Annotated in this window: 100 protein-coding genes and 2 pseudogenes (2 of these 102 only partly in view); 54 read left to right on the top strand and 48 right to left on the bottom strand. The window is 72.7% G+C overall.

Going from position 1 to position 115343, the window contains the following annotated elements; genetic code table 11:
- Positions 1-497, top strand: the 3' portion of a protein-coding gene (locus PVK74_RS15910; RefSeq protein ID WP_274476706.1) for a hypothetical protein. 79 nt of this gene lie to the left of the window's left edge; 497 of the gene's 576 nt are visible here — the last part of the coding sequence; the start codon falls outside the window, past its left edge; it ends in the stop codon at positions 495-497.
- Positions 498-554: 57 nt separating this feature from the next.
- On the opposite strand, the gene PVK74_RS15905 is transcribed toward PVK74_RS15910, so the two are convergent.
- Together PVK74_RS15905 and PVK74_RS15900 are read right to left on the bottom strand one after the other, a co-directional pair.
- Entirely contained in the window at positions 555-971 is a 417-nt protein-coding gene (locus PVK74_RS15905; protein WP_274476705.1) for a VOC family protein, read from the bottom strand.
- Positions 947-1519 carry a cob(I)yrinic acid a,c-diamide adenosyltransferase gene (locus PVK74_RS15900; protein ID WP_043328669.1) on the bottom strand — a complete coding sequence of 191 codons (573 nt, stop codon included), beginning with the start codon at positions 1517-1519 and terminating at the stop codon, positions 947-949. Before PVK74_RS15900 ends, PVK74_RS15905 begins: the two co-directional genes overlap by 25 nt.
- On the opposite strand from PVK74_RS15900, the gene murA reads away from it, so the two are divergent.
- Together murA and PVK74_RS15890 are read left to right on the top strand one after the other, a co-directional pair.
- Positions 1518-2939, top strand: a complete 1422-nt coding sequence (gene murA / locus PVK74_RS15895; protein WP_064447829.1) for a UDP-N-acetylglucosamine 1-carboxyvinyltransferase — start codon at positions 1518-1520, stop codon at positions 2937-2939. The genes PVK74_RS15900 and murA overlap by 2 nt on opposite strands.
- A gap of 69 nt (positions 2940-3008) precedes the next feature.
- Positions 3009-3857, top strand: a complete 849-nt coding sequence (locus PVK74_RS15890) for a 3-hydroxyacyl-CoA dehydrogenase family protein (protein ID WP_043328675.1) — start codon at positions 3009-3011, stop codon at positions 3855-3857.
- A gap of 40 nt (positions 3858-3897) precedes the next feature.
- Here the strand turns inward: PVK74_RS15890 and PVK74_RS15885 are convergent, their stop codons facing one another.
- From PVK74_RS15885 to PVK74_RS15870, 4 genes are all read right to left on the bottom strand, one after another.
- Entirely contained in the window at positions 3898-4707 is an 810-nt protein-coding gene (locus tag PVK74_RS15885) for an alpha/beta hydrolase (RefSeq protein ID WP_274476703.1), read from the bottom strand.
- A gap of 86 nt (positions 4708-4793) precedes the next feature.
- Positions 4794-5702 carry an IS5 family transposase gene (locus PVK74_RS15880; RefSeq protein ID WP_274476701.1) on the bottom strand — a complete coding sequence of 303 codons (909 nt, stop codon included), beginning with the start codon at positions 5700-5702 and terminating at the stop codon, positions 4794-4796.
- 133 nt (positions 5703-5835) lie between these two features.
- Positions 5836-6681 carry an ABC transporter permease gene (locus PVK74_RS15875; RefSeq protein ID WP_043328679.1) on the bottom strand — a complete coding sequence of 282 codons (846 nt, stop codon included), beginning with the start codon at positions 6679-6681 and terminating at the stop codon, positions 5836-5838.
- On the bottom strand, positions 6678-7526 hold the full coding sequence (locus PVK74_RS15870) for an ABC transporter ATP-binding protein (RefSeq protein WP_043328681.1): 849 nt from the start codon (positions 7524-7526) through the stop codon (positions 6678-6680). The genes PVK74_RS15875 and PVK74_RS15870 overlap by 4 nt, the downstream gene beginning before the upstream one ends.
- A gap of 86 nt (positions 7527-7612) precedes the next feature.
- Between PVK74_RS15870 and PVK74_RS15865 the strand changes: the two genes are divergently transcribed.
- From PVK74_RS15865 to PVK74_RS15850, 4 genes are all read left to right on the top strand, one after another.
- Positions 7613-8137 carry a PadR family transcriptional regulator gene (locus PVK74_RS15865; protein WP_069087235.1) on the top strand — a complete coding sequence of 175 codons (525 nt, stop codon included), beginning with the start codon at positions 7613-7615 and terminating at the stop codon, positions 8135-8137.
- Positions 8134-8814 carry an ABC transporter ATP-binding protein gene (locus PVK74_RS15860; protein ID WP_274476700.1) on the top strand — a complete coding sequence of 227 codons (681 nt, stop codon included), beginning with the start codon at positions 8134-8136 and terminating at the stop codon, positions 8812-8814. Before PVK74_RS15865 ends, PVK74_RS15860 begins: the two co-directional genes overlap by 4 nt.
- Entirely contained in the window at positions 8811-10964 is a 2154-nt protein-coding gene (locus PVK74_RS15855) for an FtsX-like permease family protein (protein WP_274476699.1), read from the top strand. Before PVK74_RS15860 ends, PVK74_RS15855 begins: the two co-directional genes overlap by 4 nt.
- 103 nt (positions 10965-11067) lie before the next feature.
- Positions 11068-13071 carry a protein meaA gene (locus PVK74_RS15850; protein WP_069087238.1) on the top strand — a complete coding sequence of 668 codons (2004 nt, stop codon included), beginning with the start codon at positions 11068-11070 and terminating at the stop codon, positions 13069-13071.
- 105 nt (positions 13072-13176) lie between these two features.
- Here PVK74_RS15850 and PVK74_RS15845 read toward each other — a convergent pair whose 3' ends face one another.
- Both PVK74_RS15845 and PVK74_RS15840 read right to left on the bottom strand, forming a co-directional pair.
- Positions 13177-13473 (bottom strand): DUF1540 domain-containing protein, encoded by a 297-nt coding sequence (locus tag PVK74_RS15845; RefSeq protein WP_043328704.1) that lies wholly within the window; start codon positions 13471-13473, stop codon positions 13177-13179.
- Positions 13474-13532: 59 nt separating this feature from the next.
- Positions 13533-14150 (bottom strand): DUF4126 domain-containing protein, encoded by a 618-nt coding sequence (locus tag PVK74_RS15840; protein ID WP_043328707.1) that lies wholly within the window; start codon positions 14148-14150, stop codon positions 13533-13535.
- A gap of 71 nt (positions 14151-14221) precedes the next feature.
- On the opposite strand from PVK74_RS15840, the gene nucS reads away from it, so the two are divergent.
- Complete coding sequence (gene nucS, locus PVK74_RS15835) at positions 14222-14881, top strand: endonuclease NucS (protein WP_030503891.1); 660 nt, start codon at positions 14222-14224, stop codon at positions 14879-14881.
- Positions 14882-14890: 9 nt separating this feature from the next.
- Here nucS and PVK74_RS15830 read toward each other — a convergent pair whose 3' ends face one another.
- Positions 14891-16393, bottom strand: coding sequence for an aldehyde dehydrogenase family protein (locus PVK74_RS15830; RefSeq protein WP_064447823.1), 1503 nt, complete (start codon positions 16391-16393; stop codon positions 14891-14893).
- Positions 16394-16611: 218 nt separating this feature from the next.
- Between PVK74_RS15830 and PVK74_RS15825 the strand changes: the two genes are divergently transcribed.
- The 7 genes from PVK74_RS15825 (at position 16612) to PVK74_RS15795 (ending at position 23381) form a co-directional block, all read left to right on the top strand.
- Positions 16612-17058, top strand: coding sequence for an FHA domain-containing protein (locus PVK74_RS15825; RefSeq protein WP_043328712.1), 447 nt, complete (start codon positions 16612-16614; stop codon positions 17056-17058).
- Positions 17059-17483: 425 nt separating this feature from the next.
- Positions 17484-18548 (top strand): alpha/beta fold hydrolase, encoded by a 1065-nt coding sequence (locus PVK74_RS15820; protein WP_274476695.1) that lies wholly within the window; start codon positions 17484-17486, stop codon positions 18546-18548.
- Between the two features lie 123 nt (positions 18549-18671).
- The gene (locus PVK74_RS15815) at positions 18672-20462 is read left to right on the top strand and encodes a 3-hydroxyacyl-CoA dehydrogenase family protein (protein WP_043328718.1); all 1791 of its coding nucleotides are present in this window, start codon (positions 18672-18674) and stop codon (positions 20460-20462) included.
- Between the two features lie 41 nt (positions 20463-20503).
- A complete protein-coding gene (locus PVK74_RS15810; RefSeq protein WP_274476693.1) occupies positions 20504-20998 on the top strand; it encodes a SigE family RNA polymerase sigma factor in 495 nt (164 codons plus the stop codon).
- Entirely contained in the window at positions 20995-22074 is a 1080-nt protein-coding gene (locus PVK74_RS15805; RefSeq protein WP_274476691.1) for a hypothetical protein, read from the top strand. Before PVK74_RS15810 ends, PVK74_RS15805 begins: the two co-directional genes overlap by 4 nt.
- Before the next feature lie 97 nt (positions 22075-22171).
- Positions 22172-22504 carry a hypothetical protein gene (locus PVK74_RS15800; protein WP_013288228.1) on the top strand — a complete coding sequence of 111 codons (333 nt, stop codon included), beginning with the start codon at positions 22172-22174 and terminating at the stop codon, positions 22502-22504.
- A gap of 67 nt (positions 22505-22571) precedes the next feature.
- Complete coding sequence (locus tag PVK74_RS15795) at positions 22572-23381, top strand: alpha/beta hydrolase (RefSeq protein ID WP_064447817.1); 810 nt, start codon at positions 22572-22574, stop codon at positions 23379-23381.
- 4 nt (positions 23382-23385) lie between these two features.
- On the opposite strand, the gene PVK74_RS15790 is transcribed toward PVK74_RS15795, so the two are convergent.
- The 5 genes from PVK74_RS15790 to mce form a co-directional block, all read right to left on the bottom strand.
- A complete protein-coding gene (locus tag PVK74_RS15790) occupies positions 23386-24603 on the bottom strand; it encodes an AI-2E family transporter (protein ID WP_069087244.1) in 1218 nt (405 codons plus the stop codon).
- Between the two features lie 153 nt (positions 24604-24756).
- The gene (locus PVK74_RS15785) at positions 24757-26853 is read right to left on the bottom strand and encodes a coiled-coil domain-containing protein (RefSeq protein WP_210884609.1); all 2097 of its coding nucleotides are present in this window, start codon (positions 26851-26853) and stop codon (positions 24757-24759) included.
- A 172-nt stretch (positions 26854-27025) separates the two neighbouring features.
- On the bottom strand, positions 27026-28276 hold the full coding sequence (locus PVK74_RS15780; protein WP_043328731.1) for a DivIVA domain-containing protein: 1251 nt from the start codon (positions 28274-28276) through the stop codon (positions 27026-27028).
- Between the two features lie 264 nt (positions 28277-28540).
- Positions 28541-29896, bottom strand: coding sequence for a crotonyl-CoA carboxylase/reductase (gene ccrA, locus PVK74_RS15775; protein ID WP_043328733.1), 1356 nt, complete (start codon positions 29894-29896; stop codon positions 28541-28543).
- 300 nt (positions 29897-30196) lie between these two features.
- A complete protein-coding gene (mce, locus tag PVK74_RS15770) occupies positions 30197-30661 on the bottom strand; it encodes a methylmalonyl-CoA epimerase (protein ID WP_274476688.1) in 465 nt (154 codons plus the stop codon).
- A gap of 62 nt (positions 30662-30723) precedes the next feature.
- Here mce and PVK74_RS15765 point away from each other — a divergent pair, with 62 nt between their 5' ends.
- The 3 genes from PVK74_RS15765 (at position 30724) to PVK74_RS15755 (ending at position 33632) form a co-directional block, all read left to right on the top strand.
- Positions 30724-31917, top strand: coding sequence for an acetyl-CoA C-acetyltransferase (locus PVK74_RS15765; protein ID WP_069087246.1), 1194 nt, complete (start codon positions 30724-30726; stop codon positions 31915-31917).
- Between the two features lie 78 nt (positions 31918-31995).
- Entirely contained in the window at positions 31996-32931 is a 936-nt protein-coding gene (gene meaB / locus PVK74_RS15760) for a methylmalonyl Co-A mutase-associated GTPase MeaB (RefSeq protein ID WP_240925857.1), read from the top strand.
- Positions 32932-33227: 296 nt separating this feature from the next.
- A complete protein-coding gene (locus PVK74_RS15755) occupies positions 33228-33632 on the top strand; it encodes an Asp23/Gls24 family envelope stress response protein (RefSeq protein ID WP_030503875.1) in 405 nt (134 codons plus the stop codon).
- A 15-nt stretch (positions 33633-33647) separates the two neighbouring features.
- On the opposite strand, the gene PVK74_RS15750 is transcribed toward PVK74_RS15755, so the two are convergent.
- Positions 33648-34064, bottom strand: coding sequence for a GntR family transcriptional regulator (locus PVK74_RS15750; protein ID WP_030503874.1), 417 nt, complete (start codon positions 34062-34064; stop codon positions 33648-33650).
- Positions 34065-34305: 241 nt separating this feature from the next.
- On the opposite strand from PVK74_RS15750, the gene PVK74_RS15745 reads away from it, so the two are divergent.
- The 5 genes from PVK74_RS15745 (at position 34306) to PVK74_RS15725 (ending at position 37863) form a co-directional block, all read left to right on the top strand.
- Entirely contained in the window at positions 34306-34632 is a 327-nt protein-coding gene (locus PVK74_RS15745) for a DivIVA domain-containing protein (RefSeq protein WP_369799366.1), read from the top strand.
- Positions 34629-34886, top strand: a complete 258-nt coding sequence (locus tag PVK74_RS15740; RefSeq protein WP_274476687.1) for a hypothetical protein — start codon at positions 34629-34631, stop codon at positions 34884-34886. The genes PVK74_RS15745 and PVK74_RS15740 overlap by 4 nt, the downstream gene beginning before the upstream one ends.
- 152 nt (positions 34887-35038) lie before the next feature.
- Positions 35039-35755, top strand: a complete 717-nt coding sequence (locus tag PVK74_RS15735; RefSeq protein ID WP_274476686.1) for a FadR/GntR family transcriptional regulator — start codon at positions 35039-35041, stop codon at positions 35753-35755.
- Between the two features lie 191 nt (positions 35756-35946).
- Positions 35947-37398 carry a P1 family peptidase gene (locus PVK74_RS15730; protein WP_043328746.1) on the top strand — a complete coding sequence of 484 codons (1452 nt, stop codon included), beginning with the start codon at positions 35947-35949 and terminating at the stop codon, positions 37396-37398.
- Positions 37399-37662: 264 nt separating this feature from the next.
- Positions 37663-37863, top strand: a complete 201-nt coding sequence (locus PVK74_RS15725; RefSeq protein ID WP_146074891.1) for a hypothetical protein — start codon at positions 37663-37665, stop codon at positions 37861-37863.
- Positions 37864-38182: 319 nt separating this feature from the next.
- Here PVK74_RS15725 and PVK74_RS15720 read toward each other — a convergent pair whose 3' ends face one another.
- The 3 genes from PVK74_RS15720 to PVK74_RS15710 all read right to left on the bottom strand — a co-directional run bounded on the left by PVK74_RS15720 (position 38183) and on the right by PVK74_RS15710 (position 41880).
- Complete coding sequence (locus PVK74_RS15720; protein WP_043328747.1) at positions 38183-39703, bottom strand: ABC transporter substrate-binding protein; 1521 nt, start codon at positions 39701-39703, stop codon at positions 38183-38185.
- Between the two features lie 124 nt (positions 39704-39827).
- Complete coding sequence (locus PVK74_RS15715; protein ID WP_104114885.1) at positions 39828-40784, bottom strand: formylglycine-generating enzyme family protein; 957 nt, start codon at positions 40782-40784, stop codon at positions 39828-39830.
- A gap of 7 nt (positions 40785-40791) precedes the next feature.
- Positions 40792-41880: a 3-isopropylmalate dehydrogenase gene (locus PVK74_RS15710; RefSeq protein ID WP_043328752.1), complete on the bottom strand. Its 1089-nt coding sequence runs from the start codon at positions 41878-41880 to the stop codon at positions 40792-40794.
- 185 nt (positions 41881-42065) lie between these two features.
- On the opposite strand from PVK74_RS15710, the gene pdxR reads away from it, so the two are divergent.
- Genes pdxR through PVK74_RS15665 form a run of 9 tightly spaced genes read left to right on the top strand, consistent with a single transcriptional unit; the run spans position 42066 to position 53000 of the window.
- Positions 42066-43592 carry a MocR-like pyridoxine biosynthesis transcription factor PdxR gene (pdxR, locus tag PVK74_RS15705; RefSeq protein ID WP_030503866.1) on the top strand — a complete coding sequence of 509 codons (1527 nt, stop codon included), beginning with the start codon at positions 42066-42068 and terminating at the stop codon, positions 43590-43592.
- 11 nt (positions 43593-43603) lie between these two features.
- Positions 43604-44839 (top strand): M20 family metallopeptidase, encoded by a 1236-nt coding sequence (locus tag PVK74_RS15700; protein WP_043328753.1) that lies wholly within the window; start codon positions 43604-43606, stop codon positions 44837-44839.
- The gene (locus tag PVK74_RS15695) at positions 44836-46278 is read left to right on the top strand and encodes an aldehyde dehydrogenase family protein (protein ID WP_043328755.1); all 1443 of its coding nucleotides are present in this window, start codon (positions 44836-44838) and stop codon (positions 46276-46278) included. The genes PVK74_RS15700 and PVK74_RS15695 overlap by 4 nt, the downstream gene beginning before the upstream one ends.
- A gap of 22 nt (positions 46279-46300) precedes the next feature.
- Positions 46301-47245, top strand: a complete 945-nt coding sequence (locus tag PVK74_RS15690; protein ID WP_069087252.1) for an ABC transporter permease — start codon at positions 46301-46303, stop codon at positions 47243-47245.
- Positions 47242-48126, top strand: coding sequence for an ABC transporter permease (locus PVK74_RS15685; RefSeq protein WP_043328759.1), 885 nt, complete (start codon positions 47242-47244; stop codon positions 48124-48126). Before PVK74_RS15690 ends, PVK74_RS15685 begins: the two co-directional genes overlap by 4 nt.
- 5 nt (positions 48127-48131) lie before the next feature.
- Positions 48132-49118, top strand: a complete 987-nt coding sequence (locus tag PVK74_RS15680; protein ID WP_223201327.1) for an ABC transporter ATP-binding protein — start codon at positions 48132-48134, stop codon at positions 49116-49118.
- Positions 49115-49939, top strand: coding sequence for an ATP-binding cassette domain-containing protein (locus tag PVK74_RS15675; RefSeq protein WP_030503861.1), 825 nt, complete (start codon positions 49115-49117; stop codon positions 49937-49939). Before PVK74_RS15680 ends, PVK74_RS15675 begins: the two co-directional genes overlap by 4 nt.
- Positions 49936-50691, top strand: a complete 756-nt coding sequence (locus tag PVK74_RS15670; protein ID WP_043328763.1) for an SDR family NAD(P)-dependent oxidoreductase — start codon at positions 49936-49938, stop codon at positions 50689-50691. The genes PVK74_RS15675 and PVK74_RS15670 overlap by 4 nt, the downstream gene beginning before the upstream one ends.
- A gap of 8 nt (positions 50692-50699) precedes the next feature.
- Positions 50700-53000, top strand: coding sequence for an arylsulfatase (locus PVK74_RS15665; RefSeq protein ID WP_043328766.1), 2301 nt, complete (start codon positions 50700-50702; stop codon positions 52998-53000).
- Positions 53001-53075: 75 nt separating this feature from the next.
- Here PVK74_RS15665 and PVK74_RS15660 read toward each other — a convergent pair whose 3' ends face one another.
- From PVK74_RS15660 to PVK74_RS15640, 5 genes are all read right to left on the bottom strand, one after another.
- Positions 53076-54356, bottom strand: coding sequence for a dihydrolipoamide acetyltransferase family protein (locus tag PVK74_RS15660; RefSeq protein ID WP_274476682.1), 1281 nt, complete (start codon positions 54354-54356; stop codon positions 53076-53078).
- Positions 54357-54370: 14 nt separating this feature from the next.
- A complete protein-coding gene (locus PVK74_RS15655; protein WP_043328770.1) occupies positions 54371-55345 on the bottom strand; it encodes an alpha-ketoacid dehydrogenase subunit beta in 975 nt (324 codons plus the stop codon).
- 27 nt (positions 55346-55372) lie between these two features.
- Positions 55373-56503, bottom strand: a complete 1131-nt coding sequence (locus tag PVK74_RS15650; RefSeq protein WP_274476681.1) for a thiamine pyrophosphate-dependent dehydrogenase E1 component subunit alpha — start codon at positions 56501-56503, stop codon at positions 55373-55375.
- A 116-nt stretch (positions 56504-56619) separates the two neighbouring features.
- Entirely contained in the window at positions 56620-57951 is a 1332-nt protein-coding gene (locus PVK74_RS15645; RefSeq protein WP_069087255.1) for an aspartate aminotransferase family protein, read from the bottom strand.
- Between the two features lie 20 nt (positions 57952-57971).
- Complete coding sequence (locus tag PVK74_RS15640) at positions 57972-59504, bottom strand: CoA-acylating methylmalonate-semialdehyde dehydrogenase (RefSeq protein ID WP_104114896.1); 1533 nt, start codon at positions 59502-59504, stop codon at positions 57972-57974.
- 106 nt (positions 59505-59610) lie between these two features.
- Here PVK74_RS15640 and PVK74_RS15635 point away from each other — a divergent pair, with 106 nt between their 5' ends.
- The gene (locus PVK74_RS15635) at positions 59611-61254 is read left to right on the top strand and encodes a PucR family transcriptional regulator (RefSeq protein ID WP_166457022.1); all 1644 of its coding nucleotides are present in this window, start codon (positions 59611-59613) and stop codon (positions 61252-61254) included.
- 3 nt (positions 61255-61257) lie between these two features.
- On the opposite strand, the gene PVK74_RS15630 is transcribed toward PVK74_RS15635, so the two are convergent.
- Positions 61258-61626, bottom strand: a complete 369-nt coding sequence (locus PVK74_RS15630) for a hypothetical protein (RefSeq protein ID WP_043328777.1) — start codon at positions 61624-61626, stop codon at positions 61258-61260.
- Positions 61627-61945: 319 nt separating this feature from the next.
- Here PVK74_RS15630 and PVK74_RS15625 point away from each other — a divergent pair, with 319 nt between their 5' ends.
- The 3 genes from PVK74_RS15625 (at position 61946) to PVK74_RS15615 (ending at position 65968) form a co-directional block, all read left to right on the top strand.
- Positions 61946-63634, top strand: a complete 1689-nt coding sequence (locus PVK74_RS15625; protein WP_043328778.1) for a coenzyme B12-dependent isobutyryl-CoA mutase large subunit — start codon at positions 61946-61948, stop codon at positions 63632-63634.
- 179 nt (positions 63635-63813) lie between these two features.
- A complete protein-coding gene (locus tag PVK74_RS15620; protein WP_043328779.1) occupies positions 63814-64731 on the top strand; it encodes a tetratricopeptide repeat protein in 918 nt (305 codons plus the stop codon).
- 58 nt (positions 64732-64789) lie between these two features.
- Positions 64790-65968, top strand: a complete 1179-nt coding sequence (locus tag PVK74_RS15615) for an arginase family protein (protein ID WP_113974636.1) — start codon at positions 64790-64792, stop codon at positions 65966-65968.
- 42 nt (positions 65969-66010) lie between these two features.
- On the opposite strand, the gene PVK74_RS15610 is transcribed toward PVK74_RS15615, so the two are convergent.
- On the bottom strand, positions 66011-67978 hold the full coding sequence (locus PVK74_RS15610) for a penicillin-binding transpeptidase domain-containing protein (RefSeq protein ID WP_274476679.1): 1968 nt from the start codon (positions 67976-67978) through the stop codon (positions 66011-66013).
- Positions 67979-68266: 288 nt separating this feature from the next.
- Here PVK74_RS15610 and PVK74_RS15605 point away from each other — a divergent pair, with 288 nt between their 5' ends.
- The gene (locus PVK74_RS15605) at positions 68267-73333 is read left to right on the top strand and encodes an NAD-glutamate dehydrogenase (protein ID WP_113974638.1); all 5067 of its coding nucleotides are present in this window, start codon (positions 68267-68269) and stop codon (positions 73331-73333) included.
- Positions 73334-73397: 64 nt separating this feature from the next.
- Here the strand turns inward: PVK74_RS15605 and PVK74_RS15600 are convergent, their stop codons facing one another.
- From PVK74_RS15600 to PVK74_RS15595, 3 genes and pseudogenes are all read right to left on the bottom strand, one after another.
- A complete protein-coding gene (locus tag PVK74_RS15600) occupies positions 73398-74090 on the bottom strand; it encodes a class F sortase (protein ID WP_420800535.1) in 693 nt (230 codons plus the stop codon).
- Positions 74091-74195: 105 nt separating this feature from the next.
- Positions 74196-74354 (bottom strand): annotated as a pseudogene (locus tag PVK74_RS31215) (class F sortase); the annotation flags it as partial.
- Entirely contained in the window at positions 74341-75654 is a 1314-nt protein-coding gene (locus PVK74_RS15595) for a hypothetical protein (protein ID WP_274476678.1), read from the bottom strand. The gene PVK74_RS15595 and the pseudogene PVK74_RS31215, both read right to left, overlap by 14 nt.
- Positions 75655-76364: 710 nt before the next feature.
- On the opposite strand from PVK74_RS15595, the gene PVK74_RS15590 reads away from it, so the two are divergent.
- Positions 76365-78173 carry a glycoside hydrolase family 6 protein gene (locus tag PVK74_RS15590; RefSeq protein ID WP_274476677.1) on the top strand — a complete coding sequence of 603 codons (1809 nt, stop codon included), beginning with the start codon at positions 76365-76367 and terminating at the stop codon, positions 78171-78173.
- A 106-nt stretch (positions 78174-78279) separates the two neighbouring features.
- Here PVK74_RS15590 and PVK74_RS15585 read toward each other — a convergent pair whose 3' ends face one another.
- From PVK74_RS15585 to PVK74_RS15565, 5 genes are all read right to left on the bottom strand, one after another.
- Positions 78280-78663, bottom strand: coding sequence for a hypothetical protein (locus PVK74_RS15585; protein ID WP_043328785.1), 384 nt, complete (start codon positions 78661-78663; stop codon positions 78280-78282).
- A 69-nt stretch (positions 78664-78732) separates the two neighbouring features.
- Entirely contained in the window at positions 78733-79056 is a 324-nt protein-coding gene (locus tag PVK74_RS15580; protein WP_043328786.1) for a hypothetical protein, read from the bottom strand.
- Positions 79057-79073: 17 nt separating this feature from the next.
- Positions 79074-80732: a sodium:solute symporter family protein gene (locus PVK74_RS15575; RefSeq protein ID WP_064447792.1), complete on the bottom strand. Its 1659-nt coding sequence runs from the start codon at positions 80730-80732 to the stop codon at positions 79074-79076.
- A 135-nt stretch (positions 80733-80867) separates the two neighbouring features.
- Positions 80868-81944, bottom strand: a complete 1077-nt coding sequence (locus tag PVK74_RS31210) for a hypothetical protein (protein WP_274476675.1) — start codon at positions 81942-81944, stop codon at positions 80868-80870.
- A 13-nt stretch (positions 81945-81957) separates the two neighbouring features.
- Positions 81958-82575 carry a hypothetical protein gene (locus tag PVK74_RS15565; RefSeq protein ID WP_043328790.1) on the bottom strand — a complete coding sequence of 206 codons (618 nt, stop codon included), beginning with the start codon at positions 82573-82575 and terminating at the stop codon, positions 81958-81960.
- 305 nt (positions 82576-82880) lie between these two features.
- On the opposite strand from PVK74_RS15565, the gene PVK74_RS15560 reads away from it, so the two are divergent.
- The 7 genes from PVK74_RS15560 (at position 82881) to PVK74_RS15530 (ending at position 91388) form a co-directional block, all read left to right on the top strand.
- Complete coding sequence (locus PVK74_RS15560) at positions 82881-85235, top strand: sensor histidine kinase (protein WP_064447789.1); 2355 nt, start codon at positions 82881-82883, stop codon at positions 85233-85235.
- Positions 85235-85657: a roadblock/LC7 domain-containing protein gene (locus tag PVK74_RS15555; RefSeq protein WP_274476674.1), complete on the top strand. Its 423-nt coding sequence runs from the start codon at positions 85235-85237 to the stop codon at positions 85655-85657. Before PVK74_RS15560 ends, PVK74_RS15555 begins: the two co-directional genes overlap by 1 nt.
- Positions 85647-86036, top strand: coding sequence for a DUF742 domain-containing protein (locus PVK74_RS15550; protein WP_030502282.1), 390 nt, complete (start codon positions 85647-85649; stop codon positions 86034-86036). Before PVK74_RS15555 ends, PVK74_RS15550 begins: the two co-directional genes overlap by 11 nt.
- Entirely contained in the window at positions 86017-86619 is a 603-nt protein-coding gene (locus PVK74_RS15545) for a GTP-binding protein (RefSeq protein WP_043328792.1), read from the top strand. Before PVK74_RS15550 ends, PVK74_RS15545 begins: the two co-directional genes overlap by 20 nt.
- A 106-nt stretch (positions 86620-86725) precedes the next feature.
- Entirely contained in the window at positions 86726-87760 is a 1035-nt protein-coding gene (locus tag PVK74_RS15540; RefSeq protein ID WP_176722729.1) for a lactonase family protein, read from the top strand.
- Positions 87761-87938: 178 nt separating this feature from the next.
- Complete coding sequence (locus PVK74_RS15535; RefSeq protein ID WP_051611375.1) at positions 87939-89693, top strand: substrate-binding domain-containing protein; 1755 nt, start codon at positions 87939-87941, stop codon at positions 89691-89693.
- A 213-nt stretch (positions 89694-89906) separates the two neighbouring features.
- Complete coding sequence (locus PVK74_RS15530) at positions 89907-91388, top strand: sugar transferase (protein WP_043328795.1); 1482 nt, start codon at positions 89907-89909, stop codon at positions 91386-91388.
- A 10-nt stretch (positions 91389-91398) separates the two neighbouring features.
- Here the strand turns inward: PVK74_RS15530 and PVK74_RS15525 are convergent, their stop codons facing one another.
- Positions 91399-92529: a PP2C family protein-serine/threonine phosphatase gene (locus PVK74_RS15525; RefSeq protein WP_274476673.1), complete on the bottom strand. Its 1131-nt coding sequence runs from the start codon at positions 92527-92529 to the stop codon at positions 91399-91401.
- Positions 92530-92624: 95 nt separating this feature from the next.
- On the opposite strand from PVK74_RS15525, the gene PVK74_RS15520 reads away from it, so the two are divergent.
- Positions 92625-93140, top strand: coding sequence for a MarR family winged helix-turn-helix transcriptional regulator (locus PVK74_RS15520; protein WP_140946171.1), 516 nt, complete (start codon positions 92625-92627; stop codon positions 93138-93140).
- A 2-nt stretch (positions 93141-93142) separates the two neighbouring features.
- Here the strand turns inward: PVK74_RS15520 and PVK74_RS15515 are convergent, their stop codons facing one another.
- The 3 genes from PVK74_RS15515 to PVK74_RS15505 all read right to left on the bottom strand — a co-directional run bounded on the left by PVK74_RS15515 (position 93143) and on the right by PVK74_RS15505 (position 97179).
- Positions 93143-94123, bottom strand: a complete 981-nt coding sequence (locus PVK74_RS15515; RefSeq protein ID WP_113974645.1) for a cobalamin B12-binding domain-containing protein — start codon at positions 94121-94123, stop codon at positions 93143-93145.
- On the bottom strand, positions 94120-95709 hold the full coding sequence (locus PVK74_RS15510; protein WP_274476672.1) for a PP2C family protein-serine/threonine phosphatase: 1590 nt from the start codon (positions 95707-95709) through the stop codon (positions 94120-94122). The genes PVK74_RS15515 and PVK74_RS15510 overlap by 4 nt, the downstream gene beginning before the upstream one ends.
- A gap of 210 nt (positions 95710-95919) precedes the next feature.
- Positions 95920-97179, bottom strand: a complete 1260-nt coding sequence (locus PVK74_RS15505; RefSeq protein ID WP_140946172.1) for an ROK family protein — start codon at positions 97177-97179, stop codon at positions 95920-95922.
- Positions 97180-97231: 52 nt separating this feature from the next.
- Here PVK74_RS15505 and xylA point away from each other — a divergent pair, with 52 nt between their 5' ends.
- From xylA to PVK74_RS15490, 3 genes are all read left to right on the top strand, one after another.
- Entirely contained in the window at positions 97232-98419 is a 1188-nt protein-coding gene (gene xylA, locus PVK74_RS15500) for a xylose isomerase (protein ID WP_043328799.1), read from the top strand.
- Between the two features lie 11 nt (positions 98420-98430).
- Complete coding sequence (gene xylB, locus PVK74_RS15495) at positions 98431-99885, top strand: xylulokinase (protein ID WP_274476670.1); 1455 nt, start codon at positions 98431-98433, stop codon at positions 99883-99885.
- 109 nt (positions 99886-99994) lie between these two features.
- Entirely contained in the window at positions 99995-101425 is a 1431-nt protein-coding gene (locus tag PVK74_RS15490; RefSeq protein ID WP_043328800.1) for an MFS transporter, read from the top strand.
- Between the two features lie 58 nt (positions 101426-101483).
- On the opposite strand, the gene PVK74_RS15485 is transcribed toward PVK74_RS15490, so the two are convergent.
- From PVK74_RS15485 to PVK74_RS15465, 5 genes are all read right to left on the bottom strand, one after another.
- On the bottom strand, positions 101484-103130 hold the full coding sequence (locus tag PVK74_RS15485; protein ID WP_274479284.1) for a glycoside hydrolase family 13 protein: 1647 nt from the start codon (positions 103128-103130) through the stop codon (positions 101484-101486).
- Positions 103131-103173: 43 nt separating this feature from the next.
- The gene (locus PVK74_RS15480) at positions 103174-104244 is read right to left on the bottom strand and encodes a LacI family DNA-binding transcriptional regulator (protein ID WP_043328803.1); all 1071 of its coding nucleotides are present in this window, start codon (positions 104242-104244) and stop codon (positions 103174-103176) included.
- A 62-nt stretch (positions 104245-104306) separates the two neighbouring features.
- A complete protein-coding gene (locus PVK74_RS15475) occupies positions 104307-105266 on the bottom strand; it encodes a carbohydrate ABC transporter permease (RefSeq protein ID WP_064447781.1) in 960 nt (319 codons plus the stop codon).
- A 1-nt stretch (position 105267) separates the two neighbouring features.
- Positions 105268-106314, bottom strand: a complete 1047-nt coding sequence (locus PVK74_RS15470; RefSeq protein WP_030502266.1) for a carbohydrate ABC transporter permease — start codon at positions 106312-106314, stop codon at positions 105268-105270.
- A gap of 72 nt (positions 106315-106386) precedes the next feature.
- The gene (locus PVK74_RS15465) at positions 106387-107727 is read right to left on the bottom strand and encodes an ABC transporter substrate-binding protein (protein WP_030502265.1); all 1341 of its coding nucleotides are present in this window, start codon (positions 107725-107727) and stop codon (positions 106387-106389) included.
- Between the two features lie 236 nt (positions 107728-107963).
- Between PVK74_RS15465 and PVK74_RS15460 the strand changes: the two genes are divergently transcribed.
- Positions 107964-108740 carry a M23 family metallopeptidase gene (locus tag PVK74_RS15460; RefSeq protein ID WP_043328805.1) on the top strand — a complete coding sequence of 259 codons (777 nt, stop codon included), beginning with the start codon at positions 107964-107966 and terminating at the stop codon, positions 108738-108740.
- A 43-nt stretch (positions 108741-108783) separates the two neighbouring features.
- Here PVK74_RS15460 and PVK74_RS15455 read toward each other — a convergent pair whose 3' ends face one another.
- The 5 genes and pseudogenes from PVK74_RS15455 to PVK74_RS15435 form a co-directional block, all read right to left on the bottom strand.
- Positions 108784-109281 (bottom strand): TspO/MBR family protein, encoded by a 498-nt coding sequence (locus PVK74_RS15455; RefSeq protein ID WP_274476669.1) that lies wholly within the window; start codon positions 109279-109281, stop codon positions 108784-108786.
- Positions 109282-109420: 139 nt separating this feature from the next.
- Complete coding sequence (locus PVK74_RS15450; RefSeq protein ID WP_013288160.1) at positions 109421-109567, bottom strand: GPGG-motif small membrane protein; 147 nt, start codon at positions 109565-109567, stop codon at positions 109421-109423.
- A pseudogene (locus PVK74_RS15445) lies at positions 109558-110338 on the bottom strand (metallophosphoesterase family protein). The gene PVK74_RS15450 and the pseudogene PVK74_RS15445 overlap by 10 nt, the downstream one beginning before the upstream one ends.
- A 10-nt stretch (positions 110339-110348) precedes the next feature.
- Complete coding sequence (locus tag PVK74_RS15440) at positions 110349-110558, bottom strand: hypothetical protein (protein ID WP_225319459.1); 210 nt, start codon at positions 110556-110558, stop codon at positions 110349-110351.
- 56 nt (positions 110559-110614) lie between these two features.
- Positions 110615-111196, bottom strand: a complete 582-nt coding sequence (locus PVK74_RS15435; protein WP_043328811.1) for a nucleotidyltransferase — start codon at positions 111194-111196, stop codon at positions 110615-110617.
- A 148-nt stretch (positions 111197-111344) separates the two neighbouring features.
- On the opposite strand from PVK74_RS15435, the gene PVK74_RS15430 reads away from it, so the two are divergent.
- Positions 111345-112076, top strand: coding sequence for a dTMP kinase (locus PVK74_RS15430; protein WP_166457033.1), 732 nt, complete (start codon positions 111345-111347; stop codon positions 112074-112076).
- Here the strand turns inward: PVK74_RS15430 and PVK74_RS15425 are convergent.
- Positions 112061-112738 (bottom strand): SDR family NAD(P)-dependent oxidoreductase, encoded by a 678-nt coding sequence (locus PVK74_RS15425; protein WP_043328814.1) that lies wholly within the window; start codon positions 112736-112738, stop codon positions 112061-112063. The genes PVK74_RS15430 and PVK74_RS15425 overlap by 16 nt on opposite strands.
- Before the next feature lie 268 nt (positions 112739-113006).
- Between PVK74_RS15425 and PVK74_RS15420 the strand changes: the two genes are divergently transcribed.
- From PVK74_RS15420 to PVK74_RS15410, 3 genes are all read left to right on the top strand, one after another.
- Complete coding sequence (locus PVK74_RS15420; RefSeq protein ID WP_051611377.1) at positions 113007-113921, top strand: MurR/RpiR family transcriptional regulator; 915 nt, start codon at positions 113007-113009, stop codon at positions 113919-113921.
- Positions 113918-114865 (top strand): N-acetylmuramic acid 6-phosphate etherase, encoded by a 948-nt coding sequence (locus PVK74_RS15415; RefSeq protein WP_051611378.1) that lies wholly within the window; start codon positions 113918-113920, stop codon positions 114863-114865. The genes PVK74_RS15420 and PVK74_RS15415 overlap by 4 nt, the downstream gene beginning before the upstream one ends.
- 472 nt (positions 114866-115337) lie before the next feature.
- Positions 115338-115343 carry the beginning of a sigma-70 family RNA polymerase sigma factor gene (locus PVK74_RS15410; protein ID WP_043330973.1) on the top strand. Its footprint extends 984 nt past the window's final position, so the window shows 6 of its 990 coding nt (coding positions 1-6); the start codon lies at positions 115338-115340; its stop codon lies beyond the right edge, outside the window.

Genomic DNA, 115343 nt, shown 5'->3' with positions numbered 1-115343 from the left:
CCGCCCACGCGGCCGACACCACCCACGCCGTCAAGCCGGTCACCGCCACCGTGCAGGGTGACAAGCTGATCCCGCACGGCGTGCAGGGCGCCCAGTCCCGCATCGACCTCAACGACGAGCAGACCGCCAACGTCAAGGCCATCATCGCGGCGACGAAGAAGGCCGGCATGGACGAGCGTGCCGCGGTCGTGTCGATCGCTACCGCGTTGCAGGAGTCGAAGCTGGAGAACCTCGGCCACCTCGGTGACCGCAACGACCACGACTCGCAGGGCCTGTTCCAGCAGCGCCCCTCCAGCGGTTGGGGCACGGTGGAGCAGATCACCGACCCCGAGTACTCCACCACCGCGTTCCTGAAGGGCCTCAAGCAGGTCGACGGCTGGCAGGACATGCCGCTGACCAAGGCCGCCCAGACCGTCCAAGTGTCCGCCTACCCGGACCACTACGCCCAGTGGGAACAGCAGGCCGCCGACCTCGTCGCCAAGCACTGGAACAGCTAAGACGAGGTAAGACACAGCGAAAGGCCGGCACCCCGAACCAACGGGGTGCCGGCCTTTTCACGTCTCCGCTACCAGCTCGACCTCGTACCCCTGCCCGTCGGTGAGGTAGGCGGCGTAGCTGTCCGGGCCGCCCGCGTGCGGGTGCCGGTCCGGGAACAGCAGCGTCCAGCCGTACTCTCCGGCGGCAGTGACCAGCCGCTCGACGGCGGCCGGCGGGCCGGCGTGGAAGGCCATGTGGTTCAGGCCGGGCGCGCGCCTGTCGTGGGTGCGGCCGGTGAGCGCCGGTGACTGCTCCAGCACGATGTACGTCGCGCCGAGCCGCCAGGAGCGGCCGGCGGGCCAGTCCTGGTACGGCGTCCAGCCCAGCTCGCCGAGAAGCCAGCCCCACGAACGACTGGCCGCCGCCAGGTCGGGTACCCACACCTCCACGTGATGGAGGCCGCCGATGGTCAGCGCTTCCCGCCCGGAACCCATAGCACGTCGCCGTTCGGATTTGCCGTTCTTGACAGGATAAAGAGCAAATCGGAGAGCCGGTTGAGATACTTTGCCGGGAGGGGACTGGTCCGATCGGGGTCGTGTGCGACCAGCGCCCATGCCGCACGCTCGGCGCGCCGGGCGGTCGTCCGTGCCACGTGCAGCAGTGCCGCACCAGCGGTGCCGCCGGGGAGGATGAAGGAGTCGAGCTTGCTCAGGCGCGCGTTGTACTCGTCGCACCAGCCCTCGAGGCGCTCGACGTACTCCTCGGTCACCCGCAGCGGCGGGTACTTCGGGTCCGGCTCGACCGGCGTCGCCAGGTCCGCGCCGACGTCGAACATGTCGTTCTGTACGGACTCCAGCACGGCTCGCAGCTCGTCGGAGAGCTGCCCCAGGGCGAGCGCGACGCCGATCGAGGCGTTGCACTCGTCCACGTCCGCGTACGCGGCGATGCGCGGATCGGTCTTCGGCACCTGCTCGTTGTTGCTCAGCCTGGTCATGCCGGCGTCGCCGGCCTTGGTGTAGATGCGCGTGAGGTGGACGGCCATGACGCACAGCCTACGGATACCGGACCTGACCATCCCGGCCCGGCCGAGTCCGGTTGGGCCGGGGGACGCGAGCGATCCGGCGGTCAGCGACGTCGACGTCATCCGGGTACGCGGTGACGCCCGGCTCGACGGCACCGTGCACGTGGTGGGTGCGAAGAACTCCGCGCTGAAGCTGATGGCGGCGGCGCTGCTCGCGCCCGGCCGCAGCCTGATCACCAATGTGCCCCGGATCACCGACATCGCGATCATGGGCGAGGTGCTGCGGCGGCTCGGCTGTGGCGTACGTTTCGGGCCGGACGACCCGGTCGACCCGATGGTGGCCCACGGCGGTGTGGAGCGGTCCCGCTCGGTGCTCATCGACGTGCCGGAACGGCCGGGCGCGGAGGCCGACTACGACCTGGTGCGGCGGCTGCGCGCGTCGATCTGCGTGCTCGGTCCGCTGCTGGCCCGCCGGGGGTACGTGCGGGTGGCGCACCCGGGCGGCGACGCGATCGGCTCACGCGGCCTGGACATGCACATCGCCGGGCTGGCCCGGATGGGCGCGGAGATCTCCGGTGAGCACGGCTTCGTCATCGCCGAGGCCCCGGACGGGCTGCACGGCGCGGACATCGTGCTGGACTTCCCGAGCGTGGGCGCGACCGAGAACCTGGTGATGGCGGCGGTGCTGGCCCGTGGCGCCACGACTATCGACAACGCGGCCCGGGAGCCGGAGATCGTCGACATCTGCACCATGCTGAACCGGATGGGCGCCCGGATCGAGGGGGCCGGCACGTCGACGCTGCACATCGTCGGCGTACCCGGGTTGCAGCCGGTCCGGCACGCCACGGTGGGGGACCGGATCGTGGCCGGGACGTGGGCGTTCGCCGCCGCGATGACCCGCGGCGACGTGACGGTGACCGGCCTGGACCCGGCGTACCTGGAGGTCGCGCTGGACAAGCTGGTCGCGGCCGGCGGCCTGGTCGAGACCCGGGGTGACGCCTTCCGGGTACGCATGGACGACCGCCCGAAGGCGGTGGACGTGGTGACGCTGCCGTACCCGGGTTTCGCCACCGACCTGCTGCCGATGGCGATCGGGCTGGCGGCGGTCAGCGAGGGCGGCTCGCTGATCACCGAGAACATCTTCGACGGCCGGTTCATGTTCGCCAACGAGATGATGCGGCTGGGCGCGGAGATCCGTACCGACGGCCACCACGCGCTGGTGTGCGGCCGGGAGCGGCTCTCCGGCGCCCCGGTACGCGCGACGGACATCCGGGCCGGCGCCGGCCTGATCATCGCCGGGCTCTGCGCCGACGGGCTGACCGAGGTGTCGCACGTGCACCACGTCGACCGGGGCTACCCGGACTTCGTGGCGGATCTGCGGGCGCTCGGCGTCGAGGTGGAACGCGGGACCGCGCCGGAGGAACCGGACCTGGCCATCTGACAGCCGGTGCTTATCCGTCGTTAAGTAGGGTTCTGGCAGACGTTGCAGAACACGGCGAGGGAGAAGCAGATGGCGGGTCGACTCGCGGTCGTCGGTGCCGGGCTGATGGGCTCGGGCATCGCCCAGGTGGCGGCGCAGGCGGGCTGGCAGGTGACGCTGCGCGACATCGACGACGCGGCCACGAAGCGCGGTGTGGACGGCATCCGGAAGTCGCTGACGAAGTTCGCCGAGAAGGGCAAGATCGAGGCGTCCGACGTCGAGGCGACGCTGGGCCGGATCACGCCGACCACCGACCTGGAGGCCGCCGCCGACGCGGACATCGTGGTCGAGGCGGTCTTCGAGAAGATCGAGATCAAGCACGAGGTGTTCCGCGCGCTGGACAAGATCTGCAAGGCGGACGCGGTGCTGGCCACCAACACGTCGGCCATCCCGGTGACCCAGATCGCCACCGCCACCGAGCGCCCGGAGTCGGTCGTCGGCACGCACTTCTTCTCGCCGGTGCCGATGATGAAGCTCTGCGAGCTGGTACGCGGCTACAAGACCAGCGACGCGACCATGGACACGGTCAAGTCGTTCGCCGAGGAGATCGGCAAGACGGTGGTGGTGGTCAACCGGGACATCGCCGGTTTCGTCACCACCCGGCTGATCTGCGCGTTGGCGATGGAGGCGGTCAAGCTCGTCGAGGCCGGCGTGATCTCCGCCGAGGACCTGGACACCGCCTGCAAGCTGGGCTTCGGCCACGCCATGGGCCCGCTCGCCACCGTCGACCTGACCGGCGTGGACGTGCTGCTCAACGCCACCCGCAACATCTACACCGACACCGCGGACGAGAAGTTCTTCCCGCCGGAGCTGCTCCAGCGCATGGCCACCGCCGGCGACCTGGGCCGCAAGACCGGCCAGGGCTTCTACTCGTACTGACCGGCCCGTCCCGCCCCCGGCCCGAGCGGCCGGGGGCGGTTCACGTCCGGGGCGGGCTGAGCGCGGCGCCGACCAGCGCGAACGCGTCCGGGACGACTGTGCCCCAGTAGCCGAAGTTGTGCCGCCCGTCGGCCCAGGCGGCGCGTACCGGCTCCTCGGGCAGCGCCCGGGCCAGCGCACGGACATCCTTGAGGAAGTTGTCCTGCCGCCCGCACCAGAGCCCGACCGGCGTGCCGCGCAGTTTGTCCACACCGGTGAAGACCGCGTCGCCGGGGCTCACCGCGGGGGAGAAGGCCGCCGCCATCCGCAGCCATTTCGGGTACGTCTCGGCGAGCAGCAACGCGCCGAAGCCGCCCATCGACCAGCCCCACACGGCCAGCCGGCTGCTGTCGAACCCGCGCCGGGCGCACCAGGTGGGCACCTCCTCGCGCACCATCCGCTGCGGGTCGTCGTCACCGGAGGCGCGCCAGGACAGCCGCCCGCCGGTGGCGCCCGCGAGCGCGAACGGCGGGGCGCCCCGGCGTACCGCGTCGGTGAGGAAGCGGGCCAGGCCGAACCGGCCGTAGTCGCGCGGGGTGGCCGACGCGCCGTGCAGCACCAGGCATACGGGCAGGCCGCGGCCGTCGCCGTACCCGTCGGGCACCGCCGTCCAGAAGTCGACCTCGCGGCCGCGCGCGCCGGAGGCGATGCGGATCAGACGTTCGTCGCCGGCCGGGGCGTCCGGCAGGGCCGGGGCCGGTCCCGGGCGGGGGCCGGCCAGTTGCCGGGCGGCCAGACCGCCGACCACCGCGGCGCCGGCCACGCCGGCGGCGGCGCCGAGCAGGGTACGCCGGGTCAGCGTGGGTGCCATGCCGGCGAGTGTGCCACCGCCGGGCGCGTGTTAAGAAGGGGCCCTTTCTCTACCGGAGGCGTTAAGTGAGTGTTTGAGATTCCGGCTCAGGTGTGGGTTGCCTGGGCCGGTTTCGTGTGTCGGGCCAGGCGGGTGACCATGACGTGGATCATGGCCCAGGTGACGAAGGCGGCGTGGCTTGTGGGTAGGTGTTCGTAGTCGCGGACGCAGCGGCGTTTCTTGCTGATCCAGGCGAAGGTGCGTTCGACGACCCAGCGTCGGGGCAGCACGACGAAGGTGTGTTGTCCGGGGAGTTTGTGGACCAGGTGCACGGTGAGGTCGAGGGCGTGGCGGGCCCAGGTGCTCAGGGTGCCGATGTAGCCGCCGTCTGCCCAGAGCAGGCGTAGGCGGGGGTGGAACAGCCGGGTGCGCCAGAGCAGGTCACGGGCGATGGTGCGGTCGTTGACGTGCGCGCCGGTGATCATGACGGCCAGGAGCAGGCCCATGGTGTCCACGACGATGTGGCGTTTACGGCCGTTGACCTTCTTCGCGACGTCGAAACCGCGGCTGTGTCGGGGCACGGTGTCCGCGGCGCGCACCGACTGAGAATCGATCGCTCCGGCGCTGGGATGCGCGTGCCGTCCGGCGGCGGTACGGCACTGCTCCCGCAACCGGTCGTGCAGACGCATCAACGTGTGGTCATCGCGCCATCGAGCGAACCACCAGTACACCGTCCCCGGGGGCGGGAACTCCCGCGGCAGGGCCCGCCACGGACAACCGGTGCAGGCCACATACAAGATCGCCGTGACGATTGCCCGCATCGGATGCGACGGCGGCCGCCCCCGCCGACCGACCGACGCCGGCGTGACCAGCGGCGCGATCAACGCCCACTGCGCATCGGTCAGATCACTGGGATACCGCCGCCGCACCGCCCGTTCCCGTTCCCGCCGCACCCGCTGCGACGGATAACGGCGGGGCGACGCGGACGGCGTGACAGTGATCGGGTACAACGTCATCAGAAGGCCCTCGGTATGGAAACGGTTGGCTCGACACCACCGGACCTACCGAGGGCCTTCCCTCACCTCAACCCGACACGCCGCCGCACCCCAAATCTCAAACACTCACTAAAAGGGGGCCCTTCCTTACACCTCAGCCGTCGCGTTTGGTGGTCCAGCGGAACGTGGTCAGGCAGAGCACCAGGCCGATGACGCACCACGCGCCCAGCACCAGCGCGACGGTGCCCAGCTCGAACGACCCGCCCGGCTCCCGCGCGCCGAAGCTGTCCGGCAGGAACACCGAGCGCAGCCCCTGGCACATCCACTTGAGCGGGAAGATCGCCGCGACCTGCTGCATCCAGGTGGGCAGGCTGGTGAAGACGAAGAACACGCCGGAGATGAACTGGAGCACCAGCGCGACCGGGGTGACCACCGCCGAGCCGCTGCGGGCGGTACGGGCCAGCGACGAGATGGCGATGCCGCAGAGCGTGCAGGCGGTGACGCCGAGGACGGAGACCCAGGCGAACGTCAGCCACTTGGCGGTGGTCTGCGGCAGATCCAGGTCGAACATCGCCACCGAGACGGCGAGCAGCAGCACGGTCTCGGCGATGCCGATGACCACCACCATGATCACCTTGCCGGCGAACCAGACCCACTTCGGCATCGGCGTACCGCGGTAGCGCTTGAGCACGCCCCGGTCGCGCTCGATCGGGATCCAGATGCCGAGGTTCTGGAAGCTGACTGTCATCAGGCCGGTCGCGATCATGCCGGTGATGAAGTACTGCGTGTAGCTGACCCCGGGCGCGATCTCGTCGCTGAAGATCGCCGCGAAGATCAGAATCATGATGATCGGGAAGCCCATCGTGAACACGACGGACTCCCGGCTGCGCAGGAACTGGGTGATCTCCAGCCGCCCCTGGCGCAGCGCCAGCGCGCCCGCGCCGGGTCGCCGGGCCGCGGCGGCGGTGACCGGGGCCGCGGGGTTCGTCGTGGTGGTCATGAGTGTCCGATCATCCGCAGGTAGACGTCTTCCAGGGTCGGCCGGGTCACGGTGAGGCCGGGCACCTCGCCGCCGAAGCGCGCGGCCAGGTCGTACACCAGCGCCGTCGGCGTCGCGGTCTCCGCCGAGGCCAATGTCCCGTCGGGGGTACGCCAGGAGACGGTCGCCAGCGACTCCTGCCGGTTGCCCAGCCGGTTGGGCGGCGCGACCTCGATCACCCGCCCGGCGGCGATCACGCCGACCCGGTCGGCGAGCGCCTCGGCCTCGTCCAGGTAGTGGGTGGTGAGCACGATCGTGGTGCCGGCGGCGGACAGGTCCCGGATCAGCTCCCAGAACTCGCGCCGGGCCTCCGGGTCGAATCCGGTGGTCGGCTCGTCGAGGAAGAGCAGCTCGGGGCGGCCGATGATGCCCAGCGCCACGTCCAGGCGGCGCTTCTGCCCGCCGGAGAGCGTGTGCGTACGCGCCTTGGCCTTGGCGCCCAGCCCGACCCGCTCGACCACCTTGTCCGGGTCGTCGGCGCCCGGGTAGAAGCCGGAGAAGTGCCGGACCACCTCGATGACGCTGAGCTCGTCGAACTCGCCGGTGCCCTGGAGCACGATGCCGACCCGGGAGCGCCAGGCGGCGTCGGGGTGGGCGGGGTCGGCGCCGAGGACGCGCACCTCACCGGCGTCGCGCTGGCGGTAGCCCTCCAGGATCTCGACCGTTGTGGTCTTGCCGGCGCCGTTCGGGCCGAGCAGGGCGAACACCTCGCCCCGGTGGACGTCCAGGTCCACCCCGGCCACGGCGACGTTGTCGCCGTACGCCTTGCGCAGCCCTCGCACGGAAATCGCGAGCTCGTTCTCCATGCCGTCAAGTGTGCGTCGTGCGGTGGCCCGTTCCGCTGCCGGGTCAGCTATATACGCGAGGTATACACTCGGTGTAGTCTCTGCTCATGACGGTTCCCCTTACCCTGCTCGGGCTGCTCGAACGCGAACCGAGCCACGGCTACGACCTCAAGCGCGACTACGACACCTTCTTCGGGCGCGGCAAGCCGCTGCCGTACGGGCAGGTCTACTCGACGCTGAGCCGGCTGGCCCGCGACGGCAAGGTGGTGGTCGGCGACGTGGCTCCCGGCGCGGGGCCGGACCGCAAGCGTTACGTGATCACCGACCTGGGCGCCACCGAGGTGGAGCACTGGCTGACCGAGCCGGTCGAACCGGAACCGCACCTGCAGACCCTGCTGTTCACCAAGGTCGTGCTCGCGCTGATGCTCGACCGCCCGGCCGAGGAGTACCTGGACACCCAGCGCGCCGCGCACCTGCGCCGGATGCGTGAGCTGACCGAGATCAAGCGCAGCGGCGAACTCGTCGACGTGATGCTGGCCGACCACGGCCTCTACCACCTCGAGGCGGACCTGCGGTGGATCGAGACGACAGGCGCCCGGCTGGACGCCCTGAGAAAGGCGGTACGGCCATGAGCCCGATGATCGAGGCACGTGACGTCACGTACGCGTTCGGCGAGACACCCGCCCTGCGCGGCGCGAACCTCGCCGTGGCCGCCGGCGAGGTGGTCGCCGTGATGGGACCGAGCGGCTCCGGCAAGTCGACGCTGCTGCACTGCCTGGCCGGCATCCTGCGCCCCGACTCCGGCGAGGTCCGGTTCGACGGCGCCCGGATCGACACGCTCGGCGAGGCCGACCGGAGCACGCTGCGCCGCGACAGCTTCGGCTTCGTCTTCCAGTTCGGGCAGCTCGTGCCGGAACTCACCGCGGCCGAGAACGTGGCGCTGCCGCTGCTGCTGCGCGGTGTCCGCCGCACTTCGGCGCTGCGCGCCGCGCGGGGCTGGTTCGAGCGGCTCGGCCTGGCCGGCCTGGAGCACCGCCGCTCGGGCGAACTGTCCGGCGGGCAGGCCCAGCGGGTCGCGCTGGCCCGCGGCCTGGTCGCGGAGCCCCGGGTGCTGTTCGCCGACGAGCCCACCGGCGCGCTCGACTCGCTCACCGGCGAGGAGGTGATGACGCTGCTGGTGGACGCCGCCCGCGAGAAGGGCACCACAGTCGTGCTGGTGACGCACGAGGCGCGCATCGCCGCGTACGCCGACCGGGAGGTCATGGTGCGCGACGGCCGGGTCAACGCGCCCGCCAGGGTCGTCTCGTGATCGGGCTGGCGCTCCGGCTCGCCGTCGCCGGTGGCCGGGAGGCGCTGCTCCGGCTGGTCGCCATCGCCGCCGCCGTCGCGGTCGGCACCGGGCTGCTGCTCACCACGCTTGCCGGTGTGCACGCCACCGACGCCCAGCTCACCCGCTACGCGTCGATGTACCCGCAGGAGACGGCGGGCGGGTCCGCCGACCCGCTGCTGTGGTCGACCCGGTTTGACTACTTCCGGGGCGACCAGATCGTTCGCATCGACGTCGCCGCCACCGGCCCGGACGCGCCCACGCCGGTCGGCGTTCCCCGCGCGCCAGGACCCGGCGAGTTCTACGCCTCCCCGGCGCTGCGCAAGCTGCTGGCCACCACCCCCGCCGACCAGCTCGCCGACCGCTACCCGGGCCGGGACCTCGGCGAGATCGGGCCGGCGGCGCTCACCTCACCGGACACCCTGCTCGTCCTGGTCGGCGGCACCCCGGAGCAGGTGGGCGGGCTGGACCAGGTCCGCAAGGTCACCCGGCTCGACGGCAACAGCGCTCCGCTGCCCGGGGCCGCGGTCGACCTCATCCTCGGCGTGGTGGCGGGCGGACTGCTGTTCCCCGTACTCGTCTTCATCGGCACGGCGACCCGGCTCGGCGCCGCCCGCCGGGAGCAGCGGTTCGCCGCGATGCGGCTGGTCGGGGCCACGCCCCGGCAGATCTCGGCGGTCGCGGCCGTCGAGGCCGCGCTCGCGGCGGCGGCCGGCGCGGCGGCCGGCTTCGCGGTGTTCTTCGCGTTCCGCAGCCAGCTCGCTGGCATCCCGTTCACCGGCATGCCGTTCTTCCCCGGGGACATGGCCATCGGTGCGCCGGAGGCCCTCCTGGTGGCCCTCGGCGTGCCGGCGGGCGCGGCGGCCGCGGCCTGGGTCGCGCTGCGCCGGGTCCGGATCTCCCCACTCGGCGTCACCCGCCGCGTCACGCCCCGACCACCACGGGCGTACCGGCTGATCCCGCTCGCGCTCGGCCTGGCCGGGCTCGGCTTCGCCCTGGTGTACCGGCCGCCCACGTCGGACGGTCAGACCGCGCTGTTCCTGCCCGCGCTGCTGCTGGTCATGGTCGGGCTGATCACCGGCGGCCCGTGGCTGACCATGGTCGGCGCCCGGGCGATGGCCGCCCGGGCCAGCCGGCCGGCCGCGCTGATCGCCGCGCGCCGGCTCGCCGACAACCCGTCCGCCGGGTTCCGGGCGGTCAGCGGCGTGATGCTCGCGCTGTTCGTCACCACGGTCGCCGTGGGCGTGATGGGGACGATCACGTACGAGCGCGGTCCGGCGCCCCGGGGGTCGCTGGAGGCCGGCCGGCTGTCGATGGTGCTCACCGACGACCCGCCGGTGCCGGGCACGCTGCTGGCCGACCTGGCGGCGGTGCCCGGCGTCCGCAACCCGGTGCTCGTCCGGGAGAACCCGGTACGCGGTGACGGCCGCGACTCCGGGGTGATCGCCTGCGCGGACATCCCGCCCGCGTACGGGCGGTGTGCCGCCGGGGCGAGCGTCGCCGAGGTGCCGCCGGACCTGATCCCCTGGCGGGAGTCCGCCTCGGCCGACCGGATCTGGCCGTCGTCCCCGGTGGACCCGGCTGCCCTCGCGGGACTCCCGGCGGGTTCGGTGGCGGTCGAGGCGGAGGATCCGGTCGCGGTGGAGCGGGCCCGGACGGTCCTCGAAGCCGCGTTCCCGACGTTCTACGTGGCGCCGAACGTGCCCGGCGACTTCGAGGCCGACTTCGCCGACACCATGCGGGGCTGGCAGCGGCTGGCCGACCTCGTCGTGGTGGCCGGTCTCGTGCTCGCCGGGTGCAGCCTGGCCGTGGCCGTGGCGGCCGGCCTCAGCGAACGGAAGCGGCCGTTCAGCCTGCTGCGGCTCAGCGGCGCCCCGGTTCGGCTGCTGCGCCGGGTGGTGGCCCTGGAGAGCGTGGTGCCGCTGCTGACCGTCGCCGTGGTGGCGGTCGGGATGGGACTGGTCGCCGCGCACCTGTTCCTGCGCGCCCAGATGCAGTACGACCTGCGCGTACCGGGGATCGGGTTCGCCGCTGTGGTGGCCCTCGGCGTGCTGGGCTGCCTCGCGGTCATCGCGGCCACGCTGCCGCTGCTGGAACGGATCACCGGCCCGGAGACCGCCCGCAGCGAATGACCCGTACGGTGGGCCGGTGTGTGCGGCCGGCCCACCGTCGCGGGCCTGGGGTTGTGTGGTTTTCCACACTCTCTTTTACTAAACGGTAACTTAAACTCCGGCCATGGACGACGCGATGCCGGGACGGCTGCCCGAGCGGGACCGCCCGTGGGTGATGCGCACGTACGCCGGGCACTCCTCCGCCGCGGCCACCAACGCGCTCTTCCGCCGCAACCTGGCGAAGGGGCAGACCGGCCTGTCGGTCGCCTTCGACCTGCCCACCCAGACCGGGTACGACCCGGACCACGAGCTGGCCTCCGGTGAGGTGGGCCGGGTCGGCGTGCCGGTGGCGCACCTGGGCGACATGCGGGCGCTGTTCGAGGGCATCCCGCTCGCCGAGATGAACACCTCGATGACCATCAACGCCCCGGCCATGTGGCTGCTCGGCCTCTACGGCACCGTCGCCGCCGAGCAGGGCGCGGAGCTGAGCCGCTGCGCCGGCACCACGCAGAACGACATCATCAAGGAGTACCTGTCCCGGGGGACGTACATCTTCCCGCCGGCGGCGTCGCTGCGGCTGACCGCCGACATCATCGCGTACACGCTGCGCGAGATGCCCCGGTGGAACCCGGTGAACATCTGCTCGTACCACCTCCAGGAGGCCGGGGCGACGCCGGTGCAGGAGGTCGGCTTCGCGCTGGCCACCGCCGTCGCCGTGCTCGACACCGTGCGCGACTCCGGCCAGGTGCCGCCCGAGCGGATGGGCGACGTGGTCCAGCGGATCTCGTTCTTCGTCAACGCCGGGGTGCGCTTCGTCGAGGAGATCGCCAAGATGCGCGCGTTCGGCGCCCTCTGGGACGAGATCACCCGCGACCGCTACGGCGTGGCGGACCCGAAGCAGCGCCGGTTCCGCTACGGCGTCCAGGTCAACTCGCTGGGCCTGACCGAGGCGCAGCCGGAGAACAACATCCAGCGCATCGTGCTGGAGATGCTGGGCGTCACGCTGTCCCGCGACGCCCGCGCCCGGGCCGTGCAGCTGCCCGCCTGGAACGAGGCGCTGGGCCTGCCCCGCCCGTGGGACCAGCAGTGGTCGCTGCGCATGCAGCAGGTGCTGGCGTACGAGTCGGACCTGCTGGAGTACCCGGACCTGTTCGCCGGTTCGCACGTGATGACCGCGCTGGTCGACGACATCGTCTCCGGCGCCCGCGTCGAGCTGGAGAAGGTGCTGGAGATGGGCGGCGTGGTCACCGCCGTCGAGTCCGGCTACCTCAAGAGCGCGCTGGTGGCCTCGCTCGCCGAGCGCCGTCGCCGGATGGAGTCCGGTTCGGACGTGGTGGTCGGCGTCAACCGGTTCACCGAGACCGAGCCGTCGCCGCTCACCGCAGCGGGCGCCGAGGCGATCGAGCAGGTGGACCCGGCCGTCGAGGAGGCGGCCACCGACGGCGTACGCCGGTGGCGGGCCGACCGGGACGCGGCGGCTGTCGAGGCGGCGCTGGACCGGCTGCGCGCCGACGCCGCCACCACGGCGAACCTGATGCCGGCGACGCTTACCTGTGTACGGGCCGGGGTCACCACCGGCGAGTGGGCGGGCGCGCTGCGCCAGGTGTACGGCGAGTACCGCGCGCCGACCGGCCTGGCCGGGGCGGTCGGAACGGCCGGTGACGCGACCCTCGCCGGGGTGCGGGAGCGGGTCGCCGCCACCGCGCGGGAGCTGGGCAGCGGCCGGCTGCGGCTGCTGGTCGGCAAGCCGGGGCTGGACGGGCACTCCAACGGCGCCGAGCAGATCGCGGTACGCGCCCGCGACGCCGGGTTCGAGGTGGTCTACCAGGGCATCCGGCTGACCGCCGGGCAGATCGTGGCGGCCGCCGTGGAGGAGGACGTCGACCTGGTCGGGCTCTCCGTGCTGTCCGGCTCGCACCTGGCCGCCGTGCCGGCGGTGCTGGACGGGCTGCGCGCGGCCGGTCGGGGCGACCTGCCGGTGGTGGTGGGCGGGATCATCCCGGCCGCCGACGCCGAGGCGCTGCGGGCCGCCGGGGTGGCCCGGGTGTTCACGCCGAAGGACTTCGCGCTCACCGGCATCATCGACGAGCTGGTGACGGTGATCCGCGAGGCCAACGCCCTGTCGTGAAAGGAAGGGCCCCTTATTAACGCCTCCGGTAGGGAAGGGGCCCCTTCTTAACACCCGCGCGCGAGAGCGGCGCCTCCATGCGGACGGCGCCTCCGGACGGGTGGGTCAGCGGCTCTGGTAGGTCATGCAGTCGGCCATGTCCATGTCGGGACCGACGGTGATGGCCGGGGCGTGGCACTCCAGGTCGGCGTTGTGCCGGCAGTCGGCGCGCGAACACGCGCCGACCTGGGCGACCAACTGGTCGAGGCCGCCGCGCACCGGCATCTCCACGAACGTGTGGCAGTGGGCGTGGTCGCTGCTGCCGATCGTGATGGCGAACGCGTGGCAGTCGTTCGTGTGGTTGTAGGCGCAGGACCGGACGGCGCACTCCTGGACCCGGGGCATCTCCAACGACGCGGTCATCTCCCGTACCTCCTTGGGCTTCTTGCCCCGATTTTAGAGGTTTCGGGAGCCCGCGCGGGTCAGACGCGGAAGCCGGCCGCGCGGGCCGCGGCGCGTTCCCGTCGCCGCTCCCGGCGGCGGCGGAACAGCCACGGTACGAAGAACACCAGGCCGAGCAGGAACACCAGGACCAGCACCGGCAGCAGCAGCGCCACCACCGACATGACCACGCTCGTCGCGTCCTCGGCGGTGCTGGCCACCGGCGCGCCCACCCCGGCGGTGGTCGCGTTGATGACCGGCCGGGCGGCAGCCTTGAGCAGGTGCACGCCGAGCGCGATGAGCACGCCGACCACCACCGGCACCCACTGGTGCGAGGAGAAGAACGTGTCCGGGTCGCTGACGGTGACGGTCTCCGAGCCGGCGCCCGCGCCGAACGCGAGCCCGCCGGCGGTCGGCCGGACCACCGTCTGCACCACGTCGTTTACGTGGTCGACCACAGGCACCTTGTCGGCCACCACCTCGACCGCGAGCAGGACGGCGAGGATCAGCACCACCCAGCCGTTGCCGAGCCACTGCCAGCCGCTGGGCAGCTCGACCAGGTCGGTGTAGCGGGACAGCAGCCCCATCAGCAGCAGCGGGATGTAGGCGTTCAGGCCCGCCGAGGCGGCCAGACCGGAACCGGTGAGGACTTCGAGCACGATCTCAATATGGCACCGGTACGCCAGTGGCGCTCGTCGGCGTCCGCCGGGGCCTCGGCTACCCTCGGCGGGTGCGGTTGGTGATTGCGAAGTGCTCAGTGGACTACGTCGGACGGCTCTCGGCCCACCTGCCCCCGGCGACCCGGTTGCTGATGGTGAAGGCGGACGGCTCGGTGTCGATCCACGCGGACGACCGGGCCTACAAGCCGTTGAACTGGATGAGCCCGCCCTGCCGGCTGGAGGAGGCGCCAGGCGTCTGGCGGGTGGTCAACAAGGCCGGCGAGGAGCTGCGCATCACCCTGGAGGAGATCTTCCAGGACACCTCGTACGAGCTGGGCGTGGACCCGGGCCTGCGCAAGGACGGCGTCGAGGCGCACCTGCAGGAGTTGCTCGCCGCGAACCCGGAGACGCTGGGGGAGGGCTTCACGCTGGTCCGGCGCGAGTACATGACCGCGATCGGGCCGGTCGACCTGCTCTGCCGCGACGCGGTCGGCGGCGCGGTGGCGGTCGAGGTGAAGCGGCGCGGCGAGATCGACGGCGTGGAGCAGCTCACCCGCTACCTGGAGCTGATGAACCGGGACCCGCTGCTCGCGCCGGTGGCCGGTGTGTTCGCCGCGCAGGAGATCAAGCCGCAGGCCCGGGTGCTCGCCACCGACCGCGGCATCCGCTGCGTGGTGGTCGACTACGACAAGCTGCGCGGCATCGAACGCGACGAGCTGACGCTGTTCTGAGGCGCCGCCTCAGCGGCCCCGGCCGTACATCAGCTTGGCGATCTTGACGATGCGGGCGATGTCGGCCGGGGTGCGCTCGAACGTCATCGCCGGCAGCAGCGACCGGGCCCGGCGGCGGGTGACCGACTTGGGCCGGCCGAACTCGCGCAGCCCCTCCTCGCCGTGGATGCGGCCGATGCCGGACTCGCCGACGCCGCCGAACGGCAGCGTCGACATGCCGGCGAAGGTCAGCGCCGAGTTGACCGAGGCCATCCCGGAACGCAGCCGCCGCGCCACCGCCACCGCCCGCGCCCGGCCGAAGACCGAACCCCCGAGCCCGTACGGCAGCGCGTTGGCCCGCTCGACCGCCTCGTCCACGTCCCGGACGCGATTGACGACGAGCGTCGGGCCGAACGTCTCCTCCTGCACGGCGGCCGAATCCTCCGGCACGTCGACCAGCACGGTCGGGTGCACGTACGGCGGCTGGACCGCCTCCGGGCCGCCCAGCACCGCCCGGCCGCCCCGGCTGAGTGCGTCGTCGATGTGCCGGCGGATGATGTCGATCTGCGACGGCATGGTGATCGGGCCGAGGTCGGTCCCGTCGGGGCCGACAGTCAGCCGCCCGGCCTTCGCCACCACCTTCTCGACGAAGGCGTCGTAGACCTGGTCGACGGCGTAGACCCGCTCGATGCCGATGCACGTCTGGCCGGCGTTGGTCATTCCGCCCCACACGCAAGCGTCGGCGGCGGCGTCCAGGTCGGCGTCGCTGTCCACGATCATCGCGTCCTTGCCGCCGGCCTCCAGCAGCACCGGGGTGAGCGTCTCCGCGCAGGCTGCCATCACCCGCTTCGCGGTGGCGGTCGAGCCGGTGAACGCGACCTTGCCGACGCCGGAGCGGCACAGCGCCGCGCCGACCGCGCCGAAGCCGTGCACCACCTGGAACACCGGCTGCTCCGGCACCACCTCGGCGAACCTGTCGACCAGCCACTGGCCGACCGCCGGGGTGTACTCGCTCGGCTTGAAGACCACCGCGTTGCCGGCCGCGAGCGCGTACGCGGCGGAGCCGATCGGGGTGAAGACCGGGTAGTTCCACGGGCCGATCACGCCCACCACGCCGTACGGCTGGTATTCCAGGTGGCCGGAGAACTCGGCGAGGACCAGCCGGGAACGGACCCGGCGCGGCCCGAGCACCCGCTGCGCGTTGCGGGCCGCCCAGTCGATGTGCTCCAGCGCGGTGAGGATCTCCACGACGGCGTCACCGACCGGCTTGCCGCCCTCGGTGTGCATCAGGTCGGCCAGTTCCTCGATCCGCCGCGCGAGCACGCCGCGCCAGCGCTGGAGACGGTCCCGCCGGCCGGCGAAGCCGAGCCCGGCCCACCAGTCGCCGGCCGCGCGGGCGCGGTCGACCGCGGCACGCACGTCCGCCTCGGAGGCCAGCGGGAAACTGCCTGCCTCGGCGCCGGTGGCCGGGCTGGTCGACACCAGCCGACCTTCGGAGATGAGCGGGGCGCCCGGCACATGCACAGCGGTCATGGCCGAAGTCTAGACCCGAGGATTACTCGCCGGTAGGTGTCGCACGCGCCGTACGCTGCGCGGACGATCAGCCCTCGCATCGACGGAGATGCCGTCCGAAACGGCGAACGGGAGATGACCGGCCGGGGTCGCGGGGGTGACCGCGCGGTGGTGCAAGCCACTACGGTGAGGTGGCAGGCTGACGCCGCGGGGCGATGTGGGGTGGAGGTCGACTGTCCATGGAGGAGCATCCTGAGCTGATGCCGTTGCTGACGGTGTCCGGCGGGGCGATGCGGGGGCTCACGTTCCGGGTCGGCCAGGACGCGCAGGTGATCGGCCGGGCGCCGACCGCCGACATCGTGCTCGCCGATCCGCACCTGAGCCGGCGGCACGCCACCGTCCGGGCCACCCCCGAGGGGGTGCTGCTCACCGACCTCGGCTCGACCAACGGCACCTGGCTCAACGACACCCGGGTCACCGGCAGCGTGGCGATCGCCGACGGCGACGTGGTCCGGCTCGGCCGCACGGATTTGCGCCTCTACGACCCGGGCGTGGCCCGCACCGACCCGGTCGGGATGAGCTTCGGCGCGCTGCGCCGCGACCAGCGTCCCACCCTGCCGCTGCCGGTCCCGGCGCCCCGCCGGCCGATCGAGGCGCGCGAGGCGCAGCCGGCCGACGTGAGCTAGACCTCGGGCATCCGCTGAACCCGCGGGCCACTGAGTGCCGCCGATTCCCGGGCCCCGCTGACCCCTCACGCCCGCGCCGCCCCCGGCCGCGCACCCACCACCCACCACCCGCCACCTCCCCACCCCACCCCCATTCGCGGTGATCAAGGAGTTTGGGTACGGAAACGGCTCCCGCGGTGACGCAAACTCCTTGATCACCGCCGCGCCGCGCCGCGCCCCGCCGCGACCGCCGGAGGGTGGGCTGGGCGGGTTGGCGCTCCCAGGCCCGGTCGATCATGAAGTTGGCGGTGTTCTGCGTCCGATTTGTCGCCGCCAACTTCATGATCGACGCGGTGGCGGGGCGGGGGTGCGCGCCATGGTCGGGTGGGGCGGTGTGGGGGTGGGGGACATGGACCGGGGGCGGGCGGGCGTGCCAGCATGCGCGGATGCGCAGCGCACGGCTCACGGTCCAGGCCAACGGCATCACCCAGGCGGTCCGCGTGGCCGGTCCGCCGGACGGCGTACCGGTCCTGCTGGTGCACGGCAACGTCTCTTCCTCCGCCTTCTGGGAACCACTGCTCGCCCGGCTGCCGGACACGCTCCGGGTGGTCGCCCCCGACCTGCGCGGCTACGGCGAGACCGACACCGCACCCGTTGACGCCACCAGGGGGCTCGACGACTTCGCCGACGACGTGGCCGCGTTGCTGGACGTCCCGGGGCTGTTCCCGCCCGGCGCCCGGCCGGTGGTGGCCGGGCACTCGCTGGGCGGCGGCGTGGCGATGCGGCTGCTCGTCGGCCACCCCGAGCGGGTGGCCGGGCTGCTGCTGGAGGCGCCGGTGTCCCCGTACGGCTTCGGCGGCACCCGGGACCTCGACGGCAACCCCACCACGCCCGACTTCGCCGGGACCGGCGCCGGTGGCGCGAACCCGGACTTCGTGGCGCGGCTCGCCGCCGGTGACCGGAGCGCCGACGGCCCGACCAGCCCGCGGGCGGTGCTGCGCGCCGCGTACGTGGCCGACCCGGCCTCGCTGGGCGAGCACGAGGACCTGCTGCTGGACAGCATGCTGACCACCGCCACCGGGGACGAAAACTACCCGGGCACCGCGGTGGCCTCGGCGCACTGGCCGGGGACCGCCGCCGGGCCGCGCGGCGTCCTCAACGCGTTGGCCCCGGCCCACTTCCGGCTCGCCGACGAGCTGGTCGCCGTGCCGGTCAAGCCGCCGGTGACCTGGGTACGCGGAGACGCCGACGTGATCGTCTCGGACACCTCGCTGTTCGACCTGGCGTACCTCGGTCAGCTCGGCGTGGTGCCCGGCTGGCCGGGCCCGCAGGAGTGCCCGCCGCAGCCGATGGTGGGGCAGACCCGCGCGGTGCTGGACCGGTACGCGGCGGCCGGCGGGACGTACCGTGAGGTGGTGCTGCCCGGGTGCGGGCACAGTCCGCACCTGGAGCGGCCGGCGGAGTTCGTCGCCGAACTGCTGGCGCTGGCCGGGGAGAACGCCACCGGCTGAGGCGCGGTGCGTGAAATATCCCACGGCGTCTCGACAACACAGCGTCACGTGGCAGACTCCGGCGCATAACCTTAGCGGCCGTTCATGTCGCGGACGGCGGAGTCGAGCCAGGGGAGGCCGGTCGTGGCGCGGGAGTTCACCAGGGTGGGCGTGGTGGGTCTGGGCACCATGGGTGCCGGCATCGTGGAGGTGTTCGCCCGCAACGGCCTCGACGTCACAGCCGTCGAGATCTCCGAGGCCGCCCTGGAGCGGGGGCGGGTCACGCTGACCGGCTCCACCGACCGGGCCGTTGCCAAGGGCAAGCTCGCCGAGGCCGAGCGGGACGCGCTGCTGGCGCGCGTCGACTTCCGGGTCGGGCTGGACGCGCTGCACGACGTGGACCTGGTGATCGAGGCGGTGCCCGAGCACCTGGACCTCAAGCAGCGGATCTTCGCCGAGCTGGACCGGGTCTGCAAGCCCGAGGCGATCCTGGCCACCAACACGTCCTCGCTGAGCGTCACCGAGATCTCCGTCGCCACCTCCCGGCCCAACCAGGTCATCGGCATCCACTTCTTCAACCCGGCCCCGGTGATGAAGCTGGTCGAGGTGGTCCGCACGGTGGTCACCTCGGCCGACGTGGTCGCCGACGTGGAGGCGCTCTGCGAGCGGCTCGGCAAGGTCGACGTGACGATCAGCGACCGAGCCGGCTTCATCGCCAACGCGCTGCTGTTCGGCTACCTGAACCACGCGGTCGGCATGTTCGAGGCCCGCTACGCCACCCGCGAGGACATCGACGCCGCCATGAAGCTCGGCTGCGGCCTGCCGATGGGCCCGCTGGCGCTGATGGACCTGATCGGTCTGGACACCGCGTACGAGATCCTCGACACGATGTACCGGCGCGGTGGCCGGGACCGCCGGCACGCCCCGGCCCCGCTGCTCAAGCAGATGGTCACCGCCGGGCTGCTCGGCCGGAAGTCCGGTCGCGGCTTCTACACCTACGAGCGGCCGGGCTCGCCGAAGGTCGTACCCGACGAGTACACGCCGCCGGCCGGTGACGCCGCGCTCGCCGACGGCGCCCGCGCCATCGCGAAGGTCGGCGTGGTCGGCTCCGGCACCATGGCCACCGGCATCATCGAGGTCTTCGCGAAGGCCGGCTACGAGGTCATCTCGGTGACCCGGGGCGCGGAGAAGTCCGCGAAGGTCTGCGAGGCGGTCAAGACCTCGCTCAACAAGGGCGTGGTGCGGGGCAAGCTCAGCGAGACCGACCGGGACGCCGCGCTGGGCCGGATCACCTGGTCCGCGACGCTGGACCACCTGGCCGACGTCGACCTGGTGGTCGAGGCCGTGATCGAGGAGCTGAGCGTCAAGAAAGCGCTGTTCGCCAGCCTCGACGAGATCTGCAAGCCGGGCGTCGTGCTCGCCACCACCACCTCGTCGCTGCCGGTGATCGACGTGGCGATGGCGACCCAGCGCCCGGCCGACGTGATCGGCCTGCACTTCTTCAACCCGGCGCCGATCATGCCGCTGGTGGAGATCGTGCGGACCATCCGCACCTCCGCCGAGACGTCGGCCACCGCCCGCGCGGTCTGTGCGACGCTCGGCAAGACCGGCGTGGTCTGCGGCGACCGATCCGGCTTCATCGTCAACGCGCTGCTCTTCCCGTACCTGAACGACGCGGTGCGGATGCTGGAGGCCAGCTACTCGACCGCCGACGACATCGACTACGCGATGAAGCTCGGCTGCGGTTACCCGATGGGCCCGTTCGAGCTGCTCGACGTGGTCGGCCTGGACGTCTCGCTGGCCATCCAGCGGGAGCTGTACCTGGAGCTGCGCGAGCCCGGCTTCGCCCCGGCACCGCTGCTGGAGCACCTGGTGACGGCCGGCTACCTGGGCCGCAAGTCCGGCCGCGGGTTCCGCGACCACACCCGGCGCTGACCGTCGTCAACAGCCGGGCCCGGTGACGGCGTCTTCGAGGTGTGACCTTCGAGGAGTACGTCGGCAGCCGCGGCCCGGCTCTGTTGCGTCTGGCCCGGCTGCTGACCGGCGACGCGCACCGCGCCGAGGACCTGACCCAGGACGTGCTGGCCCGCGCGTACGTGCACTGGCGCAAGATCGCCCGGATCGACCGGCCCGACGTGTACGTGCGCCGGATGCTCGTCAACGCCAACACGTCCTGGTGGCGGCGGCGGTCCAGCCATGAGCTGGCCGTCGACACGTTCGCCGACCGGCCCGAACGCGGCGACCTCGGCGGCGAGGCGGCGGACCGGGACGAGATGTGGGGGCTGATCCGCGCCCTCCCGGACCGCCAGCGCGCCGTACTGGTGCTGCGCTACTACGAGGACCTGGACGACGCCACGATCGCCCAGATCCTCGACTGCTCCCCGGTCACCGTCCGCACCCACGCGATGCGGGCGCTCGCCCACCTCCGGGAGCGCTGCGGCGTCCCGATGACCAAGGGGAGCCGGCTGTGACCGACCTCGACCAGCGAATCGTCTCGGTGTTGCGGGAGCACGCCGAGGGCGAGACAGACACCGGACGCCTGCTGCGCCGCTCGCGCGCGCTCGGCCGGCGCCGGCAGGTACGCCGCCGACTCACCGCCGGCACCGCGCTCGCCCTGGTCGGCGTGCTCGGCTTCACCGGCGTGGTACGCGCGGACATGGGCGGGCTGGCCGAGCGGATGCCCTGGACGGCCGCGACGCCGGAGGTGGCGCCACCCCCGGTGCCGCCGCTCGCCGACGGGGTGCCCGGGGCGCTTCAGCGTCCCGATCTAGTCGGTACCGATCCGCAGGTGCTGCACCTGGGCGTCGACACCACCCGGGCCCGCTACCTGGGCTGGTCCGTCCACAGCTCGAACGCTGTCGAGTCGATCCGACTCAGCGCCGACGGCGGACAGCCGGTCCTGCTCGAGGTGAGTCCGGTGGCGAAGGCGCTCGACGACACCTCGATCGAGGGTTTCCCGGTGCAGGCCGTCAGCGGCCGGCTGAAATTCGACGGTGGCGTGCTGCGCGTCGCCGGTACCGACGGTCTGGTCAAGTCATGGCAGCCCTTCCCCGGTCTCTACGCCCGGGCCGCCACGCTTCGCGGTGACGTGGCCGCCTTGGACCGGGTCGCCGGCCTGGTGCGCTGGGACGAGGCCCGGCGATGCACCGGGCCGGTGCGGCTGACCACGTTGCCGGCGAACGCGGCGGTGACGGCATGCGCGGTGGACGCGGCCGCCTTTCCGAAGGGCCTCACGGTTCAGCTCACCGTCGCCCGGGCGCCCTCCTCGACCATGTGGTTGCGGCTGATCTACGGGGCGGAGATGGGGGAGGACACGGGCCGCGCCAGCAACCGCGACCTGGGTGGCCGCCCGGGCTTCCGCTATCCGAACGGCAACCGCCTGGAGCTGCTCGGCCTGCCCAAGGTGCGCTTGACAGTCGACTTCGCCTGGCCCTTCCCCGGCGAGGGACCCCCGGGGCAGGTGAACTTCACCGAGGCCGACGCGGCGACCGTGCTGACCGGAGCGAAGGTGGCGGCAGACCTCACCCGTCCGCAGACCTGGCCCTGACCGGCCACCCGAGCGATCTTGGTACGGAACGGCCCTTGGAAGGGCGTACCCGTACCAAGATCGCTCGGGCCGGTCCGGCCGGCGGCCCGTACGCTTGGTGACCGTGAGCCCCCGTCGCAACCGGCCCCGCCGGGAAGAAAACCCCGGCCTGGACGCCGAGCGTGCCCGCCACGGCGTACCGACAGTGCAGCAGTGGCGCGACGGCGACTGGCAGGTACGCGCGATCAGCGGCGGCGCATCGGTCAAGACGTACCGTTGTCCCGGCTGTGACCAGGAGATCCGGCCGGGCGTGGCGCACCTGGTGGCCTGGCCGGCCGACGACCGGGGCGACCTGACCGACCGCCGGCACTGGCACTCCGGCTGCTGGCGGGCCCGGGACCGGCGCGGCCCGAACCTCCAGCGCGGCCGGGGCGCCCCGCGCTACGGCTGAGCGATCTGGATCACCCGGTTCCCGTCCCACTGGGCGGCCGGGCCGCCGACGCGGGAGACTGGCAGGCGTGAGCACTCCGATTCGCGCGTCGTCGATCCTGCCCGGCCGCCGGGAGGACATCGAGCTGCACACCGCCGACGGGCTGACGCTCGTCGGTGAGCTGGCCCGGCCGCTGGAGGGCGAGCCGTCCGCCACCCTGGTCTGCCTGCACCCGCTGCCCACCCACGGCGGGATGATGGACAGCCACGTGTTCCGCAAGGCGGCCTGGCGCCTACCCGCGCTGGCCGGCCTCGCAGTGCTCCGGTTCAACACCCGGGGCACCAGCAGCGTCCGCGGCACCAGCGAGGGCGCCTTCGACGGCGCCGTCGGCGAGAAGTTCGACGTGGCCGCCGCGATCGAGTACGCCGAGTTCCACGAACTGCCGAACATCTGGCTGGTCGGGTGGTCGTTCGGCACCGACCTGGCGTTGAAGTACGGCTGCGATCCGGCGGTGGCCGGCGCGATCCTGCTCTCCCCGCCGCTGCGCTACTCCGCCCCGGAGGACCTGGCGGTCTGGGCCGAGACGGGCAAGCCGCTCACCGCCCTGGTCCCCGAGTTCGACGACTACCTGCGGCCGGAGGAGGCCGGGCAGCGGTTCGCCGCCGTCCCGCAGGCCGAGGTGGTCGGCGTGGACGGCGCCAAGCACCTCTGGGTCGGCGACGCGGAGAAGGTGCTGGACGAGATCGTCCGGCGGGTCGCCCCGGGCGTACCGCTGCCGCTGCCCACCACCTGGGACGGCCCGATGGAGACCGGCGACGTCAGCGCGTACGCGGACCGCACTGTCGCCGCGTTCGCCGACACCCCGGTGCCCGGCCCGGCCCAGCGGCGCGCCGAGTAACGGCTCAGCGGGCGTCCTGGCGGGGTAGCACCACCTCGCGCAGGATCAGCTGCAACGCGGCCACCGTGGGAATCGCGATGAGCGCGCCCACCACGCCCAGCAGCGCCACCCCGAGCAGCGCGGCCAGCAACGCGGCCACCTCGTTCACCGAGACCGCCCGGCGCATGATCTTCGGGTAGATCAGGTAGTTCTCCACCTGCTGGTAGACCACGAAGAACACCAGGCAGGCGATGCCCACCGGCAAATCGGTGGCGAGCCCGACGAGCGTCACCACCACCGCGCCCAGCGTCGCGCCGATCTGCGGGATCAGATCGGTCACCGCGACCACCACGGCCAGGGCGAACGGGTACGGCAGGCCGACCGCCAGCGCGAACACGAACGTGCTGACCCCGGCCAGCACCGCGATGGCGAGCGCGCCCACCATGTACGCGCCGACCCGGGTCAGGATCTCGTCGCCGATCAGCCGGACCCGCTCCCGGCGCGAGCGCGGCACCAGCGCGTACCCGAGTTCGCGCAGCCGGTCGAAGTACGCCAGGAAGTAGATCGTCAGCACCAGCACGGTGAGCAGGCGGAAGAGCGTCCCGAAGATCAGTTGCGCGCCGCCGAGCACACCGCCGAGCGCCCGCCCGACGTTGTCCGCGTTCGCCGCCGCCTGGACCCGCTCCATCACGTCGTAGCGGATCACCAGGTCGTTGACAGTGGGGTTGCGGCGCAGCTCCTCGACGTACCCGGGTAGCTGCTGGATGAACTGGCCGGACTGGGTCACCACCGGCGGCACCAGCGCCAGCAGCCCGGCGACGATCAGCAGCAGCAGGGTGAGTGTCACGACCGCCACCGCCAGCCCGCGCGGCAGGCCCCAGTTGCGCAGCCGGACCACCGCCGGGTGCAGGCCGACCGCGAGGAACAGCGCGATCACCACGAGCACCAGGATGCCGGCCGCGTTCCGCACGCCCAGGAACAGCGCGTACGCCAGCAGCACGCCGAGCGCGCCGGTGAAGCCGATCAGGAAGGCGCTGCGCCGTAGCGGGCGCCCCGGCACGCCGAACCGGCCGCTCGGCTCGAACTCGGCCGGCTCGACGTCGGTCGGCCGCTCGCTGTCCGTGTCCGTGCCGGCTCGCGGGTTGCCGACGGCGGTCGTGGCGTCGCGCGCGGGTTCCGCCTCGCCGGTGGGGTTCACGGCCGCCGCCTCGTCATCAGGGGCGGCGGAAACCTCCTGCGACACCCGTGCCTCCCGGCTTCCGCGCTGCCGGCTCGCCCGCCGGTGCCGTCCACGGCCGACGCGCGGCCCTCTGCCCGCAGGGTAGTCCTCGCCGTCCGCCCCGACCATCCCACCACCGCTTCCGGCCGGGCCGTCCCGCCGGGTGCGGCGGGTGGGTCAGTCCTTGTCGACCGTCACCGTGCTGGGCTTGGCGCTGCGCTCGTCGGTGGTCGGCTTGGTCGGGCGCTTGCCGTTCTCACCGGTGCTGGTGATCTTCGTGGGGGTGGCGCCCCGCCCGCCCTCACCCGGCACGGCGGCAACAGTGGGCTCGCCGTCGACGCCCGCCCCGCCGGGGGAGTCCATCGTGGTCACCGGTTCGCCGACCGGCTTCGCCTTGCCTGCCTCGGCGGGCTCGCCGTCACCAGTGGCCGGCCCGGCGCCGTTGGGGACCGCGGTGGCGGTGCCCTTCGCGGCCACCGGCGCACCTCCACCGGCCGGGGTGTCGCCGGCGCTCTCCGCGCCGCTGGTGACCAACGTGCCCTCGGCGGCCGGCGTGCCGTCGTCCGTGGACCGGCCGGTGGAGGCGGCGGCGAGGTCGTCCGGGTCGACCGGGGTGGCCGTGATGCCGGCCGAGTCGGCGTCGCGCCGCAGGTCCGCGAGCTGCCGCTGCAGGTCGTCGGACTCCTGCCGCGACTTCCACGTCTCGGTACGCAGGTCGGCCAGCTCCTGCTGCGCCTTGGCGATCTCCAGCATCACGCCGGCGAGCTGCTGCCGGCCGGCGGCCACCTCCTGCTGGGTCGCGGCCAGGTGCTGCTGCGTCGTGGCGAGGTGCTGCTGGGTGGTGGCCGCGTACTCCTCGAACTGGCGGCGCGAGGCCGCGACGTGCTCGTCGGCCTTGCGGCGCTGCGCGGTGGCGTCCGCCTCGGCCCGGCGCAGCAGCTCGGCGGCCTCCAGCTCGGCCTGCTGCCGCATGCTCAGCGCGTCGGCCTCGGCGGCCTGCCGGACGTCGGCGGCGGTGCGCTCGATCTCGTCGCGGCGCGTGGTGTACGCCTGTTCCAGCTCCTCCTGCCGCTTGGCATGCTGCTTGTCCAGCTCGTCGCGGCGCTTGGCGAACTCCTGCTCGGCGGCGGCCCGGCGCTGGGCCAGCTCCTTCTCGGCGCTGTCCCGCCGCTCGGCGACCTCCTTCTCCACCCCGGCCCGCCAGGCGCCCAGCTCCTGCTGGGTCTGGGCGCGGGACTGCTGCACGTACGCCTCGGTCTCGGTGCGCATGCGCTGCACGTACGCCTCGACCTCGGCGCGGTTGCGCTTGCCGGCCTCGGCGGCCTCGGTGGTGAGCCGGTTGGCCTCGGTGCGGGCCCGGCCGCGGGTGGCCTTGGCCGCCTCCTCCGCGTCGTCCACGATCTTCTTGGCCTCGGCGAGCGCCTTGGCGTGCGTGGCCCGGCCGGCCTCGGCGGCGGCGTCGGTGAGCCGCTTGGCCTCCTGCTGGCCCTTGGCGTGCACCTCCTTGGCCGCCTCGCGGAGCTGGTTCGCCTCCTGCTGGGCCTTCGCCAGCGCCTCCTTGGCCGTCTCGCGCAGCCGGGCGGCCTCCTGCTGTGCCCGGGAGTGGATCTCCTTGGCGGTGTCGCGGAGCTGGGTGGCCTCCTGCTGGGCCTTCGCCAGCGCGTCCTGGGCGGTCCGGCGCAGCTTCTCCGCCTCGTCCCGGGCGGCGGCGCGCATCTTCTCCGACTCGTCCTGCGCGCTCTTGCGCAGCGTCGCCGACTCGTCCTTCGCGGCCTTCAGCGTGGCCTCGGCCTCGGCCTTGCGGGCGGCGGTGTGCCGCTCCTCCTCGCTCCGGCGGGCGGCCAGCGCGATCTCGAAGTCCTTCAGCGCCTGGGCGGCCTGCTCCCGGGCCTCCTCGACGATGTGCTCGGCGGCGGCCCGGCGGGCCTCGATCTCCTCGTTGGCGGCGGCGAGGATGTCGTCGGCCTGCTCCTCGGCCATGGTGAGGATCTGCTCGACACGCGGGCCCAGGTGCCGGAACGACGCCCGGTCCACCACCGCCGCCTGCTTGCGCACCTGGGCCAGGTCGCGCTGGAGCACCTCGACCTGACCGGCCAGCTTGTGGATCTGCGTGTACGCCTGTTCCCGCTCGGTCGTCAGCGCCGCGATCTCGTGCTCCGCGCGAGCGACGTAGCGGTCGACCTGCCGTTTCTCGTACCCCCGCAGGGCGGACTCGAAGCTGGGCTCCGTCGTCACATCCCCGCCGAGCGCGAACAGTTCCTCGCCGTGCGACATGACCCCATCCTCACACGCATCCGGCTCTGCTGGGGCGATACGGACGCCCCTTCTGGGAGCTACTTCACCCTCCCGGCGAAACGGGCCCGCACAGCATGACGGCGCGAGGCGACACCGGTCACCCGGTGTCACCCCGCGCCGTGGCTCATGCCCCCGACAGCGGGTGTAACGGTCAGCCGGCCGACTCGGCCGTCACCTTCTGCCCGGAGGCGTCGGCCTTCGGGGTGTCGCCCTTGCCGCCGGCCGGCACGCCCGGCACGATGCCGGCCAGGCCGGACAGCATCTGCCCGAGCTGCGAGGTGACCGCGTCCTTCTGGCGGGTGAGGTCCTCGACCTCGCGGCGGGCCGCCTGCGTGGTCAGCTCGGCCTCGGTACGGGCCTCGTTGAGCACCCGCTGCGCCTCGGCGCGCGCCTCGTTGAGCGTCTTGTCGGCCAGCGCCTTGGCCTTGTCGACGGTCTCGTTGGCGGTGCGCTCGGACTCGACCCGGCGGGCCTCGGCCCGCTGCTCGATCTCCTTGGCCCGCTCCTGCGCGGCGCGGGCGCGCTGCTCGGCCTCGTTCACCAGCTTCTGGGTCTGCGCGACCTGGGCGGCGTGCCGCTCCGACTCCTCGCGCTCGGCCTTCTCCCGCCGCTCGGCGAGCTGGAGCTCCAGCGCCTGCAGGTCCTTGTCGCGCTTGTCGCGCGCGTCGGTGAGCAGCTTGGTCGCCTCGGCGCGCTTCTCCTCGGCCTCCCGGGCGGCCTTGGCCCGCTGCTGGGTGATCTCCCGCTCGGCGGTGGCGCGCAGCGTGGCGACCTCGCGCTCGACAGTCGACTTCAGCTCGGCCACCTCGTGCGCGGTGACCGTACGCAGCTGCTTGGTCTCGCGGTCGGCGTCGGCGCGCAGCGTGTCGGCCTCGCGGCGGGCCTGCACCCGGACCTCGGCGGCCTCGCGCTCGGCGGCGGTACGGACGCTGCCGGCCTCGCGCTCGGCGGTCGCCTTCATGGCGGCGGCCTCGGCGCGGGCCTTGTCGGTGATCTCACGCGCCTCGAGGCGGGCGGCGGAGAGGATGCCCTCCGACTCGCGCTTGGCCTCGTTGCGGTGGTCGTTGGCCTGCTCCTCGGCCAGCCGCAGGATCTGCTCGACGCGAGTGCCCAGGCCGGACAGGGTCGGCCGGCTGTTCTCCTCGAGCTGCTTGTTGGTCTCGGTGAGCTTCTGCTCGAGCGCGCTCTGGCGCTGCTCGGCCTGCCGCAGCCGGCGCTGAGCGTCGTTCATCCGCTGCTCGGCCTCGGCGCGGGCCTGCTCGGACTGGCTCAGGGCGGCGGTGAGGCGGCCGATGAAGTCGTCCACCTGGTTGGTGTTGTAACCGCGCAGGCCAACGGTGAAATCGGGCTGTGAGTTCGCGTTATCGAAGAACGCAAGAGGGGAGGACTGCTGCTGGGGCATTGGGACATACTGGCAGACGCCCCAGGGTGGTTCGCAAGAGCGGTCGGCACCTTTCGCGTCCTGTTTACATGGTCAACTCGGCCGCCCGGCGGGACCGGACCAATAGGCGATCTTGGCAGCTCCCGGGCGGGTCGGGCGGGTCGGGCTTCTGCGGGGAAGGCGGCGCGAAAAGGGCCGCGGGTTCGACACCCACGGCCCTTTGTGCGTACGCCGGTCGAATGGCGCCCGGGTCGGCCGGAAAGGCAATCCGGGACGACCGTACGGTCAGTGACCGCGGAAGCGGTTGATCGCGCTTTCGTGCCGCGCGCGCATCTCGGTGTCCCGGACGCCCAGTCCGTCGGCGGGGGCGAGGCACCGCACGCCGACCTTGCCCTGGTGCGCGTTGCGGTGCACCTCGTACGCGGCCTGGCCGGTCTGCTCCAGCGCGTACGTCTTCGACACGGTCGGGTGCACCTTGCCGAGCGCGACCAGCCGGTTGGCCTGCCACGCCTCGTGGTAGTTGGCGAAGTGGCTGCCGACGATCCGCTTGAGGTGCATCCACAGGTAGCGGTTGTCGTACTGGTGCATGTAGCCGCTGGTGGAGGCGCAGGTGACGATCGTGCCGCCCTTCTTGGCGACGTAGACGCTGGCGCCGAATGTCTCCCGGCCCGGGTGCTCGAAGACGATGTCCGGGTCCTCGCCGCCGGTCAGCTCGCGGATGCGCTCACCGAAGCGGCGCCACTCGTCCTGGTCCTGGGTCTGCTCGTCGGACCAGAACTTGAACCCCTCGGCGGTACGGTCGATGACCAGCTCGGCGCCCATCTTGCGGCACAGCTCGGCCTTCTCCGGCGAGGAGACCACGCAGACCGGGATCGCGCCGCCGTTGAGCGCCATCTGGGTGGCGTACCCGCCGAGGCCGCCGGACGCGCCCCAGATCAGCACCACGTCGCCCTGCTTCATGTTCGCGCCGTGGTGCGAGACGAGCTGCCGGTACGCGGTGGAGTTGACCAGCCCCGGGCTGGCCGCCTCCTCCCAGCTCAGGTGGCGCGGCTTCGGCATCAGCTGGTTGGCCTTGACGATCGCCAGCTCGGCCAGGCCGCCGAAGTTGGTCTCGAAGCCCCAGATCCGCTGCTGCGGGTCGAGCATCGTGTCGTCGTGACCGGCGGAGTCCTCCAGCTCGACCGACAGGCAGTGCGCGACCACCTCGTCGCCGGCCTTCCACTTGGTCACGCCCGGCCCGGTGCGCAGCACGACGCCGGCGGCGTCCGAGCCGACCACGTGGTACGGCAGGTCGTGGCGGCGGGTCAGCTCGGAGAGCCGGCCGTAGCGCTGGAGGAACTTGAACGTGGGCAGCGGCTCGAAGATGCTCGTCCACACCGTGTTGTAGTTGATCGCGCTGGCCATCACCGCGACGAGCGCCTCACCCGGGCCCAGCTCGGGGGTGGGCACCTCCTGCACGTGCAGCGCCTTGCGCGGGTCCTTGTCGCGGGTGGCCATGCCCTCGAACATGCGGGTGTCCTCGGCGCGCACCACCACGCCCCGGTAGCTCTCCGGCACGGGCAGGCCGGCGAGCCCGGCGAGCTCCCGCTCCGGCTGCGACGAACCCTCCGCCGCCATGATCGCTTCGAGGATGTCCTGCACGGTGACCTCCCGTTTGTCCGCACCCGCACACCGCGGGCAGGGGTGCTGCCATCGTCGGCGCCGGTGCGACGGGACCGCCATGTCGGCAATCGACACATTCGGCACCGGTCGCCGCTGCTGTTCGGGCGGACGTTACTTAACGGTAGCTAAAGCAGGAACCCCTCTGTGAAAAACTGCATCGGCCGATGCGTGGAGGTGTACGTGGGAACGTGCAAGCGCGCACTGCCGCGCGCGTTCCCACTTGTTAGGAAGGGCCCCTTCTTAACAGACGTCTGTTAAGAAGGGGCCCTTCCTTGCGCATCAGGCGGGCTGGACCAGCTCGATCAGCACGCCCCCGGCGTCCTTCGGGTGCACGAAGTTGACCCGGGAGTTCGACGTGCCGCGCCGCGGAGCGTCGTAGAGCAGCCGCACGCCACGCTCGCGCAGCGCCGCGCAGGCCACGTCGATGTCCGCCACCGTGTACGCCACCTGCTGGATGCCCGGACCGCGCTTGTCCAGGAACTTGCCGATCGTGGTGTCCGGGGACAGCGGCGCGAGCAGCTGCACCATGCCGCCGGACGCGTCCGCCCCGACCGCCAGCATCGCTTCGCGTACGCCCTGCTCCTCGTTCGTCTCGGTGTGCATGCAGCGCATGCCGAAGGTGCGCTGGTAGAAGTCGATCGCGGCGTCCAGGTCGCCGACGGCGATCCCGACGTGGTCGATGCGGCGCAGCCCGATGTCTGTGACAAACTCGGCAGCGGGCTCGACGGGGGAGTTCTCAGCCATGACGCTAGTCTGACCGAACAATCGTTAAGGCGTACAGGTCGGCACCCCCTCGGAGGCAGGCAATGGCTTCGGTGATCGTCAGCGGCGCGCGGACCCCGATGGGGCGCCTGCTGGGCAACCTCAAGGACCTCCCCGCGACCAGGCTCGGTGGCATCGCGATCAAGGCGGCGCTGGAGCGCGCCGGCGTCGCGCCCGAGCAGGTCCAGTACGTGATCATGGGGCAGGTGCTCCAGGCCGGCGCCGGGCAGATCCCGGCCCGGCAGGCCGCCGTCGAGGCCGGCATCCCGATGTCCACCCCGGCGCTGACCATCAACAAGGTCTGCCTCTCCGGGCTGGACGCGATCGCGCTGGCCGACCAGCTCATCCGGGCCGGCGAGTTCGACGTCGTGGTGGCCGGCGGCATGGAGTCGATGACCAACGCCCCGCACCTGCTGCTCGGCCAGCGCTCGGGCTACAAGTACGGCGACGTGGCGGTCAAGGACCACATGGCGCTGGACGGCCTCACCGACGCCTGGGACTGCTGCTCGATGGGCGAGTCCACCGAGCGGCACGGCGCGAAGCACGGCATCACCCGCGGGGAGCAGGACGCGTTCGCAGCGGCCAGCCACCAGCGCGCCGCCGCCGCGCAGAAGAACGGCCACTTCGCCGACGAGATCACCCCGGTGGTCATCCCGCAGCGCAAGGGCGAGCCGCTGGTGATCAGCGAGGACGAGGGCATCCGGCCGGACACCACCGCCGAGTCGCTCGGGAAGCTGCGCCCCGCCTTCACCAAGGATGGGACCATCACCGCCGGCAGCTCCTCGCCGATCTCCGACGGCGCCGCCGCGGTCGTGGTGATGAGCAAGGCCAAGGCCAAGGAGCTGGGGCTCACCTGGCTGGCCGAGATCGGCGCCCACGGCAACGTGGCCGGCCCGGACAACTCCCTGCACTCGCAGCCGTCCAACGCGATCAACCACGCCCTGAAGAAGGGCGGCCTGAGCATCGACGACCTCGACCTCATCGAGATCAACGAGGCGTTCGCGGCGGTCGGTATCCAGTCCGCCCGTGACCTCGGCGTTGATGCCGACAAGGTGAACGTCAACGGCGGCGCGATCGCGCTCGGCCACCCGATCGGCATGTCCGGCGCCCGGCTCGTGCTCACGCTGGCGATGGAGCTGAAGCGCCGGGGCGGCGGCACCGGCGCGGCGGCGCTCTGCGGCGGTGGCGGGCAGGGCGACGCGCTGATCATCCACGTGCCGACCGGTGACGAGAGCTGATAGCTGATACCTGTGAGTGACGTACAGAACGCCCCGGCGGCGGCCACCGGCCCGGTGCGCCGCAGCCGGGACGTACCCATGCTTGTCGAGCGGGCCCGCGCGGGCGACCCCCGCGCGGTGGCCCGGCTGATCACCCTGGTCGAGTCCGGCGACGAGGTGCTGCCGCAGGTCGCGGCGGCGCTCGCGCCGTACGCCGGGCAGGCCCAGGTCGTCGGCCTGACCGGCTCGCCCGGGGTGGGCAAGTCGACCACCACGAACGAGCTGGTCCGGGCGTTGCGGGCGCGCGGTCACCGGGTCGGCGTGCTGGCGATCGACCCGTCCAGCCCGTTCACCGGCGGCGCCATCCTCGGCGACCGGGTCCGGATGCAGGACCACGCGACCGACCCGGGCGTCTACATCCGCTCGATGTCCAGCCGGGGCCACCTGGGCGGGCTCTCCGCGGCCACGCCGCAGGCGGTGCGGGTGCTGGAGGGCGCGGGCTGCGACGTGGTGCTGGTCGAGACCGTCGGCGTCGGGCAGGCCGAGGTGGAGGTGGCCTCGCTCGCCGACACCACGCTGGTGCTGCTCGCGCCGGGCATGGGCGACGCGATCCAGGCGGTCAAGGCCGGCATCCTGGAGATCGCCGACGTCTTCGTGGTCAACAAGGCCGACCGGGACGGCGCCGACGCCACGGTCCGCGACATCCAGGGCATGATCGCGCTCGGCGAGCGCGGGCCGGGGGAGTGGCGGCCGCAGGTGGTGCGCTCGATCGCCGCCCGCGCCGAGGGCATCGACGACATCGCCGCCGCGATCGACAAGCACCGCGACTGGCTGGAGCGCCACGGCGAGCTGCGCCGCCGCCGGGAGACGCGGGCCGCCGCCGAGATCGAGGCGATCGCGCTGGGCGTCCTGCGCGCGCGGATCGGCTCACTGCGCGACGGTACGCAGCTCCCGACGCTCGCCGCCAAGGTGGCCGAGGGCGCCATCGACCCGTACGCGGCGGCCGACGAGCTGCTGGCCCAGCTAGGCTCCTGACCCGCCCCGCCCCGCCCCGCCCCGCTCCCGCCCCCGCCCCCGCCCCCGCCGAGATCTTGGTACGAATCGGCCCCCATAGGGGCCCTTTCGTACCAAGATCTCCACCGCTCCCACCTGGCGGAACGCCGATCTCGCGTGACGGGAGGCGCTCGCCGAACTCCGGCCCACGCCACCCCACAACCCCGCGATCTTGCAGTTGCGGCCCCGGGAGCGCCTGCTTCGCGGCTTCTGTCGGGGCCGCAACTCCATGATCGACGGTCGATGTACGCTCCCCCGGACGAGGGAGGGTGGGACGCGTGGAGCACGACGCTACTCAGGAGCTGCCGGTGACACCTGGCGTGGTCGCGGGCGGGAGCACTTCGGTGTCGGACGAGGTGGTCGAGAAGATCGCGGTGGCCGCCGCGAAGTCGGTGCCCGGGGTGGCCGAGCTGGGCGGCGACATCGCCCGCTTCTTCAACGCCGTGCTGGACCGGGTCGGGCTGGACCAGGTCGGGGACGCGCGGCGCGGCTGCTCGGCGCACGTCACCGACGGGTCGGCAGTGGTCAACCTCGTCCTCGTGATCGATGCCGGCCACCCGGTGCCGCAGGTGACGAACGAGGTGCGGGCCGCTGTGGCGTCCGCGATCGAGGCGTACGGACTGCGCGCCGCCGAGATCAACATCCGGGTCGACGACGTGGCGATGGGTACGCCCACCGTCTGACGAGCGCCGCCCGGCTCAGTCGTGTGCCGGGCGGGTCAGCTCCACCTCGTCGCCCGGCAGCAACTCCACGTCGCCCTCCGGGCCGTGGATCTCGAGCACCGGTACGCCCTCGTCCAGCAGCATGTTCCGGCGCTCGGCGCCGGTAGGCATCCGCGCGACGACTCTCGCGCCCGCGGCCAGCTCCACCTGCCTGCGTTGCGGCGTCTCCCGGACCCGCGTGCCGAGCGGACGGCTGGTGGTGACGAGCCCTTCCGATCGCAGCAGCGAAATCGCCATCCGGACCGCGTCGCGGCCGATCTGGTGTTCCTGGCTGAGCCGCGACTCGCTGCCGACACTCGCCCCGGGCGGCAGCGCGCCCGATTCGATCTGCTCCCGGATCAGGTCGGCGAGCTGGACGTAGACCGGCGTGTGCGAGCGCGGATCGATGGTCATGACGTAAGCCTTGTGCCCCGATAGATCTGACCCATCAAGGCTTTATGGCAATGATGGATTGTAGCCATGTTGGATTCTTGCTATGGTCGAGCGTGTTCGCGCGGTAACCGGCGGACATGACTCCTTCGAGTGCGCTCAATCTCGACTGCCCCGGTGCCGTACCGCGAAGTGACGCTGCGGTGGCGGGGCGGGCGGGTGGTCCCGCCCTTCCAGTCCCTTCGACCACGAGAGGCAGGCGTTCGTGCGGTGGAACATCCGGTGGCCCGGTCGGCGCGCGCGAGCCGGTCGCGGCACCACCCAGCCGGGCTGCTACCGGGCGGCCAACTACACGCCGTTGCGCCCCTGGCAGGTGCGGGAACGGCGGTTCCGGACGACGCGGTTGGGCCGGCGCGGGCTCGACCCGGCCGAGGTGCACGAGTTCCTCGACCGGGTGGCGCTCGACCTGGCCGACGTCTACCGGGCGCTCGGCGTCAGCCGGGAGGAGACCGCGCGGGTCCGGGACGCGCTGCGGCGCTGGCAGTCCGAGCAGGCGCAGATGCGGATGAACGCGGGAGCGTACCGTCGATGAGTCCCCGCGAGCGGTTCGTCATCCACCTGCCGGTCGTCGCCGGTGACCTGGCCGGCGCCGTACGCCTGGCCCGGGTCGTGGCCCGCTGGTCGGGCGTGCTCGCCCAGGCCGACCCGGGCGAGACCACCGTCTCGGCCGAGGACGAGCAGGGCGTACGCCATCGGGTCTTCTGTGATCTGCGGATGGGCGACGGCCGGCGCTGCCTGCTGCGGGCGGACCACGACGGCCCGTGCGCCCGCCGGTCGCTCCGGTGACCCGCCGCCCGGCCTGCGCACTCGTCGCGACGGGCGGGGGCTGACCGCCGCACGGGTCGATGCACCGTACCGTTGTTCCCAGCGGCGCAAGGCCGCCGTGCGTCGGGAGGTTCGCCATGCCGAAGGGTGTCTCGTTCGCTCCAGTGCGAACCGTGAGGGCGTACGAGGGGATCGTCCGGCAGGTCGAGGAGCGGATCGCCGCCGGGGATCTGCGGCCGGGGGACCGGCTGCCGAGCGAGCGCGAACTGACGACGCAGTTCGACGTCAGCCGGTCCACTGTGCGTGAGGCGCTGCGCGTGCTGGAGAGCAGCGGCCTGATCCGTTCGCGTCCCGGTGACCCGCTCGGGCCGCAGGTGATCGCCTCGACGGCCTCGGCGATGCGCAAGCTGTTCGCCCGGGTCGTGGACAGCCGGCGGCTCGGCGTGGCGGAGTTGCTCCAGTTCCGGATGATCATCGAGTCGGCGGCCGGTTCCGTCGCCGCCCGGATGGCGTCACCGTCCGAGCTGGACGAACTGGAGCAGGCGTTGGCGGGCATGCGGGACGCGGTGGCCGACGGCTACGAGGCGTTCAGCGCGGCCGACGTGCGCTTCCACGAGCACGTCGCCCGGCTGTCCGGGAACGAATTGCTCGTGCTCTGCCTCGACGCGGTCCGGAGCATGGTGCTGGACCTGATCTCCACCAAGCTCGCCGAGGCGCCGGACCGCGAGGCCCTGATGGAGCGCACCCTGGCCCACCACCGCCGCGTTCTCGACGCGATGCGCGCCGGTGAGGCCGACGAGGTCACCCGGCTGACCCGCGAAGAACTGCACCGCTACTACGCCGAGTACGTGCCGGAGGCGCGCCGCTCGATGGTGGACGTATTGCTCTGAATCCGCCTGATGTGGCCTGACCTCGGATTATGAGAGCCGGCCATCAGCTGAGCAGGCTCTTCCCTTCAACTGGTCTGACCAGTAGCCTCCCCCACATCTCGTCGTGTACCACGGGGGACCACCAGTTGCCCAATGCATCGACCGCCCCGGATTGGGGCGGAGGTCGCACCGCTTCACATGGGAGAAGCTGCATGAAGTCGTCCAGATTCGCCGCGATCGCCGCGGCAGCCCTGGTCTGTCCGGGACTCGTGCTCGTCGGGTCGCCCGCGTCGGCCAACCCCGCCGCCGGCGCCCCGGGCGCCCACAACGCCATCACCGACGTCCCCGGAATCCAGGTCGGCCAGGTCCAGTCCGACACCGCCCCGTACCTGACCGGCACCTCCGTCGTGTACATGCCGCAGATGTCTGTGGCCAGTGTGGACCAGCGTGGCGGCGCCCCCGCCACCAAGGAGACCGACCTGCTCAGCCCGCTCAACTCGAACCCGGGCGTCAACGCGATCCAGCTCGGCGGTAGCAGCATGTACGGGCTGTCCGCCACCAATGGCATCATCCGCTGGCTGGAGGACCGCGGCGAGGGCGTACGCGTCGGCGCCGGCGGCGTGGCCCCGATCGTCCCGGCCGCGGACATCTTCGACCTCGGCCGCGGCGGTGACCCGAAGGCGCGTACCTCCGCCGAGTGGGGCTACCTCGCGGCGCAGGCCACTTCGGACGGTCCGGTCCGTCAGGGCGGCGTCGGCGGCGGCACCGGAGCCCGCGGCGGCGGCCTGCGCGGCGGCGTCGGCACCGCCAGCGTCCACCTCGGCGACGGCATCTACGTCGGCGCGATGGTGATCGTCAACCCGGCCGGCTCCCCGGTCGACCCGGCCGACTGCACCCTGTACGGCGTCAAGTTCGGCATCGGCAACGAGTTCGCCGGCTACAAGGCTCCGAAGAAGCAGGAGTGCAACCCGCCGAGCACCGCCGCGCAGCAGCCGGCGAACACCACGATCGCCGTGGTCGCCACCAACGCGCCGCTGGAGAAGGCCGCTGCCCAGCGGATGTCCGGCAACGCGCACGACGGCATGGCCCGCGCGATCAGCCCGATCCACACCCTGGGCGACGGTGACACCGTCTTCGCCGTCTCCACCGGCAAGGGCGAGGCGCTGCAGATCAACGACCCGGCCGACACCCGTCAGCTGAACGCCATCTTCAACGCCGGCGCCAGCACGCTGGCCCGTGCCATCGCCAAGGCCGTTCTCTCGTCCGAGAGCATCGGCAACACCACCAGCTACTGCGACCGCTACCCCTCGGCCTGCAAGGGCATGAAGCAGCTCAAGCAGTGGCGTACGCAGGGCAACGCCCCGGACGTGACCCCGGAGACCTTCGCCCAGGCCACGCAGGCGCTGGCGCAGACCCCGGTCCCCGCGCCGGCCGGTGCCGACAACGGCAAGCCCAAGCCCAAGCCGAAGGCCGCTCCGGCGGGCAACACCACGCAGCAGGAGTCGCAGAACGGCATGGTCCTCGCCTCCGACAACACCGGCGGTCCCACGCTCTCCACGGGCGTGACCACGGGCCTGCTGGCCGCCGGCATCCTGGGCGTCGGCCTGCTGGGCATGCACCTGCGGGGTCGCCGCCGGGGGCAGGCTTCCGACCAGCTCGCCTGACACGCACGCCGTCTCACCCTCGCGCCGGTAGCTAGGCGCGTGTGAACGATCGAGGCGGGTTCCGTCCACTCCGGACGGGACCCGCCTCGCTGCGTTCCTCAGCCACCCGCCCCGCGCGGCGCGCCCGGCGTGCGCCCGGCGTGCGCCTTGCCGATCTTGGACTTGTGGTGGCTCACAAAAGTCGCCACTCGGGCATCCTGGGCGCCACAACTCCAAGATCGGCGGAGTGGGCCGTCACGGCCCGCGCACCTCGAAGCAGGGCAGATGCTGGGCGCGCCGGACGCAGCCGGCCAGGCGTGGGGAGCGTGCCGCCTCGGCGGGTTGCTGCGCAGCGCTGTCGCCGGACTCCAGGGCCGGGCGTACGCAGTTCAGCCCCGGCTCGGCGACGATCGTCGACGTCCCGCGTCCGGGCAACGCGAACCCGGCTCGGCGATGCTCGTGCCGGTGCCCCGGGCGTTGCCCTAGAGGCCGTCGGCCGGCCCGAGCCGCTGCCGGGCCAGCCGGTGTCGGGGCGACCCGAGGCACGCCTGCACCATCACCTCGACCTCCTCGCGCACTGCGGGCCGACACGCCGACTCGCCGGCCCCGAAGCCCGTCGCCCCGCAGCGCCGGGAGGACCCCGGCTCCCGGGATCCTCCCGGACCGTCGATCTTGCGCCTTGTGCCCTGACGAAAGGGGTGAATCCCCCGCACCGGGGGCCGCAACTGCAAGATCGCGGGTGCAGGCACACGTAGAAGGACCTGGTGGGCGGAGCCCACCAGGTCCTTCTACGTCGTGGTGCTGGTTACTTCTTGGAGACCTTGGTGACGTCGAACGACTGGGTCACCGCGTCCTTCGGGTAGCCCTCGACGCCGTCGCGGATCACCGCCAGGTTCGGCAGCAGGAACAGCCAGTCGCTGGCCGCCTCCTGCGAAATGACCTTCGCGGCCTCGGCGAACTTCTTGTCCCGGGTGGCCCCGTCCAGGGCCGTGTCGGCCTCGTTCATGAGCTGCGTGACGGCCGGGTTCTTGTACCGGTAGTAGTACTCCGGCTGGCCGTAGCGGACCAGGTCACGGGGCTCGACGTGGGCGATGATCGACATGTCGTAGTTGGCCTTGCCGAGCACCTTGTCCAGCCACTGCGGCATCTCGACGTTGTTCTGGGTCACCTTGATGCCGACCTCGGCGAGCTGCGAGGCGACGAACTGCGCGGAGGCGCGGGCGTAGCCGGGCGGCGGGACGTCCATGGTCAGGGTGAGCCCGTTCGCGTGACCGGCGTCGGCGAGCAGCTGCTTGGCCTTGGCGGGGTCGTGCGGGAAGTCACCGGTGCGGTCCTCGTACCACGGGTCGCTCGGCGGCACCATGCTGCCGATCTTCGTGCCGTAGCCGGACCACACGGTCTTGATCAGCGCGTCGTGGTCGATCGCGTGGCGGATCGCCTGGCGCACCCGGACGTCGGCCAGCGGGCCCTTGCTGTTGTTCATCGACAGGACGACCTCACCGGTCGTCTTGCCCTCGATCACCTGGAACTGCTTGTTGCCCTTGAACACCTCGAGCAGCTGCGGCGCCTGGATGTTCGCCACGATGTCGAGCTGGCCGGAGAGCATCGCGTTGTTCAGCGCGTTCGCGTCGGTGATGTAGCGGAAGACGGCGGTCGCGACCTTCGCCTTCTCACCCCAGTAGCCGTCGTTGCGCACCAGGGTGATGCTGTCGCCGCGGTTCCACTTGTCGAACTTGAACGGGCCGGTGCCGTTCGGCTTGGTCCCCAGGTCGGTGGCGTTCTCCTTGAGCACCACGCCGACGCGGCCGGCGACGTCGAACAGCCAGCTCTGGCTCGGCCGCGACAGCGTCACCTCCACGGTGGACGCATCCGGCGCCTCGACGGTCTTCACGACCGTCATCTGGGACTTGAACGGGTTCGTCGAGCCCTCCGCGGTCACCCGCTTGAAGCTCCACACCACGTCCTGCGCGGTGAGCTTCTGGCCGTCGTGGAAGGTCACGCCGTCGCGGAGCTTGAACGTGTACTTGGTGCCGTCGTCGGACATCTTCCATTCGCTGGCCAGCAGCGGCTCCACCTCACCGGTGTCCGCGTTCTGGCGCACCAGGCCCTCGTACACGTTGTAGAGCAGGACCTGCGGGATCGCGGCGCCGGCCTCGGCGGTCAGGTCGAGGCTCACCGGCTCGAGGTAGGCGCCGAGGGTGACCGTACCGTTGCCGGAACCGCCACCGCCGGTGGTGGTCTCGGAGTCACCATCGCTACTGCACGCGGTCAGAGCCAGCGCCGTGGCGAGCAGCACGGCGGGCAGCGTTATCTTCAGCCGATTCATTCGTGTGTCCCATCGCGAAGAACGCCAAGGGCGCTCGTAGCCTGTGAGGCGGGACACTAGGAGTGTGGTACCCGATGCAAAAGGGCCAGTTCAGCGGGGTCGGCAGGTACCAATCGGCGTCTGACTACCGGGCCACCCGGAATCCGGTGTTGCCACTTGAGGAGTCAACGGTGGTCCGACTCCGTGCGGCCACGCGGTAACGGTTGCAATAAGAGTCGTGGCAGAGGTACGAACCACCCCTGATGACGCTCTCACCTGGTGAGACGTGTCCTCGGCGGTCGCGCCAGGGTTCGGCCGTGAGTTCCCAAACGTTGCCCGCGACGTCGTACAGGCCGTAGCCGTTCGGCGGAAACGCGGTCACCGGAGAGGTGCCCACGAACCCGTCGTCCGCCGTGTTGACAGCGGGAAAGGCGCCCTGCCAGATGTTGCACAGGTGCCGCCCGCCCGGGGTCAGCTCGTCGCCCCAGGCGTAGCGGGCCTGGGACAGCCCGCCGCGTGCCGCGTACTCCCACTCGGCCTCGGCCGCCAGCCGCGTCCCCGACCACTCGCAGTACGCCTCGGCGTCCCGGTGGGAGACGTGGACGACCGGATGCCGCTCGCGTCCGGACAGGCCCGAGCCGGGCCCGTCCGGAGCCGCCCAGCGCGCCCCCTCGACCGCCAGCCACCAGGGCGCGCCCGGCACCGTGGCGTCGAGCACCCACGGGCGCGCGGACGGGGCGAGCAGCAGGTGGAAGACGAAGGACCAGCCGTACCGTTCCGCGTCGGTGCGGTAGCCGGTGGCCTCGACGAAGCGGGCGAACTGCCGGTTCGTCACCGGTGTCGCGGCGATCTCGAACGGGGCCACGGTGACCGGGCGGACCGGCCCTTCCAGGTCCTCCGGGAAGCCCTCCGGATCGTCGGTGCCCATGAGGAAGGTACCGCCGGGCAGCGCGATCAGGTCGTCCGTACCGGCAGGGCCGGCGCGGACGGCACTGGGGCCGGCCGTCGATCCGGCGGCGGCGGGCGGGCGTTTCGGCGCGCAACACGGCGACGGCGGAGGGCTTCCTCCGCCGTCGTCCGGTTCAGCCGATTCGGTGCTCACATCCGTGCTACGCCGGCAGGACGTCCGCCTGGTACGCGTCCTCGCTGATGGCGGCGGCGACGGCGTCCCCGAAGTCCTCCGTCGACATGCCCATCTCCGGCCCGCGCATCGCGCCCAGGCGCGGCAGCACCGCCTTCACCCCGTCCTCCAGGCTGCGGGCCGCCTCCGGGTGGCCCAGGTGCTCCAGCATCAGCGCGGCGCTGAGGATCGACCCGGCGGGGTTGGCCCAGCCCCGGCCCGCGATGTCGGGCGCGGAGCCGTGCACCGGCTCGAACATGCTCGGCGCCGACCCGGTCGGGTTGAGGTTGCCGCTCGCGGCCAGGCCGAGACCGCCCTGCACGGCCGCGCCGAGGTCGGTGATGATGTCGCCGAACAGGTTGTCGGTGACCACGACGTCGAACCGCTCCGGCTGGGTGACCAGGTAGAGGCACATCGCGTCGACGTGCACGTACTCCACCGAGATCTCCGGGTACTCCGCCGCGACCTCCTCGAAGGTCCGCTGCCACAGGTCGCCGGCGTACGTGAGGATGTTCGCCTTGTGCACCAGGGTCACGTGCTTGCGGCGGGTCAGGGCCAGCCGGAAACCGTGCCGGATGAGGCGTTCGACCCCCTTGCGCGTGTTGACCGACTCCTGGGTGGCGATCTCGTCCGGCCCGCCCCGGTGGATGAAACCGCCGGCACCGACGTAGGCGCCCTCGGTGTTCTCCCGCAGGATCACCAGGTCGCACTGCTCCGGACGCAGCCCGCCGATGGGCGAGGGCACACCTGGTAGCAGCTTGACCGGCCGCAGGTTGACGTACTGGTCGAAAGCGGTCCGCAGATGGATGACCAGGCCGCGTTCCAGCACCCCGGGTGGCACCGAGGGGTCGCCGACGGCGCCGAAGAGAATGGCGTCCGCCTTGGCCAGTTCCCGCTCCACGTCCGGCGGCACGACCTGGCCGGTGATCCGCCAGTAGTCCGCGCCGAGTTCGTAGTCTTCCCAGACCAGGTCCAGCCCGAACCGCTGGGCGGCGGCGTCGCACGCCTTGACCGCCTGCGCGGTGACCTCCGGTCCGATGCCGTCGCCGGGCACCAGCGCGATTCGCTGGGCGCTCATTAGTCCACCTCTGTCCGCGTGCAGGAGACCCTCACCTGCCATCGTCGGCCAAGAGTGGCGGGATCGGGCCCTCCGCAACAGGTCCAGGTCTCCGGCTAGGCTGGTACCAGCGGGATGCGGATGGTGTGCGCAGGAGTGCGACGACGGGACGAGGCGAGATCCCCGCGAGAGGTGGGGAGGTCGAGATGGCGGATTTTCTGCTGCCGGTCAACCCGCAGAGCACGGTTCCGCTCTACGAGCAGATCATCACGGGGCTTGAGGACGCGATCCTCGCGGGGCAGTACGACGACGGCCCGCTGCCCAGCACCCGCCGTCTGGCCGAGGCGCTGGGCGTCTCCCGGAACACGGTGCTGACCGCGTACGACCGGCTCATGGAGCAGGGCCTGATCGCGACGATTCCCCGGCGCGGCCTCTACGTCTCCTCCGAGGCGGTGGTCCGGATGCGGGCCGCGCGCCGGACCTCCCGCTCCGCGACACGGCCCATCGACTGGGAGGCACGGCTGCCCGAGCCGCCGCCCACCCCCGTACACCGGGACCCGGCGTGGTCGCGGGCGCCGTTCCCCTTCGTCGTCGGCCAGCCGGATCCCGGCATGTTCCCCACCGGCGCGTGGGAGCGGGCGCAGCGCGAGGCGGTACGGCAGGACGGGCTGTCCCGGGTGATCGGGGACGCCGGCCAGGCCGACGACCCGCAGCTCGTCCGCCAGCTCTGTGAGCACGTGCTGCCGTCGCGTGGCATCTCGGCCGAGCCGAACCAGGTGATGATCACGCTGGGCTCGACGCACGCGCTGCACCTGCTGGCGAGCGTCCTGGTCCGGCCGGGCAGCGTCGTGCTGGTGGAGGACCCGGGCTACCCCGACGCGCGGACGATCATGCAGATGGCGGGCGCCGACGTGGTGCCCGGCCGGGTGGACGAGGACGGCCTCGTCGTGGAGGACCTGCCGGCCGACCTGCACGGCGCGGAGCTGGTGTACGTCACGCCGAGCCACCAGTACCCGACCGGCGCGACGATGTCGGCGTCCCGGCGTGAGGAGCTGCTGCGCCGGGCCGGCGCGGCGGACGCGGTGGTGATCGAGGACGACTACGACCCGGAGATGACGTTCCGGGGCATCCCGGCGGTCGCGGTGCGGGCGCTGGACGACGAGGACCGCGTGGTCTACCTCGGCAGCTTCAGCAAGCTGCTGGCGCCGGGCCTGCGGCTCGGTTACGTGGTGGCGTCCCCGGCGCTGGTGGAGGCGATGCGGGCCCGCTCCCGCTACGTGCTGCGCCACCCGCCCGGACCGATGCAGCGCGCCCTGGCCCGGATGATCGCCAGCCGGGACCTCGCCCGCCACGTGCGGCGTATCCGCGCCCACTACCAGGGGCTGTACGAGGAGATGACGCGCGCGATCGAGCGCCACGTGCGCTGGGGGCCGCAGCCGGTGCCGCGCGGCGGCCTGGCCCGGTGGATCACCGGCCCGCCCGGTCTGGACGCCGGGCAGCTCGCCGTCGACCTGCGCCGCCAGGGTGTCCTGCTCGACCCGGGCGAGCCGTACTGGACCACCCGCCCCACCCCGCGTCACCACTTGCGGCTGGGGTACCAGGTGATGCCGCTGGACCGGATCGACGAGGGGGTCCGGCGGGTCGCCGCGGCCGTAGAAGACCAGGTCCGGCCACGGCTGGTACCCCCACCGACCCGGAAACTGGACGTTCCCCTCCGGGGTCGGAGTTCGTAACCTCCGACGCCATGACGTCGGACACCCATGCCTCCCTCCGCGCCGGCCATCTCGTGGACGAGCAAGCCGTCGTGTCGCTCACCCAGGACCTGGTCCGCATCCCCTCGACCTGGGACGCCGCGCAGGGGCGGAGCGAGCAGCCAGTGGCGGAGCTCGTCGCGCAGGTCATGCGGGGCTTCGGCTGGCGGCCGGAGGTCACCGAGGTCGTTCCCGGGCGGCCCAACGTGGTGGCGGTGGTGGAGGGCGGCCTGCCCGGTCCGACGCTGATGTTCGAGGGGCACACCGACGTCGTCACCGAGGGTTCTCCCGAGGAGTGGACGGTCGACCCGTTCGGCGGCGACATCGTCGACGGGCGGCTGTACGGTCGCGGCTCCGCCGACATGAAGGCCGGCGTCGCCGCGATGATCCACGCGGCCCGGGCCGTCGAGCTGGCCGGACCGTTCCCGGGCCGGATCGTGGTGGCGGCCCTGGTGGACGAGGAGGGCCAGATGCTCGGCGCGAAGCACTTCACCACCACCGCGCTGGCCCGCGAGGTGGACGCCGCGATCATCTGCGAGCCGGAGGCGGAGGAGATCTGCGCGGTCGCCAAGGGCGCGGTCCGCCTGCTGGTCACCTGCACCGGCAAGATGGCGCACGGCGCGATGCCGCAGCACGGCCGCAACCCCGTACCGGCGGTGGCGGAACTGGTGGCCGCGCTCGGCCGGTACCAGAAGGAGCTGCAGGCCGACCCGGGGGAGCACGAGCACCTCGGCTTGACGTTCCTGACCCCCACGGTCCTGGACGCCGGCTCCGCCGACCAGCTCAACGTCATCCCCGGCCGCGCCGTGCTCGGCGTGGACTGCCGGACCGTCCCCGGCGTCGACCACGCCGCGCTCGCCGCGCGCGTGCGCTCCGACGCCGACGAAATCGGCGCCCGGCACGGCGTCAGCTTCGCCGTCGAGGTCGTCGACGACCGGCCGTGCGCGGTCACCCCGGAGGACCACCCGATCTCCCTGGCGGTGGCGCAGGCGCACAGCGCCGTCACCGGTACGGCGCCGGTCTTCGGCGGTGTGCCCGGCGCGACCGACGGCACCATCCTGTGGCGCGACAGCGGCATCCCGAACGTGGTGTACGGCCCCGGCCCGAAGTGGATCGCCCACCAGCCCGACGAGTACGTCGAGGTCGACGACATCGTCCGCAAGACCAGGGTCTACGCCGAGGCGGCGCTGGCCTTCCTCACCGGCGCCGCGACGGGTGCGGCGTCGTGACCGCGCAGGAGCTGCTGACCGCGCTGCCCGCCGGCCTGCCGATCGGCGCGGGCTGGGCCACCACCGCGCAGACCGCGCCGGTCCGTTTCCCGTACGACGGCAGCACCGTGACCCAGGCGCCCTGGGGTGACACCGCCGACGCGGAAGCGGCTGTCGACGCCGCGCACGAGGTCGCCGCGGAGATGGCCGGCCTGCCCGGTCACCGGCGGCGCGCCATCCTCACGACAGTCGCCGCCGAGGTCCGCGCCCGCGCCGACGACCTCGCCGAACTGCTGGTCCTGGAGACCGGCAAGCCGCTTGTCGACTGCCGGGTCGAGGTCGCCCGCACGCTCGTCACGCTGGAGACGGCGGCCGAGGAGGTCGGGCACCTCACCGGCGAGACGGTGGCACTGGACATGCAGCCGGCCGGCGAGGGCATGCTCGGCTTCTGGGTACGCCGACCGGTCGGCGTCGTCGTCGGCATCACCGGGTTCAACTACCCGCTGCTGCTGGCCGCCCACAAGGTCGCGCCGTCGGTGGCGGCGGGCTGCCCGGTGATCGTCAAGCCGGCGCCGAACACGCCGCTGGCCACGCTGGTGCTGATCGACCTGTTCCGCCGGGCGGGCTGCCCGGCCGCCGGCGTCCAGCTCGTCACCGGCGGTGTCGAGGTCGGCAAGCTCCTGACCACCCACCCGCGCGTCGCCGCCGTGTCGTTCACCGGGTCCGCGCAGGTCGGCCACCAGATCGCCCGCGCCGCGGCCCCGCGCAAGGTGCTGCTGGAACTCGGGTCCAACGCGGCGCTCGTCGTCGGCCGCGACGCCGACCTCGACCGGGCTGCGGAAGCGGTCGTACGCGGCGGGTTCTACGCCTCCGGCCAGGCGTGCATCAGCGTGCAGCGGGTGATCGTCGAGGAGCCGGTCCGCGAGGCGCTGCTGGACCGCCTCCGGCCGCTGCTGGCGAACGTCACCACAGGTGATCCCCGGTCCGCCGACACCCGCGTGTCCGCCCTGGTGGACGAGGCGTCCACCGAGCGGGTCCACTCGTGGGTGGACCGCGCGGTCGCCGCCGGGGCGCGCTGCCTGGCCGGCGGTACGGCGCAGGGCCGGGTGCTGCAGCCGACGGTGCTCGTCGACGTCCCCGAGGGCGCCGAGTGCTGGGCGGAGGAGATCTTCGGGCCGGTGGTCTGCGTCCGGTCGGTGCCGGACATGGACGCGGCAGTCGAGCTGGTCAACCGGTCCCGCTACGGGCTCCAGGCCGCCGTCTTCACCCGCGACCTGGCGGTGGCCCTCGACGTGGTGCGCCGCCTCGACGTCGGTGGCGTGCTCGTCAACGAGGTGCCCGGCTTCCGCGCCGACAACATGCCGTACGGCGGCGTCAAGGACTCCGGCATCGGCCGGGAGGGACCGCGCTTCGCCATGGAGGAGCTGACCGTGACCAAGATGGTGATGATCAGGCCATGATTCGGAGTGGGAGCACACAGGCATGGTGATCTACTTCGTCCGGCGGCTGGCCATCCTCGCGGTATCCCTGTTCGCCGCGTCGATCCTCGTCTTCACGATGCTGTCGCTGCTGCCGGGCGACCAGGCGCAGGCGATGCTCGGCGTGAACGCCACGCCGGAGGCGCTGGAGGCGCTGCGGGAGCAGTTCGGGACGAACCGCCCCTTCACCGAGCGGTACCTCGACTGGGCCGGCGGCCTGATCCGCGGTGACTTCGGCATCTCGCCGCTGAGCGGGGTGTCGGTCGGCTCGGAGATCGGCGACAAGCTCGGCGTGACGGTGCCGCTGATCCTGGCCGGGATGACGCTGGCGCTGCTCATCGCCGTACCGCTGGGCATCCTCGCCGCGGTGAAGAGCCGGACCGCGATCGGCACGGCGCTGTCCGCGCTGAGCCAGGTCGGCATCGCCGTTCCGTCGTTCTGGCTCGGCATCCTGCTCATCACCGTGTTCGCGGTGAAGCTGCAGTGGCTGCCCGCCGGCGGGTTCACCGGATGGGACGACTTCGGCGGCGCCGTGCGGGCCCTGCTGATGCCGGCGCTGGTCCTCGGCGTGGCCCAGGGCGCGATCCTGATGCGCTACGTCCGGTCCGCGGTGGTCGAGGTCATGCAGGAGGACTTCATCCAGACCGCGCGGGCCAAGGGGCTCAGCCGCTCGCAGGCGCTGACCCGGCACGCGCTGCGCAACGCGGCCATTCCGGTCATCACCGTCCTCGGTCTGCAACTCGCGACGCTGCTCATCGGCACCGTCGTGATCGAGAACGTCTTCGGCCTGCCCGGTCTCGGTCGGATGCTGCTGCAGGACGTGGGCAACCGCGACCTGCTGAAGGTGCAGGGCACGGTGATGGTGCTGACCGCCGCGGTGCTTCTGATCAACTTCGTCGTCGACGTGGTGTACCACGCGGTCGACCCCAGGCTGAGGAGCAAGGCATGACATCAGTCGCCGACGCCCCACCGGACGCCACCGCCGACGTCGTCGCGGCCGGCCCGGTCAAGCCGCGCCGCCGCTGGAACCTCACGCTGGTGATCGGCGCCGGCCTGGTGGGCCTGGTCGTCCTCACCGCGCTGGTGTCGTTCCTCTGGACGCCGTACGACCCCACCCGGGTCGACCCGTCGCAGACGCTGCTCTCCCCGGGCGGCGACCACTGGCTCGGCACCGACCACTTCGGCCGGGACATCGTCAGCCAGCTCCTCGTCGGCGCGCGGACCACACTGTTCGTCGGCGTCGTCGCGGTGGCGATCGCGGCCGTCGTCGGCGTACCGCTGGGTCTGCTCGCCGCCACCGGGCACCGCTGGCTCAGCGAGCCGGTGATGCGGGCGCTGGACATCGTGTTCGCGTTCCCGGCCATCCTGCTGGCGATCATCCTGGCGGCAGGCTTCGGCGCGTCCACGCTCACCGGCATGATCGCGATCGGCGTCGCCAACGTCCCGGTGTTCGGCCGCCTCACCCGGGCCGGCGCGATGCAGGTGCTGCAGAGCGACTTCGTGCTGGCCGCGCGCAGCTACGGCCGCCGGGGCGTGGTGCTCATGGTCCGGTACGTGCTGCCCAACATCGCGGCCCTGCTGATCGTGCAGGCGTCGGTGTCGTTCGCGCACGCGGTGCTCGCCGAGGCGGCGCTGTCCTACCTCGGGTACGGCACCCCGCCGCCGACCCCCACCTGGGGCCGGATGCTCCAGGAGGCCCAGAACTACTTCGTCGTGCAGCCGATGCTGGCCGTCTGGCCCGGTCTGGCCATCGCCCTGTCGGTGCTCGGGTTCAACCTCATGGGCGACGGGCTGCGCGACGCCCTCGACCCGCGGCTGAGAGGACGGTGACCGGCGTGAGCGGGCTCGTGGTGGAGGACCTCGTCGTCAAGGTCCACGACATCCAGGCCGTCAAGGGCGTCTCGTTCGAGATCGGGCGGGGCCGGCGGATGGGGCTCATCGGCGAGTCCGGCTGCGGCAAGTCCCTGACCGCGCTCGCGCTGATGGGCCTGCTGCCGCACGGTGTGACGGCGTCCGGCCGGGTGCTGCTCAACGGGCGGAACCTGCTCGACCTGTCCGACAAGCAGATGTGCGCGGTCCGTGGCAACGACATCGCCATGGTGTTCCAGGAGCCGATGACGGCGCTGAACCCGCTGATGCGGGTCGGCAACCAGGTCGCCGAGTCGCTGCGGCTGCACAAGGGGATGAGCCGCGCGGCGGCCTCCGCCCGCGCCGTCGAACTGCTCGAACGGGTCCAGCTGCCCGAGCCCGACCGGACCGCGCGCAAGTACCCGCACCAGCTCTCCGGCGGTCAGCGCCAGCGGGTCGTGCTGGCCATCGCGCTGGCGTGCGACCCGGCCGTGCTGGTCGCGGACGAGCCCACCACCGCGCTGGACGTCACGGTGCAGGCGGAGATGCTGCGGCTGATGGACACGCTGGTGCGCGAGGAGGGCGCGTCGCTGCTGCTCATCACGCACGACCTGCCGGTGGTCGCCAGCATCTGCGAGGAACTGCTCGTCATGTACGGCGGCTCGATCGTCGAGCACGGCGACGTGGCGACCGTCTTCGACTCGCCCCGGCACCCGTACACGGCGGGCCTGCGGGCGTCGACGGTGCTGGAGAGCACCGACGGCAGCGGCCGACTGTCGACCATCCCGGGCCGCGTGCCGTCGCTCGGGTCGTTCCCCACCGGCTGCGTGTACCGCAACCGCTGCTCGCGCGCCGACGACGTCTGCGGCACCGTGCCGCTGCTGACGGCGCCGCCCGGCAGCACCCAGCGGGCCGCCTGCCACCACCCGATCGAGAGCGACCAGCCCCTAGGAAGCGGGAAGGCCAGCGCATGACCACCACCCCGTTGCTGGAAGCCGTCGACGTGGTGCGCGAGTACCGCGCCCCGCGGCGGTCGCTGCGTACGCCGGGCCAGCCGATCCGCGCGCTCGACGGCGTGAGCGTGCAGGTCCACGAGGGCGAGGCGTTCGGCATCGTGGGGGAGAGCGGCTCCGGCAAGTCGACGCTGTCGCGCATCCTCATGGCCCTCGACCAGCCGACGTCGGGCACCGCGTTCTACAACGGCCAGCGCATCAGCGGCGTACCGGAGCGGAAGCTCGCGTTCCTGCGGCGCGACGTGCAGATGGTGCTCCAGGACCCGATGTCGTCGCTGAACCCGCGGATGCGCGTCGCGGACATCATCGCGGAGCCGATGCGCGCGCTGCGCCTGCCCGGCGACCACCGGGCCCGGGTGGCCGAGCTGATGCACTCCGTCGGCCTGCCCGAGGAGGCGGTGACCCGCTACCCGCACCAGTTCTCCGGCGGTCAGCGGCAGCGCATCGCGATCGCCCGCGCCCTCGCGGCCGGGCCCAAGGTCATCGTCGGGGACGAGCCGGTCAGCGCGCTCGACGTGTCGGTGCGCGCGCAGATCCTCAACCTGCTCACCGACCTGGCCGAGCAGTTCAAGCTGACCCTGATCCTGGTCTCCCACGACCTGTCCGTGGTCCGGTACCTCTGCGACCGGATCGCGGTGATGAACCAGGGCCGGATCGTCGAGACGGGTGACACCGAATCGATCTACTCCGACCCTCAGCACCCCTACACCCAGAGGCTGCTGTCCGCGGTGCCCACCCTGAGCGGCGACCTCCTGGACCGATTCAACAGGAGCAGCACATGAGGTTGGTTGACCGCGTCGCCGTCGTCACCGGAGGCGCCAGCGGCATCGGACTGGCCACCGTCGGCCGGCTGGTCGAGGAGGGCGCGCGCGTCGTCATCGCCGACCTCGACGGCGACCGCGCCGCCGAGGCGGCCGCCGGCTTCGGGTCCGCCGTCGTCGGCGTGGCCTGCGACGTCACCCGGGCGCAGGACTGCCGCGCCGCCGTCGAGACCGCCGTCGAGCGGTTCGGGCGGCTCGACCTCATGCACGCGAACGCCGGTACGCCGTTCACCGGACCGGTCGACGAGGTGGACCAGGCGACGCTGGACCGCGTGATCGACGTCAACCTCAAGGGCGCGTTCTGGACCGCGCAGGCGGCCGTGCCCGCGCTGATCGAGGCCGGCGGCGGCGCGATCGTGTTCACCGCGTCCCTGCAGGCCGTCATCGCCCGCCCCCGGTACGCGCCGTACACCGCCGCCAAGCACGGCGTCATCGGCCTGATGAAGGCGCTGGCGCTGGAACTCGCGCCGCACGGCATCCGGGTCAACGCGATCGCCCCGGCGGCGACCGAGACGCCGATGTTGTCGGCGTTCCTCGGTGGCATGGGCGACGTGCCGGACAGCGCCAGGGAGAACTTCCGCGCGTCGATCCCGCTGGGCCGCATGGCGACGCCACGGGACTCCGCCGACGCGGTGGTGTTCCTCGCCAGCGAGGAGGCGCGGATGGTCACGGGCCACACGCTCGTCCTCGACGGCGGCACGACGGCCGGCTGAGGCGTACCGTGACCAGTTCGCTGGCGGACCCTCCGTACGAGGGCACGATCGGACGCACCTACCACGACTCGACGGAGCACTGGAGCGCGCCGCCGTCGGCCGCCCCGGGCACCCCGAACGTGGTGTACGTGCTGCTGGACGACGTCGGGTTCGCCGACTTCGGCTGCTTCGGCGCCGAGATCGACACCCCGACGATCGACCGGCTGGCCGCGTCCGGGCTGCGGTACACCAACTTCCACACCTCGCCGCTGTGCTCGCCGACCCGGGCCAGCGTGCTCACCGGCCGCAACCACCACAGCGTCGGCATGCGCATGCTGTCCAACTTCGACAGCGGCTTCCCCAGCGGCCGGGGGCGGATCACCCACGCCGCCGCCACCGTCGCGGAGATGCTCGCCGACGCCGGGTTCAACACCATGGCGGTCGGCAAGTGGCACGTCGCGCCGCTGGAGCACACCACGCCGTCCGGGCCGTACGACCAGTGGCCGCTGGGGCGCGGCTTCGAGCGGTACTACGGCTTCCTGGAGGCGGAGACCGACAACTTCTATCCGGAGCTGGTCCACGACAACCACCAGGTGGACCCGCCGGCCACCCCGGAGGAGGGTTACCACCTCACCGAGGACCTGACCGACCGGGCCATCGGGTTCGTCCGGGACCAGACGTCGTTCACCCCGGAGAAGCCGTTCTTCCTCTATCTGGCGTACGCCGCGGCGCACGCCCCGCACCAGGCCCCGCCGGAGTACCTGGCGAAGTACCGGGGCCGCTACGACGCCGGCTGGGACGTCGTCCGCGCGGACCGGCACCGGCGGCAGATCGGGCTGGGCATCATCCCGCCGGACGCGCCGCTGCCACCGCACAACCCCGGCGTCGTGCCGTGGGACGACGTGCCGCCGGAGCAGCGCCGCCTGTTCGCCCGCATGCAGGAGGCGTACGCGGCGATGGTCGACCACACCGACGCCCAGCTCGGGCGCCTGGTCGACTTCCTGGAGCGGATCGGCCGCCTCGACAACACGATCTTCGTGGTCATGTCGGACAACGGGGCCAGCCCCGAGGGCACGCCGCTCGGCACGCTCAACCCCACCGCCTTCCAGAACCGGGTGCCGGAGAATCTCCAGGACAGCCTGGACCGGATCGACGAGATCGGCGGCCCGCGGGCGCAGAGCAACTACCCGCTGGGCTGGGCGCAGGTCAGCAACACCCCGTTCCGCCGCTACAAGCAGCACACCCACGAGGGCGGGGTCCGGGTGCCGTTCGTGCTGAGCTGGCCGGCCGGTGACGTGCCCGGCGGGCAGGTGCGCACGCAGTTCCAGCACAGCATCGACGTCACCGCGACGGTGCTCGACCTGGTCGGGGTGCAGCCGCCCGCGGTGCGCCGGGGCGTACCGCAGATGCCGCTGCACGGCCGCAGCTTCCGCGACGGGCTGCGCGACCCGGCGGCGCCGCCGTCGCGGGACCGCCAGTACTTCGAGATGTTCGGCCACCGTGGCATCTACCACCAGGGCTGGAAGGCTGTCGCGTTCCACGAGCGCGGCACCTCGTGGGACGAGGACCGCTGGGAGCTGTACCGGATCGACGAGGACCCGACCGAGAGCCGGGACCTCGCCGCCGAGTACCCGGAGGTGCTGCGGCGTCTCATCGAGGAGTTCTGGATCGAGGCGGCCCGCTACGACGTGCTGCCGCTGGACGACAGGGGATTCGCGGTCCGGGCCCGGGTGCCACGCCCCGGGTCGGTGCGGGACCGGCTTGTCTTCACCTACCTGGCGGGCGTACCGACTGTGTCCGGCGCGGCGGTGCCGCCGACGATGAACCGCTCGCACGCCATCACCGCGCGGCTGCGCCGCACCGACGCGGCGCAGGGCGGCGTGATCGTGGCGCTCGGCAACGTCAGCGGCGGCTACGTGCTGCACATCAAGGACAACCGCCTGGTGTACGAGTACAACTACCTCGGCGAGCACCACGTGCTGCGGTCCGAGGGCGAGCTGCCGCTGGGCCCGGTGGAGCTGACCTTCGAGCTGACCAAGACCGCCGACTGCCAGGGCGTCGGCCGGCTGTACGTGGACGGCGAGGCGGCGGGCGCGGCGCTGTTCCCGCGCTTGCTGCCGTTCTTCCACGGGTTCGCGGGCATGGACATCGGGCGCAGCATCCACTCGCCGGTGTCGCCGAGCTACCCGGCCCGGCACGAGTTCTCCGGCGAGCTGGAGTACGTGCGGTTCCGGCTGGCCGCGTCCGAGGAGGTCGGCGAGCCCATCGCGGCGGCGGACGACGTCGCGCCACGGCCGTCGGCCGGCGTCGGGTTCGAGGTCGTGGACTGACGCGCGCGGCGCGTACGGCGACGGCGCGTGGACGGACCTCGTTGTCCGTCCACGCGCCGTCTGTCTGCGGGGGCCTCAGCGCAGGGCCAGGCCCCACAGCGGGTCCTCCAGGAACCGCCCGACGTGGGCGAGCACCCGGCTGCCCAGCTCCCCGTCCACGAGCCGGTGGTCGAACGACAGCGACAACTGCACCGTCCACCGGGGAACGACCTGCTCGTCGACGACCCACGGCATGCGGCGCAGCGCGCCGAGGCAGAGGATCGCCGCCTCACCGGGGTTGAGGATCGGGGTGCCCGCGTCCACCCCGAACACCCCGATGTTGGTGATGGTGACGGTGCCGCCGGCCAGGTCGGCGGGACGGGTGCGGCCCTCCCGCGCGGTGCCCGCCAGCTCGTTCAGCGCGACCGCGAGGTCCCGTACCGGAAGGGTCTGCGCGGCCTTGACGTTCGGCACCAGCAGGCCGCGCGGCGTCGCGGCGGCGATGCCGAGGTTGACGTCGGCGAACCGGACGATCTCCTGGTTCTCCTCGTCCCACCGGGCGTTGACGTCCGGGTGCCGGCGGATCGCGTCCAGCAGCGCCAGCGACGCCACGAGCAGCGGGCTGACCTTGATGCCCTGGAAGGACGGGTCCTGCTTCAGCCGGTCCACGAACTCGACGGTGCCGGTCATGTCGACGGTGAGGAACTCCGTGACGTGCGGCGCGGTGAACGCGCTGGCGACCATGGCGGCGGCCGTCGCCTTGCGCACCCCGCGTACGGGCAGGCGCTCGTCGCTGCGGTGCTCGGCCACCGGCGCGGGGCCGGTGGTGTGGTCGAGCAGGTCCTGGCGCGTGATCCGGCCGCCGGGGCCGCTGCCGCGCACGTCGGCCAGTTCCACGCCGAGGTCCTTCGCGAGCTTGCGCAGCGGCGGCTTGGTGAGCACCGGCGGCCGGGACGTGTGCGGCCGGCGGGCCGGCTCGGCCGGGCGGACCGACGGCGTGGCGCGGCGGGGCCGGCGGGTCCGCGCCTGGGCGGACACCCCGTAGCCCACGAGCACCGCGGTACGTTCCTCGGCGGGCTCCTCGGCGGGCTCCTCGGCGGGCGGCGATGCGGCATCCGGCGCGGCGTCCGCGTCACCGCCGGTCCGGATCGCGATGATCGGCGAGCCGACCTCGACGGTCTGCCCCTCCTCGGCGAGCAGGCGGTCCACCACCCCGGCGTACGGGCTGGGCAGCTCGACGACGGCCTTTGCCGTCTCGATGTCCACCAGGATGTCGTTGAGGCCGACCGGATCGCCCGGAGCGACCCGCCAGGTGACGATCTCGGCCTCCGTGAGGCCCTCGCCGACGTCGGGCAGGCGGAACTGCTGAACGCTCACTGGTACCTCTCCCTTCACGCGGCCAGGACGCGGTCGACGGCGTCGAGGATCCGGTCCAGGTCGGGCAGGTACTCCTCCTCGACCTTGGCCGGCGGGTACGGCAGGTTGAACCCGCCGACCCGCTCGACCGGCGCCTCCAGCGAGTAGAAGCACCGGCTCGTCACCTGCGCGACGACCTCGGCGCCGAACCCGGCGAACGTGGGGGCCTCGTGGACCACCACCGCCCGCCCGGTACGGCGGACCGACTCCTCGATGGTCGCCACGTCCAGCGGGGAGATGGACCGCAGGTCGATCACCTCGATGTCGCGGCCCTCCTGCGCCGCGGCCTCGGCGGCGGCGACGCAGGTGGCGACGGTGCCGCCGTACGTCAGCAGCGTGACGTCGGCGCCGGGGCGCACGACGCGGGCGCGGTGAAGCGGCATCGGCGGCCCCGCGTCCTCCGGTGTCACCTCGCCCTTGACCCAGTAGCGGCGCTTCGGCTCGTAGAAGATCACCGGGTCGTCACCGGCGACGGCCTGGCGGATCATCCAGTGCGCGTCGTCCGGGCTGGCGCAGTAGACGACCCGCAGCCCGGCGGTGTGCGCGAAGTACGCCTCGTTCGACTCGCTGTGGTGCTCCACCGCGCCGATGCCGCCGCCGACCGGGATGCGCACCACCACCGGCAGGGCGGTACGGCCGCCGGTGCGGGCCCGCATCTTGGCGAGCTGGGAGACGATCTGGTTGAACGCGGGGTAGACGAAGCCGTCGAACTGGATCTCGCAGACCGGGCGGTACCCGCGCAGCGCCAGCCCGATGGCGGTGCCGATGATCCCGGACTCGGCGAGGGTGGTGTCCACCACCCGGGCCTCGCCGAAGTCCTTCTGCAGACCGTCGGTGACCCGGAAGACGCCGCCGAGCCGGCCGACGTCCTCGCCCATCAGGAGGACCTTGTCGTCGTCCTCCATGGCGCGGCGCAGGCCGCTGTTCAGTGCCTGACAGAGAGTGAGCATGAACGAGTTCTCCGATCGGGGCGGACGTCAGTCGAGGAAGGAGCCGCGGTAGGCGACGAACGCGTCGCGCTCCTCCCGCAGAAGCTGGGGCACGTCGGACAGCACCGTGGCGAAGGCGTCCGCGAGGTCCGGGGCCGTCAGGGCCAGGCACTCCCGGCGGGTCCGGTCGGCGAGTTCGTCCGCCTCGGCCTGGATCTGGCCGAGGAACGTCTCGTCGCTCCAGCCCTCGGCGCGCATCAGCGCCTCGACCCGGGCCAGCGGGTCCCGCGCCCGCCAGGCTTCCAACTCGTCGTCGGTGCGGTACCGGGTCGGGTCGTCGGACGTGCTGTGCCCGCCCATCCGGTACGTGGTGGCCTCGACGATCGCGGGGCCGGCGCCGGCGCGGGCGTGCTCGGTCACCGCCGACGTCACCGCGTACACCGCCAGCACGTCGTTGCCGTCGACCCACTCGCTGCGCAGGCCGAACCCGGCGCCGCGCCGGTGGATCGGGGTACGCGTCTGCGACGCGGTCGGCGTGGAGATGGCCCACTGGTTGTTCTGGCAGAAGAACACCATCGGGGCGGCGTTCACGGCGGCGATGTTCATTGCCTCGCTCGCGTCGCCCTCACTGGCCGCGCCGTCACCGAAGTACGTCACTACCACCGTGTCGCTGCCGTCGCGCTGCACGCCGAGCGCGTACCCGGTGGCGTGCAGCAGCTGCGCGGCCAGCACCAGCGTGTAGATGTGGAACGAGTACGGCTCCGGGTCCCAGCCGCTGTGCGCGACGCCGCGCCACTGCCGGAGCAGGTCGGCCGGGCCGATGCCGCGCCACAGCGCCGCCGCGTGCTCGCGGTAGCTCGGGAAGACGTAGTCGTCGGCGCGTACCGCCGCGACGGAGCCGACCTGTGCGGCCTCCTGGCCGCGGCACTGCAGCCACAGGCCCAGCTCGCCCTGTCGCTGCAACGCGAACGCCTCGTCGTCGAGGCGGCGGGCCAGCCGCATCCCCCGGTACAGGTCGCGGGTGAGGTGGCCGAGGGCGTCTCGGTCGACGTCCACGTCCGGGTGCAGGCGTCCGTCCGGGGTGACGAGCTGGGTCCAGCCCTCGGCGGCGCGCGGAAGGTCGGTGGTGCCGGTGAAGGGGTTGGTGACCGGTGAGTCGGCGAGATCTACGGTAGTCATTCGTCACCTTCTGGGTGCGTCGGTCTCCGCGTCACCGGGGTCGCCGGCCGTCTCGCGGATCTCGGATATGGGACCGCCCGCCGGGGTGGACCCGGCGGGCGGTGATGGGCGTACGTCTAGACCGTGTGCCGGTCGGCGAGTGTCAGCGCCTCGTCGAGGACCGCCAGTCCCGCCTTGGCCTCCGTCTCCGACACGGTGCAGGGCGGCACCACGTGGATCCGGTTGAAGTTGGCGAACACGACCAGGCCGCCCCGCTTGCACTCGGCCAGCACGTCGTTCATCTCCGGCGACGAGGCCCCGTACGGCGCCAGCGGCTCCCGGGTCTCGCGGTCGCGGACCAGTTCCAGCGCCCAGAAGACGCCGAGCCCGCGTACGTCCCCGACGCTCGGGTGCCGCTCGGCGATCTCGCGCAGCCCCGGGCCGAGCACGTCCGCGCCGATCCGGGCGGCGTTCTCGACGATGCCCTCGTCGCGCATCGCGTTGATGGTCGCGACGGCGGCGGCGGTGGCCAGCGGGTGGCCGGAGTAGGTCAGCCCGCCGGGGTAGGGGCGGGTGGCGAACGTGTCGGCGACGTGGTCGGCGATCACCACACCGCCGAGCGGCACGTAACCGGAGTTCACGCCCTTGGCGAAGGTGATCAGGTCGGGCGTCACGCCGTAGTGGTCGATGGCGAACCAGGCGCCGGTACGCCCGAACCCCGCCATCACCTCGTCGGCGATGTAGAGGATGCCGTGCCTGTTGCACAGCTCGCGTACGCCGGCCAGGAAGCCCGGCGGCGGCGGCATGATGCCGGCGGTGCCCGGCACGGTCTCCAGCACGATCGCGGCGATGGTGGACGGGCCCTCCATCTCCACGACGCGTTCGAGGTGGCGCAGCGCGAGCCGGCTCTCCTCCTCCTCGGTCGTGGCGCCGAACTCCGACCGGTACAGGAACGGGCCGAAGAAGTGCACGACCCCGGCGGTGCCGTTGTCGCTGGGCCAGCGACGCGGGTCGCCGGTCAGGTTCACCGCGGTCTGGGTGCCGCCGTGGTAGCTGCGGTACTGGGACAGCACCTTCGGCCGGCCGGTGTGCAGCCGGGCCATCCGGACGGCGTGCTCGATCGCGTCCGCGCCGCCGTTTGTGAAGAACACCTTCTCCAGGCCCGCCGGGGTCCGCTCGGCGATCAGCCGGGCCGCCTCGCTGCGGGCGTCGTTGGCGTACGACGGCGCGATGGTGCACAGCTTGGCGGCCTGCTCCTGGATCGCCGCCACCACCGCCGGGTGCTGGTGGCCGATGTTGGTGTTGACGAGTTGGGAGGAGAAGTCCAGGTAGCGGTTCCCGTCGCCGTCCCAGAAGTACGAGCCCTCGGCGCGCTCGACGACCATCGGGTCGAGCAGGGCCTGGGCCGACCAGGAGTGGAAGACGTGGGCGCGGTCGAGTTCGTAGGTGCGGCGTGCGCTGGTGCTCATTGTCGCGTCTCTCCCGCTGCTCAGACGTTCTCGGGGAAGCCGAGGTTGATTCCGCCGTGGCTGGGGTCGAGCCAGCGGGAGGTGACGACCTTGCCGCGGGTGAAGAAGTGCACGCCCTCGGCGCCGTGGGCGTGGGAGTCGCCGAAGAGGCTGTCCTTCCAGCCGCCGAACGAGTAGTAGGCCATCGGCACCGGGATCGGCACGTTGACGCCGACCATGCCGACCTCGACCTCGTTCTGGTACCGGCGGGCCGCGCCGCCGTCGTTGGTGAAGATGGCGGTCCCGTTGCCGTAGGGGTTGGAGTTCACCAGCTTGAGCGCCTCGTCGTAGCTGCCGACCCGCACCACGGACAGCACCGGCCCGAAGATCTCGTCGGTGTACACGCTCATCTCCGGCGAGACCCGGTCCAGCAGGCTCGGCCCGAGCCAGAACCCGGACTCGTCGCCGTCGACCTGCACCTTCCGCCCGTCCACCACCAGTTCGGCGCCGGCCTCGACGCCCGCGTCCAGGTACGACGCGACCCGGTCGCGGTGCTCCCGGGTGACCAGCGGCCCCATGTCGCAGGAGCGGCGGCCGTCACCGATCTTCAGGCCGGCGATGCGCTCGCGGATGCGCGCCACCAGGTCGTCGGCGACGGGCTCGACGACCACCAGGGCGGAGATCGCCATGCACCGCTCGCCGGCCGAGCCGAACCCGGCGTTGACCGCCGCGTCGGCGGCCAGGTCGAGGTCGGCGTCCGGCAGCACCACCATGTGGTTCTTCGCGCCGCCGAGGGCCTGTACGCGCTTGCCGTTGCGGGTGCCGGTCTCGTACACGTACCGGGCGATCGGGGTGGAGCCGACGAACGACACGGCCTTGACCTCGGGGTGCTCCAGCAGCCGGTCGACAGCGACCTTGTCGCCGTGCACCACGTTGAACACGCCGGCGGGCAGGCCGGCCTGCTCCCAGAGCCGGGCGACGAGCAGCGACGCGGACGGGTCCTTCTCGCTGGGCTTGAGCACGACGGCGTTGCCGGCCGCGATGGCGATCGGCACGAACCACATCGGGACCATCACCGGGAAGTTGAACGGGGAGATGACGGCGCAGACGCCGACCGGCTGCCGGATGGAGTAGACGTCCACGTTCGTGGACACGCCCTCGGAGTAGCCGCCCTTGAGCAGGTGCGGGATGCCGCAGGCGAACTCCACGACCTCCAGGCCGCGGGTGACCTCGCCCAGGGCGTCCGAGACGACCTTGCCGTGCTCGGCCGTGATCAGCTCGGCCAGTTCCTGCTTGTGCTGGTTCACCAGCTCCCGGAACGCGAACAGCACCTGGGTGCGCTTGGTCAGCGACGAGTTCCGCCAGGAGGCGAACGCGGCGGCGGCGGAGGCGACCGCCTGGTCCACCTCGTCGACGGAGGCCAGCGGCACCTCCGTCCGGACCGTGCCCAGCGCCGGATCGTAGACTGGGGCCGTACGCTCGGTGACGCCGGCGAACGCCTTGCCGTCGATCCAGTGGGTCACCCGCTCCAGCGGGACGGGAGCGGGCACGGTGCCGGGTGCTGTCTGGGTCATGCCCGGATCATCTGCGCTTCCCCAGGCCCGGGCAATGGGCACTGTGTCGTTCCCGCCCGGGAGAAGCACACATACTGTGCGCCGGAGCGAGGAGGGAGACGGTCTGATGCCGATGACGGTTCGCGACGTGCTCGAACTGCCGGCGTTGCAGCAGGCCGGGCCGCGTGTCATGGCCGGGCGGGACCGCCTGGACGCTCCGGTGCGCTGGGTGCACGTGGCCGAGATCCCGGAGATCGCCGACCTGCTCCGCGGCGGGGAGCTGGTGCTGACCACCGGTATCGGCCTGCCGCCGGACGACGACGGGCTGCGCCGGTGGATCGACGGCCTGGCGGCGGTCGGCGCGGCCGGGGTCGTGGTCGAGCTGGGCCGCCGGTTCGGCGGGACGCTGCCGGCCGCGCTCGTCGAGCAGGCCCGCAGCCGGAACCTGCCGCTCGTCGCGCTCCAGCGGGAGATGCGGTTCGTGGCGGTGACCGAGGTGGTCCACTCGGTGATCGTGGAGGAGCAGACCGCCGAGCTGCTCGCGAAGGACGAGATCCACCGGATCTTCACCGAGCTGTCGGTGGAGGGCGCGGAGCCCCGGCAGGTGCTCCGCGAGGTCACCCGTCTGTCCCGGCGTCCCGTGGTGCTGGAGAACCTCTCCCACCAGGTGCTGGCGTACGAGACCGGCCCGCTGTCGGCCGAGGAGCTGCTCGACCGCTGGGAGACCCGCTCACGCGCGGTCGAGGTCCCGTCCGGCACCGGCTACGAGCCGCGTTCGGGCTGGCTGGTGACCGGCGTGGAGGCGCGGGGCAACAGGTGGGGGCGGCTGGTGCTGCTGTGCGACCAGGAGCCGCCGGCCCGGACGAGCGTCCTGCTGGAGCGCGCCGCGTCCACCATCGCGCTGAACCAGCTCGTCGCCCGGGACGACTCGTCTGTCGAACGGCAGGCGCGCAGCAGCCTGCTGTGGAGCATCGTCAACCACTCCGCGCCGACCCGGGACGTGGCGCTGCGGGCGCGCGGACTCGGTGTGCCGCTGGAACAGCGGCGGCTGCTCGGGGTGGTGGTCCGCCGGCGCCGGCCGGGCCCGGGGCCCGGCGCCGAGATGAACGCGCGCCGCCGGGAACTGCTGGACGCGGTGGAGACGGCGGTGCGCGACTGCGGGCTGGCGGCGCTGGCCGGGGACGTCGACGGGCTCGGTGGTGCGGAGGTCACCGTGCTCGTCGCCCTCACCGACGCCGAGTCCGACGAGGCCGCGTTGCTCGGCCTGTCCACCGCGCTCACCCGGGCGGGCCTGCGGGCCGGGTCGGACGTCGTGGTCGCCGCCGGATCAGTGGTCGGGTCGCTGGACCTGGCGCGGCGCTCGCTGATCGAGGCGGCCCAGGTGGCCGACGCCACGGCGCACACCGCCGAGCCCCGGCCCTTCTACCGGCTCCTCGACGTCCGCCTCCGGGGCCTGCTGTACCTGCTGCGCGACGACGTGCGTCTGCAGACGTTCGTCGAGCGCGAATTGGGCCCGCTGCTCTCCTACGACGAGCGGCACGGCACGAACCACGTGGCGCTGCTGGAGGCGTACCTGGTCGAGGGGCGCAACAAGCGGCGTGCGGCGGAGGAGATGTCGCTGTCCCGGTCCGCGCTGTACCAGCGGTTGCAGTTGATCGAGCGGGTGCTCGGCGTCGACCTGGATTCGAGCGAGCGGCGCCTGTCGCTGCACGTGGCGCTCACCGCCCGCGACGTCATGCGCGGCGGCGGCATCTCCGGTGCCGCGGGCTGACTGTCACCTGCCTCGACGGGCCCGGGGGCGCCGCACACCGTCGCGGGTGGGCGAGGTGTGCACGCTGACGCTGACGACCGGGATCGCCCTCGCGACGCTCTTGCGTACCGTCTCCAGCGACGCCGTGGCGGGGGAGCACTCCACGATCATCACCGCCGACCGGTCCGGGCACTGCACGTACTGGACGTGCGTCACCGCGACCCGGCGTGAGTGCAGGACGGACAGCACCTTGAGCAGGCCGGTGGTGGAGTGCCCGGGGCCGAGGTGCACCACCATCGTGCACGCGCCGGCGGGGGAGTCGTCGTGCGGCCGGACGGCCGGGCCGGGAAGCTGGCGATCGACGGTGTCGGGGGGAAACGGGAACGTGGTCACGGGAGCCTCACAGTGTCGAGCCGACAGGGTGGCTTGGCCGGCGACGCACGCGAAGGCGTACGCCGCCTAGGTAATCGGCCCGATCGCGATGTGCATGCCCACGGCGGGGAGTGTGGCACGTCTCCGGGCCGCCGGGGAGGCTCCGGCGGCAAGCCGTCCGGCACGTGAGACAGCGCTCTGACCTGCGGATCGACGATCGTGGTGGGGCTTCGCGCCGGGCGCCTGCGAGTTACCGGCCGGTACGCATGCACTTAAGGATCGTTCAGGATCTCGCTCTACACTCGGGCTTGGGACGACGACTTGAGAAGGAGCTCCGCGCATGGACGCTGACGAGATCGCCGCCGGTCGGGCCCGCTGGCAGGCCCGCTACGACGCCGCCCGCAAGCGCGACGCGGACTTCACCACGCTGTCCGGCATGAGCGTCGAACCGGTGTACGGCCCGCCGGAGGGCGCGGCGTACCCGGGCTTCGACCGGATCGGCTGGCCGGGCGAGTTCCCGTACACCAGGGGTCTGTACCCGACCGGCTACCGCGGGCGGACCTGGACCATCCGGCAGTTCGCCGGTTTCGGCAACGCCCGGCAGACCAACGAGCGGTACAAGATGATCCTCGGCGCCGGTGGCGGCGGGCTCTCCGTCGCCTTCGACATGCCGACGCTGATGGGACGCGACTCCGACGACCCGCAGTCGCTCGGCGAGGTCGGCCACTGCGGTGTCGCCGTCGACTCGGCCGCCGACATGGAGGTGCTGTTCGACGGCATCGACCTGGCCGGCGTGACCACCTCGATGACCATCTCCGGTCCGGCCGTGCCGGTCTTCTGCATGTACCTGGTCGCCGCCGAACGGCAGGGCGCCAATCTGTCCACACTGGACGGAACGCTCCAGACGGACATCTTCAAGGAGTACATCGCGCAGAAGGAGTGGCTGTTCGACCCCGAGCCGCACCTGCGCCTCATCGGCGACCTGATGGAGTACTGCGCCCGGGAGATCCCCCGGTACAAGCCGCTGTCCGTCTCCGGCTACCACATCCGCGAGGCCGGCTCGACCGCCGCGCAGGAGCTGGCGTACACGCTGGCCGACGGGTTCGGGTACGTCGAGCTGGGTCTGTCGCGCGGGCTCGACGTGAACACGTTCGCCCCCGGCCTGAGCTTCTTCTTCGACTCCCACGTGGACTTCTTCGAGGAGATCGCCAAGTTCCGCGCCGCCCGCCGGATCTGGGCCCGCTGGCTGCGCGACGTGTACGGCGCCACCAGCGAGAAGGCGCAGTGGCTGCGGTTCCACACGCAGACCGCCGGAGTGTCGCTCACCGCGCAGCAGCCGGTCAACAACGTGGTACGGACCGCCGTGGAGGCCCTGGCCGCGGTGCTCGGCGGCACCAACTCGCTGCACACCAACGCCCTCGACGAGACGCTCGCCCTGCCCACCGACGAGTCGGCCGAGATCGCCCTGCGTACCCAGCAGGTGCTGATGGAGGAGACCGGGGTGACCAATGTGGCCGACCCGCTCGGCGGCGCCTGGTACGTCGAGGCGCTCACCGACCGGATCGAGGCCGAGGCGGAGGAGATCTTCGCCCGGATCAAGCAGCTCGGCGGCGAGGGCCCGCACGCCATCGGCCCGATGACCTCCGGCATCCTGCGCGGCATCGAGGACGGCTGGTTCACCGGGCACATCGCCGAGTCGGCGTTCGCCTACCAGCAGGCGCTGGAGAAGGGCGACAAGAAGATCGTCGGCGTCAACTGCCACACCGGCACCGTCGCCAAGGACCTGGAGATCCTGCGCATCTCGCACGAGGTGGAGCTGGAGCAGCGCCGGGTGCTGGCCGAGCGCAAGTCGGCCCGCGACGACGCCGCCGTCACCGCCGCCGTGGCGCGGATGGTCGAGGTGGCCCGCAGCGGCGAGAACATGATCCCCGCCATGCTCGACGCGGTCCGCGCCGAGGCCACCCTCGGCGAGATCTGCGACGCCCTCCGCACCGAGTGGGGCGTCTACCGCGAGCCCGCCCGCTTCTGACCGCCGCTTTGTAAGGAAGGGCCCCTTGTTAACAGCTGCTGTTAACAAGGGGCCCTTCCTCTACCGCAGGCGTTAACAAGGGGCCCTTCCTTACGGGCGGGCTGAGCTGGGGGAGAGTGGTGACTGTCGCCGTCGCGGCTGGTCGGAGATCCGTCGCGTACGTGCGAGACTAGACAACCATGAGCGACCCACGGATCACCTCGTCGATCTTCACCCGCGGCGCGGTCGACCTCAGCGCGCTGCGCACCCCCGCACCTGCCGACACCTCCACCGCCACACCGTCTCCGGGCGGCACGCCCGCCGGGCTGCCGGGCAGCCCCGCCGGCTCCGCCGCCGTGATCGACGTGACCGAGGCGAACATCCAGTCCGAGGTGCTCGAACGCTCGCTCACCACACCGGTAGTGGTCTTCTTCGGCGCCGCCGGTTACCCGGAGAGCGACCAGTTCGCCCCGGTGCTGGAGAAGCTGGCCGCCGAGGGCGGCGGAGCGTGGCTGCTGGCCCGGGTCGACGTGCAGCAGCAGCCGCGGCTCGCGCAGATGTTCCAGCTCCAGGCGCTGCCCACCACGTACGCCATCGTCGGTGGCCGCCCGATCGACGCCTTCCCGGGCCCGGTGCCCGAGTCGCAGTTGCGACAGTGGCTCCAGGCCGTGCTCAAGGCCGGTGGCGTCACCGTCGCCGAACCGGAGGACCCGCGCCTCGACGCCGCCGACGACGCGCTGATGAGCGGTGACCTCGACGCGGCCGAGGCGGCGTACCGGAAGATCCTCGCCGAGTCCCCGGCCGACGCGGCGGCGGAGGCGGGCCTGGCGCAGGTCGGGCTGGCCCGCCGGGTCGCCGGCGCCGACCCGCAGGGCGCGCTGGACGCCGCGGCCGCCGCCCCCGACGACGTGGACGCCCAACTGCTGGCCGCCGACATCGAGGTGCTCAGCGGCCTCGCCGACCAGGCGTACCAGCGGCTCGTCGGCCTGGTCCGGCGCACCGCCGGGGACGACCGGGACCGGGTACGCCAGCACCTGCTCGGCCTGTTCACCATCGCCGGCCCGGACGACCCCGCCGTGGCCTCCGCCCGACGCGCCCTGGCCAGCGCGCTGTTCTGAGTCAACCCGCGCGGGCCGGCGCACCGCCGGCCCGCCCGACCACCGAGGACGGGAGCCCATGATGCGCCGGATCGCCGTCCTCGACGCGCCGACGAACCTCGGGCTGCGCCCACCCACCGCCAGCTCCGTGCCCGGATGCGCCAAGGCGCCGGGCGCGCTGCGCGACCACGGCCTGCTCGCCCGGCTGCGGGCCCGAGACGCCGGCTGCCTGACCCCGCCCCGGTACGACCCGGGGGACTGGCGACCCGGCGACGGCGTCTGCCACGCGCCGGAGATCTCCGCGTACTCGCTGGCGCTCGCCGACCGGATCGGCGCGATCATCGACCGGGGCGAGTTCCCGCTGGTGCTCGGCGGGGACTGCTCGGTGCTGCTCGGCTCCGGGCTGGCCATGCACCGCCTCGGCGAGGCGGTCGGCGGGCGGATCGGCCTGGTCTTCGTCGACGGCCACTCCGACTTCCGGCACCCCGGCAACGCCTCCTACGTCGGCGCGGCCGCCGGGGAGGACCTGGCGCTGGTCACCGGGCGGGGGCAGCCCGACCTGGCGGCCATCGAGGGGCGGCGGCCCTACTTCCGGGACATCGACGTGGTGGTGCTCGGCATCCGCGCGCAGGACGAGTACCGCCTCGACCTGCAGGCCGCCGGCATCACCACCCGGCCGGTGCCGGCGCTGCGCGCCGAGGGCGCGGCCCGGACCGCCCAGTGGGCGCACGAGCAACTCGTCGACTGCGCCGGCTACTGGGTGCACATCGACGTCGACGTGCTCGACCCGGCGGTGATGCCCGCCGTGGACGCGCCCGACCCCGGTGGCATCGCCTTCGCCGAGCTGGAGATCCTGCTGGCCGGGCTGGTCGACACCCCGCACTGCCTCGGCGTCGAGCTGACCGTCTTCGACCCCGACTACGACCCGGACGGGGCGTACGCGGCCGAGATCGTGAACACGGTGGTGGCCGGGCTCGCCCCGGTCGTCGCGCCGGGCGCCGTGCCGCCCCGCCTGCTGCCGCCCGGGCCGGCCGCGCCGGCGCCCCGGGCCGCCGACAGCCGGCCGGAGCCCGAGCCGCTGCCCGCCCCGGCGGCGGTGCCGGCCCCGGCGGTGGCGGTGGAGCCGATCGGCCCCGACCCGACCTCCGACGGCGCCGTCGACGACCTCGGCACCGACCCGCTCGGGCCCGGCCTGCTGCGCCGGGCGTCCGCCGGGGACGAGCCGGACCCGGCCCGCTCCGGCATCGACATCGCCTGACCGCTACGCCGCAGCTCGCGGTCACGCGGCGCGGGACGCCGCTCAGCTCGCGGCGAGGCCGCGCAGGAACTTCTCGGCGATCGGCGCCGCCACCTTCGAGCCCGCCCCGCCCTGCTCGACGAAGACGGCGAAGGCCACGTCACCCTGCCACCCGACGAACCAGGCGTGCGTGTTCGCCGGGTTGTTGTCGTACTCCGCGGTGCCGGTCTTGCCGTGCACCGGCTCGCCGGGCACGTCCGCCAGCGCGCTGCCACTGCCCGCTGTGACCACCCCGCGCATCAGCGACTTCAGCGCCGTCACCGACTCCGGCTTGAGCGCCTCGCCGGCCGGCGCGGGCTTGGCCGGCGCCGGGTCGAGCAGCAGCTTGGGCTGCTCGAACTTGCCCCGGGCCACGGCCGCGGTGGCGCTCGCCATGGCCAGCGGGCTCACCAGCGTAGTGCCCTGGCCGATCGCGGCGGCGGCCTGCTCGGTGGCCGGGCCGTTGGCGGAGACCTTGCCGGTGAACGCGTCCGCGCCGAGATCCCACGCGGCCTCCAGGCCGAGCGTACGACCGGCCTGTGCCAGCCCGTCCGGGCCGAGCTTCGGCGCCAGCGCCACGAACGCGGTGTTGCAGGACTTGGCGAAGTCGGTGGCGAACGGCACCGCGCCCAGCTCGAAGTTGTCCGAGTTCTTGAAGCTGCGGCCCTCGACCGTCGCCGTCTTCGGGCAGTTCACAGTGGTCTGCGGGGTCACCGCGCCCCGGTCGAGCAGGCCGAGCGCGCTGACCATCTTGAACGTCGAGCCGGGCGGCACCTGGGCGGTGAACGCGAGGTTCTCGCCGGCCGCCCCGGGACCGTTCGCGGCGGCCAGCACCGCGCCGTCGCTGATCCGCAGCGCCACCAGCGCGGAGCGGCGGGTCTGCCCGCGCAACGCGGCGTCGGCAGCGTTCTGGGTCGCCACGTCGATGGTGGTCTTCACCGGCTGACCGGGCTTCGGGTCGGCGCGGTACAGCTCCGTGCCGGTCGGCTCGACCTTGCCGTCCGGGGTGGTCCGCTCGGTGATCACGGTGACGCCGGTGACGCCGCGCAGCCGCTCGTCGTACCGGCCCTGGAGGCCGCCGTGGCCGACCAGGTCGCCGCGCGCGTACCGCTCGGGGTGGGCCTGCAGGTCGTCGGCGGTGGCCTGGTCGACCGAGCCGAGCAGCGCCCGGGCGAACTCGCGCGTCGGGGCCAGCATGAGCTGGTCGGTCGCGAACCGGGTGCCGGGCAGCTCGTAGATGCGTGGCTTGATCTGCCGGTATGCGTCCTCACGCAGCGTCACCACCTCGACGAGCCCGTCCGGCTTCGCCTCCTTGAGCCGCTTGGGCAGGTCGCCCAGGTCGACCGGCGGGCTGAGCGCGGGCCGGATCGCCTTGAACGCGGCGTCCAGCTTCTTGACCAGGCCGGGCACGTCGGTGACCTCGCCGGGAACGACCTGCACCCGGACCACCGGGCGCGGCGCGACGATCGGCTGGCCGGCGGCGTCCAGCACGCCGGCGCGCTGCGCCGGCTCCCGCCGCAGCGCGATCCGGTCGCCGCTCTCCAGCTTCTCGTGCACCACAGCCGGTTCCCAGATCACCTGCCACTGGTCGTCGCCGCCGCGCTTGAGGCGTACCGGGTTCTCGTAGGCCCAGCGGGCGCCGCCGGGCAGCGCCCAGCTCACCGTGACCCGGGCGGTGGCGACGTCGCCCTTGGTGGTGATCTCGCCGGTGCGCGTCAACTCCGGCGGGTTGGCGGCCAGCTCACCGGCGAGCGCCTGGAGCTGCTTGGTCACCTCGCCGGCCGCCACCCGCCCGCCGGCCGGCTGGATGAAGCCGACCGCCTGCAGGTCGCCGGAGCGCCAGCCGCCGAGGAACGCCTCGACGGCCGCCTCCGGGCCGTCGTCGCCGGAGCAGCCGGTCAGCGCGCCCGCTGTGACCAGGGCGGCGGCCAGCCCCGCGAGGAGGCGACGACGGGTGTGACGGCTGGGGCGGACGGGGTACGACACGGGCATGAAGCGGTCCCTCCGGTGCTCAACTGCCCTGCACGCTAGTACGGCCCGGCGCTCGCCACCGCCCCGCCACGGCCTGCGGCAGCGCGGAAAGCCCCGTGTGGCAGTGTGATGAACATCGCCAGTCGGGGTACTCCGCGGGCGGCCGACCACGAACCCGCAACGGGTGAAAGGACAGAGTCCCGATCCGGACGTCCGGCCGGTGGTCCGCCGCGGGAGGTACCACGCGGTAGGGCCTAGGCTGGGCGGCAGAGTGACCCACAGTGCGGTGGGTCGAGGGGAGTGGCACCGATGGACCGGCGTCCGGCGATCAAACCGGGACCCGACCTCCGGCAGGCTGACACCGGCCGGGACGACGACAGCTTCGATTCGGCGACCGACGGGGACGGTTTCAGCCGTCTCGACACAGGAGTGACCGGGATGACCGGTTCCAGCATCGACACCCTCTACGACCTGGGCCTGCCCACGCAGGCACTGGCCGACGAGTCGGAGGACGCCGAGCTGGACGAGCCCGTTCCCAACGCGGAGCGGCTGGTCGCCCAGGCGGTCGCGCTGGCCGGCGACGACCACGACGCGGCCACACTCGTGGACCGCTTCTGGCGGTTCGCGCCGGACGAGGAGCTGATCGGCTTCACCGCCGAGGAGATGCTGGAGGCGGCCCGGGCCCACCGGGACCTGGCCCAGCAGCGGGTTCCGGGCGAGCTGAAGCTGCGCATCCACGAGCCGGACGCCGAGCAGCACCACACGGTCGTCGAGATCGTCACCGACGACATGCCGTTCCTGGTCGACTCGGTGACCGCCCTGCTCAACTCCCGTCACCTCGACGTGCACCTGCTGGTGCACCCGCTGGTCGTGGTGCGGCGCGAGCCGCTGGGCCGGCTCACCGAGGTCTCGGCGGACGTGGAGCCGGACGACGCCATCGCCGGTGACCTGGTCGAGAGCTGGATGCGGATCGAGATCGACCCGGTCCGCGACCCGGCCGAGCGGGAGGCGCTGCGCCGCGAGTTGCAGCGGGTGCTCACCGACGTGCGCGAGGCGGTCGAGGACTGGCCGAAGATGCGGCAGCGGGCCCTCGCGCTCGCCGACGAGCTGGCCGCCGCCCGGACGTCGGACAACCGCCCGCCGGTGCCGGAAAAGGACATCACCGACTCGGTGGAGCTGCTGCGCTGGCTGGCGCACGACCACTTCACGTTCCTCGGCTACCGCGAGTACCGCCTGGTCGACGCCGACGGCGCGCGCGGCAGCGGGCAGGCCCTGGAGGCGGTGCTCGGCACCGGCCTGGGCATCCTGCGCTCCGACTCGCCGGAGGCCCGGTCGCTGAACTCGATGACGCCCGAGGCGCACGAGAAGGTGCTGGAGAAGCGCCTGCTCATCATCACCAAGGCCAACTCGCGTGCCACCGTGCACCGCTCGGCGTACCTCGACTACATCGGCTTCAAGATCTTCAACGAGGCCGGCGAGGTGGTCGGGGAGCGGCGCTTCCTGGGCCTGTTCTCCACCGCCGCGTACCGGACCAGCGTGCAGGAGCTGCCGGTGGTCCGGCGCAAGGTCGCCGAGGTGCTCGACCGCTCGGGCCTGAGCCTGCGCAGCCACTCCGGCAAGGACCTGTTGCAGATCCTGGAGACGTACCCGCGCGACGAGCTGTTCCAGATCAAGACCGACGACCTCTACCACGCGGTGATCGGCGTGCTGCGGATGGCGGGCCGCCGGCAGCTGCGGGTGTTCCTGCGCCGCGACGCGTACGGGCGGTTCATCTCCTGCCTGATCTACCTGCCGCGGGACCGGTTCACCACGCAGAACCGGCTGCGCATGCAGGACATCCTGCTGCGCGAGCTGAACGGCGTCGGCGTCGACTACACCACCCGGGTGACCGAGTCGATGCTGGCCCGCGTGCACTTCATCGTGCGGACCGACCCGAACAACCCGCCCGGTGACATCGACGCCGACCTGCTCGCCGAGGAGCTGGCCGACGCGACCCGCCTCTGGGACGACGACTACCGGCTGGTGCTGGAGCGCAAGCTCGGCGACGAGCAGGCCAAGCACCTGTTCGCCCGGTACGCCGACGCGTTCCCGGAGGGCTACAAGGACGGGCACACGCCGTACGAGGCGATGAAGGACCTGGCGAAGCTGGAGCTGCTGGAGGAGCCCGGCCAGCTGGAGATGCACCTGTTCCGCAAGCAGGCCCCGCCGCGTCCGTACGCTGCCCGCGCCGCCGACGCCGACGAGGCGATGGACGTGCGGTTCAAGGTCTACCGGTACGGCGAGCCGATGATGCTCTCCGCCGTGCTGCCGGTGCTGCACTCGCTCGGTGTGAAGGTGGTCGACGAGCATCCGTACGAGGTGGAGCGCGTCGACGGCCGGATCTGGCTCTACGACTTCGGTCTGGAGCTGCCCGAGCGGCACCAGGACCTTGCCGAGGTACGTCCGCACGTGGAGAACGCCTTCGCCGCCGCCTGGCGGGGCGAGGCCGAGGTGGACGGCTTCAACGAGCTGGTGCTCCGGGCCGGGCTCACCTGGCGGCAGGTCGTCGTGCTGCGCGCGTACGCGAAGTACCTGCGCCAGGCCGGCACCGTGTTCTCCCAGGAGTACATGGAGCAGACGTTCATCGCGTACCCGCAGATCGCCGAACTGCTGGTGAAGCTGTTCGAGACCCGGTTCGCCCCGGGCGCCACCACGCTCGACGAGCGGCGGCAGCGCAGCGGTGAGCTGGTCGACGCGATCGGCGAGGCGCTGGACGAGGTGGCCAGCCTCGACCAGGACCGCATCCTGCGGGCCTACCTGACGCTGATCCAGGCCACGCTGCGCACCAGCTTCTACCAGAAGCCGGTGGGCGGGCGGCCCAAGCCGTACGTGGCGTTCAAGCTGGACCCGCAGGCCATCCCGGACCTGCCCGCGCCGCGACCCAAGTTCGAGATCTTCGTCTACTCGCCCCGGTTCGAGGGCGTGCACCTGCGCTACGGGCCGGTGGCCCGCGGCGGCCTGCGCTGGTCCGACCGGCGCGAGGACTTCCGGACCGAGGTGCTCGGCCTGGTCAAGGCGCAGATGGTGAAGAACGCGGTGATCGTGCCGGTCGGCGCCAAGGGCGGCTTCGTGCTCAAGCAGAAGCCGGGCGACCGGGACGAGGCGGTGATCTGCTACAAGGAGTTCATCTCCGCGCTGCTGGACGTCACCGACAACATCGTCAGCGGCGAGATCGTGCCGCCCGAGGACGTGGTCCGGCACGACGGCGACGATCCGTACATGGTGGTGGCCGCCGACAAGGGCACCGCGACGTTCTCCGACATCGCCAACGAGATCTCCGAGGCGCACAGCTTCTGGCTGGGCGACGCGTTCGCCTCCGGCGGCTCGGCCGGCTACGACCACAAGAAGATGGGCATCACCGCCCGGGGCGCCTGGGAGTCGGTCAAGCGGCACTTCCGGGAGCTGGGGCACGACACCCAGACGCAGGACTTCACTGTGGTCGGCGTCGGTGACATGTCCGGCGACGTGTTCGGCAACGGGATGCTGCTGTCGAAGCACATCCGGCTGGTGGCCGCGTTCGACCACCGGCACATCTTCCTGGACCCGGATCCGGACTCGGCCCGGTCGTGGGAGGAGCGCAAGCGGCTGTTCGACATGCCGCGCTCGTCGTGGGAGGACTACGACCGCGAGCTGATCTCCGAAGGCGGCGGCGTCCACTCGCGTACGGCGAAGTCGGTGCCGATCTCGCCGCAGGTCCGCGCGGTGCTCGGCCTCGACGAGGACGTCACGCAGCTCAGCCCGCAGGAGCTGATGAAGGCGATCCTCACCGCGCCGGTGGACCTGTTCTGGAACGGCGGCATCGGCACCTACGTCAAGGCGTCCAGCCAGACCAACGCCGAGGTCGGCGACAAGTCCAACGACGCCATCCGGGTGGACGGCAAGAGCCTGCGCTGCCGGGTGGTCGGCGAGGGCGGCAACCTGGGCTTCACCCAGCAGGGCCGGATCGAGTACGCCTCGACCGGCGGCCGCATCTACACCGACTTCATCGACAACGCGGCCGGTGTGGACTGCTCCGACCACGAGGTCAACATCAAGATCCTGCTCAACACGGCGGTGGCCGACGGGGAGCTGGACCGGCCGGAGCGTGACGAGCTGCTGGCCCGGATGACCGACGAGGTCGCCGAGCTGGTGCTGCGGGACAACTACGACCAGGCGCGGGCGCTGAACAACGCCCAGGCCCAGGCCGCCTCGCTGCTCCCGGTGCACCGGCGGATGATCAACGACCTGGAGCGGTCCGGCGCGCTGGACCGGGCCCTGGAGGCGCTGCCGTCGGACGAGGAGCTGGCGGTCCGCACCGAGAGCGGGCTGACCGCGCCGGAGTTCGCGGTGCTGCTCGCGTACGTGAAGATCGTGCTGGAGCGCGAGATCGTCGGCGAGGGCCTGGCGGACGAGGAGTGGACGACCGACATCCTGGTCAACTACTTCCCGACGCCGCTGCGGCAGCGCTTCGCCGACCGGATGGGCCGGCACCGGCTGCGCCGGGACATCGTCACCACGGTCCTGGTCAACGAGGCGATCAACCGGGGCGGCATCTCGTTCGTCTTCCGGGTGGTCGAGGAGACGGCCGCCTCCGCGGCGGACGTGCTCCGGGCGTACGTGGTGGTCCGCGAGGTGTTCGGCCTGCGTGACCTCTGGGACGCGGTCGAGGCGCTGGACAACAAGGTCTCGCCCGAGTTGCAGACCGCCGTCTACCTGGACACCCGGCGGCTGCTCGACCGCGCGGTGCGCTGGCTGGTCACCAACCGCCGGTCGCCGATCGACGTGCCGGCGGAGATCGACCGGCTGCGCGACGGTGTGGCCCAGCTCCTGCCGGACCTGGAGCACCGGTTCTGGGGCACGGAGCGGGAGGCAATCGCGGCGCACATCGAGTCGCTGGTCGAGCGCGGGCTGCCGCGTGACCTGGCCGAGCAGGCGACCCGCCTGATGTACAGCTTCGGCCTGCTCGACATCGTCGAGACGGCGCAGGCGACCCGGCGGGACGTGGGCGAGGTGGCCTCGGTCTACTTCGTGCTCTCCGACCGGTTCCGGGTGGACGCGCTGCTGTCGAAGATTTCCCTGCTGCCGCGCGAGGACCGGTGGCAGACGCTGGCCCGGATGGCGCTGCGCTACGACCTGTACGCCGCGCTGGCCGCGCTCACCGCCGAGGTGCTCGGCTCCACCCCGGACGACGTGCCGCCGGTGGAGCGGGTGCAGGAGTGGGAGCAGGCGAACGCCACCTCGATCCACCGGGCGCACCGGGCGATGGGGGAGTTCGACGAGTCCCGCGCCGACCTGTCCGCGCTGTCGGTGCTGTTGCGCCAGATCCGTACCCTGGTCCGGACCTCGGCGGCGGCCTGACCGCAGACGCGCGCGTGGCCCGGTGGTCGGTTCCCCGACCACCGGGCCACCGCCGTTTCCGCCCTCACTCGGTCATCGGGGCGTAGACGACGATGTTGTTGAGGTAGCTTCCGGCCGTCTTGTCGAACACCCCACCGCAGGTCACCACGCGCAGGGCGGGCACGGCCGACGGACCGTAGACCTGCGCGGCGGGAAAGGCGGTCTTCGGGTACGACCCGACCTCGCGCACCGTGAACGTGGCGGACCTGCCGTCCTGCCGGGTGACCACTATCGTGTCGCCGGCCACCAGCGCGCCGAGGTTGAAGAACACCGCCGGGCCGAGCTGGGCGGAGTCGACGTGGCCCACGATCACCGCGTTGCCGGCCTCGCCCGGGCTGGCGCCGGGGGAGTACCACCCGGCCTTCATGGCCTGGTCCAGCGGGGGCACCTGGACCGTGCCGTCCGGGTTCGTGCCGAGCGACATGATCTCGGCCCGCACCCCGATACGGGGGATCGAGATGGTCGTCGGCGCGGACCGGGGCAGTGGAGCCGGGGCAGCGCCGTTCGGGCTCGTCGCGCCCGCTGGGCCCGTTGCTGCCGGAGCGCCCGGGACCGCTGCGGCCCCCGGGGCGGCTGCGGTGCCCGGGGCGGCTGCGGTGCCCGGGGCGGCTGCGGTGCCCGGGGCGGCTGCGGTGCCCGGGGCGGCGCCGGGTGCGCCGGTCGTCGGGCCGGGCGTCGCGGGGCCGACGGCGCCCCCGGCGGCGTCCGCCGTCGGCAGGCCGGAGGCGTCCGGCGTCAGCTGGCCCTCGGCGTCCGGTCCCGGTTGGCCCTCGGCGTCCGGGTCTGCTTGGGGGCCGGTGGTGACCGGGGCCGCCTGCCCGAGCGGCTGCGGCGGGGACGGTGGCGGGACGGTCCGGACGGACGCGCCGATCAGACCGGCCCCGGCCATGGCGAGCAGGACGACGACGGCCGTGCCGGCGGCACGCCACGGACTTCCGTGACGGCCGCCGGCCCGGGTCGTCGTCCGGTCAGACCAGGTCACCGGCCCGCCGCCGGCGCAGCAGCACCAGGCCGCCCAGCGCCGCGGCGCCGATCATGCCCGCGCCACCGGTGGCGAGGGTACGGTCCACGCCGGTGGTCGTCATGCCGCCGTCGCCGCCGTCGACCCCACCGCGCGGCAGGACCACCAGCTCGCCCTCACCGCAGGAGCCCCGCAACTCGTACCGGCCCGGCCGGGCGTCGTGCGAGACGGTGGCCTCGCCGTAGTAGACGAAGTCCTTCCCGTGCTCCCAGCCGTCCTTGCCGTCCTTGCCGTAGTCGCGCTCGGCGTCCTTGCCGTAGTCGCCCTTGTCGTCCTGCCAGGCGCCTCCGCTCGCCTGCCAGTCGTCCTTGCCGCCCGGCCAGTCGCTCTTGTCGCCCGGCCAGTCGTTCTCACCTTCCTGCCAGTCGTTCTTGCCGCCCGGCCAGGAGCCGTGCTCGTCCTTGCCGTCCTTGCCCTTGTCGTCCGGCCGGCCGCCACGGTCGTCCTTGCCGTGCTCGTCCTTGGCGTCCTTGCCGTGCTGTTCCTTGCCGTCGGGGCCGTGCGCGTCCTTGGTCCAGTCCGGCCCGCCCGGCTTCTCCTTCTCCCAGCCCGGCTCGGCGTCCTGGCCGTACTCGTCGTGCCCCTGCCAGTCGCCGGGGTCGACGGCCGCGCCGGCCCCCGCGCCGCCCGGCTGCGGCTGCCCTTCCGGCTGGCCGGCCGGCGGCTGGGGCTGGTCCGCCGGGGGCTGCGGCATGCCGTCGCCACCCGGGCCGTTGCCGCCGGGCCCGTTGCCACCCGGCCCGTTGCCACCCGGCCCGTTGCTACCCGGGCCGTTGCCACCCGGCCCGTTGCCGTCAGGCCCATTTCCGCCCGGCCCGTTTCCGCCCGGCCCGTGTTCGTCCCCGCCCGGCTCGCCGCGGCCGTCCGGGCCCTTGCCGTGGTCGTCCTTGCCGTCCGGGCCCTTGCCGTGCTCGTCCTTGCCGTCCGGGCCCTTGTCGTCCCAGCCCCAGTCCTGGTCGCCGCCCCAGTCACCGCCCCGGTCGGCCCAGTCGCCGTGCTCGCCGTCGCGGGCCGGGCGCAGGTCGACCTTGCCGGTCACCTTCGACCAGACGGTGGCGTGCTGCTGCGGCTCGGAGCAGATCGCGAGCAGTTCGACGGTGTCCCCCGCCTTCACCACGTGCGGCTTGGCGATGACCTTGCCCTCGTCGTGCCCTCCCGCGTAGGCCATTCCCGGGGTGAACACGAGAAGGCCGGCGCCGCCGAGGGCAGCGCCCGCGACCACCTTCCCGAGCATCTTCTTAGCCATGACCAGCGTCTCCATCCCTGTTCGTCCTGAGCCCGACGTCAGTCGAGCTAAGGCCGACGCTAGACCTTTTCGCGACTTATTCGGGGAAAGATTCGCTTTTAGGAGTTTGTCGAGATCGGGCGTGTCCGCGCTGTCCCCGCCTCCGCGCGCCGATCGGCCCGACTTCGGCGACCCCGCGACCCGGATCCCGCTCGTACGGTTCCCGACGGTCTCGCCTCCGCCGGTGGGTGGAACGCCATGGGTGTCATTTGGCCGTTTTGACACCCATGGCGTTCCAGTCGGCCGGGCGGAGGCGGGACGGTCCGCCGCCCGGCGTGCGGGGGAGCGCGGCGAGGTGGTGCCCGCGGGTGGTTGCCGGCGAGCCCGGCTGGTGTAGCGGGGTCCGGGCGCGCGGTGAGCGGGGCGGGGTCGGGGTGGGCGGTAGGGTGGGCCGCGAGGCGCATCGAGGCATTGCCATGGAAGCGCTCCCATGCAAGAATCGCTGCACGCGGTTCGGGGAGCCACACCGCGAGCTCAGGCGTCGAGGGCAGCCGGTTGACCGGCCGACGTCCGGCTCCATCGGCCGGTCCTGCGGACCGGTCGGCACCACCACCCCCAACGCCCGTCCGGGTCGGGCGTCCCCCGAAGTAACCAGTGGCGCGCACGGTCGTTCCCGCAGGGCGACCGCCGCCGCCATTTGCGCCGGGCCGTACGCGGATCCGGTCTCGCCCAAGGAGATCAGTGGCATGAATCTGTGGAGAAGGCTGTCCGGCCGGAACCGGACGCTCGCGCTGACCAGCGCCGGCGTCCTGGTAGCCGGTGGACTGGTGACCCTCCCGGTCACCGCGGCGCAGGCCGCCACCCAGTGCAGCGTGACCTACACGACCAGCGACTGGCCCGGTGGATTCACCGGCACCGTGACCATCAAGAACATCGGTGACGCGCTCACCTCGTGGAACCTCGGCTTCACCTTCCCGAACAGCTCGCAGCGGGTGGTGAACGGCTGGTCCGCGCGGTGGTCCCAGAGCGGCCAGAACGTCACCGCGCAGAACGAGGCGTACAACGGGTCGCTCGCCAGCGGCGCCAGCACCACCATCGGCTTCAACGGCTCCTGGAGCGGCAGCAACCCCAAGCCGACCCAGTTCACGCTCAACGGCACGGTCTGCAACGGCGGCACGCCGACCACCAGCACCCCGCCGACGAGCACGCCGCCCACCAGCACGCCGCCGACCAGCACCCCGCCCACGAGCACGCCGCCGACGTCGACCCCGCCGACGTCGCAGCCGCCGCCCGGGCAGCGGGTCGACAACCCGTACGCCGGGGTGAAGGGGTACGTGAACCCCGAGTGGAAGGCCAAGGCCGAGTCGGTGTCCGGCGGCAACCGGGTGTCGAACAACCCGACCGCGGTCTGGATCGACCGGATCGCCGCCATCAACGGCACGCCGGACAGCAGCTCCAACGGCGCGATGGGCGTCCGTGACCACCTGGACGCCGCGCTCGCCCAGGGCGCCGGCTACATCCAGTTCGTCATCTACAACCTGCCCGGCCGCGACTGCTCGGCGCTCGCCTCCAACGGTGAGCTGGGCCCGGACGAGCTGCCCCGCTACAAGGCCGAGTACATCGACCCGATCGCCGCGATCCAGGGCGACTCGAAGTACCGGAACCTGCGCATCGTCAACATCATCGAGATCGACTCGCTGCCCAACCTGGTGACCAACACCTCGGGCAACGCGGGCGGCACGGTCATGTGTGACACGGTGAAGGCCAACGGCGCGTACGTGAACGGTGTCGGCTACGCCCTGGCGAAGCTGGGCGCGATCGGCAACGTCTACAACTACATCGACGCCGCCCACCACGGCTGGATCGGCTGGGACAGCAACTTCGGCCCGGTCGCCGACCAGCTCAAGGCCGCCGCGGTCGCCTCCGGCAGCACCGTCGCCAACGTGGCGGGCTTCATCGTCAACACGGCGAACTACTCCGCGCTGAAGGAGCCGTACGTCAAGATCACCGACACGGTGAACGGCCAGACCGTGCGGCAGTCCAAGTGGGCCGACTGGAACCAGTACCTCGACGAGCTGTCGTTCGCCCAGGCGTTCCGGCAGAAGCTGGTCTCGATCGGCTTCGACAGCAACATCGGCATGCTGATCGACACCTCCCGCAACGGTTGGGGCGGCTCCGCCCGGCCGACCGGCCCCGGCCCGTCGACCAGCGTGGACGCCTACGTCGACGGTGGCCGGGTCGACCGCCGCTTCCACACCGGCAACTGGTGCAACCAGGCCGGCGCGGGTCTCGGCGAGCGGCCGCAGGCCAACCCGGAGCCCGGGATCGACGCCTACGTCTGGGTGAAGCCCCCGGGTGAGTCGGACGGCTCCAGCAAGGAGATCCCGAACAACGAGGGCAAGGGCTTCGACCGGATGTGCGACCCGACCTACACCGGTAACGCCCGCAACGGCAACAGCATGTCCGGTGCCCTGCCGGACGCGCCGATCTCCGGCGCGTGGTTCGCCGCCCAGTTCCAGCAGCTGATGCAGAACGCGTACCCGCCGCTCTCCTGAGCCGCGGCCGTACCACCCGCGGCGGCGGGAGTGAGGCACCGCCCGCGCGGGTTCCCCGGGCCCCTGGTCGACGCCCACGTCGACCAGGGGCCCTCGGGCGTCCGGGTCAGGGAACCGTACGCTCGATCGCGGCCCGGCCCAGCTCGTGCAGGTCGTGGCGGGCCCGTTCCAGGTTCTCCGGCGTCATGTCCTGGCCCCGGGCCATCACCAGGTCCTCCGGGTCCCAGGGCTGCTCGGCGCCGGTACGGATGCCGTCCGGCGCCGCGCCCGTGCCGGTGCCGGTCGCGCCGGTCCCGGCCGCGTACGGGTCACCGATGATGTTCGGCGAGCCGGTGTCGGCCACCGCGCCGTCGGGCTCGGTGAAGGTGGGGTTGTCCGGGTCGACGCCGCCGGCGCGCAACTGGGGCACCGTGCTGTCGTCGTCCACCGCCGCGGCCACCTCGGGGGTCTCCTCGAGCGGCCGCTCGCCACCGCGGTCACGATCGGTCATGCTGCTGCCCTCCTGTCCCTTCGCGTGATCCCCTGGGCGTACCCGGTGCGGGCCGCGCCATGCGGACGGTCAGGCGTCGTCGTGGCCGGGCTCCGGCGTCTCGGTCGGGCTCAGCCGTTGCCAGAGCAGCATCAGCAGGCCGAACACCAGCATCGCCGCGCCGGCCCACAGGTTGATCCGCAGGCCCTGTGCCTTGTCGATCTCGGCGGACGTGTCGAAGAGCCCCATCAGGCCGACGATCAGCCCGTACGCGACGAACAGGCCGCCGATGACCCGGCGGATGTCGAACAGCCGGGCCGCCGCCGAGCGGGCCTCGCGGGCGTCCTCGGTCTCGTCGACGAGCGGGTCGTGCGCCTCGCCGCCCTGGTAGTTGCGGTCCGCGTCGTCTGTCATGGCGTGCGTCCCCTCCTCTAGAAGACCGGGATGTAGAACAGGGCGGCGAGGATCACGGCGACGACGCCGAGCAGCACCGGGGAGCGGTACCAGGCGGCGTCGCCGGCCAGCGAGTCGTCGGCGAGCGCGGTGTCGCTGAGGCCGTACACCAGCCCGGTCAGCTGGTCGTCGGTCTTCGGCCGGGTCAGCGGCGTGACGATCGCGGCCACCACCGCGACGGTGGCGAAGGCCAGGCCCGCGCCCCAGAAGCTCTCCTCCAGGTCCGAGTTGAAGCTGATCACGCCGCCCTTGTAGAGCAGGTACGTGGCGGTGGCCACGACGGTGCCGGACAGCAGCGACCAGAACCCGGCCAGCGGGGTCATCCGCCGCCAGAACATGCCGATGATGAAGGTGCCGAAGAGCGGGGCGTTGAACACCGAGAAGAGCGCCTGGATGTAGTTCATGATGTTGCTGAACCCGGCCGCGATGAACGCGGTGCCGATGCCGATCACCACCGCGCCGACTGTGGCGAGCCGGCCCACCTTCACGTAGTGCTCGTCCGACTCGTTGCGCCGGAAGTACGCCTGCCAGATGTCGTACGTGAAGACGGTGTTGAACCCGCTGACGTTGGCCGCCATGCCGGCCATGAACGAGGCCACCAGGCCGGTGACCGCGATCCCCAGCACGCCGTTGGGCAGCAGGTCGCGCATGAGCAGCGGGATCGCGTTGTTGTAGACCAGGTCGCCGTCGTCGGCGCCCAGACCTTTGACGGTGACCAGGGCGATCAGGCCGGGGATCACGGTGACCGCGGGGATGAGCAGCTTCGGGTACGCGGCGATGATCGGCGTACGCCGGGCGGCGCTCATGTTCCGTGCGGACAGCGCGCGCTGCACCTCGGCGAAGTTCGTGGTCCAGTAGCCGAAGGAGAGCACGAAGCCGAGGCCGAACACGATGCCCAGCCAGTGCGCGCCGAGCGGGTTGCCGGTGCTGCCGGTGCCCTCCCAGGCGTGCAGTCCGGCCTCGCCGAGCCTGGAGTCGCGGACCGCGTCCATCAGGCCGCTGACGCCGCCGACCTTGACCAGGCCGATGACCGTGATCGGCACCAGACCGGCGATGATCACGAAGAACTGGAGCACCTCGTTGTAGATCGCGCCGGAGAGCCCGCCGACGGTGATGTACGCCAGCACGATCACCGCGCCGACGATGATCGCGAACCAGAGCGGCCAGCCGAGCAGCGCCTGCATGATCAGCGCCAGCGCGTAGAGGTTCACGCCCGCGATCAGCACCTGGGCTACCGCGAAGCTGATCGCGTTGAGCAGGTGGGTGGGGCGGTTGAAGCGCAGCCGCAGGTACTCGGGAACGCTGCGGACCTTGGAGCCGTAGTAGAACGGCATCATCACGATGCCGAGGAAGACCATCGCCGGTACGGCGCCGATCCAGTAGTAGTGCACGGTCATGATGCCGTACTGGGCGCCGTTGGCGGCCATGCCGATGATCTCCAGCGCGCCCAGGTTCGCCGAGACGAACGCCAGGCCGGTGACCCAGGCGGGCAGCGATCGGCCGGAGAGGAAGAAGTCCACGCTGGTGCGGATCGCGCGCCGGGCGGCGAAACCGACGCCGAGCACAGTGACGAAATAGAGCGCGAGGATCAGGTAGTCCACCGCGTTCATGTCCAGACGCAGGCCGCCGCCGCCCATGCCCGTGCTCCCCTCGTGTGCACCGCTGCCCGCACGTACCCCGTTTGCGAAGTTTCATGCCTGCTGGCCGGTCCGGGCGCGACGGAGCCCCGGCCGGGTCGCCGGCCGGGGCTCGGTGGGGTCCTGCGGCGGGCCTCAGCGCCCCAGTACGCGGTCCAGGAAGTCGCGGTAGCCGCGCACGGCCACCCGGAGCTGCTCGGTGTCGGTGGAGCCGGACTCCTGCCACGCGCCGAGCCGGGTGCGCTGCTCGCGCAGGGCGGTGGAGAGCGCCTCGATCGCCTCCTCGACGAGCGACTCCGCCTCGCCGACGGCGGCGCGCGGGTCGTCCACGAAGCGCAGCTGCACGTCGCGCCAGCGGTCCCGGAAGCCCTGCGCCGCCTCCGGCGCGAACAGCGTCGCGGCGTCGGCCGGTACCGCGCCCGGCGTGGGCCGGTCCGCCCCGCCCAGGGCCGTGCCGGCCGCTGCCGCGCCCGCCGCCGTGGTGCCCGCGTCGACGTGGTCGTGGCGCCGGTCGGCGTCCTCGTCGGCCGCGGGGACCGGCTCGGCGTCGGGGTCGACCAGGCCCGGCTCGGCGCTGCCGTACCCGACCGCGCCGTCGGCCGCCGCGTCGTCCCGGACGACACCGTTGGCCCGCGCGTCGCCGTCGACCGCCGCGTCGCCGTCGGCGTGCTCGGCGTCCCAGCGGTCGCGGTCGTGCAGTCGGTCCCCGGCCGTCGGATCGGCCCGCTCGTCGTCCAGCGGGTCGGTCCGGCCCGGCGCGCCGTCGCCCGGCACGGCGGTGTCCTCGTCGCGGGCGTCGCGCTCGTCCTGCGGACGGCCGCTCGCCAGCGCCGACGCGGCGACCGCGTCGCCCACCGTGGCCGCGCCGAACGCCGTCGGCAGCGGCGCCGGCTCGTGGAACGGCGGACGCCCGTCGTCGTCGCGCCCGTCGTCGGTACGGTCGGCCGCGTCGCTCAGTTCGCCGGCGTCGTACGCGCGGGTCTCGTCGACCTCGTCGTCGTGCCGGGCCCCGGTCCCGTCGTCGTGCCGGTCGTCGGCGACGGCCGGGTCGTCGAAGGTGCCCCGGTCGTCGAGCGCGTCCTCGGGCACGTCGGCCCGGTCGGCGTCGTGCCGGCCGGGGCCGGCGTGCTCGCCCGGCTGTGGCACCGGTACCGGCGCGGACCGGACGGCCTCGGGGTGGTCCTGCGTGACCTGCTGCTCTTCCTGGCGCATGGCGGCGGCCTCCTCAGCGGCTCGTGACGTCGTGGTCGTGGTCGGGGTGGCGCTGCTCCGGCTGCTCCCGCTGCTCCGGCTGCGGCGTCGACGTGGGCACCGGGTCCTCACCGAGCAGGTCGGCGAAGAGGGCCCGGTAGTGCACGAGCGCCTGCCGGAGGTCCTCGGTGCCGGCCTCGCCGCGCTCGTTGCGCTGCCGGATCTCGTGGGCGTCGCGGTAGTGGGTGAGCGTGCGGGCGTGCTCGACGGAGAGGTGGGCGATCTGGTCCGAGAAGTCCCCGGTGGGGTATCCGCGCTCGGCGATCAGGCGGCTGACCAGCTCGTCCGCCTCGCCGACGGTCTCGGCGGGCGAGTCGACGAAGCGCACCTGCAGCTCTTCCCAGGCGGCGGCGTAGCGGGCCCGGGACTCCGGGCTCAGCGGGGTCAGCTCCAGTTCGGCGTGCCGGCGCTCGCGCTCACGCAGCTCGCGTTCGGCCGCGCCGCGGCTGTCCTGCTCGGCGACGACCCGGTCGTACTCCGGGCCGAAACGTTCCCGCAGCGCCCGGCGGCGGCTGGCTACCACGGCGAACGCGGCGAGCGCGGCGATGACGAGGACGACGATGACTATGACGATTACCTGGGTGGACGACATGGCTCCTCCTTCGCCCGCTGGTATTCCCTCATGCGGGTGATCGCCAATCCCGTTGCGCGGCACTTTCCGCCCCGGTCGGGAAATAAGGAGCGGTGTCGCGACCGCCGTCCGGTGCCGGTCCGGTGTCCGACTGCGCCCGCCGTGCCCGTCTCGGACCGTAGTGAGAGCCGAGACGGCCGGTAGTGCATCCGCCCCGGATTACGTATCCTGCCCAAGGCGTCCGGGCCGGGGCCCGGCGTCGTGGCCGGCGAACGTGACGGCCGCTGCCGGCGCCACCGAGCGACACCTTCCCGGGCGAGGTCTGATTGAACACCCGTGACTGGCCGATCCGCGCCAAGCTGACCGCGCTGGTCATCGGCCCGGTGACCGGGCTGCTGGCGTTGTGGATCTTCGCCACCACGCTCACCTTCGGGCCCGCGCTCGATCTGCTCTCCGCCCGTACCCTTCTCTACGACCTCGGCCGTCCCGGCGAGCGCGTGGTGGCGGAGCTGCAACGGGAGCGACGGCTGTCGGTGGTCCAGCTCGCCGGCCGCAGCGCCCTGCCGGCCCTGGCGGAACAGCGCGTACGCACCGACGACGCGATCGTCGAGCTGCGCCGCAAGGTCGACGGCAAGGCCCTGCGCGACGTCGCCGACGAGCAGCTCGACGGCCGCCTCGACCAGCTGGTCTCGGCACTGGACGCGCTGCCCGCCGGACGCGCCTTCATCGACGACCGGAAGGTGGACCGGTCCGGTGCCGTCGGCCTCTACAGCGGGATGATCGGTTCGGCGTTCCAGGCGTTCGGCGCGATGGCAGCGCTGCCCGACGCCCAGCTCAACCGGGAGGCCACAGCGCTCACCGCGCTGGGCCGCTCCCGCGAGCTGCTCGGCCAGGCCGACGCGCTGCTGGCCGGCGCGGTCATCGCGGGCCGGTACGCCGACGGCGAGCACGAGCAGCTGGTCCGGACCCTGGAGAACCAGCGTTTCCTGGCGGAGACGGCGGTCGCCGAGCTGCCGTCCGAGGAACGGACCTCGTACCAGCGGTTGACCGAGGGCGCAGGGTTCGTCAAGCTGCGCGCGCTCCAGGACACCCTGATCCGCTCGTCCGCGTTGCCGGCCCGGTTCGACATGGCCGGCTGGGAGGCCGGCCACGCCGAGGTGTGGCAGAGCCTGCGCGACTTCGAGCTGCGCGGCGCGGACGCCCTGGCCGAGCGGTCGGTGCCGATGGCCACCCGGATCCTCGTCCAGCTCGCCGCCGCCGGTGTGCTGGGTCTCGTCGCGATCGTCGTCTGCGTGCTGGTGGCGCTGCGGGTCGGCCGGTCGCTGGCCCGGCGGCTGACCGGCGTACGCACCGCCGCGACCGAGGTCGCCGAGCAGCGGCTGCCCGACGTGGTCGCCCGGCTGCGCCGCGGCGAGGAGGTCGACGTCGCCCGGGAGGCGCCCGAACTGGACCACGGCGGCGACGAGATCGGCCAGGTGGCGCGCGCGTTCAACGAGGTGCGGCGTACCGCGGTGCGCGCCGCGATCGACGAGGTCACCCTGCGCCGGGGGTTCAACGAGGTGATCCTCAACCTCGCCCGGCGCAGCCAGGGCCTGGTGCACCGGCAGTTGGCGCTGCTGGACCGGCTGGAACGGCGTACCGAGGACCCGGACGAGCTGGCCGGACTGTTCCAGGTCGACCACCTGGCGACCCGGCTCCGGCGGCACGCCGAGGACCTGGTCATCCTCGCCGGCGCCGCGCCCGGGCGGGGCTGGCGCCGGCCGGTCGCCGCGGTCGACGTGATGCGCGGCGCGATCTCCGAGGTCGAGGCGTACGACCGGGTCGACGTGGGTGAGGTGGCGTCGGCCGGGGTGCTCGGCCGGGCCGTCGGCGACGTGATCCACCTGCTCGCCGAGCTGATCGAGAACGCCACCGCGTACTCCCCGCCGGGCACCCGGGTGGACGTCACCGGCCGGACCGTGCCGGGCGGCTACACGATCGAGATCACCGACCGGGGGCTGGGCATGTCCGCGCCGGCCCTGGCCGCCGCCAACCGCAAGCTGGCCGAGCCGCCCGAGTTCGACCCGGCCGGCAGCGCCCGGCTGGGGCTGTTCGTGGTGGCGCGCCTGGCCGCACGGCACGGCGTGCGGGTGGAGCTGCGGCCGGCCCGTCCGGCCGGGATCGTCGCCGCGGTGTTCGTACCGTCGGATCTGATCACCGACGAGCCGCCGGTGGGCACGGACGGCCCCGCCGGGCCGGAGCGGCGGCGCCTGGCCAAGGTGACCCGGTTGACGACGGTGCCGCGTCCGGGGCGCCCGAACCGGCCGGGACGGGACCGGTCGGAGAGCACCGTGGTCCCGTTGCAGTCCGCGCGCGCCTCGACCGTGGAGCCTCCCACCGACGGCGACGGCCTGCCACGCCGGATCCGGCGGCGCGGCGCGTCCGCGCGTCCGCGCGCGGCGGTCGTGGACGCCCCGGCGTACCGCACGCCGGAGGAGGCACGCCGGGCCATGTCGGCGTTGCAGGCGGGCACCGCGCGGGGTCGCCGGGACGGCGCCCGCGCCACCGACCCGGCCGGTGACGCCGATCCGGCCACCACCGAAAAGCCTGACACCGGTACGCCGTCCGCCACGTCGGGGCCGGCCGTGGAGCCCGCCCTGCCGGTGGCGGAGGACCGAACCGCGACTGAGAGGGACGCCTAGTGGTGTACACGACGCGGCAGAACGCCGATCTCGACTGGCTGCTCGACGACCTGGTGGAGCGGGTGCCCGCCGCACGCCGGGCGGTGGTGCTCTCGGCGGACGGGCTCCTGCTCGGCGCCTCCGGCGACCAGGACCGCAGCGAAGCGGAGCACCTGTGCGCGCTGGCGTCCGGCTTCTCCGGCCTGGCCAAGGGCGCCACCCGGCACCTGGGCGGCGGCGCGGTCCGCCAGACCGTGGTGGAGATGGAGTCGGCCTATCTCTTCGTGACCGCCGCCGGACAGGGCGCCTGCCTGGCGGTGGCGAGCGACGCCGACGCCGACATCGGCCTGGTGGCGTACGAGATGGCGATGCTGGTGATCCGGGTCGGGGAGAACCTGGCCGCGCCGGCCCGCATCGGCGGGGGGCCGGCCGATGCGCGCTGACTCGCCGGGGCCGCAGCACGAGTGGCTGGACGCCGACGCCGGTCCGGTGGTGCGCCCGTACACGCTCACCGGGGGCCGGGTGCGCCCGCCGGTGGACGGCTTCGACCTGCTGGCTTTCGTGCTCGCCACGCCGGACGCCGAGCCGGCCGGCACGCCCGGCCTCCAGCCGGAGCATCGCCGGCTGATCGAACTGGCCCGCCGGCCGAAGGCCGTGGCCGACCTCGCCGCCGACCTGGACCTCGCCGTGGGCGTGGTGCGGGTGCTGCTCGGCGACCTCCTCGCCCATGGCTTCGTCGCGGTGCACCGGCCACCGGCCACCGCGTACCTGCCCGACGACAACATCCTCAAGGCGGTGGTCAGTGGACTCCGTGCGTTATGACCGGGAGCCGGGGGCGCCCCAGGTGCCGCTGGCTCTGAAGATCCTCATCGCCGGTGGCTTCGGCGCCGGCAAGACGACGCTGGTCAGCGCGTTGAGCGAGGTCCGGCCGTTGCAGACCGAGGAGGTCCTCACCGGCGCCGGGCTCGACACCGACGACGTCTCCGGGGTGGAGCAGAAGGCGACCACCACGGTGGCGATGGATTTCGGCCGGATCACCATCAACGACGACCTGCAGGTCTACCTGTTCGGCACCCCGGGTCAGGACCGGTTCTGGTTCCTCTGGGACGAGCTGGCGTTCGGCGCGCTCGGCGCGGTGGTGCTCGCCGACACCCGGCGGCTGGCCGACTGCTTTCCCTCCATCGACTACTTCGAGCAGCGGGGCATCCCGTTCGTGGTGGGCGTCAACTGCTTCGAGGGCTCCCGGCGGTTCGGCCTGGAGGCGGTGCGCGACGCCCTCGACCTGGACCCGGACGTCCCGCTCGTGCTCTGCGACGCCCGGGACCGGCAGTCCGGCAAGCTGGTGCTGATCTCGCTGGTCGAGCACGTGGCGCGGCAGCGCGGCGAGCCGGTGCCGGTGGGCTGAGCCGCCCGCGGCGAATCTCGTCGGCCGTCGCGGGACTGATCGGACGCCTGACCGGGAAGCCTCTGGTTGGATCTGGCGGAGACAGGACCGACGGAAGGTGGGAGCGGTGACCGGGCAGGACGAGATCGTCCACATCGGCGGCTACACGGCGGAGACGGGCGGGCGGGGTGAGGGCGTCGTCGCGGCCCGGCGGGACCGGGCGACCGGCGGGCTGACGCCGCTGGGTGTCGTGGCGGTCACCCCGTCGCCGTCGTTCCTGGCCCGGCATCCGGCGCTGCCGGTGCTGTACGCGTGCAACGAGCTGCCGGACGGCCGGGTCGGCGCGTTCCGGGTGGCGCCGGACGGCGACCTCACGCCGCTGGGCGAGCGCCCGTCCGGCGGGGCCGAGCCCTGTCACGTGGCGGTGGCCCCGGACGGGCGGCACCTGTTCGTGGCGAACTACGGCGGCGGCAGCGTGGCGGTGTTCGGCCTGGACGCCGAGGGCGTGCCGGGGGAGCGCGCCGACCTGGTCCGGCACGAGGGGCACGGCCCGGACACCGACCGGCAGGAGCACGCGCACTGCCACATGGTGTCGCCGGATCCGGCCGGCGGGGCGCTGCTCGCCGTCGACCTGGGCACCGACTCGGTCTACCGGTACGACGTCGACGCCGGCTCCGGCCGGCTGACGCCCCGGGAGCCCCGGGTGAGCACTCCGCCCGGCACCGGGCCCCGCCATCTGGCCCGGCACCCGGACGGGCGGCGCGCGTGGCTGGTCGGCGAGCTGGACGCCACTGTCACCGCGTACGACCTGACGCCGGACGGGCCGCGGGAGCGGGCGCGCGTCGACGCCAGCGGGCGGGCCGGGCATGTCCAGCCGTCCGAGGTGAGCGTGGGACCGGGTGGGCGTTTCCTCTACGTGGGCAACCGGGGCGTCGGCACGGTGGCGGTCTTCGCGCTCGACGGCGAAGCGCCGGAGCTGGTGGCCGAGGTCGACACCGGCGGTGAGTGGCCCCGGCACTTCGCGTTCGCCGGTGAGCACCTGTACGTCGCCGACGAGCGGGCCGACATGATCAGGATCTTCCGGGTCGATCCGGTCAGCGGCGTGCCCGAGGTGATGGGGGAGCCGGTGCCGGTGGCGAGCCCGACCTGCTTCCTGCCGTGAGCGGACGGTCACCGAAACGACCGTCCGCAGTGGACTTCATCACTCTGAAATGACTGACCAGTAACTTAGCGTATGAGTTAGGTGATCAACTGTTTCTGCTGCGTAACTTTCGTCCGAACGGTTGTGGTGGTAACCCCACGAGGTACGCAAGATGGTCACCGTGTCTGGCCGCCATCGCATGCGTTCCAATCTCCGTGGAGCAGGCGCCGCCGCTGTGGCGGTAGCCCTGGTCGCCGTCGTGGGCGGCTCCTGGTTCGGCTACCAGCAGCTGGCCGGCCCGAACTGTTCGGGCCGGATCGAGCTGTCGGTGGCGACCGCCCCGGAGATCGCCCCCGCGGTGCGCGGCGCCGCCGACCAGTGGGTCGCCGACGGCGCCGCGGTGGGCGGCACCTGCATCGCCGTCAACGTCTCCTCCTCGGAGTCGGTCGAGGTGGCCGCCGCGGTGGCCAGCAAGCACGGCGCCACGCTCGCCGGAGTCGGGCAGGCCAGCGGCACCGCTGTCACCCCGGACGTCTGGGTGCCGGACTCCTCGACCTGGCTGGTCCGGCTCAAGAGCGGCGGAGCCAGCGCCTTCGCGCCGACGAACGGCGCCTCGATCGCGCGCAGCCCGGTGGTGGTGGCGCTGCCCGAGCCGGTGGCCTCGCGCATAGGGTGGCCGGACAAGAAGCTCCGCTGGTCCGACCTGCTGACCCAGGTCACCGCGAGTAAGCCGCTGCGGGCCGGGATCGTCGAGCCGACCCAGGACGCGGCCGGCCTGTCCGGGCTGCTGTCGCTCACCGCCGCCGCCAGCTCCACCGGCGATTCCGGCTCGCCGAAGGCGCAGGAGGCGATGGTCGGGGCGCTGCGGGCCCTCGCCACGAACCGCTCCTCGCTGCGGCAGGACCTCCTCGCGCGGTTCCCGCGCTCGTCGGACCCGACGGCGATCGCCAACGGGCTGGGCGCGGCGGCGCTGTCCGAGGAGGACGTGATCGCCTACAACAGCACGAAGCCGCCGATCCGGCTGGCCGCGCTCTACCTGGAGCCGGTGCCGATCCCGCTCGACTACCCGTTCGCGGTGCTGCCCGGCATCGAGCCGGCCAAGGCGTCCGCCGCCCGGGTGCTCTTCGAGGTGCTGCGTACGCCGGACTTCAAGGACCGGCTGGCCGCGCAGGCGCTGCGCGCGCCGGACGGCAACTGGGGGCGCGGCTTCCAGGCCCCGACGGGCGCGCCGAGCCCGGCGAACGGCGGCGCGAGCCAGGTGCCGCCGTCCGGTCAGGGCGGCGCGGCCGACCTCGACCCGGGCGCCATCTCGACGGCGACCACCACCTGGTCGGTGGCCACGCAGTCGGGCCGGATGCTCTGCGTCATCGACGTCTCCGGCTCGATGAAGAAGCCGGTCGCGACGGCGAACGGCGCCAGCCGGGAGCAGGTCACGGTGGCGGCCGCGAGCCAGGGCCTCGGGCTCTTCGACGACTCCTGGTCGATCGGTCTGTGGACGTTCTCCACGAACCTTCAGGGCTCGCAGGACTGGAGCGAGCTGGTCGGAATAAAGCCGTTGTCGAGCAACCGGGGGGCGCTGCAGCGCGGCCTCGCCTCGATCAAGCCCTCCAGCGGCGACACCGGCCTGTACGACACCATGCTCGCGGCGTACAAGAAGGTGCAGCAGGACTGGGAGCCGGGCAAGGTCAACTCGATCGTGCTGTTCACCGACGGCAAGAACGAGGACGACAACGGCATCTCGCAGAAGGAGCTGCTGGACCAGCTGAAGAAGCTGAAGGACGACGAGCAGCCGGTCCAGGTCGTCATCATCGGCATCGGCACCGAGGTGAACCGGGCCGAGCTGGAGTCGATCACCAAGGTCACCGGCGGCGGCGCGTTCGTCACCACCGACCCCAGCAAGATCGGCGAGATCTTCCTCCGGGCGATCGCGCTCCGGCCGCCCGCCCCGCGCTGACCTGAAGCTCAGCGCTAGTCTTCCGCCGTACCGGCAAATCCGGTACGGCGGAAGGCTTCCCGGGTCAAGACGCGGGATGAGAACTGACGGTAATGCGTCCGAATCAATCGGTAACCATAATTGTCCAGGCATGATGACCGGGTGCCTCGACCGCGGGCTCCACACCGGAGCCGGGCGGGGACGGGGCGGTCCTGAGCGAAGTGGGGAGGGCCGGTGACCTCGGCGACGCTGTTGACCCCTGCCACGTCGTCGCGACCCGGTGGTGAACGCCCGGGCAAGACGACACGAGCCGCGGAGCGGGCCTACATCCGGGTCCTGGTGGTGCTGGACACCACCGTGCTGGCGGTGGCCATCCTGGTCGGTTACCTGGCCCGGTTCGGCGACGAGGAGCCGACCGGGTCCGAGATCCCGTACGTCGTGGTAGCCCCGGCGCTGCTGCTGGTCTGGCTCGTCTCGCTCAAGGCGATGCGGTGCTACGACGACCAGGTGCTCGGGTACGGCGCGGACGAGTACCGCCGGGTCAGCGCGGCGAGCATGCGGCTGGCCGGCGGTATCGCGATCGCCGGGTACATCGCCGACGTCGGCGTCTCCCGGGGCTTCCTGGCCATCTCCTTCGCCGTCGGCACCGTCGGCCTGGAGGTGGCGCGGTTCGCGGCCCGCAAGCGGCTGCACCGGGCCCGCGACCGGGGCGCCGGCTGGTCGCGCAAGGTGCTCGTGGTGGGCGACACGGCACACGTGCTGGAGCTGGTGCACACGCTGCGCCGGGAGCCGTACGCGGGCTACCAGGTGGTCGGCGCGTGCATTCCGGACGCGCTGCTCGCCCCGGTGCCGCAGCGGCTGGGTGACGTGCCGGTGGTCGGCTCCTTCCGGGGCATCCCGGAGGCGGCCACCGCGATCGGCGCCGACACGGTGGCGGTCACCGCCTCCGGTGAGCTGACCGCGACCCGGCTTCGCCGCCTGGGCTGGCAGCTGGAGGGCACCGGGGTCGACCTGGTGGTGGCGCCGGCGCTGACCGACGTCGCCGGCCCCCGCATCCACACCCGCCCGGTCGCCGGCCTGCCGCTGATCCACGTCGAGGCGCCCGAGTTCCGTGGCGCCCGCAAGCTGGTCAAGGGCTTCGTGGACCGGTCGATCTCGCTGATCGCGCTGCTCGTGCTGGCGCCGCTGCTGATCGTGATCGCGCTCGCCATCAAGATCGACAGCCGGGGTCCGGTGCTGTTCCGGCAGACCCGGGTCGGTCAGGGCGGCGAGGAGTTCGGCGTCTTCAAGTTCCGCACCATGGTGGTCAACGCCGACGCCCTGCTCGCCGAGCTGGCCGCGCGCAACGAGACCGACGGCCTGATGTTCAAGATGCGCGACGACCCGCGGGTGACCCGGGTGGGCCGGCTGCTGCGCAAGTGGTCGCTGGACGAGCTGCCCCAGCTCGTCAACGTGCTGCTCGGCCAGATGAGCCTGGTCGGCCCGCGCCCGCCGCTGCCGTCCGAGGTGGCCCGCTACGACGGCGACGTGGCGCGACGCCTCCTGGTCAAGCCCGGCATGACCGGCCTCTGGCAGGTCAGCGGCCGGTCCGACCTGAGCTGGGAGGACGGCATCCGGCTCGACCTCTACTACGTGGAGAACTGGTCGCTGGCCGCCGACCTGACCATCCTCTGGAAGACGTTCGGCGCCGTGATCAACAGCCGCGGCGCGTACTGAGCGGGCCGGGTCAGGGCTGTGGGCCCAGCCAGTCCAGGCACACCACCACCGCGTCGTCCACCAGATCGCCGGCGACGAAGGCCCGCAGGTCGCCGATCAGCGACCGGACCGCGTCCAGCGGCTCCATCGGCCCGGTCCGGCGCAGGAACCGGTCCAGCGCCGCCTCGCCGTAACGCCCCTGCTCGGTGGTGGCGTCGATGACGCCGTCGCTGACCACGAAGAGCCGGTCACCGCGCTCCAACTGGAACGTCTGCTCCCGGTAGTCGGTGCCCTCGAACATGCCGAGCGGGAACTGCTCGTCCAGCGCCTGCTCGCTGACCTCGCCGGCCCGCAGCCGCAGCAGACGGGGCGAACCGGCGTCGACCACGGCCAGCGTGCCGGTGGCCAGGTCCAGTTCGACGAGCAGCACCGAGACATGCTGCTGGCCCCGGTGCTGCGCGTAGATCGCCTGGTCGGCCAGCGCGGCCTGATCGGCCAGGGGGAGCCCGGCCCGGCGCGCGTTGCGCAGCGCGTACGTGGCCAGCGAGGCGAGCAGCGCCGCGGCCACCCCCTCACCGAAGCCGTTCAGCACCGCCAGCCAGAGCCGGTGGCCGTCGTCGGACCAGTCGAAGCTGTCCCCGCGCACCGCGTACGCCGGTTCCAGCTGCCCGGCCAGGCTGAACGACGGCCGGATCCGGCTGCGCCCGGGCAGCAGCTCCCACTGCATCTCGGCGGCCAGCGTGAGGCGCCGGCTGCGCCGGGCGGTCCGGTAGATGTCGGTGGTCGCCATGACCGCGCTCAGCTCGTGCCCGAGCACCGTGGCGATGGTGTCCAGCTCGCGGCGCGCGTCCGGGTCGGCCGGCACCGGAGAGACCCGGAGGACGCCCCGGCGCTCGCCGCGCATGCCCACCGGGAACCAGCCCACCTCGTCGGCGATCACCGGCTCCTGGTGGTCGAAGGCGCGCCAGGCCGGGTGACCGGGGCGGGCGAGCGCCTCGCCGTCACCCAGCGGCAGCAGCTCGGCGAGCCGGTAGTCGACCTGGTAGAGCTCGGTGCGGGTGATTCCGTACGTGCGCGCCAGCTCGGCGGCGAGCCGGTCCACGATGAGATCCGTCGGTGCCTCGGTCAGGACCCGGCGCGCGAGGCCCTCCGCTCCGCTCATCTTTGCTCCTTTGCACAGGTCGCCGGGCAGATCCGGGGGGTAGTCTCGGGCCCACCATGACCGAAGAGCCTGGTCCCCAGGGACCTGACACGAGTATGTCCGCCGCCCTGGACGAGGCGGCAGGCACCTTGCTCGCCGTCTGGGAGGCGGCCCGGGAGCGCACCACCAGCCGGCTGTCCAGTGCCCAGTTACGCGCGATCATGGTCGTCGAGCAGTATGACGGCATCAACCTCCGCCGGCTCGCCACCCTCACCGACATGCTGCTCTCCTCCGCCAGCCGGCTCTGCGACCGGCTGGTCGCGGCCGGCATGCTGGAACGCGAGCCGGGCCGCTACGACCGGCGGGAGATCTCCCTGCACCTCACTCCGGAGGCCCTGCGGCTCCTCGCCGAACTGCGCACCGACCGGCGGCGCCGGCTGGAGCGGATCCTGGACGGAATGAGCTCGGAGGGCCGGGTGGCACTGCTGCAGGGCATGCGCGAGTTCGACGTGGTCGGCCGGCGCGGTGAGGCGACAGCGGCCGAGGGCTGGCCGGTGCTGCAGCCCTCCGGGGAGCGGATCGGTGACCCGGCCCGCCCGTCCGGCGAGCCGCCGGTGGCCCGTACCGCCTGACTTCACCCGCGGACGGCCCGTAGCCGGGCCACCACCCGGGGATGCTCGGTCAGCGCCCGCTCCAGCGTGCCGAGCACCTCGTCCAGCAGCGCCCGCCCGCCCCGGGACGTCAGCGCCTCCGCCTGCCACTCGACGAAGTCCCGCAGCAGCCGGTCGTCGTCCACCCGCACGGCCGCGATCAGCGCGTCCACCAGGTGCGCGATGCCGGTGGCGGCGTCCTCGGCGGTCTCCTCGGGCGGGTCCACCGCGGTCAGCGCGAGCCGGACCAGCTCCCGCCGCCGGTGCAGCAGGGCGACGTACGAGTCGTCGGGCGGCGGTGGTGGCGCGCCGATGTGCGTGCCCGCGGACAGCGGCCGGTCCAGCAGCGCGACGGCGTCCCGGGCGCTGGCGCCCCAGGCCGCCGCGCCGATCGTGGCGGCCCACCGGCCCTCCGGCCCGAAGCCGGGGCCGCCCGCCAGTACCGGCACCCCGGCCGCGCGGCTCGCCTCCACCATCCGCGCCGCCCGGACCAGCCGGTTCGGCTGCACGCAGCTCAGCAGTACCGCGTCCGGGCCGGTCTGGTGCAGGTAGGAGACCAGGTGCCGGGCCGGCACGCTGGCGCCCAGGAACGTCACCCGCCAGCCGGCCGCCCGGACCACCTCGGCGACGATCCGGGCGGCCAGCGCGTGCCACTCGCCCTCGACGCAGGCCATCACCACGTGCCCACGTCGCGGTGCGCCGATCGTCGCGCCCACCGCGCCGACCACGAGTTCGCTGACATGGGTGGCGGCGTGCTCCTGGGCCACGCTCCAGGAACCGGTGAGCCAGCGGCGGCCGATCTCCTGCTGCGCCACCGCGACGAGGTCCACCAGGATGTCCGCGACCGGCACGCCGTCGGCGAGCAGTTCCTGCGCCAGCGCGATCGCGCCGGCCCGGTCGGCCCGGTCCAGGTGATCGAGATACGCGGCGAGCGTCTCCGGCCCGATCCGGTGCTCCGGGCTCACCCGGCGGCCAGCGCCAGCATGGCGATGTCGTCGTGCGGCTGCCCGTCCAGCCACTCGTCGACGAGCTGGAGCACCCGCTCCACGAGCGCGGCCGGCGGGAGCCCGGCACCGGAGGCGACCGCCTGGCGCAACCGGTCCTCGCCGAACATGGCCAGCTCGGTCGGGCCGCCCCGGGCCTCGGTCACCCCGTCGGTGTACGCCAGCAGCAGGTCGCCCGGCGCCAGCCGTACCTCGGCGTCGACGAACCGCGCGTCGGTGAGCGCGCCCACCGGCATGCCGCCCACCCGGACGGTCTCGATCCCGCCGCCGGCGCGGGCGACGAGCGGGGCGGGGTGCCCGCCGCCGGCCACCCGGACCCGCAGCCCGCCGCCGGGCTCGCGGCGGACCGCGCCGAGCAGGAGCGTCGTGAACTGGGCCCGGCGGGCGGCGTCCGGCGCGTCCAGCAGCGCCCGGTTGAGCAGCTCCAGCAGTTCCCGGGGACGCTGCTCGACGAGGCGCAGCGTCTGCAGCGACTGGCGTACCCGGCCGGTCAGCACTGCCGCGCCGACGCCCTTGCCGCAGACGTCGCCGAGCGCGAGGAGGCCGCCCTCGCCGGTGGGGAACACGTCGTAGAAGTCCCCGCCGATGCGCAGGCTGTCCCCGGCGGCGCGGTAACCGCCGGCGAGCGTCATCCCGGGCAGGCGCGGCAGTTCCGGCGGGAGCAGGCTGTTCTGCAGCACGCGCGCCAGGTGGGCCTGCTCGCCGTACAGCTCGGCGGCGGCCAGCGCGGCGCCGGCCCGCCCGGCGAACTCCCGGGCCAGTGCGATCTCCCGCTGGTCGAAGCCGGGCCGCTCGGGGCGGCGGGCCAGCACCAGCGCGCCGGCCGGGCCGCCGGCGCTTGGCATCGGGCTGATCAGCACGGTGCCCGGCCGGCCGAAGCCGGTGGGCAGCACCTCGGCCAGGTCGGCCAGTTCGGCGTCGAGCCAGGGACTGGGCTCGGTGCGGTCGCCGTCGAGCGCCTCGACCAGCCCGGGGACGGACTCCACGGTGCGCCAGCCGGTCACGCCGGTGACCGGGCCGGAGTCGCCGGTGGCGTACCGGATCCAGTGCGGCGCGTCCTCGGCGGGCGGGGCCGGGCGGTGCACCACCGCGGCGACGTCGGCCAGGTAGGGCACCGGCAGCGTGACCGCGGCGCGCAGCGTCTGGTCCCGGTGCAGGGACAGCCCGAGCCGGCTGCCGGCCCGGGCGAGGAACGCGGTCCGGGAGCGTTCGGCGAGCAGCGCGTCGGTGCGTGCGTGCTCCTCCGTGACGTCTCGGACGTACCAGGCGCCGCGCCCGGCGGCCAGCGGGCGCCGCAGCCCGCGCAACCGCCGGCCGTGGTGCTCGGTCTCGAACGTGTCCGATCCGGTGCGCGCCGCCTCGGCCAGCGCCGGCACCTGGCACCCGGCCAGGTCGACGCCGGGGGTCAGCTCCGGGAGAAGGTCGGTGGCCATCGCGTTGACCAGGGCCACCACGCCGGCCGGGTCGACTGTCACGACCGCTTCGGCGAGCCCGTCCAGCAGCTCCTGGGCGAGCCGGTCGTCAGCCGGGAGCGCGGCCCCGGCCACCCGCCGGGGTCGCTTCCTCCAGGCGTGCCCCCCGCCGCTGACCGGCCCCGCGACACCGCCCCGGCGCGCGGCTGTCACCTCAGGTGGCCGGGCGCTTCGGTCAGTCGACCCCTGCGCATGCTGTCGGTGCACTCCTCGCTCGGCGGACAGGTTGCCTGGCGGCAAGCGTACCGAGCGCGGGCACGTAATGCCCGTCCAGGAACGGCCGGATCAGGCGCTGCGGGCCAGCCAGCCCACCGGCCGGTCGACGATCCGGCGGACCACCGAGCCGGCTCCGCCGACCGCCGCGGACTGCGCCCCGAGCACGGCCGGGCGTACCTCGACCGGTGCCCAGGCGGCGGTCAGCACCCGCCGGGAGATCTCCGCCACCACAGGCGGCCGCAGCCAGGGGGCGAGCGGGGCGTATCCGCCGCCGAGCACCACCGTGTCCAGGTCCAGCAGGTTCACCACGCCCGCCACGGCGACCCCGAGGGCGGCGCCGGCGTCGGCCAGGGCGGTCAGCGTGGCCGGGTCACCGGCGTCGGCCAGGTCGGCGAGCCGGGTGGCGGCGGTGTCGGCGGGCAGTTCCGCGCCGGGCAGCCCGGCGGCGGCCAGGATCGCCTCCTGGCCCGCGTACCGCTCCAGACAGCCCTGGCCGCCGCAGCGGCACGGCCGCCCCTGCGGCTGGACCGGGAAGTGACCGATCTCTCCGCTCCAGCCGCGCGCGCCCCGGTAGAGCGAGCCGTCCAGCACGATTCCGGCGCCGATGCCGATCTCGCCGGTGATGTGCAGGAAGCTGCGGGGGCCGGCCGGTCGCGCGTACAGCTCGCCGAGCGCCGCCAGGTTGGCCTCGTTGTCGACCACGAGCGGTGGCACCCCGTCGACCGGCTCGGCCAGCGAATGCCCGGCCAGCAGCGCCGGCACGTCCACGTCCCGCCAGCCGAGGTTCGGCGCGAGCCGGACCAGGCCGCCGTCGCCGACCAGGCCGGGCACGGCGAGCGCCGCGCCGGCCAGGGTCAGTCCGTCGCGTACGGCGGCGGCGCGCGCCTCGGCGGCCAGCGCGGCGAGCCGGGCGAGCGCGTCGGCGGGGGAGACCGGGCGCAGGTCGGCGCGGCGGACCAGGTGGTGCCGGACCGTGCCGGTCAGGTCGACGACGCAGGCCGCCAGGTAGTCGACGTTCACCTCCAGGCCGAGCCCGGCCGGGCCGTCGGAGGCGAGCACCAGCCCCCGGGCCGGCCGGCCCGCACCGGTACGCGGCTCCGGCTCCGCCTCGGCGACCAGCCGGCCGGCGATCAGGTCGTCGACCACGGCGGAGACGGTGGCCCGGGTCAGGCCGGTGTCGGCGGCGATCCCGGCCCGCGAGGGCGGCCGGTCGGCGGCGGCGATCCGCCGGAGCACCACTGCGAGGTTCAACTCGCGCAGGCTGCCCTGCCGGACCGCCCCGGCCGTGCTGGCGCTTGTCACCTCTTGACACTGCCACATCGCCGCCATTTAATTCAACCGCTGAACAAATCGCGGACGACACCACCACTGGAGGTCTGCCATGGCACCCCGTCCCACCCCCGCGGACAAGTTCTCCTTCGGCCTCTGGACGGTGGGCTGGCCGGCCCGTGACCCGTTCGGCGACGCGACCCGTCCCGAGCTGGACGCCGTCGAGGCCGTGCACCGGCTCGCCGAGCTGGGCGCGTACGGCATCACCTTCCACGACGACGACCTGGTCCCATTCGGCGCGGACGCCGCCACCCGCGACGCCCGGCTCAGCCGCTTCCGCAAGGCGCTCGACGAGACCGGCCTGGTCGTGCCGATGGTCACCACCAACCTGTTCAACCACCCGGTGTTCAAGGACGGCGGCTTCACCAGCAACGACCGCGACGTGCGGCGGTACGCGCTGCGCAAGGTGCTGCGCAACATCGACCTGGCCGCCGAGATGGGCGCGAAGACGTTCGTCATGTGGGGCGGCCGGGAAGGCGCCGAGTACGACGTCGCGAAGGACGTCCAGGCCGCGCTGGACCGCTACCGCGAAGCGGTCGACCTGCTCTGCGAGTACGTCGTCGACAACGGCTACGACCTGCGCTTCGCGCTGGAGCCGAAGCCGAACGAGCCCCGGGGCGACATCCTGCTGCCCACCGTCGGCCACGCGCTCGGCTTCATCTCCACCCTGGCCCGCCCGGAGATGGTCGGGCTGAACCCGGAGGTCGGGCACGAGCAGATGGCCGGGCTGAACTTCGCCCACGGCATCGCCCAGGCGCTCTGGCAGGGCAAGCTGTTCCACATCGACCTCAACGGCCAGCGCGGCATCAAGTACGACCAGGACCTGGTCTTCGGCCACGGCGACCTGCTCAACGCGTTCGCCCTGGTCGACCTGCTGGAGCACGGCGGCCCGAACGGCGGCCCGGCCTACGACGGCCCGCGCCACTTCGACTACAAGCCGTCCCGCACCGAGGACATCGCCGGCGTGTGGGCCTCCGCCGAGGCGAACATGCGCACGTACCTGCTGCTCAAGGAGCGGGCCGCGGCGTTCCGCGCCGACCCGGAGGTGGTCGAGGCGCTCGCCGCCGCCCGCGTGGCCGAGCTGGCCACGCCGACGCTGAACCCGGGTGAGGGCTACCGCGAGCTGCTCGCCGACCGCACCGCGTTCGAGGAGTTCGACCCGGAGGCCGCCGGGGCGAAGGGCTTCGGCTTCGTCCGGCTCAACCAGCTCGCCGTCGAGCACGTGCTCGGCGCGCGCTGAGGCGGGCCGCCATGCCGCTCGTCGCGGGGGTCGACTCGTCGACCCAGTCCTGCAAGGTGGTGGTCCGGGACGCGGAGACCGGCGCGCTGGTCCGGCAGGGCCGCGCGCCGCACCCGCCCGGCACCGAGGTCGACCCGTACGCCTGGTGGGAGGCCCTGCGGGCGGCGGTGGCCGAGGCCGGCGGCCTGGCCGACGTGGCAGCCGTCTCGGTCGGCGGCCAGCAGCACGGCATGGTCTGCCTGGACGCCTCCGGTGAGGTGGTCCGGCCGGCGCTGCTGTGGAACGACACCCGGTCCGCCGACGCGGCCCGGGACCTGGTCGAGGAGGCCGGCGGCGGGGAGACCGGCCGCCGGTTCTGGGCCGAGGCGACCGGCGCGGTGCCGGTGGCCAGCTTCACCGCCACGAAGCTGCGCTGGCTGGCCCGGCACGAGCCGGACCACGCCGACCGGGTGGCCGCCGTGTGCCTGCCGCACGACTGGCTCACCTGGCGGCTCGCCGGCGCGCCCGGCCTGGACGCGCTGTGCACCGACCGAGGCGACGCCAGCGGCACCGGCTACTGGTCGCCGCGCACCGGCGAATACCGGCTGGACCTGCTGGAGCGGGCCTTCGGCCGGCGCGTGACGGTGCCGGTCGTGCTCGGCCCGGCCGAGGCGGCCGGGCACCTCGACCCGGCGGTGCTCGGCGACGGCGCGGCGTCCGGTACGGCCGGGACCCCGGGAACCGGTGCCGCCGGCCCGGTGCTCCTCGGGCCGGGCACCGGGGACAACGCCGCCGCGGCGCTCGGTGCCGGCGCCGGTCCGGGCGACGTGGTCGTCTCGATCGGCACCTCCGGCACCGTCTTCGCGGTCGCGGACAACCCGGCCGCCGACCCGAGCGGCGCGGTGGCCGGGTTCGCCGACGCCACCGGCCGGTTCCTGCCGCTGGTGTGCACGCTCAACGCGGCCCGGGTGCTCGACGCCACCGCGACCCTGCTCGGCGTCGACCTCGACACGCTCGGTGAGCTGGCCCTGTCCGCGCCGCCCGGCGCCGACGGGCTGGTCCTGGTGCCGTACCTGGAGGGGGAGCGGACACCGGATCGACCGCACGCCACCGGCGAGCTGAAGGGCCTGACACTGCGCACCTCGACCCCGGCGCACCTGGCCCGGGCCGCGGTCGAGGGGATGCTCTGCGGGCTGGCCGACGGTCTCGACGCGCTGCTCGCCCAGGGCGCCCGCGCCGACCGGATCATCCTGGTCGGGGGCGGCGCCCGGTCCGCCGCGGTACGGCGGATCGCGCCGCAGGTCTTCGGCCGCCCGGTGGTGGTGCCGCCGCCCGGCGAGTACGTGGCCGACGGCGCGGCCCGGCAGGCCGCCTGGGTCGCGCTGGGTGGCGACACCCCGCCCACCTGGTCGGTCGGCGACACCGAGGAGTACACCGGCGAGGCGGTCCCCGCCATCCGCGAGCGCTACGCCCACGCCCGGGGGTAAGGAAGGGCCCCTTCTTAACGCCTGCGGTAGAGGAGGGGCCCCTTCTTAACATGCGCGTCGGCCGGGGGCGGTGTCCCGGAACCGGCCCGCACCTGATTGGCTGCCCTGCATGACGGGCACGAAGGTCTCCCGGCGCGGGAACGCGGCACACCGGTTCTACAGCGTCGTCGTCTTCGTGGTACTCGCCTCGCTGGACAACGTGGCGATCGGCCTGGTGCCCCCGCTGTACGGGCCGATCTCCACCGCCCTCGACGTACCCCAGCGGATGCTCGGCCTGGTCACCGCCGTCAGCTTCCTGGTCAGCGCGGTGGCGGCGGTGGGCTGGGCGTACGTCGGGGACCGCACCAACCGCAAGCCGCTGCTCATGGTCGGCACGCTGCTCTGGGCCGCCGGCACCGCCGGCAGCGCGCTCGCCGGAGGGTACGCGACGTTCCTGGCCGCGCAGTTCGTCGGCGCGGTCGGGCTGGGCGCGGTGGGCTCGGTCGGCTTCTCCGTGGTCACCGACCTGATCTCGCCGCGCCGACGCGGCCTGGTGATGAGCTTCTGGGGGCTGTCCCAGGGCGTCGGCACGCTGGCCGGGACGCTGCTCGGCGGCGTGCTCGGGGCGACCGACTGGCGGCGGCCGTTCCTGCTGCTGACCGGCGTGGGTCTGGCCGCCACGGTGGCGTACCTGTTCACCTACGACATCCGGCGCGGGCAGAGCGAACCGGAGCTGGCCGGGGCGATCGACGCCGGGAACGAGTACGACTACCGGATCAGCCGCGCCGACCTGCCCCGGATCCTGGCCCGCCGGACCAACCGCTGGCTGATCCTGCAGGGGCTGACCGCCCAGGCCGCGTTCGGCTCGCTGGTCTGGCTGCCGGTGCTGTTCAGCCAGCGGGCCGAGGCGCAGGGCTACTCGCCGGCGACGGCCGTGGTGGTGGGCAGCGTCTTCGCCACCCTGTTCCAGCTCGGCGGGGTGTTCTCGATCGTGGGCGGCCTGGTCGGCGACGCGCTGCAACGGCGTACGCCCAGCGGCCGGGCCACCGTCGCGGCCGTCGGCATCCTCGCGGCGCTGCCGTTCTACCTGGTCCTGTTCTTCGTGCCGATCCGCATCGACGTGCCCGACGGCGCCGGGGCGGGCGCGGTGGTGACGGCGGTGCTGTCCAGCGTGCTGACCGAGCCGACGGTGGGGCTGAGCCTGCTCACCGCCGTGGTGGCGCTGGCGCTGACGTCGGCGAACTCGCCGAATTGGTTCGCGCTGATCGCCGACGTCAACCCGCCCGAGCACCGGGGCACCGTCTACAGCCTGGGCAACCTCGTCAACGGCGTCGGGCGGGCGGCCGGCAACGGGCTGGTCGGGGTGGTGTTCGCCGCGCTGCGTACGGCCTTCCCGCCGCCGTTGAACTACGCGGTCGGGCTGGCCGCGTTCCAGCTCTTCTTCATCCCGACCGGGATCATGTACTGGCTGGCCGCGCGTACGTCGCCGCGGGACATAGCGCAGGTGCACGACCTGCTGCACGCCCGCGCCGACCGCCTGGAAGGAAGGGCCCCTTCTTAACGGTGAGTGTTAATAAGGGGCCCTTCCTATACCGGAGGCGTTAACAAGGGGCCCTTCCTTACACCACCCGGAACCAGACGGTGACGTCCGTCGGGACCGTGGCGTCGTCCAGCGGCGCGCTCGACACCAGCACCTGCGCGCCGGCCGGCAGCGGCGCCGGGTCGGCCCCGAAGTTCGTCAGCACGGTGAGGTCGCCGTTGGTGAACGTGAGCACCTCGTCGCCGGAGGACAGGAACCGCAGCGGGCCCCGGGCCAGCGCGTGCTCGCGGCGCAGCCGCAGCGCGGTCCGGTACAGCTCGTACGTCGACCCGGGCACGCCGCGCTGCCGGTCCAGCGCGTACTCGGCCCAGGTCGACGGCTGGGGCAGCCAGCTCGCGTCGGTCGGCCCGAAGCCGTACGACGGGGCGTCGGCCTCCCACGGGATCGGCACCCGGCAGCCGTCCCGGCCGCGCTCGGTGTGCCCGCTGCGCGCCCAGGTCGGGTCCTGGCGGGCCTCGTCGGGCAGCGTGGTGTGCTCCGGCAGCCCCAGTTCCTCGCCCTGGTAGAGGTAGGCGGAGCCGGGCAGCGCGAGCATCAGCAGGCTGGCTGCCCGGGCCCGGCGCAGACCCAGCGCGGCGTCCGGCTGCGGGTCGTCCACGCCGACGCCGTTGGCCCGGCCACCGGCGGTGCCGAGCCCCAGCCGGGAGGCGTGCCGGACCACGTCGTGGTTGGACAGGACCCAGGTGGTGGGCGCGCCGACGGAGTCGGTGGCCTCCAGCGAGCGGGTGATCACCGCGTACTGGGCCGGCGCGGTCCAGGCGGCCAGCAGGTACTCGAAGTTGAACGCCTGGTGCATCTCGTCCGGGCGCACGTACCGGGCCAGCCGCTCGGCCGGCTCCACCCACGCCTCGGCGACCAGGATCCGCTCACCGGGGTACGAGTCGAGGACCCGCCGCCACTCCCGGTAGATCTCGTGCACGCCGTCCTGGTCCCACATCGGCGGGCGCGGCTTGTCCACCTCGCTGCCGGAGAGGATCTCCTGCGGCTCCTGCCAGTCGGCCAGGTCGGCCTGCTTGATCAGGCCGTGCGCCACGTCCACCCGGAAGCCGTCCACGCCCCGGTCCAGCCAGAAGCGCAGCACGTCGAGGAACTCCGCGCGCACCTCCGGGTTGTCCCAGTTGAGGTCGGGCTGACCGGAGTCGAACAGGTGCAGGTACCACTGTCCGTCCGGCAGCCGCGTCCAGGCGGGGCCCCCGAAGACGCTCACCCAGTCGTTCGGCGGCTCGGCGCCGTCCGGGCCCTTGCCGTCGCGGAAGACGTAACGCTGCCGCTCCGGGCTGGCCGGGGCGGCCGCCACCGCTTCGGTGAACCAGCGGTGCGCGGACGAGGTGTGGTTGGGAACCAGGTCGACGATCACCCGTAGCCCGCGCGCCTTCGCCTCGGCGATCAGCTTGTCGGCGTCGGCGAGCGTGCCGAACAGCGGGTCGACGTCGCGGTAGTCGGCCACGTCGTACCCGGCGTCGGCCTGCGGGGACGGATAGAACGGGGACAGCCAGAGCGCGTCGACTCCCAGCTCGGCGAGGTGGTCGAGCCGGGAGGTGATGCCCGGCAGGTCGCCGATGCCGTCGCCGTCGGAGTCGGCGAACGAGCGCGGGTAGACCTGGTAGATCACCGCCTCGGTCCACCAGCCGGTGCCCGGGGCCTGCTGCGTCGCGTCGGTGTTCAGCGCCTTACTCCTGTCTGGGTGGTGCGGGGACGAGCAAGTTGGTTCAGTGTGCCCGCGGCGGCGCTGTCGATTCGCGCACCACCAGGCGAGTGGGGAGGATCACCGGGGGTGGCGTCCCGTCGTCGGTGCCGGCGCCGCGCGGCGCGGGCACCAGGCCGGGGTACGGCTCGGTGGCCCGTACGCCGAGCGGGTCGAGCAGGATGCGGGCGGCGAGCAGTCCCTGGTCGGCGGCGGGCTGGGCGATCGTGGAGAGCCCGAGCACACCGGCGAGGTCGTGGTCGTCGATGCCGATCACGCTCACGTCCTGCGGCACCCGTAGCCCGGCGTCGCGCAGCGCGGTGACCGCGCCCATCGCCATCTCGTCGCAGGCGGCGAAGATGGCCGTCGGCGGTTCGCCCCGGGCCAGCAGTTCGGCGGTGGCCCGGGTACCCCCGTCGATGGTGAATCGCGACTCGACGTCGAGGCTCGGGTCGGGCCGCAGTCCGGCGGCCCGCAACGCCTCCTGGTAGCCGCGCCGCCGGTCCAGGTGCGTGGTGAAGGCCAGTTCGTCGTCCGGGTCGCCGGAGATGTGCGCGATCCGGGTGTGGCCGAGGTCGAGCAGGTGGCGGGTGGCGGTCCGGGCGGCGGCCACGTCGTCGATCCGGACGCAGGGCCACCCGGGCACCTCGCTGCCGGAGCTGATCGTCACGCCGGGCAGGTCCAGGTTCGTCAGCGCGTGCACGTCCGCCGCGCGCAGCGGGGTGGCGACCAGGATGATCGCGTCCACGCGCTTGTGCAGGCTCGCCGTGCGCAGCACCCGCTGGCGGGTCTGCTCCCGGCCGCCGAGGTTGTAGAGCAGCAGGTCGTAGCCGCTGTCCTGGAGGAACTCCTCGACCGCCTCGACCACCGTGCCGAAGAACCACCTGGTGATCCGGGGCACCACCACCGCGACCGTGCCGGTCCGGCCGCCGGCCAGCCGGCTGGCGCTCGGGGACACCGCGTACTGGAGTTGTTCGGCGGCGGCGAGCACCCGCCGGCGGGTCGCGGCCGAGACCGTCGGCAGGCCCCGCAGCGCCCGGGAGACGGTGGCCGTGGAGACCCCGGCCAGCCGGGCGACGTCGTCAATTCTGGTCATCGTGTGGGCTCCCCGCCGTGACCCGGGCCCCGCCGCCGGCCGTGCCGGCGGCGGGGCGCGGATCAACCCTTGACGCTGCCGGCGAGCAGGCCTCGCACGAAAAAGCGCTGGAGGGACAGGAACACGATCAGCGGTACGACGATCGACACGAACGCGCCGGCCGTCAGCCGCTGCCACTCGTTGCCCCGGGTGCCGGCCAGTTCCGCGAGCCGGACCGTCAGCGGGGCGGTCTCGTCGCCGCCACCGGCGAAGATCAGCGCGACCAGCAGGTCGTTCCAGACCCAGAGGAACTGGAAGATGCCGAACGCCGCCAGCGCGGGCATGATCAGCGGCAGCACGATGGTGCGGAAGATCTTCGGGTGGGTGGCCCCGTCGACCCGGGCCGCCTCCATCAGATCGCCGGGAAGCTGCGAGATGAAGTTGTGCAGCAGGAACACGGCGAACGGAAGCGCGAAACAGGTGTGCGCGAACCACACCTGGGCGAACTTCTGCTCGTCGACCAGGTCCCACGCGGGCAGGATCTGCACGCCGGCGATCGTGACGCCGGTGGAGAAGAACCGCAGCAGCGGCACCAGGGCCATCTGCAACGGCACGATCTGCAGCGCGAAGATGCCGATGTAGACCCAGTCCCGCCCCTTGAAGTTCATCCACGCCAGCGCGTACGCCGCGAGCGACGCGAACGCGAGCGGGAAGAGCACCGAGGGGATGGTGATCGCCAGCGAGTTGATGAAGTAGCTGGCCAGCTGCCCGGACGAGCCGGAGCTGAACAGCACCTCCTGGTAGTTCTCCAGCGTGATCTGCGGGTCGCTGAAGAACGTCCACCATCCGGTGGTCTTGATCTCGTTCTCCGGCCGGAGCGAGGAGATGAACAGGCCGAAGGTCGGGATCGTCCAGAGCATCGCGATGACGACCGACACGAGCGTGGCGGTACGGCTGTTCAGACGCTTGCGCACCCGGGCGCCCCGGGTGGTCGGTTCGGTGGCCTGGGCGCCGACTCCGACGGTGGGCGTGGTGGTGGTCATCTCAGCCCTCCCGCTGCTTGCGCAGGTTGCGGATCTGGTAGATCACGATCGGGATCACCAGGACGAACAGGAACACCGCCAGCGCCGAGCCCTGCCCGTTCTCCTGGTAGCGGAACGCCTGGTTGTACATCTCGGTCGCGATCACGTTCGTGTCGTAGTTGCCGTTGGTGGCGGTGCGGACGATGTCGAAGACCTTGAGCGTGGCGATGGAGATCGTCACCACCACGACGATCAGCGCCGGCCGGATGCTCGGAATGGTGATCCGCCAGAACATCTGCCACGCGGTGGTGCCGTCGAGCCGGGCCGCCTCGACGATGTCGGCCGGGATGGCCTTGATCGCGGCGGAGAGCACCACCATCGCGAAACCGGCCTGGATCCACACCATGATCACGATGAGCAGGAACGTGTTCAGCGGCGAGTCCAGCAGCCACTGCTTCGGTTCTCCGCCGAGGCTCACCACGATCTGGTTGAGCAGGCCGATCTGGTCGCCCTCGCCCCGGTAGGCGTAGACGAAGCGCCAGATGATGGAGGCGCCGACGAACGAGATCGCCATCGGCAGGAAGATCAGGGACTTGGCGACCGCCTCGAACCGTGCCTTGTCCACCAGGACCGCGTAGATCAGGCCGAACGCGGTGGCCACCAGCGGCACCAGCAGCACCCAGATCAGCGTGTTGACCAGGACCCGGACGATCGAGTCCTCGGCGAACATCCAGCGGTAGTTGTCCAGTCCCACCCAGTTGCTGCTGCTGGAGTCCATGAAGGAGAGCAGCGTGGTGCGGATGGCCGGCACCACCAGTCCGACGGCGAGCAGCAGCAGCGTCGGCAACAGGAAGAAGAACGCGAACGCGCCCTCGCGCTGCTTGGGCCGGCGGGGCAGCGGCGTGCCGCTCACCGAGGCGGCGACCAGTTGCGCCTCCCGGCGCCGGGCGAAGTACGACGGCACCACGTCGAGGAGCAGGAGCAGCCCGCCCACCACCGCGACGAAGGCGATCAGCCCGTACATCAGCATGAGGAACTTCGGCTGCTCCGCCGCGAAGTCGAACTCCATCGACCCTCCTTCAAGGGTTCGGCTAGCAGAGGTGGCCCGGTCCGGGGGAACCGGACCGGGCCACCTGCTAGATCACTTCCAGCTGCCCTCGATGTCGTTCAGGACGGAGTTGGTGTCCTTGCCGTTGATCCAGGCCACCATGCCCTTCCAGAAGGTGCCGGCGCCGACCGCGGCCGGCATCAGGTCCGAGCCGTCGAAGCGGAAGACCGTCTTCTCGTCCTGGAGGATGCCCACGGAGAGCTTGTCCACCGGGTTCGGCACGTTGTTGATGTCCAGCTTCTTGTTCGCGGACACCCAGTCACCGATCTTGGCGCGGCTGTTGGCGTACTCGCCGGAGGCCAGGTAGGTCTGCACCGCCTGGACCTCGGGACGGTCGGCGAACGCGCCGACGAACTCGCCGCCACCCAGCACCGGCTTGCCCTTGGCCGGGTCGATGGCCGGGAAGTAGAACGCGAAGACGTCGCCGTCCTCGGCCACCTTGGTGCCCTCGGGCCACTGGTTGGCGTAGAAGGACGCCTGGCGGTGCATCGCGCACTTGCCGGTGGTGATCGGCGTGCCGCCCTCCTGGAAGGCGGTGGTGGAGATGCTCTTGACGCCGCCGAAGCCGCCGTTCATGTACTTCTCGTTCTTCAGGATGGTGCCGGCCCGGTTGAGCGCGTCAGCCACCTGCGGGTCGTTGAACGGGATCTGGTGGGTGGTCCACTTGTCGTAGACCTCCGGGCCACCGGTACGCAGCAGCACGTCCTCGATCCAGTCGGTGGCCGGCCAGCCGGTGGCGTCACCGGACTCGATGCCGGCGCACCACGGCTTGGTGCCGCTGGCCGCGATCTGGTCGGAGAGCTTGATCAGGTCGTCCCACGTGGTGGGGACGGTCCAGCCCTTGTCCTTGAAGGTCTTCGGCGAGTACCACACGAAGGACTTCACGTTCGAGCCGAGCGGGGCGCCGTAGAGCTGGCCGTTGACGGTGCTGTACTTCAGCCAGTCGGGGGAGTAGTTCTGCTCGGCCATCGCCTTGGTGTCGGCGCCGACCGGCTTGAGCTTGCCCGAGTCGACGAAGCGCTTCAGCAGGCCCGGCTGCGGGATGAAGGCGAGGTCGGGGGCGTTGCCGCCGTCGACCCGGACCGGGAGCTGCGCCTCGAACTCGGCGTTGCCCTCGTGGTCGATCTCGATGCCGGTGCAGTCCTCGAACTGCTTCCAGGACTCGTTGAGGCGGTCGGCCTCGATCTCCCGGATGGAGGAGTAGATGGTCACCTTCTTGCCGTCGTGACCTTCGTACTTCTCGTATGCGGCGCATTCGGCCGATCCGGCCTTGTCGCTCTTCTTGTCATCGCCGGTGCCGCAGGCGGCGACACCGAGCGCCAGCCCCAGGACGCCGGCGACCGCGAGCGTCTGGCGCGATCTGGCAAACGCCATGCCGATCTCCTTCCTTGCCGGCGCGTGGGGGGATCGAACCCGCGCCGGTCCGATGGTCGTCCTCACATGTAAGCGCTTGCATCGTGTCGGGTCCACCCCTGGCCGGACACGGCCCGGTAACAATCCCGAAACCCTGGCCAGGGGCTTGGGTGCGCTCCCACGAATCTTCCCGGGAACGGAACTTTCTGTCAGGATGTCCGCATCACATTGAAGACTTTCAACATTGGAGGCAGTGGATGCGTAAGCGATGGCTCGCCCTCGGGGCGAGCGCGACGGTCCTGGCGGCGACCCTCGTGCCGGCCGCGCCGGCGATGGCCGCGCCGACGTTCAAGGTCCCGTTCCCCTGCAACCAGTCCTGGTCCGGTCAGACCCGGACCAACCACAGCCCGGCGAACGCCATCGACTTCAACCGCACCGACGACGCCGGCGACCCGGTCGTCGCCAGCGCGCCTGGCACCGTCGACGTGGTCACCAACCTCGGCGACACCAGCTACGGCAAGTACGTCCGGATCAACCACGGCGGCGGCCACACCACCTACTACGCCCACCTGAGCGCCTTCAACGTCTCCGTCGGGCAGACCGTCGGCTACGGCCGGGTGATCGGGTACGTCGGCACGACCGGCGGCTCCACCGGCCCGCACCTGCACTACGAGCAGCGCATCGACGGCAGCTCGGTGAAGATCAAGTTCAACGGCGTCCAGGCGCTCTACTGGGGCACCAAGACCTACACCAGCGACAACGGCTGCGGCGGGACGAACACCGGCCAGGGCACCGTGAACACGGCCGGCTCCCCGCTGACGGTCCGCTCCGGCCCCGGCACCGGCTACAGCTCGGTCGGCACGGTCGCCGACGGGGCGAAGGTGACCATCCAGTGCCAGACCAGCGGCACCAGCGTCAGCGGCACCTACGGCACCAGCTCGATCTGGGACCGGATCGGCTCCGGCCGGTTCATCTCCGACGCCTACGTCTACACCGGCTACGACGGCTACATCCCCGGCGTACCCCGCTGCTGAGCCCGGCGGGCGCGGGGGCGACCGGCCCTCGCGCCCGCACCGGTCAGGAGTTCAGCCGCCACACCGCGAAGTTCAGCGCGGACGCGAACGTCACCCACGCCCAGTACGGCAGCATCAGCAGCGTGGCCGGCCGGGAGACGCGCCGGAACAGGACCACGGTCACGCCGACCGCCAGCCACATCAGCACGATCTCGGCGAACGCCAGCCCGTACGCCCCGGCGCCGAAGAACAGCGGGGTCCAGATCGCGTTCAGCACGAGCTGCACCACCCAGGCCCAGAGCGCGGGGCCGAACCCGGCCCGGCGCCAGACCAGCCAGCCGGCGATCGCGATCAGCGCGTAGAGGACCGTCCAGACCGGGCCGAACAGCCACGACGGCGGCGCCCACGCGGGTTGCTCCAGGCTCTGGTACTCGGCGGAGGTGCCCTGCACACCCAGCCCGCCGATCGCGGCCGCGGCGAAGGTGGCGGCGCCGAAACCGAGCAGCGCCCACCACTTCCGGGCGCCGGTGGTGCGCCGGGTGACACTCTGCGACGTCTCCATGGTCGAGATGTTTCCGCTCGACCGGCCCGGCAAACGCCGGCCCGGACGCGGAAAAGCCGGAGTCACCCGGCCCGGGTGTTCCGGTCCGGCAGGACGGAACACCCGGGCCCGGCGACCCCGGCGGGTACGAGAACCGCTGTTACGTGTTGAAGATGCTGACGCCACCCGGGCCGACCAGGAGGCCGACGACGATGAGGACGATGCCCCAGAGGATCTGCCGGCGGAACAGGGCGAGAATTCCGGCGACCACCAGTACGACTGCGAGAATCCAGAGAATCAGCTCCATGTCGGCTGAATACCCGTGCGCCCGATCCCGGAAACCTCCCGGTCAGTCGAGCTGGTCACCGCCCAGGTGGAAGACGCTGTACGCCTGCTTGATCACCGGGTGCGCCACGTTGCGCACCCGCACCCCGCCCGGCGTGGTGCCGCGCTCGGTGCCGTGGTGGGCGTGCCCGTGCAGCGCCAGCGCGGTGGGCGCGGCGTCGATCGCCTGCCCGAGCTGGTAGCAGCCGAGGAACGGGTAGATCTCCAGCGGCTCGCCGGCGAGCGTGTCCGGCACGGGGGAGTAGTGGGTGAGCGCGACGAGCGCGTCGCAGTCCAGCGAGAGCAGCGCGTCGGCGAGCGCGTCGGCGCTCTCCCGGGTGGTCCGTACGAACGCCTTCATCTCCGGCTCGCCGAAGTCGCTGGCGCAGCGCCCGGCGAACCCGCCGCCGAACCCCTTGACGCCGGCCACCCCGAGCCGCCCGCCCGGCGTGTCCACCACGACGCCGGTGCCCTCCAGCACCGTGATCCCGGCGTCCTCCAGCACCTTCACCACCTGCGGCACCTGGTCGCACTGGTGGTCGTGGTTGCCGAGCACGGTGATCACCGGTACGCCGAGATCGCCGAACTCCCGGGCCACGCAGCGTGCCTCGGCCTCGGTGCCGTGCCGGGTCAGGTCACCGGCGAGCAGCAGCGCGTCGGCGGAGCCGGGCAGCTCCTCCAGCGCCGGACGGAACCGGCCCACCACGTCCTCGTCCAGATGCACGTCGCCGACGGCGGCGATCCGGATCACCATCGAACCTCCCTCACGGCAGCTCCTCGACCTGGGTGGGCGCCTGCGTGCGGATCACCCCGATGTCGCTCGTCACGTGGGTGTCCGGGAAGCGCTCGGCCACCCGGCGCAGGATCTCCTCCCGCCGGTGCGGGCTCTCCACCTCGCCGTAGAGCACCAGCCCGTTCTCCCGCCGCACCACGGTGATGCCCTGCTCGGCCACCGTCGGGTCCTCGGCCAGCATGCTCTGGATCTCCGCCTCGACGTACTCGTCGGGGGGAACGTCGCCGGACAATCCGGTCACAGGGTCTCCCTTCCGCCGGGCGCGCCGCCGGGCAGCACGTCCAGCCGGTCGAGCAGCACCAGGAACGCCTCCGCGTACGGCGAGTGCTGCGTCTCCTTCCGTACCCGTTCCCAGTCGATCTGTTCCCGCAGCGAGCGGGCCAGCGGCAGGGCGCGGGCGAAGTCGCAGTAGTGCTGCGAGAAGCTCAACAGCTTGTGCACCATGAGCTGGCTGGCCGAGAGCACCGGCATGTGGATGGCGTCGACCGGGCGCACGATCGTGTCGGCGAACGTCTCCTCGGTCACCGGCGTCTCCACCGGCCGGTGGATCAGGTCCACCATCCGGTCCTCGTCGTAGACCTTGACCAGCCAGTCCTCCGGCGGGCGCTCGGCGGTGAAGCCGGCCTCGACGAGCGCCTCCAGCGCCCGGTCGACGTCCGCCTCGCGGAGCAGGAAGTCCACGTCGTGGTCGCTGGAGTGGCCGCCGTGCGCGTACACCGCGAAGCTGCCACCCAGCGCGAACGGGATCTCGGACTGTTTGAGCACGGCGGCGACCTTCTTCAGCGTGTGCACCAGGGTCTCGTCCCCGCGCTCGGCCATCTGCGGCTCCCTCGTCGTCATGGGCGGTGGGATCACGTTGCGTACCCGGCGGACGCTCCGGTCACACCTGTTGCGGCGCGATCGGCCCGCCAGGGCAGGAAAGCGACATACAGGCCGGTGTGGGCGTCGGTCGGATAACCTCGGGAGGGTGGCCAGCTCACTGCGGACGCGGCGGGGCAGGGCCCGACTGCGTGCCGTCGCCCTGATCGGCATCGACGGCTCAGGCAAGACCACCCAGGCGCACCGGCTCGCCCAGGCCCTCACCGCCGCCGGCCACCCCGCGACGTACCACCGCAACGCCGGTGGCCGCCGCTGGCTCGGCCGCGTCGCCCAACGGATCGGCCGTCCGGACGCGCAGCGGCTCGTCGGGCGTGACGGCCTGCTCGTGGTCGAGTCGGCGCTGCGCTGGCTGGCCATCGCGCTCGCGCTGCTGAGCTGCCTGGTCACTGGCCGTACCGCGGTGATGGACCGCTGGTCGTACTGCCAGTACGCGAGCATCCGGGCGCACGGCGGGCAGCGGTGGGAGCGGCTGGTCCGGGCCGGCTACCGGGTCTTCCCGGCGCCCGCTGTCACGTTCCTGCTCACCGTCGACCCGGCCGAGGCGTACCGCCGGATCGAGCGGCGCGGCACCGACCACGAGAGCATGACCTGGCTGACCGACGCGGACGCCGCCTACCGGAGGCTGCCGGAGTACGGCGGCTTCGTGGTGGTGGACGGCAACGGCCCACCGGAGGAGGTGGCCCGCCGGATCCGGGCGCACCTGAGCGAGTGGCTGCCCGACGATCCGTCCGCCGGTCCCGGCCCGGCTCCGGGCGGCCCTCCACGTCCGGCCGGCGGGGCGGGCCGCGACGGCCCGGTGCCGGTTCAGGCCCGGCCGTAGACCGGGATGCCGGCGCCGCTCGTGGGCGCCGACTCGGGGGAGGCCAGGAACCGGATCACGCCGGCGATCTGCGCCGGAGGCACCCAGCGCCGGTGGTCGGCGTCGGGCTGGGCGGCCCGGTTGGCCGGGGTGTCGATGACGCTCGGCAGCACCGTGTTGCACCGCACCCCGCGCTGGCGGTACTCGACCGCGACCGCGTCGGCGAACGCCCGCACCGCGGCCTTGGCGGTGACGTAGCCCGAGGCGCCCGGGAACGGCGACACCGCCGCCCGCGCGGAGACGCAGACCACGGCGCCGTCACCGGTTGCCACGAGGTGCGGCAGTGCCGCCCGGGTCACCAGGTAGGTCGGGCGCAGGTTGAGCCGCAGCATCCGCTCGAACTCCTCGACCGGGGTCTCGTGCACCAGGCCGCCCGCGGCGTACCCGCCGACCAGGTTGACCACCGCGCGCAGTGGCGCGGCCGGCTCGGCGGTCGCGACCTCGACCGCCCGCGCGGCCCCCTCGGGGGTCAGCAGGTCGGCCACGACCCGGACCGGGCCGTCGTCCGTCCCGGCCTCCCGCTGAGGTACGACCACCCGCCAGCCTGCGTCGAGGAAGGCGGCGGTGACCGCGCCGCCCAGCCCACCCGTGCCTCCGGTGACCAGCACCGTGCGTTCCGTCATGGACACACACGCTAGTCAACCGTCGTGCCGACCGACCGGTGACCCGCACGGGCCGTCCGGACCGTCCGGCCGAGGCCGACCAGGCAGGCCCTGCCGCGCGACGGCGGACCGGCACGTCGGGCGGCAGGAGTGACTCGACCGGACCGGTTGAGGCGGTGGGGCTGCGACAATGGGATCCTTGGCCCGGGGGCGGGCACGGAAGACGGTAAATTTCCCGATACGCGGTGTCATGGTTGACGCTCACGCGCTCTGAAAGTAAGTTTCATCCGTGGCGAAGAGTCCGAAGATTTCTGCGAGTCACGAGCCCGGTGGACTGATCGTCCACATCAGCGGCCTGCTGCCCTCGCTGTCCCCGGCCGAACAGCGGGTGGCCCGGCTGGTCGTCGCCGATCCGGCGGACGCGGCCCGGCGCACGATCACCGACCTCGCCACCGCCGCCGAGACGTCCGAGGCGACAGTGATCCGCTTCTGCCGCTCGGTCGGCATGGACGGCTACCCCCAGTTGCGCATCCGCCTCGCCGCCGAGGCCGCCCGCCGGGTCGAGCCGCCGGACGCGCGGGTGGTCGGTGGCGACATCCCGCCGGGCGCGGACCTGGCCCAGATCATCGCCACCATCGCCTTCAACGACGCCCGAGCCGTCGAGGAGACCGCCGAGCAGCTCGACCCGGCCGTCTGCGAGCAGGTGGTCGAGGCGATCGGCGCGGCCGGCCGGATCGACGTCTACGGCGCGGGCGCCAGCGGCTTCGTCGCCTCCGACTTCCAGCAGAAGCTGCACCGCATCGGCCGCATCGCGTTCTACTTCCCGGACGTGCACACCGCGCTCACCTCCGCCGCCCTGCTCGGGCGCGGCGACGTCGCGGTCGGCATCTCGCACACCGGCACCACGTCCGACGTCATCGAGGTGCTGGAGCAGGCGCGGGCCCGGGGAGCCACCACCGTGGCGCTCACCAACTTCCCGCGCTCGCCGATCACCGAGGTCGCCGACCACGTGCTCACCACAGCCGCCCGGGAGACGACCTACCGCTCCGGCGCGACGGCCAGCCGGCTGGCCCAGCTCACCGTCGTCGACTGCCTCTTCGTCGGGGTGGCCGCGCGCAGCCGGGCCCGGACCAAGAAGGCGCTCGAAGCCACGGCCGAGGCGGTCCAGTCGCACCGGGTCGGTCCCGGGCGGAGGCGGGGATGACGGCGGGCCGGGCGGAGCGCGACGGCGTGGCGGCGATCCGGCCGGTGGTGCGCGTCGGCGCGCCGACCGAGCGGCGCAACCCGCACAGCTTCGACCTCGACCTGATGTCCACCCGGGACGTGCTCACCGTGATCAACGAGGCGGACCGGCGGGTGCCGGCCGCCGTCGCCGCGGTGCTGGACGAGATCGCCGAGACCGTCGACCTCGCGGTGGCCGCGCTGCGCGACGGACACCGCGTGCACTACTTCGGCGCCGGCACCTCCGGCCGCCTGGGCGTGCTGGACGCGGCCGAGCTGGCCCCCACGTTCAACTCGCCCCGGCACTGGTTCTGCTCGCACCTCGCCGGTGGCCCGGACGCCATGTGGCGGGCGGTCGAGGACGCCGAGGACGACGAGCGCGGCGGCGCCGCCGAGGCCGCCGAGTGCGTGCGCCCGGGCGACCTGGTGGTCGGCCTGGCGGCCAGCGGACGCACCCCGTACGTCCTCGGGGCGCTCGCCGCGTCCCGGGAGCGGGGGGCCGCTACGGTGCTGCTCTGCGCGAATCCGGAGGCCCCGGCCGCCGCGTCGGTGGACGTCTTCATCGGCGTGGACACCGGGCCGGAGGTGGTCACCGGGTCGACCCGGATGAAGGCCGGCACCGCGCAGAAGCTGGTGCTCAACACGTTCTCCACGGCCGTCATGGTGCGTCTGGGCCGTGTCTACTCGAACCTGATGATCGACATGGTGGCCACCAACGCCAAACTGCGCGGTCGCATGATCTCGATCCTCGTGGAGGCCACCGGTTGCGCCGAGGAGGTCTGCCGGGTCGCGCTGCGGGAGGCCGACGGCGACCTCAAGACCGCGCTCGTCGCGCTGGTCTCCGGCGCGGAGGTGCCGGCCGCCCGGGCCGCGCTGGCCCGCTCCGCCCACCAGGTACGCGGCGCGCTCGCCCTGCTCGCCTCCTGACCGCCCCCGCTCACCCCTTCTCCCGGCGATCCACCCGCCCGGCGCATCCGTCCGGCGGGTGCGACACGTATCACGTGCGGGAGGGGGACGTTCCCGCCCGTACGGATTGTTCAACGAGGCGGAGGGTAATCCTGAGCGTGGCTGAACCGACCGGTCCACGAGCGCGTATCTCGCAGTGACCAGGATCGCAACGACCCGGTGACGCGGCTCGCTGTGTTCATGGAACAGGCAATGGTGCCATTCCATGGGCGAATAGCGATTCAGCAGCTCCGGCGGGCCCCCAAAGCCGTGTCCGGAAGCCGTCCGAACCGGGCCGGTAACAGGAAACATGGACCGGGCTCTCAGCTAGTACTCAGGCATTCGTGACAGTTTCGACTCACGACATGGAATCCCCGAAGCGTCACATCTGTTGTGTAGGTGTCAGCACCTACGGGCACAGCGGAGGTTACGGGGAGGGCTGATGAACGTGGGGATGGCA

This window comes from Micromonospora chalcea, from assembly GCF_028768405.1.
In the GTDB taxonomy this organism is placed as follows: domain Bacteria; phylum Actinomycetota; class Actinomycetes; order Mycobacteriales; family Micromonosporaceae; genus Micromonospora; species Micromonospora chalcea.
This window is presented reverse-complemented; position numbering and strand designations above follow the sequence as displayed.

Bases quoted from the DNA above. Each gene is read 5' to 3' on its own strand.
- murA (WP_064447829.1), top strand. From the start codon at position 1,518: ATGACGCACAGCCTACGGATACCGGACCTGACCATCCCGGCCCGGCCG.
- xylB (WP_274476670.1), top strand. From the start codon at position 98,431: ATGCCGCTCGTCGCGGGGGTCGACTCGTCGACCCAGTCCTGCAAGGTG.
- xylA (WP_043328799.1), top strand. From the start codon at position 97,232: ATGGCACCCCGTCCCACCCCCGCGGACAAGTTCTCCTTCGGCCTCTGG.
- PVK74_RS15865 (WP_069087235.1), top strand. From the start codon at position 7,613: ATGACGGTTCCCCTTACCCTGCTCGGGCTGCTCGAACGCGAACCGAGC.
- PVK74_RS15880 (WP_274476701.1), bottom strand. From the start codon at position 5,702: ATGACGTTGTACCCGATCACTGTCACGCCGTCCGCGTCGCCCCGCCGT.
- PVK74_RS15780 (WP_043328731.1), bottom strand. From the start codon at position 28,276: ATGCCCCAGCAGCAGTCCTCCCCTCTTGCGTTCTTCGATAACGCGAAC.
- PVK74_RS15820 (WP_274476695.1), top strand. From the start codon at position 17,484: ATGCGCAGCGCACGGCTCACGGTCCAGGCCAACGGCATCACCCAGGCG.
- PVK74_RS15585 (WP_043328785.1), bottom strand. From the start codon at position 78,663: ATGACCGATCGTGACCGCGGTGGCGAGCGGCCGCTCGAGGAGACCCCC.
- PVK74_RS15465 (WP_030502265.1), bottom strand. From the start codon at position 107,727: ATGGCGTTTGCCAGATCGCGCCAGACGCTCGCGGTCGCCGGCGTCCTG.
- PVK74_RS15475 (WP_064447781.1), bottom strand. From the start codon at position 105,266: ATGACCACCACCACGCCCACCGTCGGAGTCGGCGCCCAGGCCACCGAA.
- PVK74_RS15435 (WP_043328811.1), bottom strand. From the start codon at position 111,196: ATGGCCGAGCGCGGGGACGAGACCCTGGTGCACACGCTGAAGAAGGTC.
- PVK74_RS15720 (WP_043328747.1), bottom strand. From the start codon at position 39,703: ATGAATCGGCTGAAGATAACGCTGCCCGCCGTGCTGCTCGCCACGGCG.
- PVK74_RS15765 (WP_069087246.1), top strand. From the start codon at position 30,724: ATGGCTTCGGTGATCGTCAGCGGCGCGCGGACCCCGATGGGGCGCCTG.
- PVK74_RS15640 (WP_104114896.1), bottom strand. From the start codon at position 59,504: ATGACCCAGACAGCACCCGGCACCGTGCCCGCTCCCGTCCCGCTGGAG.
- PVK74_RS15620 (WP_043328779.1), top strand. From the start codon at position 63,814: ATGAGCGACCCACGGATCACCTCGTCGATCTTCACCCGCGGCGCGGTC.
- PVK74_RS15685 (WP_043328759.1), top strand. From the start codon at position 47,242: ATGACATCAGTCGCCGACGCCCCACCGGACGCCACCGCCGACGTCGTC.
- PVK74_RS15645 (WP_069087255.1), bottom strand. From the start codon at position 57,951: ATGAGCACCAGCGCACGCCGCACCTACGAACTCGACCGCGCCCACGTC.
- PVK74_RS15550 (WP_030502282.1), top strand. From the start codon at position 85,647: ATGCGCGCTGACTCGCCGGGGCCGCAGCACGAGTGGCTGGACGCCGAC.
- PVK74_RS15650 (WP_274476681.1), bottom strand. From the start codon at position 56,503: ATGACTACCGTAGATCTCGCCGACTCACCGGTCACCAACCCCTTCACC.
- PVK74_RS15525 (WP_274476673.1), bottom strand. From the start codon at position 92,529: ATGAGCGGAGCGGAGGGCCTCGCGCGCCGGGTCCTGACCGAGGCACCG.
- PVK74_RS31210 (WP_274476675.1), bottom strand. From the start codon at position 81,944: ATGCGCCAGGAAGAGCAGCAGGTCACGCAGGACCACCCCGAGGCCGTC.
- PVK74_RS15850 (WP_069087238.1), top strand. From the start codon at position 11,068: ATGGACGACGCGATGCCGGGACGGCTGCCCGAGCGGGACCGCCCGTGG.
- PVK74_RS15885 (WP_274476703.1), bottom strand. From the start codon at position 4,707: ATGGCACCCACGCTGACCCGGCGTACCCTGCTCGGCGCCGCCGCCGGC.
- PVK74_RS15740 (WP_274476687.1), top strand. From the start codon at position 34,629: ATGAGTCCCCGCGAGCGGTTCGTCATCCACCTGCCGGTCGTCGCCGGT.
- PVK74_RS15520 (WP_140946171.1), top strand. From the start codon at position 92,625: ATGTCCGCCGCCCTGGACGAGGCGGCAGGCACCTTGCTCGCCGTCTGG.
- PVK74_RS15425 (WP_043328814.1), bottom strand. From the start codon at position 112,738: ATGACGGAACGCACGGTGCTGGTCACCGGAGGCACGGGTGGGCTGGGC.
- PVK74_RS15750 (WP_030503874.1), bottom strand. From the start codon at position 34,064: ATGACCATCGATCCGCGCTCGCACACGCCGGTCTACGTCCAGCTCGCC.
- PVK74_RS15610 (WP_274476679.1), bottom strand. From the start codon at position 67,978: ATGCCCGTGTCGTACCCCGTCCGCCCCAGCCGTCACACCCGTCGTCGC.
- PVK74_RS15725 (WP_146074891.1), top strand. From the start codon at position 37,663: ATGCTGGGCGCGCCGGACGCAGCCGGCCAGGCGTGGGGAGCGTGCCGC.
- PVK74_RS15890 (WP_043328675.1), top strand. From the start codon at position 3,009: ATGGCGGGTCGACTCGCGGTCGTCGGTGCCGGGCTGATGGGCTCGGGC.
- PVK74_RS15625 (WP_043328778.1), top strand. From the start codon at position 61,946: ATGGACGCTGACGAGATCGCCGCCGGTCGGGCCCGCTGGCAGGCCCGC.
- mce (WP_274476688.1), bottom strand. From the start codon at position 30,661: ATGGCTGAGAACTCCCCCGTCGAGCCCGCTGCCGAGTTTGTCACAGAC.
- PVK74_RS15710 (WP_043328752.1), bottom strand. From the start codon at position 41,880: ATGAGCGCCCAGCGAATCGCGCTGGTGCCCGGCGACGGCATCGGACCG.
- PVK74_RS15675 (WP_030503861.1), top strand. From the start codon at position 49,115: ATGACCACCACCCCGTTGCTGGAAGCCGTCGACGTGGTGCGCGAGTAC.
- PVK74_RS15860 (WP_274476700.1), top strand. From the start codon at position 8,134: ATGAGCCCGATGATCGAGGCACGTGACGTCACGTACGCGTTCGGCGAG.
- PVK74_RS15670 (WP_043328763.1), top strand. From the start codon at position 49,936: ATGAGGTTGGTTGACCGCGTCGCCGTCGTCACCGGAGGCGCCAGCGGC.
- PVK74_RS15440 (WP_225319459.1), bottom strand. From the start codon at position 110,558: ATGCTGGCCGAGGACCCGACGGTGGCCGAGCAGGGCATCACCGTGGTG.
- PVK74_RS15575 (WP_064447792.1), bottom strand. From the start codon at position 80,732: ATGGGCGGCGGCGGCCTGCGTCTGGACATGAACGCGGTGGACTACCTG.
- PVK74_RS15785 (WP_210884609.1), bottom strand. From the start codon at position 26,853: ATGTCGCACGGCGAGGAACTGTTCGCGCTCGGCGGGGATGTGACGACG.
- PVK74_RS15490 (WP_043328800.1), top strand. From the start codon at position 99,995: ATGACGGGCACGAAGGTCTCCCGGCGCGGGAACGCGGCACACCGGTTC.
- PVK74_RS15690 (WP_069087252.1), top strand. From the start codon at position 46,301: ATGGTGATCTACTTCGTCCGGCGGCTGGCCATCCTCGCGGTATCCCTG.
- PVK74_RS15905 (WP_274476705.1), bottom strand. From the start codon at position 971: ATGGGTTCCGGGCGGGAAGCGCTGACCATCGGCGGCCTCCATCACGTG.
- PVK74_RS15605 (WP_113974638.1), top strand. From the start codon at position 68,267: ATGGACCGGCGTCCGGCGATCAAACCGGGACCCGACCTCCGGCAGGCT.
- PVK74_RS15615 (WP_113974636.1), top strand. From the start codon at position 64,790: ATGATGCGCCGGATCGCCGTCCTCGACGCGCCGACGAACCTCGGGCTG.
- PVK74_RS15460 (WP_043328805.1), top strand. From the start codon at position 107,964: ATGCGTAAGCGATGGCTCGCCCTCGGGGCGAGCGCGACGGTCCTGGCG.
- PVK74_RS15415 (WP_051611378.1), top strand. From the start codon at position 113,918: ATGACGGCGGGCCGGGCGGAGCGCGACGGCGTGGCGGCGATCCGGCCG.
- PVK74_RS15455 (WP_274476669.1), bottom strand. From the start codon at position 109,281: ATGGAGACGTCGCAGAGTGTCACCCGGCGCACCACCGGCGCCCGGAAG.
- PVK74_RS15565 (WP_043328790.1), bottom strand. From the start codon at position 82,575: ATGTCGTCCACCCAGGTAATCGTCATAGTCATCGTCGTCCTCGTCATC.
- PVK74_RS15870 (WP_043328681.1), bottom strand. From the start codon at position 7,526: ATGGAGAACGAGCTCGCGATTTCCGTGCGAGGGCTGCGCAAGGCGTAC.
- PVK74_RS15535 (WP_051611375.1), top strand. From the start codon at position 87,939: ATGCGTTCCAATCTCCGTGGAGCAGGCGCCGCCGCTGTGGCGGTAGCC.
- PVK74_RS15825 (WP_043328712.1), top strand. From the start codon at position 16,612: ATGGAGGAGCATCCTGAGCTGATGCCGTTGCTGACGGTGTCCGGCGGG.
- pdxR (WP_030503866.1), top strand. From the start codon at position 42,066: ATGGCGGATTTTCTGCTGCCGGTCAACCCGCAGAGCACGGTTCCGCTC.
- PVK74_RS15700 (WP_043328753.1), top strand. From the start codon at position 43,604: ATGACGTCGGACACCCATGCCTCCCTCCGCGCCGGCCATCTCGTGGAC.
- PVK74_RS15830 (WP_064447823.1), bottom strand. From the start codon at position 16,393: ATGACCGCTGTGCATGTGCCGGGCGCCCCGCTCATCTCCGAAGGTCGG.
- PVK74_RS15635 (WP_166457022.1), top strand. From the start codon at position 59,611: ATGCCGATGACGGTTCGCGACGTGCTCGAACTGCCGGCGTTGCAGCAG.
- PVK74_RS15845 (WP_043328704.1), bottom strand. From the start codon at position 13,473: ATGACCGCGTCGTTGGAGATGCCCCGGGTCCAGGAGTGCGCCGTCCGG.
- PVK74_RS15480 (WP_043328803.1), bottom strand. From the start codon at position 104,244: ATGACCAGAATTGACGACGTCGCCCGGCTGGCCGGGGTCTCCACGGCC.
- PVK74_RS15450 (WP_013288160.1), bottom strand. From the start codon at position 109,567: ATGGAGCTGATTCTCTGGATTCTCGCAGTCGTACTGGTGGTCGCCGGA.
- PVK74_RS15595 (WP_274476678.1), bottom strand. From the start codon at position 75,654: ATGGAGACGCTGGTCATGGCTAAGAAGATGCTCGGGAAGGTGGTCGCG.
- PVK74_RS15470 (WP_030502266.1), bottom strand. From the start codon at position 106,314: ATGGAGTTCGACTTCGCGGCGGAGCAGCCGAAGTTCCTCATGCTGATG.
- PVK74_RS15875 (WP_043328679.1), bottom strand. From the start codon at position 6,681: ATGACCACCACGACGAACCCCGCGGCCCCGGTCACCGCCGCCGCGGCC.
- PVK74_RS15900 (WP_043328669.1), bottom strand. From the start codon at position 1,519: ATGGCCGTCCACCTCACGCGCATCTACACCAAGGCCGGCGACGCCGGC.
- PVK74_RS15580 (WP_043328786.1), bottom strand. From the start codon at position 79,056: ATGACAGACGACGCGGACCGCAACTACCAGGGCGGCGAGGCGCACGAC.
- PVK74_RS15505 (WP_140946172.1), bottom strand. From the start codon at position 97,179: ATGGCGGCGATGTGGCAGTGTCAAGAGGTGACAAGCGCCAGCACGGCC.
- PVK74_RS15590 (WP_274476677.1), top strand. From the start codon at position 76,365: ATGAATCTGTGGAGAAGGCTGTCCGGCCGGAACCGGACGCTCGCGCTG.
- PVK74_RS15730 (WP_043328746.1), top strand. From the start codon at position 35,947: ATGAAGTCGTCCAGATTCGCCGCGATCGCCGCGGCAGCCCTGGTCTGT.
- PVK74_RS15655 (WP_043328770.1), bottom strand. From the start codon at position 55,345: ATGCTCACTCTCTGTCAGGCACTGAACAGCGGCCTGCGCCGCGCCATG.
- meaB (WP_240925857.1), top strand. From the start codon at position 31,996: ATGCTTGTCGAGCGGGCCCGCGCGGGCGACCCCCGCGCGGTGGCCCGG.